General features: G+C 64.5%; 115 protein-coding genes and 1 pseudogene (1 of these 116 running past the window's edge). 60 read left to right on the plus strand and 56 right to left on the minus strand.

What is annotated here, in order from left to right:
* On the minus strand, positions 1-1,245 hold a 1,245-nt coding region (locus ACRECX_RS08465), incomplete at its 3' end, for a hypothetical protein (RefSeq protein WP_431558395.1).
* A gap of 276 nt (positions 1,246-1,521) precedes the next feature.
* Positions 1,522-1,959, minus strand: coding sequence for a hypothetical protein (locus tag ACRECX_RS08470; protein WP_431558396.1), 438 nt, complete (start codon positions 1,957-1,959; stop codon positions 1,522-1,524).
* A 343-nt stretch (positions 1,960-2,302) separates the two neighbouring features.
* Here ACRECX_RS08470 and ACRECX_RS08475 point away from each other — a divergent pair, with 343 nt between their 5' ends.
* The 4 genes from ACRECX_RS08475 (at position 2,303) to ACRECX_RS08490 (ending at position 6,359) form a co-directional block, all read left to right on the plus strand.
* Positions 2,303-2,587 carry a hypothetical protein gene (locus tag ACRECX_RS08475; RefSeq protein ID WP_431558397.1) on the plus strand — a complete coding sequence of 95 codons (285 nt, stop codon included), beginning with the start codon at positions 2,303-2,305 and terminating at the stop codon, positions 2,585-2,587.
* A 221-nt stretch (positions 2,588-2,808) separates the two neighbouring features.
* Positions 2,809-5,091 (plus strand): transglycosylase domain-containing protein, encoded by a 2,283-nt coding sequence (locus ACRECX_RS08480; RefSeq protein WP_431558398.1) that lies wholly within the window; start codon positions 2,809-2,811, stop codon positions 5,089-5,091.
* 42 nt (positions 5,092-5,133) lie between these two features.
* Positions 5,134-5,805 carry a DUF1214 domain-containing protein gene (locus tag ACRECX_RS08485; RefSeq protein ID WP_431558399.1) on the plus strand — a complete coding sequence of 224 codons (672 nt, stop codon included), beginning with the start codon at positions 5,134-5,136 and terminating at the stop codon, positions 5,803-5,805.
* Complete coding sequence (locus tag ACRECX_RS08490) at positions 5,796-6,359, plus strand: DUF1254 domain-containing protein (protein ID WP_431558400.1); 564 nt, start codon at positions 5,796-5,798, stop codon at positions 6,357-6,359. Before ACRECX_RS08485 ends, ACRECX_RS08490 begins: the two co-directional genes overlap by 10 nt.
* Here ACRECX_RS08490 and ACRECX_RS08495 read toward each other — a convergent pair.
* The 4 genes from ACRECX_RS08495 to ACRECX_RS08510 all read right to left on the minus strand — a co-directional run bounded on the left by ACRECX_RS08495 (position 6,356) and on the right by ACRECX_RS08510 (position 9,617).
* Positions 6,356-6,553, minus strand: a complete 198-nt coding sequence (locus ACRECX_RS08495; protein WP_431558401.1) for a hypothetical protein — start codon at positions 6,551-6,553, stop codon at positions 6,356-6,358. The two genes, ACRECX_RS08490 and ACRECX_RS08495, sit on opposite strands and share 4 nt — an antisense overlap.
* Before the next feature lie 82 nt (positions 6,554-6,635).
* Positions 6,636-6,983, minus strand: a complete 348-nt coding sequence (locus ACRECX_RS08500) for a DUF1491 family protein (RefSeq protein WP_431558402.1) — start codon at positions 6,981-6,983, stop codon at positions 6,636-6,638.
* 23 nt (positions 6,984-7,006) lie between these two features.
* Entirely contained in the window at positions 7,007-7,702 is a 696-nt protein-coding gene (locus tag ACRECX_RS08505) for a peptidoglycan-binding domain-containing protein (protein WP_431558403.1), read from the minus strand.
* Positions 7,703-7,817: 115 nt separating this feature from the next.
* A complete protein-coding gene (locus ACRECX_RS08510; RefSeq protein ID WP_431558404.1) occupies positions 7,818-9,617 on the minus strand; it encodes a PAS domain-containing sensor histidine kinase in 1,800 nt (599 codons plus the stop codon).
* A gap of 318 nt (positions 9,618-9,935) precedes the next feature.
* Between ACRECX_RS08510 and ACRECX_RS08515 the strand changes: the two genes are divergently transcribed.
* Positions 9,936-10,343 carry a DUF5330 domain-containing protein gene (locus ACRECX_RS08515; RefSeq protein ID WP_431558405.1) on the plus strand — a complete coding sequence of 136 codons (408 nt, stop codon included), beginning with the start codon at positions 9,936-9,938 and terminating at the stop codon, positions 10,341-10,343.
* Between the two features lie 220 nt (positions 10,344-10,563).
* Positions 10,564-11,019, plus strand: coding sequence for a SufE family protein (locus tag ACRECX_RS08520; protein ID WP_431558406.1), 456 nt, complete (start codon positions 10,564-10,566; stop codon positions 11,017-11,019).
* 7 nt (positions 11,020-11,026) lie between these two features.
* Here ACRECX_RS08520 and ACRECX_RS08525 read toward each other — a convergent pair whose 3' ends face one another.
* The gene (locus tag ACRECX_RS08525) at positions 11,027-11,884 is read right to left on the minus strand and encodes a DUF6456 domain-containing protein (protein WP_431558407.1); all 858 of its coding nucleotides are present in this window, start codon (positions 11,882-11,884) and stop codon (positions 11,027-11,029) included.
* 207 nt (positions 11,885-12,091) lie between these two features.
* Here ACRECX_RS08525 and ACRECX_RS08530 point away from each other — a divergent pair, with 207 nt between their 5' ends.
* Positions 12,092-12,415 (plus strand): DUF6477 family protein, encoded by a 324-nt coding sequence (locus tag ACRECX_RS08530; protein ID WP_431558520.1) that lies wholly within the window; start codon positions 12,092-12,094, stop codon positions 12,413-12,415.
* On the opposite strand, the gene ACRECX_RS08535 is transcribed toward ACRECX_RS08530, so the two are convergent.
* Both ACRECX_RS08535 and ACRECX_RS08540 read right to left on the minus strand, forming a co-directional pair.
* On the minus strand, positions 12,345-12,896 hold the full coding sequence (locus ACRECX_RS08535; RefSeq protein WP_431558408.1) for a PAS domain-containing protein: 552 nt from the start codon (positions 12,894-12,896) through the stop codon (positions 12,345-12,347). The genes ACRECX_RS08530 and ACRECX_RS08535 overlap by 71 nt on opposite strands.
* A gap of 167 nt (positions 12,897-13,063) precedes the next feature.
* Positions 13,064-13,471, minus strand: coding sequence for a MucR family transcriptional regulator (locus ACRECX_RS08540; protein WP_431558409.1), 408 nt, complete (start codon positions 13,469-13,471; stop codon positions 13,064-13,066).
* A 479-nt stretch (positions 13,472-13,950) separates the two neighbouring features.
* On the opposite strand from ACRECX_RS08540, the gene msrB reads away from it, so the two are divergent.
* The 4 genes from msrB to ACRECX_RS08560 all read left to right on the plus strand — a co-directional run bounded on the left by msrB (position 13,951) and on the right by ACRECX_RS08560 (position 18,071).
* Positions 13,951-14,376: a peptide-methionine (R)-S-oxide reductase MsrB gene (gene msrB / locus ACRECX_RS08545; RefSeq protein ID WP_431558410.1), complete on the plus strand. Its 426-nt coding sequence runs from the start codon at positions 13,951-13,953 to the stop codon at positions 14,374-14,376.
* 26 nt (positions 14,377-14,402) lie between these two features.
* A complete protein-coding gene (locus tag ACRECX_RS08550; protein ID WP_431558411.1) occupies positions 14,403-16,502 on the plus strand; it encodes a S9 family peptidase in 2,100 nt (699 codons plus the stop codon).
* 115 nt (positions 16,503-16,617) lie between these two features.
* The gene (locus ACRECX_RS08555; RefSeq protein WP_431558412.1) at positions 16,618-17,172 is read left to right on the plus strand and encodes an isochorismatase family protein; all 555 of its coding nucleotides are present in this window, start codon (positions 16,618-16,620) and stop codon (positions 17,170-17,172) included.
* Positions 17,173-17,465: 293 nt separating this feature from the next.
* Positions 17,466-18,071 (plus strand): superoxide dismutase, encoded by a 606-nt coding sequence (locus ACRECX_RS08560; protein WP_431558413.1) that lies wholly within the window; start codon positions 17,466-17,468, stop codon positions 18,069-18,071.
* A 63-nt stretch (positions 18,072-18,134) separates the two neighbouring features.
* Here ACRECX_RS08560 and ACRECX_RS08565 read toward each other — a convergent pair whose 3' ends face one another.
* The 3 genes and pseudogenes from ACRECX_RS08565 to ACRECX_RS08575 form a co-directional block, all read right to left on the minus strand.
* The gene (locus ACRECX_RS08565) at positions 18,135-19,811 is read right to left on the minus strand and encodes an ABC-F family ATP-binding cassette domain-containing protein (protein ID WP_431558414.1); all 1,677 of its coding nucleotides are present in this window, start codon (positions 19,809-19,811) and stop codon (positions 18,135-18,137) included.
* A gap of 73 nt (positions 19,812-19,884) precedes the next feature.
* Positions 19,885-20,004: pseudogene (locus ACRECX_RS08570) on the minus strand (hypothetical protein); the annotation flags it as partial.
* Positions 20,005-20,046: 42 nt separating this feature from the next.
* Positions 20,047-21,519: a helicase HerA-like domain-containing protein gene (locus ACRECX_RS08575; protein ID WP_431558521.1), complete on the minus strand. Its 1,473-nt coding sequence runs from the start codon at positions 21,517-21,519 to the stop codon at positions 20,047-20,049.
* A gap of 255 nt (positions 21,520-21,774) precedes the next feature.
* On the opposite strand from ACRECX_RS08575, the gene ACRECX_RS08580 reads away from it, so the two are divergent.
* From ACRECX_RS08580 to ACRECX_RS08600, 5 genes are all read left to right on the plus strand, one after another.
* A complete protein-coding gene (locus tag ACRECX_RS08580) occupies positions 21,775-23,628 on the plus strand; it encodes a methylmalonyl-CoA mutase family protein (RefSeq protein WP_431558415.1) in 1,854 nt (617 codons plus the stop codon).
* A 26-nt stretch (positions 23,629-23,654) separates the two neighbouring features.
* A complete protein-coding gene (gene scpA, locus ACRECX_RS08585; RefSeq protein WP_431558416.1) occupies positions 23,655-25,811 on the plus strand; it encodes a methylmalonyl-CoA mutase in 2,157 nt (718 codons plus the stop codon).
* Between the two features lie 63 nt (positions 25,812-25,874).
* Positions 25,875-26,879, plus strand: a complete 1,005-nt coding sequence (gene meaB / locus ACRECX_RS08590) for a methylmalonyl Co-A mutase-associated GTPase MeaB (RefSeq protein ID WP_431558417.1) — start codon at positions 25,875-25,877, stop codon at positions 26,877-26,879.
* Between the two features lie 55 nt (positions 26,880-26,934).
* A complete protein-coding gene (locus tag ACRECX_RS08595) occupies positions 26,935-27,552 on the plus strand; it encodes a peptidase C15 (RefSeq protein ID WP_431558418.1) in 618 nt (205 codons plus the stop codon).
* Positions 27,552-28,898 (plus strand): TIGR03808 family TAT-translocated repetitive protein, encoded by a 1,347-nt coding sequence (locus ACRECX_RS08600; protein WP_431558419.1) that lies wholly within the window; start codon positions 27,552-27,554, stop codon positions 28,896-28,898. Before ACRECX_RS08595 ends, ACRECX_RS08600 begins: the two co-directional genes overlap by 1 nt.
* On the opposite strand, the gene ACRECX_RS08605 is transcribed toward ACRECX_RS08600, so the two are convergent.
* Both ACRECX_RS08605 and amrS read right to left on the minus strand, forming a co-directional pair.
* The gene (locus ACRECX_RS08605) at positions 28,895-29,944 is read right to left on the minus strand and encodes an asparaginase (RefSeq protein WP_431558420.1); all 1,050 of its coding nucleotides are present in this window, start codon (positions 29,942-29,944) and stop codon (positions 28,895-28,897) included. The two genes, ACRECX_RS08600 and ACRECX_RS08605, sit on opposite strands and share 4 nt — an antisense overlap.
* 2 nt (positions 29,945-29,946) lie before the next feature.
* Complete coding sequence (gene amrS / locus ACRECX_RS08610) at positions 29,947-31,029, minus strand: AmmeMemoRadiSam system radical SAM enzyme (protein WP_431558421.1); 1,083 nt, start codon at positions 31,027-31,029, stop codon at positions 29,947-29,949.
* A 51-nt stretch (positions 31,030-31,080) separates the two neighbouring features.
* Between amrS and amrB the strand changes: the two genes are divergently transcribed.
* Positions 31,081-31,902 (plus strand): AmmeMemoRadiSam system protein B, encoded by an 822-nt coding sequence (gene amrB / locus ACRECX_RS08615; protein ID WP_431558422.1) that lies wholly within the window; start codon positions 31,081-31,083, stop codon positions 31,900-31,902.
* Between the two features lie 6 nt (positions 31,903-31,908).
* Here amrB and ACRECX_RS08620 read toward each other — a convergent pair whose 3' ends face one another.
* Complete coding sequence (locus tag ACRECX_RS08620) at positions 31,909-32,430, minus strand: Lrp/AsnC family transcriptional regulator (RefSeq protein WP_431558423.1); 522 nt, start codon at positions 32,428-32,430, stop codon at positions 31,909-31,911.
* Between the two features lie 126 nt (positions 32,431-32,556).
* On the opposite strand from ACRECX_RS08620, the gene ACRECX_RS08625 reads away from it, so the two are divergent.
* From ACRECX_RS08625 to ACRECX_RS08640, 4 genes are all read left to right on the plus strand, one after another.
* Positions 32,557-33,624: a mitochondrial fission ELM1 family protein gene (locus ACRECX_RS08625; protein ID WP_431558424.1), complete on the plus strand. Its 1,068-nt coding sequence runs from the start codon at positions 32,557-32,559 to the stop codon at positions 33,622-33,624.
* An 84-nt stretch (positions 33,625-33,708) separates the two neighbouring features.
* Complete coding sequence (trxB, locus tag ACRECX_RS08630) at positions 33,709-34,671, plus strand: thioredoxin-disulfide reductase (protein ID WP_431558425.1); 963 nt, start codon at positions 33,709-33,711, stop codon at positions 34,669-34,671.
* Between the two features lie 134 nt (positions 34,672-34,805).
* On the plus strand, positions 34,806-37,796 hold the full coding sequence (locus tag ACRECX_RS08635) for a hypothetical protein (protein ID WP_431558426.1): 2,991 nt from the start codon (positions 34,806-34,808) through the stop codon (positions 37,794-37,796).
* Positions 37,797-37,901: 105 nt separating this feature from the next.
* A complete protein-coding gene (locus ACRECX_RS08640; protein ID WP_431558427.1) occupies positions 37,902-38,303 on the plus strand; it encodes a phasin family protein in 402 nt (133 codons plus the stop codon).
* A gap of 42 nt (positions 38,304-38,345) precedes the next feature.
* On the opposite strand, the gene ACRECX_RS08645 is transcribed toward ACRECX_RS08640, so the two are convergent.
* The 3 genes from ACRECX_RS08645 to ACRECX_RS08655 all read right to left on the minus strand — a co-directional run bounded on the left by ACRECX_RS08645 (position 38,346) and on the right by ACRECX_RS08655 (position 39,528).
* The gene (locus ACRECX_RS08645) at positions 38,346-38,840 is read right to left on the minus strand and encodes a phasin family protein (protein ID WP_431558428.1); all 495 of its coding nucleotides are present in this window, start codon (positions 38,838-38,840) and stop codon (positions 38,346-38,348) included.
* Positions 38,841-38,920: 80 nt separating this feature from the next.
* Entirely contained in the window at positions 38,921-39,145 is a 225-nt protein-coding gene (locus ACRECX_RS08650) for a hypothetical protein (RefSeq protein WP_431558429.1), read from the minus strand.
* A gap of 182 nt (positions 39,146-39,327) precedes the next feature.
* The gene (locus ACRECX_RS08655; RefSeq protein ID WP_431558430.1) at positions 39,328-39,528 is read right to left on the minus strand and encodes a hypothetical protein; all 201 of its coding nucleotides are present in this window, start codon (positions 39,526-39,528) and stop codon (positions 39,328-39,330) included.
* A 248-nt stretch (positions 39,529-39,776) separates the two neighbouring features.
* Between ACRECX_RS08655 and ACRECX_RS08660 the strand changes: the two genes are divergently transcribed.
* Genes ACRECX_RS08660 through ACRECX_RS08670 form a run of 3 tightly spaced genes read left to right on the plus strand, consistent with a single transcriptional unit; the run spans position 39,777 to position 41,825 of the window.
* Entirely contained in the window at positions 39,777-40,586 is an 810-nt protein-coding gene (locus ACRECX_RS08660; RefSeq protein ID WP_431558431.1) for a lytic murein transglycosylase, read from the plus strand.
* A gap of 34 nt (positions 40,587-40,620) precedes the next feature.
* The gene (locus ACRECX_RS08665) at positions 40,621-41,562 is read left to right on the plus strand and encodes an OmpA family protein (RefSeq protein ID WP_431558432.1); all 942 of its coding nucleotides are present in this window, start codon (positions 40,621-40,623) and stop codon (positions 41,560-41,562) included.
* 35 nt (positions 41,563-41,597) lie between these two features.
* Positions 41,598-41,825: a hypothetical protein gene (locus tag ACRECX_RS08670; protein WP_431558433.1), complete on the plus strand. Its 228-nt coding sequence runs from the start codon at positions 41,598-41,600 to the stop codon at positions 41,823-41,825.
* Here ACRECX_RS08670 and ACRECX_RS08675 read toward each other — a convergent pair.
* A complete protein-coding gene (locus ACRECX_RS08675; RefSeq protein WP_431558434.1) occupies positions 41,822-41,998 on the minus strand; it encodes a hypothetical protein in 177 nt (58 codons plus the stop codon). The genes ACRECX_RS08670 and ACRECX_RS08675 overlap by 4 nt on opposite strands.
* 301 nt (positions 41,999-42,299) lie before the next feature.
* Between ACRECX_RS08675 and ACRECX_RS08680 the strand changes: the two genes are divergently transcribed.
* A complete protein-coding gene (locus ACRECX_RS08680) occupies positions 42,300-42,545 on the plus strand; it encodes a hypothetical protein (protein ID WP_431558435.1) in 246 nt (81 codons plus the stop codon).
* A gap of 195 nt (positions 42,546-42,740) precedes the next feature.
* Here the strand turns inward: ACRECX_RS08680 and ACRECX_RS08685 are convergent, their stop codons facing one another.
* The gene (locus tag ACRECX_RS08685; RefSeq protein ID WP_431558436.1) at positions 42,741-43,970 is read right to left on the minus strand and encodes an aminotransferase; all 1,230 of its coding nucleotides are present in this window, start codon (positions 43,968-43,970) and stop codon (positions 42,741-42,743) included.
* A 166-nt stretch (positions 43,971-44,136) separates the two neighbouring features.
* A complete protein-coding gene (locus tag ACRECX_RS08690; RefSeq protein WP_431558437.1) occupies positions 44,137-46,185 on the minus strand; it encodes an elongation factor G in 2,049 nt (682 codons plus the stop codon).
* A gap of 292 nt (positions 46,186-46,477) precedes the next feature.
* Here ACRECX_RS08690 and ACRECX_RS08695 point away from each other — a divergent pair, with 292 nt between their 5' ends.
* Positions 46,478-46,915, plus strand: coding sequence for a hypothetical protein (locus ACRECX_RS08695; protein ID WP_431558438.1), 438 nt, complete (start codon positions 46,478-46,480; stop codon positions 46,913-46,915).
* Between the two features lie 3 nt (positions 46,916-46,918).
* On the opposite strand, the gene ACRECX_RS08700 is transcribed toward ACRECX_RS08695, so the two are convergent.
* The 5 genes from ACRECX_RS08700 to ACRECX_RS08720 form a co-directional block, all read right to left on the minus strand.
* Positions 46,919-47,338 carry a VOC family protein gene (locus ACRECX_RS08700; protein ID WP_431558439.1) on the minus strand — a complete coding sequence of 140 codons (420 nt, stop codon included), beginning with the start codon at positions 47,336-47,338 and terminating at the stop codon, positions 46,919-46,921.
* A complete protein-coding gene (locus ACRECX_RS08705) occupies positions 47,323-48,240 on the minus strand; it encodes an alpha/beta fold hydrolase (RefSeq protein ID WP_431558440.1) in 918 nt (305 codons plus the stop codon). The genes ACRECX_RS08700 and ACRECX_RS08705 overlap by 16 nt, the downstream gene beginning before the upstream one ends.
* Before the next feature lie 47 nt (positions 48,241-48,287).
* Positions 48,288-48,506, minus strand: a complete 219-nt coding sequence (locus tag ACRECX_RS08710; RefSeq protein ID WP_431558441.1) for a TOBE domain-containing protein — start codon at positions 48,504-48,506, stop codon at positions 48,288-48,290.
* Positions 48,507-48,548: 42 nt separating this feature from the next.
* Complete coding sequence (locus tag ACRECX_RS08715; protein WP_431558442.1) at positions 48,549-49,751, minus strand: pyridoxal phosphate-dependent aminotransferase; 1,203 nt, start codon at positions 49,749-49,751, stop codon at positions 48,549-48,551.
* A 162-nt stretch (positions 49,752-49,913) separates the two neighbouring features.
* Complete coding sequence (locus tag ACRECX_RS08720; protein WP_431558443.1) at positions 49,914-50,405, minus strand: ferritin-like domain-containing protein; 492 nt, start codon at positions 50,403-50,405, stop codon at positions 49,914-49,916.
* A 242-nt stretch (positions 50,406-50,647) separates the two neighbouring features.
* On the opposite strand from ACRECX_RS08720, the gene ACRECX_RS08725 reads away from it, so the two are divergent.
* Both ACRECX_RS08725 and ACRECX_RS08730 read left to right on the plus strand, forming a co-directional pair.
* The gene (locus ACRECX_RS08725) at positions 50,648-53,077 is read left to right on the plus strand and encodes a marine proteobacterial sortase target protein (protein ID WP_431558444.1); all 2,430 of its coding nucleotides are present in this window, start codon (positions 50,648-50,650) and stop codon (positions 53,075-53,077) included.
* A gap of 199 nt (positions 53,078-53,276) precedes the next feature.
* Positions 53,277-53,915 carry a hypothetical protein gene (locus ACRECX_RS08730; protein ID WP_431558445.1) on the plus strand — a complete coding sequence of 213 codons (639 nt, stop codon included), beginning with the start codon at positions 53,277-53,279 and terminating at the stop codon, positions 53,913-53,915.
* A gap of 7 nt (positions 53,916-53,922) precedes the next feature.
* Here the strand turns inward: ACRECX_RS08730 and ACRECX_RS08735 are convergent, their stop codons facing one another.
* Complete coding sequence (locus ACRECX_RS08735; protein WP_431558446.1) at positions 53,923-54,636, minus strand: SRPBCC family protein; 714 nt, start codon at positions 54,634-54,636, stop codon at positions 53,923-53,925.
* A gap of 132 nt (positions 54,637-54,768) precedes the next feature.
* Here ACRECX_RS08735 and ACRECX_RS08740 point away from each other — a divergent pair, with 132 nt between their 5' ends.
* Complete coding sequence (locus ACRECX_RS08740; RefSeq protein ID WP_431558447.1) at positions 54,769-54,939, plus strand: hypothetical protein; 171 nt, start codon at positions 54,769-54,771, stop codon at positions 54,937-54,939.
* 65 nt (positions 54,940-55,004) lie between these two features.
* Here ACRECX_RS08740 and ACRECX_RS08745 read toward each other — a convergent pair whose 3' ends face one another.
* The 3 genes from ACRECX_RS08745 to ACRECX_RS08755 all read right to left on the minus strand — a co-directional run bounded on the left by ACRECX_RS08745 (position 55,005) and on the right by ACRECX_RS08755 (position 57,313).
* Positions 55,005-55,382 (minus strand): DMT family protein, encoded by a 378-nt coding sequence (locus ACRECX_RS08745; RefSeq protein WP_431558448.1) that lies wholly within the window; start codon positions 55,380-55,382, stop codon positions 55,005-55,007.
* A 146-nt stretch (positions 55,383-55,528) separates the two neighbouring features.
* Positions 55,529-56,197, minus strand: coding sequence for a hypothetical protein (locus tag ACRECX_RS08750; RefSeq protein WP_431558449.1), 669 nt, complete (start codon positions 56,195-56,197; stop codon positions 55,529-55,531).
* A 333-nt stretch (positions 56,198-56,530) separates the two neighbouring features.
* Positions 56,531-57,313, minus strand: a complete 783-nt coding sequence (locus ACRECX_RS08755) for a DUF4239 domain-containing protein (protein WP_431558522.1) — start codon at positions 57,311-57,313, stop codon at positions 56,531-56,533.
* A 131-nt stretch (positions 57,314-57,444) separates the two neighbouring features.
* On the opposite strand from ACRECX_RS08755, the gene uvrB reads away from it, so the two are divergent.
* A complete protein-coding gene (uvrB, locus tag ACRECX_RS08760; protein ID WP_431558450.1) occupies positions 57,445-59,838 on the plus strand; it encodes an excinuclease ABC subunit UvrB in 2,394 nt (797 codons plus the stop codon).
* 58 nt (positions 59,839-59,896) lie between these two features.
* Complete coding sequence (locus ACRECX_RS08765; RefSeq protein ID WP_431558451.1) at positions 59,897-60,307, plus strand: nuclear transport factor 2 family protein; 411 nt, start codon at positions 59,897-59,899, stop codon at positions 60,305-60,307.
* A 3-nt stretch (positions 60,308-60,310) separates the two neighbouring features.
* Here the strand turns inward: ACRECX_RS08765 and ACRECX_RS08770 are convergent, their stop codons facing one another.
* Positions 60,311-60,778, minus strand: a complete 468-nt coding sequence (locus tag ACRECX_RS08770; RefSeq protein WP_431558452.1) for a DUF2267 domain-containing protein — start codon at positions 60,776-60,778, stop codon at positions 60,311-60,313.
* Between the two features lie 65 nt (positions 60,779-60,843).
* A complete protein-coding gene (ligD, locus tag ACRECX_RS08775) occupies positions 60,844-61,791 on the minus strand; it encodes a non-homologous end-joining DNA ligase (RefSeq protein ID WP_431558453.1) in 948 nt (315 codons plus the stop codon).
* Between the two features lie 110 nt (positions 61,792-61,901).
* Between ligD and ACRECX_RS08780 the strand changes: the two genes are divergently transcribed.
* The gene (locus tag ACRECX_RS08780; RefSeq protein ID WP_431558454.1) at positions 61,902-62,327 is read left to right on the plus strand and encodes a nuclear transport factor 2 family protein; all 426 of its coding nucleotides are present in this window, start codon (positions 61,902-61,904) and stop codon (positions 62,325-62,327) included.
* A 41-nt stretch (positions 62,328-62,368) separates the two neighbouring features.
* On the opposite strand, the gene ACRECX_RS08785 is transcribed toward ACRECX_RS08780, so the two are convergent.
* Entirely contained in the window at positions 62,369-62,668 is a 300-nt protein-coding gene (locus ACRECX_RS08785) for a hypothetical protein (protein ID WP_431558455.1), read from the minus strand.
* A 378-nt stretch (positions 62,669-63,046) separates the two neighbouring features.
* Between ACRECX_RS08785 and ACRECX_RS08790 the strand changes: the two genes are divergently transcribed.
* From ACRECX_RS08790 to ACRECX_RS08800, 3 genes are all read left to right on the plus strand, one after another.
* Positions 63,047-63,466, plus strand: a complete 420-nt coding sequence (locus ACRECX_RS08790) for a nuclear transport factor 2 family protein (RefSeq protein WP_431558456.1) — start codon at positions 63,047-63,049, stop codon at positions 63,464-63,466.
* A gap of 904 nt (positions 63,467-64,370) precedes the next feature.
* Positions 64,371-64,850 (plus strand): cupin domain-containing protein, encoded by a 480-nt coding sequence (locus ACRECX_RS08795; protein WP_431558457.1) that lies wholly within the window; start codon positions 64,371-64,373, stop codon positions 64,848-64,850.
* An 80-nt stretch (positions 64,851-64,930) separates the two neighbouring features.
* Positions 64,931-66,145 carry an MFS transporter gene (locus tag ACRECX_RS08800; protein ID WP_431558523.1) on the plus strand — a complete coding sequence of 405 codons (1,215 nt, stop codon included), beginning with the start codon at positions 64,931-64,933 and terminating at the stop codon, positions 66,143-66,145.
* 655 nt (positions 66,146-66,800) lie between these two features.
* Here ACRECX_RS08800 and ACRECX_RS08805 read toward each other — a convergent pair.
* The 3 genes from ACRECX_RS08805 to ACRECX_RS08815 are packed head-to-tail and all read right to left on the minus strand — an operon-like array spanning position 66,801 to position 69,125.
* Entirely contained in the window at positions 66,801-67,034 is a 234-nt protein-coding gene (locus ACRECX_RS08805) for a hypothetical protein (protein ID WP_431558458.1), read from the minus strand.
* A 14-nt stretch (positions 67,035-67,048) separates the two neighbouring features.
* The gene (locus tag ACRECX_RS08810) at positions 67,049-68,269 is read right to left on the minus strand and encodes a patatin-like phospholipase family protein (protein ID WP_431558459.1); all 1,221 of its coding nucleotides are present in this window, start codon (positions 68,267-68,269) and stop codon (positions 67,049-67,051) included.
* 31 nt (positions 68,270-68,300) lie between these two features.
* Positions 68,301-69,125 carry a 3-hydroxybutyrate dehydrogenase gene (locus ACRECX_RS08815; protein WP_431558460.1) on the minus strand — a complete coding sequence of 275 codons (825 nt, stop codon included), beginning with the start codon at positions 69,123-69,125 and terminating at the stop codon, positions 68,301-68,303.
* A gap of 386 nt (positions 69,126-69,511) precedes the next feature.
* Here ACRECX_RS08815 and ACRECX_RS08820 point away from each other — a divergent pair, with 386 nt between their 5' ends.
* Positions 69,512-70,402 (plus strand): LysR family transcriptional regulator, encoded by an 891-nt coding sequence (locus tag ACRECX_RS08820; RefSeq protein WP_431558461.1) that lies wholly within the window; start codon positions 69,512-69,514, stop codon positions 70,400-70,402.
* Here the strand turns inward: ACRECX_RS08820 and ACRECX_RS08825 are convergent.
* Both ACRECX_RS08825 and ACRECX_RS08830 read right to left on the minus strand, forming a co-directional pair.
* Positions 70,399-71,106, minus strand: coding sequence for a peroxiredoxin-like family protein (locus ACRECX_RS08825; RefSeq protein WP_431558462.1), 708 nt, complete (start codon positions 71,104-71,106; stop codon positions 70,399-70,401). The two genes, ACRECX_RS08820 and ACRECX_RS08825, sit on opposite strands and share 4 nt — an antisense overlap.
* A 132-nt stretch (positions 71,107-71,238) precedes the next feature.
* On the minus strand, positions 71,239-71,961 hold the full coding sequence (locus ACRECX_RS08830) for a peroxiredoxin-like family protein (RefSeq protein ID WP_431558463.1): 723 nt from the start codon (positions 71,959-71,961) through the stop codon (positions 71,239-71,241).
* Positions 71,962-72,238: 277 nt separating this feature from the next.
* Between ACRECX_RS08830 and ACRECX_RS08835 the strand changes: the two genes are divergently transcribed.
* Complete coding sequence (locus tag ACRECX_RS08835) at positions 72,239-72,700, plus strand: DoxX family protein (protein ID WP_431558464.1); 462 nt, start codon at positions 72,239-72,241, stop codon at positions 72,698-72,700.
* Between the two features lie 38 nt (positions 72,701-72,738).
* Here ACRECX_RS08835 and ACRECX_RS08840 read toward each other — a convergent pair whose 3' ends face one another.
* The 3 genes from ACRECX_RS08840 to ACRECX_RS08850 form a co-directional block, all read right to left on the minus strand.
* Positions 72,739-73,956, minus strand: coding sequence for a lytic murein transglycosylase (locus ACRECX_RS08840; RefSeq protein WP_431558465.1), 1,218 nt, complete (start codon positions 73,954-73,956; stop codon positions 72,739-72,741).
* 76 nt (positions 73,957-74,032) lie between these two features.
* On the minus strand, positions 74,033-74,509 hold the full coding sequence (locus tag ACRECX_RS08845; protein WP_431558466.1) for a YbhB/YbcL family Raf kinase inhibitor-like protein: 477 nt from the start codon (positions 74,507-74,509) through the stop codon (positions 74,033-74,035).
* A gap of 136 nt (positions 74,510-74,645) precedes the next feature.
* On the minus strand, positions 74,646-74,882 hold the full coding sequence (locus ACRECX_RS08850) for a DUF3072 domain-containing protein (RefSeq protein ID WP_431558467.1): 237 nt from the start codon (positions 74,880-74,882) through the stop codon (positions 74,646-74,648).
* 531 nt (positions 74,883-75,413) lie between these two features.
* Here ACRECX_RS08850 and ACRECX_RS08855 point away from each other — a divergent pair.
* From ACRECX_RS08855 to ACRECX_RS08875, 5 genes are all read left to right on the plus strand, one after another.
* Positions 75,414-75,776 carry a septal ring lytic transglycosylase RlpA family protein gene (locus ACRECX_RS08855; protein ID WP_431558524.1) on the plus strand — a complete coding sequence of 121 codons (363 nt, stop codon included), beginning with the start codon at positions 75,414-75,416 and terminating at the stop codon, positions 75,774-75,776.
* A 373-nt stretch (positions 75,777-76,149) separates the two neighbouring features.
* Complete coding sequence (locus tag ACRECX_RS08860; RefSeq protein WP_431558468.1) at positions 76,150-76,434, plus strand: hypothetical protein; 285 nt, start codon at positions 76,150-76,152, stop codon at positions 76,432-76,434.
* 229 nt (positions 76,435-76,663) lie between these two features.
* Entirely contained in the window at positions 76,664-76,879 is a 216-nt protein-coding gene (locus tag ACRECX_RS08865; RefSeq protein WP_324970985.1) for a cold-shock protein, read from the plus strand.
* A gap of 114 nt (positions 76,880-76,993) precedes the next feature.
* On the plus strand, positions 76,994-78,430 hold the full coding sequence (locus ACRECX_RS08870; protein ID WP_431558469.1) for a M20/M25/M40 family metallo-hydrolase: 1,437 nt from the start codon (positions 76,994-76,996) through the stop codon (positions 78,428-78,430).
* Positions 78,417-79,076, plus strand: coding sequence for a ribonuclease T2 family protein (locus tag ACRECX_RS08875; RefSeq protein WP_431558470.1), 660 nt, complete (start codon positions 78,417-78,419; stop codon positions 79,074-79,076). Before ACRECX_RS08870 ends, ACRECX_RS08875 begins: the two co-directional genes overlap by 14 nt.
* A gap of 71 nt (positions 79,077-79,147) precedes the next feature.
* Here the strand turns inward: ACRECX_RS08875 and ACRECX_RS08880 are convergent, their stop codons facing one another.
* The 6 genes from ACRECX_RS08880 to ACRECX_RS08905 form a co-directional block, all read right to left on the minus strand.
* On the minus strand, positions 79,148-80,218 hold the full coding sequence (locus tag ACRECX_RS08880; RefSeq protein WP_431558471.1) for a TRAP transporter substrate-binding protein: 1,071 nt from the start codon (positions 80,216-80,218) through the stop codon (positions 79,148-79,150).
* A 55-nt stretch (positions 80,219-80,273) separates the two neighbouring features.
* Entirely contained in the window at positions 80,274-81,596 is a 1,323-nt protein-coding gene (locus ACRECX_RS08885; RefSeq protein WP_431558472.1) for a TRAP transporter large permease, read from the minus strand.
* Positions 81,593-82,150 (minus strand): TRAP transporter small permease subunit, encoded by a 558-nt coding sequence (locus tag ACRECX_RS08890; RefSeq protein WP_431558473.1) that lies wholly within the window; start codon positions 82,148-82,150, stop codon positions 81,593-81,595. Before ACRECX_RS08890 ends, ACRECX_RS08885 begins: the two co-directional genes overlap by 4 nt.
* A gap of 432 nt (positions 82,151-82,582) precedes the next feature.
* Complete coding sequence (locus ACRECX_RS08895; protein WP_431558474.1) at positions 82,583-83,266, minus strand: outer membrane protein; 684 nt, start codon at positions 83,264-83,266, stop codon at positions 82,583-82,585.
* A gap of 201 nt (positions 83,267-83,467) precedes the next feature.
* Positions 83,468-84,148 (minus strand): methyltransferase, encoded by a 681-nt coding sequence (locus ACRECX_RS08900; protein WP_431558475.1) that lies wholly within the window; start codon positions 84,146-84,148, stop codon positions 83,468-83,470.
* Positions 84,149-84,239: 91 nt separating this feature from the next.
* Positions 84,240-84,983 (minus strand): TorF family putative porin, encoded by a 744-nt coding sequence (locus ACRECX_RS08905; RefSeq protein WP_431558476.1) that lies wholly within the window; start codon positions 84,981-84,983, stop codon positions 84,240-84,242.
* A 459-nt stretch (positions 84,984-85,442) separates the two neighbouring features.
* Here ACRECX_RS08905 and ACRECX_RS08910 point away from each other — a divergent pair, with 459 nt between their 5' ends.
* The 8 genes from ACRECX_RS08910 to ACRECX_RS08945 all read left to right on the plus strand — a co-directional run bounded on the left by ACRECX_RS08910 (position 85,443) and on the right by ACRECX_RS08945 (position 91,793).
* The gene (locus ACRECX_RS08910) at positions 85,443-86,225 is read left to right on the plus strand and encodes an SDR family oxidoreductase (RefSeq protein ID WP_431558477.1); all 783 of its coding nucleotides are present in this window, start codon (positions 85,443-85,445) and stop codon (positions 86,223-86,225) included.
* A 61-nt stretch (positions 86,226-86,286) separates the two neighbouring features.
* Positions 86,287-88,206, plus strand: coding sequence for an excinuclease ABC subunit UvrC (gene uvrC / locus ACRECX_RS08915; RefSeq protein WP_431558478.1), 1,920 nt, complete (start codon positions 86,287-86,289; stop codon positions 88,204-88,206).
* Between the two features lie 23 nt (positions 88,207-88,229).
* A complete protein-coding gene (gene pgsA, locus ACRECX_RS08920; RefSeq protein ID WP_431558479.1) occupies positions 88,230-88,844 on the plus strand; it encodes a CDP-diacylglycerol--glycerol-3-phosphate 3-phosphatidyltransferase in 615 nt (204 codons plus the stop codon).
* A 2-nt stretch (positions 88,845-88,846) separates the two neighbouring features.
* Positions 88,847-89,098 carry a molybdopterin converting factor subunit 1 gene (gene moaD, locus ACRECX_RS08925; RefSeq protein ID WP_431558480.1) on the plus strand — a complete coding sequence of 84 codons (252 nt, stop codon included), beginning with the start codon at positions 88,847-88,849 and terminating at the stop codon, positions 89,096-89,098.
* Position 89,099: 1 nt separating this feature from the next.
* Positions 89,100-89,561: a molybdenum cofactor biosynthesis protein MoaE gene (locus ACRECX_RS08930; RefSeq protein ID WP_431558481.1), complete on the plus strand. Its 462-nt coding sequence runs from the start codon at positions 89,100-89,102 to the stop codon at positions 89,559-89,561.
* 160 nt (positions 89,562-89,721) lie between these two features.
* Positions 89,722-90,504 carry an ABC transporter ATP-binding protein gene (locus ACRECX_RS08935; protein WP_431558482.1) on the plus strand — a complete coding sequence of 261 codons (783 nt, stop codon included), beginning with the start codon at positions 89,722-89,724 and terminating at the stop codon, positions 90,502-90,504.
* The gene (locus tag ACRECX_RS08940; RefSeq protein ID WP_431558483.1) at positions 90,494-91,201 is read left to right on the plus strand and encodes an ABC transporter ATP-binding protein; all 708 of its coding nucleotides are present in this window, start codon (positions 90,494-90,496) and stop codon (positions 91,199-91,201) included. The genes ACRECX_RS08935 and ACRECX_RS08940 overlap by 11 nt, the downstream gene beginning before the upstream one ends.
* Positions 91,194-91,793, plus strand: coding sequence for a hypothetical protein (locus ACRECX_RS08945; RefSeq protein WP_431558484.1), 600 nt, complete (start codon positions 91,194-91,196; stop codon positions 91,791-91,793). Before ACRECX_RS08940 ends, ACRECX_RS08945 begins: the two co-directional genes overlap by 8 nt.
* Positions 91,794-91,802: 9 nt before the next feature.
* Here the strand turns inward: ACRECX_RS08945 and ACRECX_RS08950 are convergent, their stop codons facing one another.
* The 3 genes from ACRECX_RS08950 to ACRECX_RS08960 all read right to left on the minus strand — a co-directional run bounded on the left by ACRECX_RS08950 (position 91,803) and on the right by ACRECX_RS08960 (position 95,148).
* Positions 91,803-92,822, minus strand: a complete 1,020-nt coding sequence (locus ACRECX_RS08950; protein ID WP_431558485.1) for a branched-chain amino acid ABC transporter permease — start codon at positions 92,820-92,822, stop codon at positions 91,803-91,805.
* Positions 92,815-93,687, minus strand: a complete 873-nt coding sequence (locus ACRECX_RS08955; RefSeq protein WP_431558486.1) for a branched-chain amino acid ABC transporter permease — start codon at positions 93,685-93,687, stop codon at positions 92,815-92,817. The genes ACRECX_RS08950 and ACRECX_RS08955 overlap by 8 nt, the downstream gene beginning before the upstream one ends.
* A 159-nt stretch (positions 93,688-93,846) precedes the next feature.
* Positions 93,847-95,148 carry an ABC transporter substrate-binding protein gene (locus tag ACRECX_RS08960; protein WP_431558487.1) on the minus strand — a complete coding sequence of 434 codons (1,302 nt, stop codon included), beginning with the start codon at positions 95,146-95,148 and terminating at the stop codon, positions 93,847-93,849.
* A gap of 293 nt (positions 95,149-95,441) precedes the next feature.
* Between ACRECX_RS08960 and ACRECX_RS08965 the strand changes: the two genes are divergently transcribed.
* On the plus strand, positions 95,442-96,803 hold the full coding sequence (locus ACRECX_RS08965) for a flavin-containing monooxygenase (protein WP_431558488.1): 1,362 nt from the start codon (positions 95,442-95,444) through the stop codon (positions 96,801-96,803).
* Positions 96,804-96,863: 60 nt separating this feature from the next.
* Here the strand turns inward: ACRECX_RS08965 and ACRECX_RS08970 are convergent, their stop codons facing one another.
* From ACRECX_RS08970 to bluB, 4 genes are all read right to left on the minus strand, one after another.
* Complete coding sequence (locus tag ACRECX_RS08970; RefSeq protein WP_431558525.1) at positions 96,864-99,227, minus strand: DUF1989 domain-containing protein; 2,364 nt, start codon at positions 99,225-99,227, stop codon at positions 96,864-96,866.
* 162 nt (positions 99,228-99,389) lie between these two features.
* Entirely contained in the window at positions 99,390-100,037 is a 648-nt protein-coding gene (locus ACRECX_RS08975) for a hypothetical protein (protein WP_431558489.1), read from the minus strand.
* A 101-nt stretch (positions 100,038-100,138) separates the two neighbouring features.
* A complete protein-coding gene (locus ACRECX_RS08980; protein ID WP_431558490.1) occupies positions 100,139-100,450 on the minus strand; it encodes a hypothetical protein in 312 nt (103 codons plus the stop codon).
* Between the two features lie 284 nt (positions 100,451-100,734).
* The gene (bluB, locus tag ACRECX_RS08985; protein WP_431558491.1) at positions 100,735-101,430 is read right to left on the minus strand and encodes a 5,6-dimethylbenzimidazole synthase; all 696 of its coding nucleotides are present in this window, start codon (positions 101,428-101,430) and stop codon (positions 100,735-100,737) included.
* Positions 101,431-101,668: 238 nt separating this feature from the next.
* Between bluB and ACRECX_RS08990 the strand changes: the two genes are divergently transcribed.
* The 5 genes from ACRECX_RS08990 to ACRECX_RS09010 all read left to right on the plus strand — a co-directional run bounded on the left by ACRECX_RS08990 (position 101,669) and on the right by ACRECX_RS09010 (position 104,411).
* The gene (locus ACRECX_RS08990; RefSeq protein ID WP_431558492.1) at positions 101,669-102,556 is read left to right on the plus strand and encodes a hypothetical protein; all 888 of its coding nucleotides are present in this window, start codon (positions 101,669-101,671) and stop codon (positions 102,554-102,556) included.
* 9 nt (positions 102,557-102,565) lie between these two features.
* Complete coding sequence (locus ACRECX_RS08995) at positions 102,566-103,039, plus strand: Imm1 family immunity protein (RefSeq protein ID WP_431558493.1); 474 nt, start codon at positions 102,566-102,568, stop codon at positions 103,037-103,039.
* A 31-nt stretch (positions 103,040-103,070) separates the two neighbouring features.
* Positions 103,071-103,418 (plus strand): DUF2019 domain-containing protein, encoded by a 348-nt coding sequence (locus ACRECX_RS09000; protein ID WP_431558494.1) that lies wholly within the window; start codon positions 103,071-103,073, stop codon positions 103,416-103,418.
* Positions 103,419-103,427: 9 nt separating this feature from the next.
* Positions 103,428-103,799 carry a DUF2019 domain-containing protein gene (locus ACRECX_RS09005; RefSeq protein WP_431558495.1) on the plus strand — a complete coding sequence of 124 codons (372 nt, stop codon included), beginning with the start codon at positions 103,428-103,430 and terminating at the stop codon, positions 103,797-103,799.
* A 135-nt stretch (positions 103,800-103,934) separates the two neighbouring features.
* On the plus strand, positions 103,935-104,411 hold the full coding sequence (locus ACRECX_RS09010) for an Imm1 family immunity protein (RefSeq protein ID WP_431558496.1): 477 nt from the start codon (positions 103,935-103,937) through the stop codon (positions 104,409-104,411).
* Positions 104,412-104,423: 12 nt separating this feature from the next.
* Here the strand turns inward: ACRECX_RS09010 and ACRECX_RS09015 are convergent, their stop codons facing one another.
* The gene (locus tag ACRECX_RS09015; RefSeq protein ID WP_431558497.1) at positions 104,424-105,323 is read right to left on the minus strand and encodes a branched-chain amino acid aminotransferase; all 900 of its coding nucleotides are present in this window, start codon (positions 105,321-105,323) and stop codon (positions 104,424-104,426) included.
* Between the two features lie 140 nt (positions 105,324-105,463).
* On the opposite strand from ACRECX_RS09015, the gene ACRECX_RS09020 reads away from it, so the two are divergent.
* From ACRECX_RS09020 to ACRECX_RS09035, 4 genes are read left to right on the plus strand one after another with little or no spacing between them, the layout of a single operon-like run.
* Positions 105,464-106,087, plus strand: a complete 624-nt coding sequence (locus ACRECX_RS09020) for a MarR family winged helix-turn-helix transcriptional regulator (protein ID WP_431558498.1) — start codon at positions 105,464-105,466, stop codon at positions 106,085-106,087.
* 2 nt (positions 106,088-106,089) lie between these two features.
* On the plus strand, positions 106,090-106,803 hold the full coding sequence (locus ACRECX_RS09025; RefSeq protein WP_431558526.1) for a response regulator: 714 nt from the start codon (positions 106,090-106,092) through the stop codon (positions 106,801-106,803).
* Between the two features lie 2 nt (positions 106,804-106,805).
* Entirely contained in the window at positions 106,806-108,185 is a 1,380-nt protein-coding gene (locus ACRECX_RS09030) for an ATP-binding protein (RefSeq protein ID WP_431558499.1), read from the plus strand.
* Positions 108,186-108,202: 17 nt separating this feature from the next.
* Positions 108,203-108,523, plus strand: coding sequence for a hypothetical protein (locus ACRECX_RS09035; RefSeq protein WP_431558500.1), 321 nt, complete (start codon positions 108,203-108,205; stop codon positions 108,521-108,523).
* Between the two features lie 18 nt (positions 108,524-108,541).
* Here the strand turns inward: ACRECX_RS09035 and ACRECX_RS09040 are convergent, their stop codons facing one another.
* Positions 108,542-109,145: the 3' portion of a TetR/AcrR family transcriptional regulator gene (locus ACRECX_RS09040; protein ID WP_431558501.1), read on the minus strand. Its footprint extends 77 nt past the window's final position; 604 of the gene's 681 nt are visible here — the last part of the coding sequence; its start codon lies off the right edge, out of view; it ends in the stop codon at positions 108,542-108,544.

Raw genomic sequence — 109,145 nt, forward strand, 5'->3', positions numbered from 1 at the left:
GCCGTAACCCCCATCGCCGGCCCTGCCGTCGCCGGAGCCGCCGCCGCCGCCGAAATCGCCGCCGTCGCCCGACCGGGCATTGGCATCGTCCTCGGCCCCGCCGCCGCCGCCGAAATAGCCGCCATTGCCGCCAGTGGAGTTGGTGTCGTCTGTTGCATCCGCGCCGGCGCCGCCGCCGCCGCCGCCGAAGCCGCCACGACCGCCGCTGACTTCGGTATCCGTTAGGTTGTCGCCGCCCCCGCCGCCGCCGCCGAAGAACCCGCCATTGCCGGCAAGGGCATCTCCGCCGGCGCCGCCGCCGCCGCCGCCGTCATTGCCATCGCCGCCGCTCTCGGAATCGCCGCCGCCGCCGCCGCCGCCGCCGAACGCAGGTGCGTTCTGACCGTCGTCGTTGACCATGCCACCGTCGCCGCCCTCATTGCCGCCGCCGGCCCCACCGCTATCGTCTATAGTGCTCGCATCGTCGCCGTTCGCGGTGAGACCGCCACCGCCGCCACCACCGACAGCACCGTCGCCACCGTTGCCGTTGAGGCCGCCGCCGCCGCCGCCGCCGCCGTCATCGCTGCCATTGCCGCCGCTTCCCGCAAAGCCGCCGCCGCCGCCGCCGCCAAGGCTGCCGGCATTGCCGCCGGTGCCGAGGAAGCCGCCGCCGCCGCCACCACCGCCGCCGCTATCGCCAATGCCGCCAGCTCCAAGCGCGCCGCCGCCACCGCCGCCGCCCTCGGTGGCGCCGCTCGCACCGCCGTCGCCATAAAGGCCGCCGCCGCCAGATACATCATCGGCGCCGGCATCGCCGCCGAGACCGCCGCCGCCGCGGCCGAGATCGGTCGTGGCGGCATTGCCGCCGGTCGCGCTGTTGTCCGCAAAGTTGAAGACATTGAGGACGACCGTCGCGTTCTGGTCGACGAACAGGCCGCCGCCCGCGCCCAAGCCGCCGCCCGCGCCCGTTCCGCCGATACCGGCGCCGTTCTCGATGATGAGATTGTTGATGGCGACTGTCGGGCCTCCCGCCGTGGTCGGCGAGGAGGAAGAGACGAAGAAGGGGCGGAACTGGCCGGCGCCGTCGATGGTGTGGCCGTTGCCATTCACCGTCAGCGTGAAGCCATCATCGAGGATCACCGGCGCGACTGGTGCGCTCATGACGAAGGAGCCGGTGATGTTGATGGTATGGTCGGAGGCGCGGTCGAGCGCCATCTCGCGCATGGCGTCGAAGAACGACGCCTGGTCGTTGACGGTGAAAATCACGGCACATCCTCTTTCAGGCCCAGCCGGCTCGCGCACGCGCAGGGGATCGGAAGTCAGACAAGGACAGAGGAGAGTTGGGAGGCGGAGGAGACCGCCCTATGACGGAAACGCTCCGCTAACGCCTCATGATCGCAATTCTAGCGGGAAGCCGGCGGCTGGCGAGTGGAATCATCGGCCTTCACGACGAATTGCCATTAACGTGAAGAGCCGTCGCTTGCGAATATTTACAGTCCAAGCCAATGGCTTAGTTCCCGCCCCAGACTGGTCCCGTAGCTGCTACTCGGCCTTCGGCGCGTCGCCCGCGCCGCCCGACTGCGCATCGCCGCCGGATTGCGCGTCGCCGCCCGACTGCGCGGCGGCCCCGCCCTTCGGCTTGCACGGGACGCCAACGGCGAAGCACTTCGAGTAGAGTCCTTGCACAACGCAGCTCACGCCGGCCTGGTAGGCGGTCCCCCATGCCGCCTCGGCATAGACCGCCTTCGCCTTGTCGAGCCAAGCATCGCGCGCGTCCTGCTCGGAGGCGTCGCGCGAGCTCAGGAAGCCGGGCCCGCTTCCCGTCACCGGCTCCGCGGCGCATTCCATGTTGGCCGGCGGGCCTTGCGGCGGCATGGCGGGATCGGCGGGCGGCTCTGCGGCGCGCGACGATACGGTGGCCGCGGCAGCGACGAGTGCTGCGGCGAGGAGCGAGCGGCGGAGCGCGGCGGAGTTCGGCATAGGCAAAGGTCCCTCCCCGGGATGACGATGTTGACCCTCCTGTCGCCCGCAGTCTTAGCACGAAGTGGGCGTCGGCTTAAAACGCCGGCCGCATGGGATGCGCGGGTCCGCCGCTTCGGTCGGCGGGCCGGTCCTTGATGCCGCTTCGGATTGCGGCGACACTGGGAGGCGTCAGCAGGATGCCGGTAGCCGGCTCTTCACTTTTCGGCCTTAGCTTCGACACCAGGTCGAAGGAAAGTCGGCGACCTTAAGGGAGAGCGCGGCCGCGCGAGGAAAAAGCCCTCCCGTCTCAGTTGAGGGTGGCTGGGATGGCGGCTGCAAGATGAGACGGGGCGGACTGGTCATGTCGCGGGTTTGCTTGGCACTGTTCGCCGCTTGCCTGCTCGGCTTGCCGCTTGCCGCGTGTAGTCGCCCCGATCCGCCCGAGGTCGACTTCACCCCCAGCCGGGCGGCGAAAGAGACCAACGATGCGCAGGCCGCGCTCAAGGCGGCCCAGGAGGCTTGCACGGAGGAAGCGCGGCGCAAGGGCATCTCCTCGGTGACGCGGCTTCTCCTCCTGCGCGGCAAGGTGTCCAAGTCCGACTATGTGGAATGCATGCGGGTCAAGGGCTACGACGAGACCGAGTAGGCCCCCTCCCCCGTTTGGTTAGCGCTTGCTTAACCGCGTTGCGCCACCGTTGGCGCACACCCTCCGGCCCCGGGGCCAAGCCTGTGTGTTGCGGCGGCGGAACCCCGCAGAATCTCTATAAAACGCCTCAATCAGGGTGTACGTTCTGCCCAGGCTGGCCCGTTCGGACGGCCGGATTTGGCGTGCCTGGTCGCCGGCATGCAGGAAGAGGTCGGGGTTAAGTGCGGGATTTTCTTCAAGGTAATCACCGCGGGAAGCTGATCGATTGGCTGAAGATCGATTCCTGGATCGATTCCGGCCTCTATGCCGCTTGGATCGGATTCCGCGACTGGTGGAGCGCCTATTCGTCGTTTTTCGGCAAGTTCGAGGTCAAGGGCTTCGTCCGCGCCTGCAACGAGTTGGCCTGCGAAACCTTGACCCTCAGCGTCGCCGGCTTTCTCATCGTCCTATCCTTCGCCCTCCCCGCGTTCGAGATCGCCCAGGGCAAGATCAACCTTTCCGACGAGTACAGCGTCACCTTCCTCGATCGCTATGGCAACGAGATCGGCAAGCGCGGCCTCTTGCGCGACGACTCCGTGCCCCTCGATGAAATCCCGGATCACATGATCAAGGCGACGCTCGCCACCGAGGACCGACGGTTCTTCGACCATTTCGGCATTGACGTCATGGGAACGTTCCGCGCTCTCGCCGAGAACGCGAAGGCCGACCAGGTGGTGCAGGGCGGCAGCTCCATCACCCAACAGCTCGCCAAGAACATGTTCCTATCGCCGGAGCGGGCGCTTGCGAGAAAAATCAAAGAGGCGTTCATCGCCATCTATCTCGAGAACCACTACACCAAACCCGAGCTTCTCAAGCTGTACTTCGACCGCGCCTATCTTGGCGGTGGCTCCTACGGCGTCGAGGCTGCTGCTCATTACTATTTCGGCAAGTCGATCCGCGAAGTGACCCTGGCCGAGTCGGCGATGCTGGCCGGCATGTTCAAGGCGCCGACGCGCTACGCGCCGCACATCAACCTTGCCGCCTCCCGCGCGCGCGCCAACGAAGTGCTGACCAACATGGTCGAGGCCGGTTATCTGAGCGAAGGCCAGGTGTACGGCGCCCGGCTGAACCCCGCCCGCATCGTCGAGCGCGGCGACTCCAAGACGCCTGACTACTTTCTCGATTGGGCGTTCGAGGAAGTGCAGCGGATCATGTCCGGCAAGCCCGACCACATTCTCGTCGCCCGCACGACGGTGGATCTCGGTCTGCAAAAGGCGGGAGAGGAAGCGCTCGAGGACACCGTCAACAAGTATGGCCGCTCACGCAATTTCGACAATGGCGCCTTGGTTTCCATGGAAACCGACGGCGCGGTGCGCGCCATGGTCGGCGGCAAGGACTACGGCGAGAGCCAATTCAATCGCGCCGCGCATGCCTACCGGCAGCCCGGTTCGTCCTTCAAGTCGTACGTCTACCTCACCGCCCTCCAGAACGGCTTCACCCCGAACTCTGTGGTAAGCGACGGCTACGTGAGCTGCGGCCGCTGGTCGCCGAAGAACTATTCGGGCGGCTTCAGGGGGCGCATGACGCTTCGGATGGCGCTCGCGAAGTCCATTAACACCATCGCCGTGAAGCTGTCGCTTCAGGCGGGTCGCGAGAAGGTGCTCGCCGACTTGGATAAGATGGGCATCAAGCATCTGAAGAAAACTTGCTCGCTCGCGCTTGGCGACAACGGCATGACGCCGCTTGAGCACACGGGCGGCTATGCCGTGTTTGCCGCGGGCGGTCTCGAGGTGCGTCCCTATGCTATCGAGGAAATTCGGACCCTCCCGGGCGAACTGATCTATAACCACGACCGCGACGAGCCGAAGCGCAAGCAGATCTTCGACCGCAAGGTGATTGAGCAGCTGAATTCGATGCTGCAAGCCGTCGTGACCGAAGGCACTGGCAGAAGGTCACAGCTCGACTACACCAACTCTGCCGGCAAGACCGGAACGAGCACGGCCTATCGCGACGCTTGGTTCTTGGGTTTCACCGGCCAGTACGTAACCGGCGTTTGGCTTGGAAACGACGACTTCACGCCCATGGCACGAGTCACCGGCGGCAGCTATCCAGCCGAGACCTGGAAGGTCTATATGGACCGGGCCCACGATACGGACAACATCCCGCAGATCCCCGGTGTCGAACTCCATCCTGTACAGGTGGCGGAGCAGGCAAGGCTTGCCGCCGTCATGGCGCAGAGCGCGACGGCCGAGTTGCCCACGCCGCCCACGCCAGAAAGCGTCAAAGACATGTCGACGGCCACGCGCCAGGCCCTGGAGAAGCTCAGCGGTCTCTTGAAGGAGGCCCGCCCGCTTAAGGCGAGCGACGAACCGCGTCCCGGCCGCGCTGCGGCACCGCCCGCGCCAGGGCAACCGAGCCTCGCCTCGGCAACCAACGCCGACGGACAGCCTAGTCCGGGGCAGCCTGCCGAAATAGAGACGACGATATCCGCAGGGCGAGAGACCGGCACCGGCGTTCCCCAGTAGCCGATCGCAACCTTCGACCTGCAAGCGAAAGACGATGCCCGCTTGACCAGCGTTCTACCAAGCCCGCCCTTAACGATGGCCCCGTCGCGTACCAGCCTGTGGCGCGAAGAAGGCGGCACGTCCATGCGGGCGCTGGGCTATTTCATCGGCACCTTCGCCGTCGCCCTCATCCTCGGCATCGGGTCTGCTTGGTACATGATTGAGCGCGGCTCGCCGCTGACGACCGTCAAAGCAGGGCCTTGGCAAAGTTGGCTCAGCGAGGGCAATCCCAACGCCGATCCATATACGCGGGCGCATCTTGCCCGTAGCGGCAGGCTTCCCCTCACCTCCACGGTGGCGCGCTACTTTGTGGCCTATTCGGACGATCGTGGCCGTGCCCTTCACTCGGCCTGCGAATACTCGCTCGTTGGCGCTCCCCTCAATGCCCGATGGTGGTCGCTCGCGGTCTATGACGAATATGGCTCGCTCATCGCTAACCCCGCCGAACGCTACAGCTTCAACAGCGAGGAGGCGATCCGTCGCGCCGACGGAAGCTTTCATATCAATCTTGGACGCAGGGCCCGGCCGGAAAACTGGCTGCCGACCGGAACCGGTGCGGACCGTAACCTCGTGCTGGTCTTGCGTGTCTATGGCGCCCGCGACACCGATATAAGCGGCATAGGACAGATTCCTTCGGATCGTCTACCAAAAGTCGAGCGTATCCAATGCGAGTAAGACTCCCAGGACTGTACATCGCGCTGGGCCTCGTGCTCGCGGGACTGATCCACGTGGTGGCCGTGCTCACCCTACCAATGCTTGCCCCAAGGGACGCCCACGCGAGGCTCGCCGCGCTCGGTCCTGCCAACACGATGATCCAACTGCCGGCGTCAGCTCCCGGCCGCCAGGTCATGCCGATGATGGCGCCCGACGTCCGCTACGCGGTTTGCCGCTACGATCTTTCCAACGGTCCGGTGCGCCTCCGAGCGCGCATCGCCGACGGGCTCTGGCTGATCGCCTTCTACACGCCGCTGGGAGAGAACTTCTACGCGGTGGTCGGCGCCGACCTGAGGAAGCCTGACGTCGATTTGATCATCGCCACGACGGACCAGGACGTCGCGGAAGTGGGAGTCGATGCTCCGGAGGCATTCGACAATGTCGTGGTCGTGAGTTCCCCAGTCGTCGAGGGTATCGCGCTGATCCGCGCGCCGCTTGCGGGACCGAGCCGCAGCGCCGAAGCCGAACGGGCGCTCAAGGACACCTATTGCGGCCCGCACAAGGGTTCGAGCTAGTTCTTACGTGCGCGATTTCTTCCTTGTGCGCGACGTCCGCCTCCTGGCCGTCGATCCTGCCTGTCCGGCGTGTCGCCCGACGCTCTGCGCTCGATGCGCACGCCGGGAAAGATGATGATTTCGCCAAGCGAGCCCTCGGGGGGCTTGGTGCGCGCCGCTTCCTCGCTTCGGCGGAATTCCAGGATAGTCGCCATTGTCGGTCTCCAAGACGGCGTGTGCGTCCTCGCGCAAATTAAGCGCCAGGTAAGGTTAACGAACTCCTAACCAAGCGCGAGCTCACCCCTCCACTGCGTCCTCCCCGAGAAAATGACGCCCCGCTCGATCTTCGATCTCGATAATCCAGAGATCGGGATCGAATTCCCGCTGCCGCGCGAGATATGTGCGAGCTTCAGCCGAACCGACCGGCCCCACTCCAAGACAGCGCACCCACCGCCGCTCAGTTTCACCTCCCACAAAACCGGCCGGCGCCGGCCCGTAGAGACTGACCGTCCCGTCCAGCAGGTCGACGCAAATGAAGATCGCGCCGGCGGCCGCATCGCCGCGGCGCACGATCACCGCCGGGACGGCCTCGGCTTGGCAACGGCGGAGGTAGGCCAGGACCCAAATCTCGCTCTTCACGCGCATGGGCCATGAGCCTAGCCCGAAACTCAAGGATGCGCGGCCGTATTGCTGAGGTCGCGCCCGGTTACCACGAGAACCTCATCCAGAAGCTCTGGCGTGACCCGGCCCGTTTCGGCGATGTTGCGGTCGCGCTGAAACGCGCTGATCGCGCGCGCCGTGTTCCCCCCAAGCGTGCCATCGACCGGTCCTGGGGCGTAACCGAGATCGGCCAGAACCCGCTGAACCTGCTTCACCGTATCCTCAGCCGCGGCATTCGCGGCGATGCTGTCCGATGCGGTGAGGGACCCCGTGGCGGCGGAGGTCTCGACACTGTCGCCGAGCAAAATTTCGCGCAGCAGCTCGTCGCTCGGCATGCCGGTCACGGCCAGGCCTTCCTTGCTCTGATAGTCCGAGATCGCGGCGCGTGTCTTGTCACTCAATGTCCCGTCTACTTGTCCGACGTCGTAACCGCGAACCGCGAGCTCGCGTTGCACGGCCCTGACCACAAGCAGCGATTCGCCCGCCCCGGGGTCCAGTGGCGGCAAGTCGGTGCTGACCGGCACCGAGTCATGCGGCGCAACGTCGAGAGTGGCTTCCGGCTCACCTGAGGTCTTGTTTACGGTCGTCGTTGCGTTGGGCGCGCCGCGCGTACCGTGCTCCTGAAGATAGAGCGCGTTGTATATGATCGTCCCCGTGAGGCCGAAAAATGCCAGGAATAGGAGTCGCGCGGTGACTACGCCCATTGTTTGCAAGTATCGTTGAGAGGCCCCGATTGAGGAGCGTCCTGCTCCTCCGACAGCATTCTCGCCCCCGAAGTTAAAGAGATGCTAAACGCACTCATGGCTCCGAAGGACCACGTCATGCGGCGGACACCGCAGGCGCATGCAGCGGCGCCTCGACCGATTCGAGCGAAGTGTCGAGTGGAAGCACGATGCTCGCAGTCGTCCCCTCGCCGAGCCTACTCTTGAGCTCGAGGCTGCCGCCATGGAGGCGCGCCAGCCCCTTCACGACCGACAGCCCAAGCCCGGCCCCTTCATGACTCCTGTTGTAGGAACTATTTGCCTGCACGAAAGGATTGCCGAGCTTTGCCAGATCAGCATCGGCGATGCCGATACCGTTGTCGGCGACGGCGAGCACGACATTCCCCTTCTCGACCCGCGCGGAAACCCGCACCCATCCACCGGGCTCGGTGAACTTGATCGCGTTGGCGATCACGTTGAGCAGCATCTGCTTGCAGGCGCGCTTGTCGGCAGGAAGCTCGGGGATGCCGGGCGCAATATCGACTTTCAAAGTAAGAGACTTCTGCTCGGCGGTGTGCCTCATGATGTCGCAGCAGGACGTAACCAGCGAAGCCACGTTGAACGGCTCCTTCACGATCTTGAACTTGCCGGCCTCGATCTTCGACATGTCGAGAATGTCGTTGACGACGTTGAGCAGGTGCTCGCCGCTTTCATGGATAAGCCGCGCGTAATCGCGGTAGCGCGCTTCGCCGAGTGCGCCAAATAGTTCGCGGTTCAAGATTTCCGAGAAACCGATGACGGCATTGAGCGGCGTACGAAGCTCGTGGCTCATGCTGGCGAGAAATTGCGTTTTGGCCCGGCTTGCGCTTTCCGCTTCGTCGCGCGCTCTGAGCAGCTCGGCCTCTTGCGCCTTACGATCGGAAATATCGCGCGTCACCGCGACGATGCCGGGCTGATCGAGCTTGGCGCCATCCGCCGGCCGCATCGGCCTGCACCGCATCTCGACCCACGTATAGCGTGCCGGCTCGGCCCCGCCCGCCCTGCGTACTCTGAATTCCACCGCCATCGCTTCGTTGTTCGCCTGGCAGCGCGACAAAGCCGTGAGATAGGCCGGCCGGTCGGCCACGTGAACCCGCTCGAAGAGACCGTCGCCGAGGACTTTCTGCACGGACTCGCCGAGGAGCTGTTGCGCGGCAAGGGAGGCGAAGACCACTCTGCCCTTGTCGTCATGGCGCGTGATCATGTCGGTCGCGTTCTCGGCGAGTAGCCGGTAGCGTTCCTCGCCGGCGCGGACATCGCTCTCCGACCCTGCGTGCACCATCTGCACCATCACGGCCAAGCCCGCCGCATAGGCCGTCGCGGTGGCAGCGCCGACAAGTGCGAACTCCTGCGGCGGCAGCGGCAGGCCGTGCGCGTCCGGAACAAGGCCGAGAAGTCCCAGGGCCGCGAGGATGGCGAGCCCAAGACCCGCCGCGCCCGCCGACCACAAGACGATGCGCCGGTCGGTGGCGAGCGCCGCCTCGAGCGGCACCACCACCATCCACGGAATGAGCCCCGACCCGAGCCCTCCAGTCAGCCAGGAACAATAAGTGATGAGGCCGGCGAGGTTCGCCGCCGAAATCAGATGCGCGGCGCCGAATCGACCCGTCCTCGACAAGAAGACGGCGATGGCGATCGGCGTCAGCAGCCAGAGAAAGGCAAAGGCTCCGAGGATTGATGGTTTTCCGCCGACCACGAGGGAGATGGGAAACACGCACAGCGCGAGCAGACCGCCGAGGAGCCGCGACGCGATGAACGACTGGTGGCGCGCAACGGTCAGCGCGTCAAGCCGCGCAGAATCATGCACCAGCGAGCGGAAATACGCGCCAAGCCCGCGCCAACTCTCACGACCGAACACACGCATCTCGGAGCGGGCCAAGCGCCGCTTCGTCCCCGATTGTCTTGAGCCAGGGATTATTGGCAGCCGCGCTTAAGGAAAGCATAAAGCGCGCCCGCACCTTACGCGCCCGCTCACCCACGCGCCGCGGCCGGCGAACAATGGCCGCTCGGCGGGGAGCACCAGGCAAAGTTCATTAACCATCACATCCCCCGAATTGGATGAAATTTTCGACTCAAGTTTTATCGATTGCAGTGAAAGTCCCTTATTTCCTTTGCGTTATATTGCGTCCATCTGCAGGGGAATGCAGGGAACGACATGCGGCGCCAAAAGCCGCAGTTAACAGGAAGGGGCGAAGGGATGATGTTTCTGATCAGGACGGCCTTTTGGCTGATGATCCTTGTGTTGCTGTTGCCGACCGACGAGGAGCAGCAGAACCAGATTTACGGCACCGCCCAGGCAGCGTTCAACGACGTGGCGAGCTTCTGCGACCGCAATCCGCAGACCTGCGCCACGGGCCAAGAGGTCTTCGCGGTGTTTGTGCAGAAGACGCAATACGGCGCGGAGTTGGTCATGACCATGGTCGAGGAGCACACGGCTTCGACCGGCAATGGCGTGCCCGGCCCGGTGGCGATGCCCGGCGGGGGCGGCGTGATGCCGGTTCCGGCGGCGGCGCCGCTCGCGCCCACGACCTGGGACGAGACCAACTCTCAGGACACGTTGAGCCCCGATGACCGCGAGGCGGCCTGGGGCGGCCCTGACGTCTAGACCTAGCCGGCGACGGCCTTCCAGCCGTAACGCAACGCAATTTCTGAGCCGGCCGCACGGCGCGGCCTGAGCACGATGAGCCATTGGCAGCCCCCCGCCTGCCAACGGGGCGCGCGAGCCGGGACGGTTTTAAGCCCTTTCCCTCCCGACTTGCGCGCCCTCCCCTTTTTTTGCGTAAGGCTGGGTCGCGGCTGCCGCTATTGGTCTCTATATTGAGCCTATGGACAGTTTCACCGACACACGCCCGGCCGGCTTCGACGAAATCGTGGCCGACTTCGAGCTGCTCGACGACTGGGAGGATCGCTACCGCTATGTCATCGAGCTCGGCCGCAAGCTCGCGCCCCTTCCCGACGCGGAGCGGAACCCCGCCAACAAGGTGCAGGGCTGCGTCAGCCAGGTCTGGCTCTCGACCACGGTCGACCCCGACAGCGGGGCCCCTCGCCTCACCTTCATCGGCGACAGCGACGCCCATATCGTGCGCGGCCTGATCGCCATTCTTTTCGCCATCTATGTCGGCAAGACCGCCGACGAGATCTTGGCGATCGACGCCGCCAAGACCTTGGGCGCGCTCAATCTCAACGAGCACCTCACGCCGCAGCGCTCGAACGGCCTCATGGCCATGGTAAAGCGCATCCGGAGTGACGCCGAGAGCGCCAAGACGGGCACTCTGCACTGAGCATCTCTTACTCCTCCCCCCACGCATCGAGGCTCGGACGGTAGTCCGCTTCGCCCCAATGGCGCATGCGGCGTCTGGCCGTGCCGGGACCGTCCCCGGCGATCAGCCCGAAGTGCTTGGCGAGCCGGGTCAGCGCGATCTGCAACACGACCTTGCCGGCCCGTTGCGGCCAGCCATTCGCCTTCTCCGCCTCCTCGAGACCCTTCAGCTCGCAACAGATGCCGACGAGGATGCCTGAGAGCTCCGGCCCGACCGCCATCAGCGCGCGCATGACCCGCTCCTTGGCGGCAAGGACCTCGTCGCGCAGCGCCGCCGCGTTCGACGGCGCGCCGCGCCGCGACCGCTCCGACGCGGCAGGCGCCGCCCAGTTCGACGTCACGCGCGGGCTCAAATGGGCGAACCAGTAGTCGGCGCGCAAGCGCTCGCCGGCTTCGTACTGCGCCTCCGAGATCAGTGGGCGGCCGTTGCGGTCCTTCCGGCTCTTGAGCCAGCCGAGCGGACTCTCCGCCTCGTTGACCGTCACGGGGCGGCGCGCGCCGCCGATCTCGCGCATCGCCCGCGAGCGGAGCTGGTGCTGTTCGCGGAACGGATCGTCCCCGCTCAAGCTGCGCCGCAGATGCGACCGGCCTGCGTCTGACAGCACGAGGCGTTCTTCCTGCCATTGGATCAAATCCGCCGCGAGGCAGGCCTCGATCGCGCGGCGCGCCACCGCCTTGCCACCACCCTCTCCCGGCGAACTCTCGTCGTTGAGCCGGAAGCCGCCGTCTTCCGTCTTGCCGATAGAGGCACCCTGCGCGAGCCGGTGCAGCAATCGCCGAAGCTCGGCGGCCTGCGCCGCGGAGACCGGAATCCGGGCCCCGCTCATTGCCGCCTCCCGCCGCGCTCTTCCCTTACCCTCGTTGCGCTTTTTGCCTGCATCGCCGCACTCCTTGGTTGCTAGGAATCTAATCCTAGCATAGTCTAAGCAAGAACGGCGAGGTCAAAGGAGGCAAACATGTCAGGAGAACGCCGCGGCCGCCGGCCGGCAAGCACGAGCGAAAAACCCGGGAGCGCGGCCCGCTTGTTCGGGCCCATGGTGCGGGCCGGATCGCAAGCCTATGTCAGGCCGCGCGATCTGCCTCGGCTGCTCGCGCTATGGCCGCATGAGATCGAGGACGAGACGGAGCTAGGCGGGCTCCGCCTCCTGGCGAAGCTCCGCCGCGCGCTCCGCGCCGAGCGCCGCCGCGCCATCGCCGGTCATTGGAGCTACGACCTCAACCGGCATCTGGGGCTGCTCAGCGCCTACAGGGGCGAGCTTGCACGGCTTCGCTTGGGCGAAGCGGCCCTCAGCCGAATTGCACCCGCCGCGACTGCGTGCGCGCCGAAGGCCGGGAGCGGGAATAAGGGTAGAGGGTGAACTCGGCGGAGAGGTGATCGGTGCCGCTCGGGCCCGCGACGTCGTGGCAGAGGATCCTGTCCACTTGGCCGCCGTCCTCCGACAACGGCAGCCTCAGCCAGAACAGGACCACGTGGTCGCGGCCTTCGGCCGGACCGCGCACAACGCCGTGCGCTGGCACGCGCTCCCTCGCCACGCGGCCATGGATGCGGCGCCAATAGGCAGCGCAGTCTCCTGAGAACACCTCACCGATGCGCTTGCCGGTGATCTCCTGGCCGTAGATGTCACGAAGCCGCGTGCCGGCGAGCCTGAACAGGCCCTGGTCGACACCGTCCCTGAGGTCGATCAGTCCGAGATGGGGGAGCAGCCGCGGAACTTTTAGCGGGTCGAGGTCCGAGCGGGCGGGCATCGGCCGGTGCCCGGCCGATTGCAGCCAATAATCGAAGAGTTCGCGCTGTCCTTGCGTGACCAATTGGGCCCGAAAGGCTCGTCCGGACAGCATGTCAGTCCCCCCTTGCCGCGAGCCCTGCCGGTCTCGCGAATCGCTGCCAACGCCTCGACTATGTGGAGTTCGCCCGTCACATGCAAGCGACGCGAACCAAATTCACTAGGAGTCACAAAGGCTTGTGGTGAGACTCAAAGACTGGCACTCGATCTTGGGAAGCGCCTTTACCTACGTCTTTGCCCGAGCCCCATGCGCTTGGCGAGATCTGAACGCGCCGCCGCGTAGTTCGGCGCCACCATTGGGTAATCGTGGGGCAATCCCCACTTCTCCCGGTATTCCTCGGGCGACAGGTCGTAATGCGTCCGTAGGTGCCGCTTCAACGACTTGAACTTCTTCCCGTCCTCGAGGCAGACAATGTACTCCGGCGTGACCGACTTCTTCACTGGCACCGCAGGCTTCAACTCTTCCTTGGCGGGCATCCCAGATGCGCTGGAGGCTCTGCTCAAGGCGTCGAACACATTGTGGATCACGCCAGGCAGGTCGGTCGCGACAACCGTGTTGTTGCTGACATAGGCCGAGACGATCTCAGCAGTCAGTTCGACGAGTTCGTTCTTCTCCAGATTCGCGTCCATGAATTGGCTCCTTGATCCTGCCCAATTCCCGTTCCGCACCAAGCAAGCCACGAATGTGTGGCAGCTTGCACAACGACCGGGCCCACGGGACTTTGACCCACTATATTACGCCGTTTTTATGACGATGAACCACAATGTTCCGCAACTACAAAATGTACGGCACGCAAGCATGTTCAGCTGATTTGCTCTGTATAACACGCTTTGACGAAACCGCAACGCATCTCTTCTAACGAAAACTGTGAGCTAACCAGCCGAAACCCAACGCTGGCAGACTTTTTCACCGATACGCCCTCTTCCCTAGTTGGATTAGTTGAAAACCTCGAACTCTGGTCTGGTCCTCGGCGAAATTCTCAATCAAGCCTGCGTGACTCCGCCGCGAGACATCTTCGGCAGGTCCATTCCAATGCCTATATTCTGCCCCGACAAACGCAGATCGAAATGAAAGTGTTCCGCCGATGAGCAAAGTTGAGAAGAACGAGATGAAAGGTTCTGGCCCCCTCGCCACAACGGAGGCGGAGTGGCGCAAGAAGCTTTCGCCGGACCAGTATCACGTCACCCGTGAACATGGCACCGAGCGAGCCTTCAGCCATCCTTACTACGCCGAGAAACGCGGCGGGATGTATCGCTGCGTCTGTTGCGGCGCACCGCTCTTCAGCTCGGAGACCAAGTTCGACTCCGGCACCGGCTGGCCGAGCTTCACGGATGTCGCGGCTTCGGACACCGTGACGACCCACGAGGATAGTTCCTACGGCATGCGACGCATCGAGGTGCGGTGCGCCAAATGTGACGCCCATCTCGGCCACGTATTTCCCGACGGGCCCGGGTCGACGGGGTTGCGATACTGCATCAACGGGTGTGCGCTCGACCTTGACACGGATACGTCGAGCGGCAAGACCAGCGCGTAACCTGTCTGCCGCTGCAGTATCAAGGCATGAGCGAAAAGCTTTTCCGCGCGCGAGCGCCTCGCGCCGTTCGCCGATCCTCGACCACGCGCCATCACGGCATCGAGCGTGCGGACGACTACGCTTGGCTGCGCGCTGCCAATTGGCAGGCGGTGATGCGCGATCCCCCCGTGCTCGACCCCGATATCCGCGCGCATCTCGAAGCGGAGAACGCCTACACCAAGGCGGTGATGTCGGATACGGAGGCGCTGCAGGCGACGCTGTTCGCGGAGATGAAGGGGCGCATCAAGGAGGACGATGCCACTGTCCCCGCCCCTGATGGCGCCTTCGCCTACTACACGCGCTATGTGACCGGCGGGCAGCATCCCCTGTTCTGCCGCACACCCCGCGGTGGCGGCCATGAGCAGATCCTTGTCGACGGCAATGCGCTCGCCGCAGGCCACGCCTATTTCCGCATCGCCAATGTCGCTCACAGCCCCGACCACGACCTTGTCGCCTATGCCGTCGATACCAAGGGCTCGGAGTTCTACACCGTCAGCGTCATCGAGGCGGCGACCGGCAAATCGGTGGATGCCCGCATCGCCGACAACAACGGCAGCTTCGTCTGGGCGGCGGACGGCAGGACACTGCTTTATGTGTGGCTGGACGAAGAGCACCGCCCGCGCCGGCTTTTCACGCATGGCGTCGGCGCACAGGGCGCGGACCAACTCATCCACGAGCAGGCAGATCCAGGCTTTTTCCTTGGGCTCGGCACGACCCACGACAAGCGCTACCTCCTGCTCAGCGTGCATGACCATGAGACGGCGGAGATCAGCCTGATCGACGCAGCCGACCCGTCATCGCCGCCGCGCCTCGTCACGCCCCGCCAGGCAGAGCACGACTACTCGGTCGACCATCATGACGGCCGCCTCGTCATCCTCACCAACTCCGACGGTGCCGAGGATTACCGCATCGTCGAGGCATCGGTCGACGCGCCAGGCCGCGAGAACTGGCGCGAGATCGAGCCCCACCGCCCCGGCCGGCTGATCCTCGACGTTGTCGCCTACAAGGACTTCCTGGTGCGTCTCGAGCGCGAGGACGGGCTGCCGCGCATCGTCGTCCGCCGCTTCGCCGGCGGCGAGGAACATGACATCGCCTTCGCCGAGGAGGCGTATGCGCTCGGCATCTCGCCCGGCTATGAGTACGACACCGCGACCTTGCGCTTCACCTATTCGTCCATGACCACGCCCGCCCAGGTATTCGACTACGACATGGCCGCGCGCACCCGCGTCTTGCGCAAGACGCAAGAGGTGCCGAGCGGCCACGATCCGAGCGCCTATGTGACCCGCCGCATCATGGCGCCGGCCAAGGATGGCGAGACCGTGCCGGTGTCCCTGCTCTACCGCAAGGACTTGAAGCTCGACGGCACCGCGCCCCTCCTCCTCTACGGCTACGGCGCCTACGGCATGACCATCCCCGCCGGCTTCTCCACCAACGCGCTCAGCCTCGTCGACCGCGGTTTCGTCTACGCCATCGCCCATGTCCGCGGTGGCAAGGATAAGGGCTACCGCTGGTACAAGTGCGGAAAGCGCGACAAGAAGGTGAACACCTTCACCGACTTCATTGCCGCGGGGGAGCACCTCGTCCGCGCGCGCTTTACGGCGCGCGGCCGCATCGTGGCGCATGGCGGCAGCGCCGGCGGCATGCTGATGGGGGCCGTCGCCAACATGGCGCCCGATCTGTTTCTCGGCATCATCGCCGAGGTGCCGTTCGTCGACGTGCTGACCACCATGCTCGATGCGAGCCTGCCGCTGACCCCGCCCGAATGGCCCGAATGGGGCAATCCCATCGACAATGCCGAAGCCTACCGCACGATCGCGGCCTACTCGCCCTACGACAACGTGGGGGCGCAAGCCCACCCGCACATCCTTGCCCTTGCCGGCCTCACCGACCCGCGCGTCACCTACTGGGAGCCCGCCAAGTGGCTGGCGAAGCTCCGCGAACGCGACACCGGCGGCAATCTTCTCCTCCTGCGCACCAACATGGAGGCGGGTCATGCCGGCGCCTCCGGCCGCTTCGAGCGCCTGAAGGAGATCGCTCTCGCCTACGCCTTCGCGCTCAAGATCGCTGGCGTCAGTGAGACCGTCTAAGCGGGCAAATTCCCGTCACACCGGCAAATTTCTGAGTGGGTGGCCCTGGATTCCGGCTTGCGCCGGAATGACGAGTGGGGCAGCTAGTTGGGTCTATTAACTCGCTACAGCCGCCATGCTGCTATCTCACGACAAATCTCAGGTCCTCATCATTGACGTTCAGGACAAGCTCCTAAGCGCCATCTCCGGCAAGGACCGGGTGGTGGACCGTTGCGTGCGCCTCGTCATGGCGGCGCGCAAGCTCAGCATCCCCATCACCCTGTCCGAGCAATATCCGCAAGGGCTCGGGCCGACGGTCGATTCGATCCGCGATGCCTTCGCCAATGACGGTTTCGTCGCCGACAAGACCGAGTTCTCCTGCGTGCGGAACGGATTTCTGCGCGACCGGCTGCACGATTTGCGCCGTCAGGGCCGCTCCCAAGTGGTGATCGGCGGCATTGAGGCCCATGTCTGTGTGTTGCAGACGGCAATCGACCTGGAGTCCCAAGGCTTCGAAGCCTTCGTTGTCGCCGATGCGGTCGGCTCCCGTTCCAAGCTGAGCCGTAAGCTCGCCCTCTCCCGCCTGCAGAAGTCGAGCGTCGACGTGGTCGACAGCGAAATGGTCCTGTTCGAGTGGATGGAGCGCGCCGGTACGCCCGAGTTCAAGGAGCTCCAGGCGCTGATCAAGTAGCCCTTCCTGAACGGCGGCTGCAAATTCGGTTCATGCAGCGTTCAGGTGGGAAGCCGCACGGTCCTCAGCGTCAGATCCCTGTACTGATGTAGCGAACCTTCCTCGGCACCGGGCGCGGAGTTCAGGGGCTCCGCGCCCACCCTCTCCCCCAAAGTTAAATCCCGCATTGACAGAGACTTCACGCATTTTGTGCGTGAAGCCCGGCCCTGTTGTTGCGTCCCGTTCGGGGAACCTTTAGCTTTCGGCAGTCATTCCTACCTTACGACCCTACTCACATCCCCCGGAGGCCTGCCGTGGCATTCGAACTTCCACCCCTTCCCTACGATTACGAGGCGCTTCAGCCCTACATGTCGGCCGAGACCCTCCATTATCACCATGACAAGCACCACAAGGCGTATGTCGACAACCTCAACAAGCTGATCCAGGGCACCGAATTCGAGAAGCTCGGGCTTGAGGACATCGTCAAGAAAAGCTTCGGCAAGAATGCCGGCGTCTTCAACAACGCCGCGCAGGACTTCAATCACATCCAATTCTGGCCGTGGATGAAAAAGGGCGGCGGCGGCAAGAAAGTGCCGGGTTCGGTGCTCGCCATGATCGATCGCGACCTCGGCGGCTTCGACAAGTTTCGCGCCGACTTCATCGAGGCGGGCAAGACCCAGTTCGGCTCGGGCTGGTGCTGGCTGTCGCTGAAGGACGGCAAGCTCGAAATCACCAAGACGCCGAACGGCGAGAACCCGCTGGTGCACGGCGGCTGGCCGCTGCTCGGCTGCGACGTGTGGGAGCACTCCTATTACATCGACTATCGCAACGAGCGGCCGAAATATCTCGAGGCGTGGTTCGACAATCTCATCAACTGGGAGCATGTCGAAGAGATGTACGCCCAAGCGCCGAACAAGTAGCCGCGTTCGACACGAACGGATTGCTGACGGGCGGCTTCAAGGCCGCGCGTTTTGCGTTCGAGCCTAGACCTCGCTGACAGCCTGATCGGCGGCCTCGCTCGCTTCCAGCCAACGCGCCTCCGCGGCGGCAAGGTGGCGCTCGACCTCGCCGCGCTTCTTCATGAGGTCGCTGGCCGCCAAGCCGTCGGCAGGCTCTGCCAGCAGTGCGTCGATTTCGTCGCGTTTCTTCCAGAGCCGCTTCATCTCCGCCTCTGCTTGCACGGCCGCCTTGCGCAAAGTCTTGGTCCGCTCGCGGGCATCCGCCGCCAAGCGGCGCTCGTCCTTGCGGCTGACACGCTTGCCTGAGTCTTGGCCATTGCCGCCCTTGGAGGAACCCGCGCCCAGCACCTGGTTGCGATAGTCGTCGAGACTGCCGTCGAAATCTTTCGCCGTGCCGCCGTCGACCAGCACCAGCCGGTCGGCGATGAGCCCCAAGAGATGCCGGTCGTGGCTGACCACCACCACCGCGCCGCCGAACGCGGCGAGAGCCTGAACCAGGGCCTCGCGCGCGTCCACGTCGAGATGGTTTGTCGGCTCGTCGAGAATGAGAATATGCGGCGCGTCGCGTGTGATCAGCGCCAGCGACAGGCGAGCGCGCTCGCCGCCCGAGAGCTGACGTACGGCCACATGCGCCTTGTCGCCGGAGAAGCCGAAACGGCCGAGCTGCGCGCGCACCGCGCCCGGCTTGGCGTCGGTCAGCAGGCGCTCCATGTGCTGGAGCGGCGTGTCGTCAGGCACCAGTTCCTCGATCTGGTGCTGCGCGAAGTAGCCGACGCTCAACTTGCCGCTCGCCGCGATTTTCCCGTCCATCGCCGCTAGCTGGCCGGCAAGCAAGCGCGCCAAGGTGGTCTTGCCGTTGCCGTTGCGGCCAACGAGCGCGATACGGTCGTCCGGGTCGATTCGCAGGTTCAGCCACGACAGCACCGGCTTACTGGGCGTGTAACCGACGCTGGCATCCTCAAGCACGATGAGCGGCGGCTTGAGCTCCTTGGGGCTTGGGAAGTCGAACACGAGCGAGGCATCCTCGGCCGAAGCGGCGACCGGCTCCATGCGGGCCAGCATTTTCAGGCGGCTCTGCGCCTGCCGCGCCGTATGCGCCTTGTAGCGCCAGCGATCGACATAGGCTTGCAGCTTCTTGCGCCTGGCCTCCTGGTTCGCGCGCGCCGCCTCGGTTTGCACCTGGCGTTCGCGTAGCTGCCGCTCGAACTGATCGTAGTTCCCCGCATAAAGCGTGGTCTTGCCGCGTTCCACATGAAGGATGTGGTCGGCAACATTGTTCAGAAGATCGCGCTCGTGGCTCACGACGATCAGGCTGCCGCGATAGGTCTTGAGGAACGACTCGAGCCACAGCGCCGCTTCGAGGTCGAGATGGTTCGACGGCTCGTCGAGCAGCAAGAGGTCGGGCTCCGAGAACAGCAGGGCCGCAAGCGCGGCCCGCATGCGCCAGCCGCCGGAGAACGTGTCGAGCGATTCGTGCTGTGCCTCTTCCGTGAAGCCTAGACCGGCGAGAATGCGCGCCGCCCGCGCCGGCGCGCCGTGGGCGTCGATGGCATTGAGCCGCTCGTGGATGTCGGCGATGCGATGCGGGTCCGTGGCGTGCTCGGCCTCCGCCAGAAGCGCGGCACGCTCGGTTGCCGCGGCGAGCACCGTTTCGAACGGCGTGGCCTTTCCCCCCGGCCTCTTGCGCCAGATAGCCGACACTCCAGCCGGACGGCGCCTTGATCCCGCCGCCATCCGGCTCGTGGAGCCCGGCGATCAGCTTGAGCAAAGTCGACTTGCCGGCGCCGTTCCGGCCGACCAGACCCACATGCGCCCTCGGCGGCAGGAAGGCGGAGGCGCCATCCAGCACGAGGTGGCCGCCGAGGCGCAAGGAGATGGCGTCAAGCGTGAGCATGGGCGTCGTGATAGCACAGGTCGGCGCGGGGTTGCGCGCTGCCTAGCGCTTCCGCTGGATGCCGCCGAGCGCGCCGCGTTTGATGGAGTCCTCCAGAACGCGGGTCGCCATGGGCACGGCCGAGCGGACGATCGCCTTGCCGAGGCTGGTCCAGAAGCCGTCGCTGCGCGAGCTGCCGCCGGACTTCTTTCTTTCGGCCTTCTCCTCGACCTCCGCTGCTTGCGTTTCGGCGCGCTTCGCCGTCCGCTTTTGCAGGATTTCGTGCGCCGACTCGCGATCCTCAACCTCGTCGTATTCGCCGGCCACCGGGCTCGCTTTGATCACCGCCTTGCGCTCTGCCTCGGTGATCGGACCGACCCGTGCATTGGGTGGCTTGACGAAGGTATGCTCGACGATGGTGGGTTGCCCCTTCTGATCGAGCGTCGACACCAGCGCCTCGCCGATGCCAAGCTCCATGATCGCCTTTTGCGTGTCGATGTCGGGATTCTTGCGGAACGTCTCGGCCGCCGCCTTGACCGCCTTCTGCTCCGCAGGGGTAAAGGCTCGTAGCGCATGTTGCACCCGGTTGCCGAGCTGGCGCGACACGGTGTCTGGCACGTCGAGCGGATTCTGCGTCACGAAATAAACGCCCACCCCCTTGGAACGGATGAGGCGCACCACTTGCTCGACCTTCTCCAACAGCGCCTTCGGCGCGTCGCGGAACAGCAGATGTGCCTCGTCGAAGAAGAACACGAGCTTTGGCTTGTCGGGATCGCCCACCTCGGGCAACTCCTCGAACATCTCCGACAACAGGAACAGAAGGAAGGTCGCGTAGAGCCGCGGGCTTTCCATCAGCCTGTCGGCGGCGAGTACACTGATATAGCCGCGCCCGTCGCGCGCGACCCGCATCACATCGCTGACTTTCAGCGCCGGCTCGCCGAAAAAGTGCGCGCCGCCCTGCTGCTCCAAGACGAGCAGCGAGCGCTGGATCGAGCCAACCGAGGCTTTGGTGATGTTGCCGTATTTGGTGGTGAGCTGATCGGCGCGCGCTGCGAGGTCCTCGAGCAGCGACTGCAAGTCCTTGAGGTCGAGAAGCGGCAGCTTCTCATCGTCGGCGATCTTGAAAGCGATATTGAGCACGCCCTCTTGCGCTTCACTGAGGTCCATCAGCCGCGACAGGAGCAACGGGCCGAGCTCCGAGATGGTCGTGCGAATCGGATGACCCTGCTTGCCGAACAAATCCCAGAAGATGACGGGATAGGCCTTGAACTCGACCTCGTAGCCGATCAGCGCGGCCCGCTCCTCGATCCAGCCTTTGGCCTCGCCCTTCTCGGCCACGCCGGAGAGGTCGCCCTTCACATCGGCGCAGAACACCGGCACGCCCTGGTCTGAGAAGGCCTCGGCAATGCCTTGCAAGGTCACCGTCTTGCCGGTGCCGGTGGCGCCGGTGATTAGCCCGTGCCGGTTGGCGAGCCTGAGCAAAATGAACTCCGGCTTGTTGCTCTGGCCGAGATAGACGCTCGCCTCCGGGAGCAGCGCGCGATCCAGTTTGGCGACGCCTACGGCCGCATCGGCCGCAGCCTTTGTTTTTGCCGCGCTCGTCTTCGGTGCTGCCTTCTTCCGAGCCATGCCGCAATCTCCCCCTCGTTGCCTGCGGCACTTTAGCGGGTGGCGAGCCTGCCCGCCAAGGTGGCCTATGGCGCATGACACGTTCTCCGCTATCCCTCGCGGGTTTCTCGCGCCGCGGGCTTCGTGCTAGGGAGAGCGAGTGCAACTTAGGCGTTGATGGATATGGCTGAACTTCCCTTGGCCCGGGACTTTCCTGCTGCCGATGAGGCGGAATGGAAGGCGCTGGTAGAAGAGGCGCTGAAGGGCGCGCCGTTGGCGTCGCTCAGGTCCGAGACCTATGACGGCATCGTCATCGAGCCGCTCTACGCCCGCGCGCAGGAGGCGCGCGTCGTTCCCGGCCGCACGCCGGGCACGCCGTGGGCGGTGATGCAGCGCGTCGAGATCGCCGATCCCGCCGCCGCCAACGCGCAGATCCTCGAAGATCTGAACAACGGCGCCAACGGTTTCTCGCTCGTGTTCCAGGGCTCCATTGGCGATTATGGTTATGGCTTGCCGCCGTCGGAGGCGCTTCTCAAGGACGCGCTCAAAGACGTGCACCTCGAATGGGGTGTTCCCATCGAACTGCAGCTTGGTCCGCGCTGCAAGGACGCGGCGCTCATGCTCGCGAACCACGTGCAGCAGAGGGGCATCGCGCCAAGCGATGTGAACATCCGCTTCGGCTTCGACCCGATTGGCGTGCTCGCGGCCAACGGTTGGAACAACGTGATCTGGCCGGACATGTCGAATGTCTTGGCCGGCCTCGCCGGGGAATTGGTCGATCAGGGATTCACGGGCCCCATGGCCGCCGGCGACGGCAGACCGGTGCATGCCGCCGGCGGTTCCGAAGCGCAGGAACTGGCCTTCGCGCTCTCCGCCGCGCTCGCCTATGTCCGCGCGATGCACGAAGGCGGCATTCCGCTCGACGCCGCGCGGCGTCTCATCTTCTTCCGCCTTGCCGCGGACCAGAACCAGTTCCTCACCATCGCCAAGTTCCGCGCCATCCGAAAATTGTGGTCGCGCGTCGAGGAGGCCTGTGGGCTCACGCCGGAGCCGGCCTTCGTCGCCGCCGAAACGGCGTGGCGCATGATGACCAAACGCGATCCGCACGGGAACATCGTGCGGGGCACGATCGCAGCGCTTGCCGCCTCCGTCGGCGGCGCCAACGCCGTGACCGTGCTGCCGTTCAGCGCCGCCGTCGGACTCCCCGACGCTTTCGCCCGCCGCATTGCCCGCAACACACAGACGATCCTGTTGGAAGAGTCGAACCTCTATCGCGTCGCCGATCCGTCCGCGGGCTCCGGCGCCATCGAGTCACTGACCGATCAGCTCTGCCGGATGAGCTGGTGGTTCTTCCAGAAGATCGAGGGCTGGGGTGGTCCCGCCGAGGCGCTGCGCAGCGGACGAATCCAGCGCGCCGTGGCGCGGGTGCGGGCGGAGCGCGAGACGAAAATCGCTCATCGAATCGAGTCCCTGGTTGGCACGACTGACTTTCCCGATCTCGACGAAGCGGAAATCCCGGTACTTGACGCCTTCCCCTCGTGGGCGTGGGACAATCCCGGCGAGCGGATGGCGGAACCATTGCATCCCAGCCGTCTCGCCACGCCGTTCGAGGAGTGGCGCATGATAAGCAACCTCTATCTCGCCGGGCACGGCGACCGGCCGAAGATCTTCCTCGCCTGTCTCGGGCGTCCCGCCGACTTCAACGCGCGCGCGAGCTTCGCCAAGAGCCTGTTCGAGGCGGGCGGCATCGAGGCCATCGCGCCAGAGACCGCACAGTCCCGTGACGAAATGCTCAAGGCCTTCAAGGCGTCGGGCACTTTGTTCGCCTGCCTCTGCTCCTCCGACAAGGTTTATGACGCCGAGGGCGCCGATGCGGTAAAGGCGCTCGCCAAGGCGGGCGCGAAGCACATCTATGTCGCCGGCAAGCCGGGTGCCTCCGAAGAAGCGCTAAGGTCGGCCGGGGTGGAGGCTTTTGTGTCCACCGGCGCCAATGCGCACACGACGTTTTTCGTACTTTACGCGCATTTGGGGTATTAGGCGGGCACGACCCAAGAGGAACAACAGTGGCTGGGATTCCGAAATTCACCGAGATCGATTTCGAGGAGCCGCGCGAGCCGTTGCTGGCGACGGACGCGGCCCCCTGGGAGACGCCGGAAGGCATCGCGGTGAAGCCGGTCTACGGGCCAGACGACTTGCAGGGTCTCGACTTTCTCGATGGCATGCCGGGTATCCCGCCATATCTCCGCGGCCCCTACCCCACCATGTACGTGCAGCGGCCGTGGACCATCCGCCAATATTCCGGCTTCTCCACTGCGGAGGACTCCAACGCCTTTTACCGGCGCAACCTCGCCGCCGGCCAACAGGGCGTTTCCATCGCCTTCGATCTCGCCACCCATCGCGGCTACGACTCCGATCATCCGCGCGTCACCGGCGACGTCGGCATGGCCGGCGTCGCCATCGACTCCATCTACGACATGCGCACCCTGTTCGATCACATCCCGCTCGATCAGGTGTCCGTGTCGATGACCATGAACGGCGCGGTGCTGCCGGTGCTTGCGCTGTTCATTGTCGCCGGCGAGGAGCAGGGCGTGCCCCACGGCCAGCTCTCCGGCACGATCCAGAACGACATCCTCAAAGAGTTCATGGTGCGGAACACCTACATCTACCCGCCCGAGCCGTCGATGCGCATCGTCTCCGACATCATCGGCTACACCTCGCAGCACATGCCGAAGTTCAACTCGATCTCGATCTCCGGCTACCACATGCAGGAAGCAGGCGCGACGGCCGACCTCGAGCTCGCCTACACGCTCGCCGACGGCATCGAATATGTGCGCGCCGGCATTGCCGCCGGCCTCGACGTGGACGCCTTCGCGCCGCGGCTTTCCTTCTTCTGGGCCATCGGCATGAACTTCTTCATGGAGATCGCCAAGATGCGCGCGGCGCGGCTGCTGTGGGCGAAGCTCCTGATGGACGAATTCAAGCCCAAGGACCCGCGCTCGCTGGCGCTGCGCACCCACTGTCAGACGAGCGGCTGGAGCCTCGCCGCGCAAGACGTGTTCAACAACGTCGTGCGCACTTGCGTCGAGGCCATGGCAGCGACCCAAGGCCATACCCAGTCGCTGCACACCAACGCGCTCGACGAGGCGCTGGCGCTGCCCACGGATTTCTCCGCGCGCATCGCCCGCAACACCCAGCTGATGTTGCAGCTGGAGAGTGGCACCACAAGCATCATCGACCCATGGGGCGGCAGCTTCTACGTCGAGCGCCTCACCTACGACCTCGCCGCCCGCGCCATGAAGCACATCGAGGAGGTCGAGAAGTTCGGCGGCATGGCACGCGCCATCGAGGCCGGCATTCCGAAGCGCATGATCGAGCAGGCGGCGACGGCCACGCAAGGGCGCATCGACTCCGGGCGCCAAACCATCGTCGGCGTCAACAAGTACCGCACCGACAGCGACGCCGACATCGCCATCCTCAAGGTCGACAACCGCGCGGTGCGCCGCCAGCAGCTCGAGAAGCTCGCGCGGCTGAAGGCCGAGCGCGACGAAGCGGCGGTCGAGCGCGCCCTTGACGCCCTCACCGAAAGTGCCGAGACAGGCAGGGGAAATCTGCTCGAGGGCGCAGTCGCGGCCGCCCGCGCCAAGGCGACCGTCGGCGAGATTTCCTATGCCCTGGAAAAGGTTTACGGCCGCCACCGGGCCAACGTTTCGGCAATCACCGGGGTCTATAAGGCTGAGATGGGCGGCAAGGACGGAAATATGAGCCGGGTCAGCAAACTAATCGAGAGCTTTGAGACCGAGCACGGCCGCAGGCCCCGCATCCTGGTCGCCAAGATGGGCCAGGACGGCCATGACCGCGGCCAGAAGGTCATTGCTAGCGCCTTCGCCGATCTCGGTTTCGATGTCGATATCGGACCCTTGTTCCAGACCCCGGAAGAAGCCGCGCGCCAGGCGATCGAAAACGACGTGCATATTCTCGGCGTGTCGTCGCTGGCCGCCGGGCACCTGACCCTGGTGCCGGCGCTACGCGAGGCGCTCGAAGCCCTCGGCCGCGGCGACATCATGATTGTGGTCGGCGGCGTGATCCCTCCGCAGGATTATCCCGAGCTTTACGCGGCCGGCGCCAAGGCGATCTTCGGCCCCGGCACGCCGATCGCCGACGCCGCCATCGATATTCTCGGCAAGCTCGGCGTGAGCGGCGCCAAGGCCGCCGCGGAGTAGCGACGACCCGCACCCCCCACATCCCAACTTGCGCTTTGGTCGGTTTGCCCCTACCCGCAATGCATGAGCGGTAGCAAGAGAGCCCACAGTCTCGACGATCTGGCGAAGGCCATCCGCGCCGGCGATCGAGTGGCCTTGGGCCGCGCCATCACTCTCATCGAAAGCGTGAAGCGCGAGGATCAGCTCCGCGCGCAAGACCTGCTCGAAGCGCTCCTTCCCTATACCGGCAAGTCCATCCGCGTCGGCATCAGCGGGCCGCCCGGCGCCGGCAAGTCGACCCTGATCGATCAGCTGGGGCTAAACCTCATCGCCCAGGATCACAAGGTCGCCGTCCTCGCTGTCGATCCCACCTCCTCGCGCACCGGCGGCTCGATCCTCGGCGACAAGACGCGCATGGGGCGCCTTGCCGGCGAGGCAAATGCTTTCATCCGTCCCTCCCCGGCCGGCGCGAGCCTCGGCGGCGTCACCAAGACAACGCGCGAGAGCATTGCCCTTGCCGAGGCGGCAGGCTTCGACGTCGTGCTGGTGGAGACCGTGGGCGTTGGCCAGTCCGAGACCGCCGTCTCCGACATGGTCGACGTGTTCGTGGTGGTGGCAATCCCCGGCGCCGGCGACGAGCTGCAAGGCATCAAGCGCGGCCTGCTCGAGCTTGCCGACATCGTCGCCGTCAACAAAGCGGACAGCGACAATGTCGAGCGCGCCAACCGGGCGGCGATGGAGTACCGCACGGCGCTGCATATTCTCGCTGCCGGTCATCCGAACTGGTCGCCGGTCGTGCTGACCCTCTCGGCGCGCGACAACAAGGGCCTCGACGAGTTGTGGGCGAAGATCACGGAGCGCCATTCGTCCATTGCCCAATCCGGGATCCTCGCCGAGCGCCGGAGCGACCAGGCGGCGGCGTGGATGCGCGAGATCTTCGAGGAGCGCCTGCTCGCCGCCTTCAAGGGCGGCAGGCGCGCCGCACGCCACTACCAGGAACTCGAGGACAAGGTCCGCGCCGGCGAGATGACCCCCGCCGCCGCCGCCGCGGAACTGGGGCGGCTCGTGGGGCTGAACGAGCCCGAGTAACCAAGCGCCAGCGAATTCACTTTTCTCCTGCTTAAGGCGCTTGTAAGCCAATTGCATGGCACGCCCTCGCGTCCTCATCACGGGCTTCGGGCCCTTTCCCGGCACGCCCGAAAATCCTTCAGGCTGGCTCGCCGAGACCTTGGCGCGACAGGTCCCAGACCTCGACTGCGACCTCCACGCAAGGGTGCTGCCCACGGAATGGGAAGTCGTGGCCAGGCTCGCGCCGTCTCTCTACGAGTCGTTGCAACCCCATGTCATGATTCACTTCGGCGTCAGCGCGCGGGCCAAGACCCTGCGCATCGAGCGCTCCGCCCATAACCGCACGTCGCCGCGCGCCGATGCCTGCGGCGCGCTGCCGGGAGCCCGCGCAATTTCGCCAGGCGGCGCCGAACGTCTCCACACCAGGCTGCCGGTGACGGCACTCTCCGCGCATCTCCGGGCGCTCGGCTATCCGGCCGGCGCATCGCATTCCTGCGGGCGTTATCTGTGCAACTTCCTTTACTACCGCTCCCTCGAATGGGCGGAGCCGCGGTCGCGGCATGCTCTGTTCGTCCACGTGCCGCCTCTGGCGTCGCATGGCGCCCCGCTCGCCCCAGAAAGTCTGCTGCAGGCCGCGCAGGACATCGTGCGATTCGTGCTCCACTATGCGGACAAACGCGAGGCGGCGGCTTGATGACCCTCGGTCGTCGCGAGCTGATGCTGGCGGGCCTCGGCGCCGGCCTTGCCGCCGCGGCGGGTCCGCGTACGGCGAATGCACGCGAGGCGGACGCACCGCAAGGGTCGAGCACTTCCGAAATCGTGCCGGCCGGCGGTGCCATCGAGCAGACCGCGACCTTGCAGGCGGCCGCCGACGCCGCGGCGCAATCGGGCAAGCCGCTCTTTCTCCCCGCCGGCACTTACGCGACGGCGCGGCTTGTCCTCAAATCGGGAACCCACATTGCCGGCGTACCCGGACTCACCATCCTCCGCTATGCCGGCGGCGGCGCGATCGTCGGCACCGAAAACTCGGAAAATGTGCGTCTGTCCGGCCTCGTGCTCGATGGCGGCGGCACGCCGCTCGGCGAGAACGGCGCGCTCTTGACAGCGGCCGACGCGACCCATCTCGACGTCTCGGACTGCCGCTTCATGGGCAGTGCCGAGGATGGCATCGTGCTGCGCAAAGCCGCCGGGCGCATCGCCGACTGCGAGATCGCCGACATCGCCAAGGCCGCGCTATTCAGCGAGGACGCGCGCGGGCTCGAGATCGCCCACAACCATGTGCACGATTGCGGCAACAACGGCATCCTCGTCTGGCGGTCGGAGGTCGGCGAGGACGGCACCATGGTCAGCTCGAACCGCATCGAGCGGATCGGCGCCAAGAGCGGCGGCAGCGGCCAGAACGGTAATGGTGTCAATGTCTTCCGCGCCGGTTCGGTGATCGTGAACGGCAACCGCATCACCGACTGCGCCTTCTCGGCGGTCCGCGCCAACTCCGGCTCCAACTGCCAGATGATCGCCAATTCCTGCGCCCGTCTCGGCGAGGTCGCGCTCTACGCCGAATTCTCCTTCGAGGGCGTGGTGATTGCCAACAACATCGTCGACCAGGCTGCGATGGGAGTCTCGGCTACCAACTTCAAGGAAGGTGGCCGGCTCGCCGTGGTGCAAGGCAATCTGATCCGCAATCTGTTCTTCCGCAAGGACGCCGACACCCGCGGGATCGGCATCGCCGTGGAGGCCGACAGCGTGGTCAGCGACAACGTCATCGAGGGCGCGCCCGCTTACGGCATTCTCGTCGGTTGGGGCGATTATCTCCGCGACGTCAGCGTCACCGACAATCTTATCCGCAAATGCCATATCGGCATCGGCGTCTCGGTGAGCCCGTCGGCCGGCACGGCGCTGATCACCGACAATCTGATCACCGATGCCAAGGACGGCGCCATCCGCGCCATGAACGGACCAACGCCGGTCGGCCCCGATCTCGCCAAGCAAAGCGCCGAGGCCTATCGCAACCTCGCCGTCTACGCCAACGTCGCACGCTAGCCGGCGGCGCGACTCCTCGTTTCGGCCAGTCCATCGAGCGCGCCGCGTAGTTCCGCGCTTGCCGCCGTCCGTCCCACGGCAAGTCCCCGCCAGTTATACAGCGCGCCGTCGAGCTGATCGGCGAGCACGTTCCGCGCCTTCGGCAGGAACGCAGCGAGGACCTCGCTCATGACCCGCTCCGTGCCGCGCTTGGCGCCGTCGTCAATCTTGAGCGCGAGCCCGAGACCGAGGTCAGGCAGCGCGGCGCAGTGCACCCCCTCGGCGCCGCCTTTGACGAAGATCAACGGTGCAAGCCCGCGCAGCACGACGGTGTCGAAGCGTCCTTCGCCGGCCACCAGAACCGGTGCGGCGAAGCACGCCTGCTTCAACCGCGCCGCAGCCTGCGCGCGCTCGGGCGCAAATCCCCATCCTGTGCCGAACCTGGCGAAGCCGCGCGCCAGCGCCATGAGCGGCACGGCGTGGGTGGGCAGTGAGCACCCGTCGATCCCCGCGCGATCGGGATCGAGCGCGACTCCGCAAGTCTCTGAAAGGATTCGCGCGATCATGACCTGGAGGGGATGGTCCGGCTTCTCGTAGCCGCGCGGGCTGTATCCCAAATGCACCGCAGCGGCGAGCATGCCGGCATGCTTGCCGGAGCAGTTGTTGTGGATGGCCCCGGGGCGCTTGCCGCCCCGCAGCAGCGCCCGCGTCATCGCCTCGCTCACCGGCCAATGCGCGCCACAAGCGAGATGACTTTCGTCGAGCCCCGCCTTGGCCAGCAGACCCGCTACCGCGTCGAGGTGAACCTGATCGCCGCTATGAGACGCACACGCCACGGCGAGCTCCGCGTCGCTCAGCCCGAACGCGTCGGCAGCGCCGCTTTCCACCAAGGGAATGGCCTGGAGCGCCTTGACGGCAGAGCGCGGATAAATCGGGCGCTCCACGTCGCCGAATGCCAGCACGAGCCGCCCGTCCGCGTCCGCGACGGCGATGGCGCCGCGATGTTGACTCTCGATGAGCGATCCCCGGTGGACATCGACGAGAACCGGATTGTCGGAGGCCGTCATACTCACGCCGCAGCGATAAACAGAGGGGCTCGGCGCGCGCCCCACTGTCCCGGCACCGGCTCGAAGGTCCCGGCGCATGGCTCATCGCAGGCGGCGCAGCGCCCCTGCGCATCGAGCCCCCATGACGTGATGGTGTAACCGTCGCGTCCGATCGTGCACGCGCCGCAGGCGTGGCAGTAGGTGCTCTGCCCCGCCTCATCGTGGATGTTGCCGGTATAGACGTAGCGTAGCCCCGCAGCCCGCGCGATGTCGCGCGCCCGGGTCAAGGTGGCCGGCGGCGTGCGCGGCGTGTCGCGCATCTTCCAGTCGGGATGAAACGCGGTGAAGTGGAGCGGCGCATCTACGCCCAGTCTCTCCGCCACCCATTCGCTCAGCGCGCCAACTTCTTGAGAGGAATCGTTTTGTCCCGGGATCAGCAGAGTGGTGATCTCGAGCCACGTGCCGGTCTCGTGCCGCACGTAAAGCAACGTGTCGAGCACGGCGTCGAGCGAGCCGGTGCAGAGCTTGTGATAGAAGCCCTCGGTGAAGCCTTTGAGATCGATATTGGCGGCATCCATGGCGGCGAAAAACTCCGGCCGCGCCGCCTCGCCGATATAGCCGGCCGTGACGGCCACCGTCTTCACGCCAACCTCGCGACACGCCGCGGCGACGTCGACCGCATATTCGAGGAAGATCACCGGGTCATTGTAGGTGAAGGCGACGGACCGGGCGCCGCTCTCAAGCGCGGCTTGCGCGATGGCCTCAGGCGAGGCGTGCTGCTGGAGCCGGTCGTCGGCCCGGGCCTTGGAGATATCCCAGTTCTGGCAGAACTTGCAGGTGAGGTTGCAGCCAGCGGTGCCGAAGGACAGCACTGCGGTCCCCGGCAGGAAATGGTTGAGCGGCTTCTTTTCGATCGGGTCGAGGCAGAACCCGGACGACCGCCCGTAGGTGGTCAGGACGATCTGGTCCCCCTCCCGCGCCCGCACGAAACAGAGGCCCCGCTGCCCCTCGTGCAATTTGCACTCACGCGGGCAGAGGTCGCATTGCACGCGGCCGTCATCGAGCCTGTGCCAGTATCGGCCAGGCACGGAACCGCCCAGATCCATGCTCTCCATGCTATGAACATGGGCTGGTTCTGAGCGGAGTCAATGACCTCCATGATCGCGCGAGAACCATCCCTAAGCACAAGGCCCGCTGCCGTCGCAGGCAGCTTCTACCCGCGGGCCAAGGCGGAGCTTGAGGCGGCGGTCGAGACCTTCATGTCTCAGGCTGCGAAGCGCGCCGCAAGCGGCCTTATCGGCCTGATCGCGCCCCATGCCGGCTATGTCTATTCGGGTCCCGTCGCGGCGAGCGCCTTTGCCGCTCTCGACACAGGCGCCACTTTCGAACGGGTCCTTCTGATCGGCCCGCCGCACTACGTGCCTGTGCAGGGTATCGCCGCCCCCTCCTCGCGCATGTTCGCCACCCCTATTGGCGAGATCGAGGTCGACCAGGAGACGATCGCCGCGCTGCTCGACGCCGGGCTCATCACTATCAATGACCGGGCGCACGCGCCGGAACACGCGCTGGAGGTCGAGCTGCCCTTTCTGCAACGCGCCCTCGGCCGCTTCCGGCTGATCCCCCTCCTTGTCGGCGACGCACCCCCTGAAGAGACCGCCGCCGTCATCAATGCCGTCTTGGACGAGCGTACCCTGCTGGTGGTGAGCACCGACCTTTCACACTATCTCGACGATATCTCCGCCAGGGTCCGCGACAACATGACCGCCAAGGCGATCGAACGCTTCGACTTCGATCAGCTCGGGCCCGACGATGCCTGCGGCTTCGCGGCGCTGAACGGCGCGCTTTGCGCCGGGCACCGCAACTCCTGGAGGATCGATCGCCTCGACTTGCGCAACTCGGGCGACACGAGCGGCGATCGGGGTCGCGTCGTCGGCTACGGCGCTTGGGCGTTGTCTAAGCCGGAGGGGGTAGAAGCTTGAAACGATTCACGTCCGCGCACGCTCGGCTGCTCGGCCCGGTCGTCTGTTGTCGGCGGCAAGCTCGGTCGGTACGCCCGCCGCACGCTTGGAGGCGCGGATCACGAGCGAGGTCTTGACGCTCTCCACATTGGGCGCTGCCGTCAGCTCGTGGATGATGAAGTCCTGGAACGCGCTCAAGTCGGGCGCCACACAGCGCAACAGGAAATCGATCTCCCCTGACAGCATGTAGCAATCGCGCACGATGGGCGAGGCGCGCGCCCGCTCCTCGAAGGCGATGAGATCGGCCTCAGCCTGCCGGTGCAGCTTGATCATGGCGAAGGCGGCGACATCGAAGCCAAGCGCCTTGTCGTTGAGGAGCGCGGTGAACCCCTCGATGATCCCCGCTTCCTCCAGCGCCCGCACCCGGCGAAGGCACGGCGGCGCCGAAATGCCGACCTTGCGGGCAAGTTCCACATTCGTGATGCGCCCATTGGCTTGTAACTCGCGCAGGATCAGCCAATCGGTGGCATCGAGGCGGGCGGCGCGCATGGTTAGCTCCCTGGACGATCGCAGGGCCCTCGCGTAGAACGCGACTGTCAGCGCGCTTCCGCGACCTCTGCAAAATGGCGGCTTCCCGCAATTTTAGGTCCTCCCAGCAAAAGAATCGAAAAGAAATTGAGCGTTTTCCGTTGCGGAAATTTCAGCGGCCGTGAGGCCAAGCCCCCCGAGGCCGTGGGAGGCGCCGAAGCCCTCATCGCCGAGAGCCGCAAGGCCCGCGCCGATAAGACCTGGATCATGACCGACGGCTCGGTGGGCATGGAGGCGCAAGGCATCGCCGTCGCGGAAGCGGTCGGCCTGCCCTTCACCCTGAAGCGGGTCCGCCCGAAAGGCGCCATGCGGCTCCTCCCGACGCCGCTTCAGATCCTGGTGCCGCCGAAGGCCCTACTGCGCTCAGTCGCGTCGAACGAAACGCTCGAACCGCCCTGGCCGCGTCTTGTGGTCTCCATCGGCCGCCGCAGCGTGGCGATAGCGCTTGCCGTCAAGCGCCTCTCCGGCGCTTACGCGCTCCACATCCAGAACCCCAAAGTACCGCCTCAATTGTTCGATCTCGTCGCGGCGCCGGTCCACGACAATTTCGCGGGGCCGAACGTCATCACGACCTTCGGCGCCGTGCATGGCGTGACGCCGACGCGGCTCGCCGAGGCCGGCAAGCAGTTCGCGCCGCGCATCGAGCACCTGCCGCATCCGCGCATCGCCGTGCTGCTCGGCGGCGAGAGCCAGGCGTTCAGCTTCCCGCCCGAAGCGGCTGGCGGCTTCGGCGCCAAGCTCGCCATCCTCGCGCGCGAGACCGGCGGCTCGCTCCTCGTCACGCCGTCCCGCCGCACCCGCGCGGATTCGCTTGCCGCGCTTGCGAACGCCATCGCCGGTGTGCCCCACTTCGTGTGGGACGGCAGCGGCGACAACCCCTATTTTGCGTTCCTGTCGCTCGCCGACGCCATCGTCGTCACCGAGGACTCGGTCAACATGGTCACCGAGGCGGCCGGTACCGGCAAACCGGTCTATGTGCAGTCGCTGCCCGGGCGTTCGACGCGGCTTTCCCGCTTCCACGCCCTTATGCGGGAGCGCGGCGCGACGCGGCCCTTCGAGGGCCGGCTTGAGTCGTGGAGCTACGCGCCGATCAACGATACCGAGATGGTTGCCTCGGTCATCCGCCGCGCCCTTGGCCTTGAAACCAAAGCGTAAAAGGCGAACGCCCCGAACCGGGTTGCACGAAAGCGTCCCTATGCTTACCTCTTGCCCTCCGCGTCCAATCCAGAGGCATGTGTCATGGCTTCGCGTCACGCCAGGGTGATCATTATCGGCGCCGGTCCCGCAGGCTACACGGCGGGCATCTATGCGGCGCGCGCCATGCTGAAGCCGCTCATCATCGAAGGCATTCAGCCCGGTGGCCAGATGACCATCACCACCGACGTCGAGAACTACCCGGGCTTTGCCGATGTGATCCAGGGCCCCTGGCTCATGGAGCAGATGCGCCGGCAGGCCGAGCATGTCGGCACCGAGTTGATCGCCGACACGATCATTGCGGTCGACCTCAAACGGCGGCCGTTCTGGCTCAAGGGCGACAGCGGCGTGGATTACACGGCGGACGCGCTCATCATCGCCACCGGCGCCAAAGCACGCTGGCTTGGCCTTCCTTCGGAGCAAAAGTTTCAAGGCTATGGCGTGTCGGCTTGCGCCACCTGCGATGGCTTCTTCTTCCGTGGCAAGAACGTGATCGTGATCGGTGGCGGCAACACCGCGGTCGAGGAGGCGCTCTACCTGTCCAATCTCGCCGCGAAGGTCACGCTCGTTCATCGCCGCGACGCACTGCGTGCCGAGAAGATCCTGCAACAGCGCCTGTTCGACCACCCGAAGATACGGTTGATTTGGGACCACCAGCTCGCCGAGGTGCTCGGCGAGGACGATCCCCTCGGCGTCACCGGCGCCAAGCTCAAACACACCAAGACCGGCGCGATCACCACCCTGCCGATCGACGGCGTGTTCATTGCCATCGGCCACGAGCCACAGACCGAGCTGTTCAAGGGTCAGCTCGACATGAAGCCGTCGGGCTACATCCTGACGAAACCGGGGTCGACGGCGACCAGCGTCGAAGGCGTATTCGCCGCCGGCGACGTGACCGACGACGTCTACCGCCAGGCGGTGACCGCGGCGGGGCTGGGCTGCATGGCTGCTCTCGACGTTGAGAAGTATCTCGCCGGCATCGCCCACGTGGCCGAAGCCGCCGAATAGGCGTTCCCGCTCAACCATCGCCCGCATGTTAAGTTGACCGGCCTTCGCTGTGCCACCTATGCTCCCCCGCGCTTGCGGAGGATTGGGTGCACCGTCTCGTTTCCACGCTGGCCAGGCTCGTAGGGGCGGCATGCTTGGCTCTGTTCTCCTGCGGCGGCGCGCTGGCCGCGCCGGCGTGTCCGGCCGAGCGCGGCGAGCCTCTGGTTCCTGCCGATCGCGCTTTGTGCGCAAGCCTCGAGGAGGCCGTGCGCAAGCCTGGCGCCCTTCCGCAGAACGAATATGAGGACAAGCTCGCCGAATTCTTGCGCAACTTCTGCCACCGCAACGAGGCGGCGGGCTGGAAGAGCGACAAGTACGTGCGTGATACCGGACCGTTCATCGGCACCTTCGATAACGGCAAATGGACCGGCCAGTATCACGGCACCCATGCGCCGTCGGTGATCTGGTACTCACCGGACATGGTCGAGTGGCTGAAACGGAATCGGCCCGAGGATCACGCGGTGTCTGCGTCGCCCGAGCCGGTTCCGGACGGCGCCGTCATGGTCAAGGAGATGTACCCGCCGCCGCGGTCGCATTGCAAAGACGTGGAGGTCGAGCATCTGTTCCCGCTGAACGGCAGCGCGATCATGGTGCGTGCCGGCGAGGTCTCCCAGGACGGCTGGTTTTGGGGGTGGTTCGGCTGGAAAGATGGGGACTGGACGCCGACCTGGCCCGCGTCCTCCGCCAACGCCTACCCGAACATGGGCTTCGGACTTTATTGCACCAATTGCCACAGCTCGGCGAAGGACAATCATACCTTCGCGGCCTTGCGCAACATCAAGGGCGAGCCTGGCGAGCCGCTCGTGTACCTGAACCATGACTTCTACCTGACGGATCAGTTCCAGACCGACGCCTTGGCGGCGTTGCGGCGAAAGGGGTTGCCGCTTCCCCCCGTCGAGCCGTTCCGCACCTTCCATGAGGAGGTCGGTGCCGAAGACGACGCGGCGGAAATTTCCAAGAGCATGCTGCGCGCGCGGCGCAGCCAGCAGCGGCCGTACGACGAGGAGTTCGCCGAGATCTTTCAATTGCTAAGCGGAGCCCCTGCGGCTGGCGCGGTTTCGAGCCTTCCCTCGGAGACCTACGACCATGTCTGGATTCCCGCCGGCAAGCCCTCCGCCAAGTCGCGATTCATGACCTCCGATCAATGCATCGGCTGCCACGACGCCGGCGGCACCGGCCTGCAATTTCACATGACGGAGCCGGGACCCGATCAGAAACTGACCAACATCTCGCCCTACGGTACATGGCGAAGCTCGCCCATGGGCCTGAGCGGCCGCGACCCCGTCTTCTTCGCCCAGCTCGCGAGCGAGATCGAGACATTCCACCCGGAGTCTTCGGCGCTGTTGCAAGATACGTGCTTGAGCTGCCATGCGGTGCAGGGCCACCGTCAGCACGCCATCGACCGTCACGCCGAGACCGGCGAATGCGAGAAGATGGCGCGAGCCGCGCTCGACGCCGTGCCCTACCCGCCGGACGACCCGGCGGCCGACCTCGCCCACTACGCGGCGCTCGGCCGCGACGGCGTCTCCTGCACCACCTGCCACAGCATGGTGCTCGGCAAGCAGGCTTCCGACGAGCTCAAAGACGCGCCGCAAAACGCGTGCGTTGCCGAGCGACAGGCGCGCATCAACCCGGGGCTCACCGGGCTTGCGCAAACCTTCACCGGCAATTTCCTTGTCGCCTCCCCCGGAGAGCTATTCGGCCCCTACGAGGACCCCAAGAAGAAGTCCATGGAGCACGCCACCGGCCTGACCGCGGCGCACAGCGAGCACGTGAAGAGCTCGGAGATCTGCGCAAGCTGCCACACGGTGCACCTGCCCGTGCTCCATCGCGGCAAGATCATCGGCCACACTTACGAGCAGGCGACCTATCCCGAATGGGCGTTCTCGAGCTACCGCACCGGCGAGACGGTGGACGGCGAGTTGCCGCTTGGGCCCGGCGCCAAGGCGCAATCCTGCCAGGGCTGCCACATGCCCACCGCCAACGCGCGCGGAAAGCCTTACCGCACGAAGATCGCCACCATTCAGGAATACTCGGGCTTCCCCCAGGCCGAGCATACTTTGCCGCCGGAGGATATCGACCTCGAGGAGCGCGACGACTTCGCCAAGCACACACTAGTGGGCTTGAACCTGTTCCTCACCAAGATGGCGCAGCAATTCCCCGACGTGCTCGGCATCCGCGACGAAGACCCAATGCTGCCGTCGCGGCGTGGCATCGATCCCCTGGTGACCACCGAGGCCGCCATGCTCGAGCAGGCCGGCCGCACCGCAGAGATCAGCGTCAGCGACGTGACGCGCGACGGTGGCACGCTTGCCGCCAAGGTGACGATTGCCAACAAAGCGGGGCACAAATTCCCCTCCGGCGTCGCCTTCCGCCGCGCCTTTGTCGAATTCACCGTGCGCGACAAGGATGGCTCGGTGCTGTGGGCGTCGGGGCGGACCAACGGCGCCGGCGTGATCGTCGACGAGACGGGTGTGCCGCTTGCCGGCGAGCTGTGGTGGACCCCGGACTGCGGCGCGCGCATCGACCCTCAAGCCCGCGCGCACCAGCCGCACTACCAGATCATCACAAGCCAGGATCAGGCGCAGATCTACCAGGAGCTCGCCGCCGCGCCCGCCGATGTGGAGACGCCTTCGTGCGGCGCCCACGCCAAGCCCGACGGGCCGCTCACCACGAGCTTCCTCTCCATCTGCGCCAAGGTGAAGGACAACCGCCTCCTGCCCAGTGGCTTCCTACCCCTCGAAGGTCGCATGCAGATCGCCGCCGCCTTCGGCGCCAAGGCGGATCTCGCCGAGGACGTGGCGCCGGTCAGCATCGGCGACGACCCCGATTACGCCGGCCTGGGCGCCGACACGATCCTCTATCGCATCCCCCTCGCCGACATCGCCGGCGAGCCCGCCGAGGTTGAGGCCACGCTCTATTACCAGGCGACCCCGCCCTTCTTCCTCCAGGACCGCTTCTGCACAGCGAAGAGCGAGGATACCAGGCGGCTCTACGACCTTGCCGGCAAGCTGGACACGCGCTCCGGCCCCATCGCCGATTGGAAGCTCAAGGTCGGGCAGACCGCCACGGCAAGCGTTCCTTAAGGCCAACAACCGCCGAGTGTGCCCCCGCCCGGAATTGCTGTAATCTAGGGGAGCTACCGAAGCGGGCTCAAGCCCGCGTTGCAAAACCGGGCTTAAGGGGAAGTCATGGCAGACAAACCAATGTTCGAGATACCGGCCGAGATGCGTGACTTCGCCGAGAAGAACGTCGAGCAGGCGCGCGTGGCCTACGGCCAGTTCATGGAGTTCATGAGTCAGGCCATGAACGCCTGGTCGGCTTCGGGCATCCCCGAGGCCGACAACTTCAAGGCGCTCCAGGACCGTGCCATCGCCTTTGCCAAGGAGAACGCCGAGCGGTCCTTCGCGCTCGCCAGCGAAATCGCCAAGGCCAAAGACATGCAGGAGGTCGTCACCCTGCAGAGCCGCTATGTGCAGACCCAGATGCAGACTTTCGGCATCCAAGCGCAGCAGCTCTCCTGGCTCATGGCCGACGCCTTCCGCAACATGCAGGCCGCTACGGCGAGGGCAGCGAAGCCGCCGAAAGTCTGAGACGCTCCGCCTCGCGTTGAAGCGATAGGGAAATGCGCCGGCTTAGCTCGCCTTGCGCAGCTCCTTCATGCCACGCGCCGCTTGCTCTTTGATCGGCTTGGCCGCATCGGCGGTGACCTGGGTCGACAGGTTGCGCACCTCCTCGGCCTGGTCCGCGAGGACGCCGAACTGCCTCTGCCAATAGGCGGCCTGCAATTCGATGGCCTCGGCGAGGGTCTTCGCCCCGGCCAGGCTCTTCGCCAGGTCCAGACCGGAATTGACGTTGCGTTGGGCGATGTCGATGACCTTGTGGTTCAGCGCGATGGCGCCCTGGCCCATGGAGTCGAAAGACCGCTCCACCGTCTCCAGCGCGGTTTCGAGAGCCACTTTGCTGTGCTCATAGAGCTCGCGCGTCTGAGCCACGTTCTTCTCGGCAAGAGTGCGCATCGCCTCCGAGAAGGGATTATCGACGGCCAAATTCTCGAATTGGGCGGCTGTCGTGCGGTATGTGTCGCGCGCGTTCTCGGCGGCCTTTTGGGGATTGAAGGACTCGTTCATGTTAGGCCTCTTAGGGTTAGATCGCAGGAAGTCCGAAGCCTCGAGGCTAAGGGGTGATGTCGCGGAGAGAGGTCTCGGCGTCAGTTGAGCAGGAGGCCTTCAAGGGCCCACTCTTGAAGCTCATCGGGATCGGTCACCCCATCCGCGGCAAGCGCCATGAGCTTAAGCCTGAGGACCGTCTTGAGTTCCGTATCCCTTTCGAAATCGCGAAAAGGATCGCGAGACTGAATCACCACCCAGCTGGACTCGAAGGCCTCAAGCATCCTCGGATCGTATCGATCAAGTCGGGGGATTTGAGGGCTCATTACTCCCTCCATGCTTTGCAGGCGGGAGTCTTAGGCTCTCAGCCGTCGGTGCCTGTTATTGCTCTTACCGGCGATACAGAACTGTGCGCCTTTTCCCGGCCGATAGCGAGTCAATAGACGCCAAGGCCCGGAATGCGCCATTTGCCGTCGTCCCCTCTCCGCGAGGGAGGGAGAGCGGGACGTCACTCGTCGCAGAGGCAGACGAATTCGAGTCCCTCTTCGGCGCAGAGTGCCTGCGCGTCGTCCGCGCTATCCGCCTCGATCATCACCACCATGGGCCCGTCGAGCGCGACGAACTTGACTCTGGAGCGCTTCGGCGCCCGCGCCACCCGCACGACGCTCACGGTCATGCGTTCGGTCGCGAGCCTGGATCGATCTGCCATGCTCGGAATCATGCCTGATTCGCGAGGATTTGGCTTCCGCTTAACCCCAATTGCCAAGCCCCGGAGCCTCACGGTAGAAATGGAACCCGCGGGGAAACGACACGCGTCCTTGAGGACGGAGCATCCGAGGGACGAAAAGTCTTTTAGGGTTGGTCGCTCGAAACGGGCGGACATCCGAGGCAAGAGACATCTCAAGGATGGCGGTTCGGCGCTTTTTCGCCCGGGCCTCCGAACCACGGAAGGCCCATATGGCGCATGAACGATTGATGGCGCTCGCCGCGGCGGCGCTCCTCCTCACCGCAACCCAAGCCCACGCCGCCCCGTGCGGCAATAGTTCCGCCGGCTTCGACAAGTGGAAGCGCATCTTCGCGCAAGAGGCCCAAGCCAACGGCATCGGCCAGCGCGGCGTCCAGGCGCTGATGGGCACGACCTACTCGGTCGGTACCATCCGCGCCGACCGCGGCCAGAAGAGCTTCAAGCTCGGTCTCGACCAGTTCATGGCGAAGCGCGGCGGCCCGGCCATCGCCGCCAAGGGCAAGCGCATCAAGCAGCAGAATGCCGCCCTCTTCAACGCAATCCAGCAGCGCTACGGCGTACCCGCCGGGCCGCTGATCGCCATCTGGGGTATGGAGACGGGCTTCGGCAGCTTCATGGGCAATCAGAACGTGCTTTCCGCCGTCGCCACCTTGGCCTATGACTGCCGCCGCCCGGAATATTTCACCGGCCATCTCTATGCCGCGCTCCAGCTCGTCGACCGCGGCATTCTGAACCCCGCCCAGCGCGGCGCCATGCATGGCGAGGTGGGCCAGACTCAGTTCCTGCCGAAGTCGATCCTGCTCTATGCGGTCGACGGCGACGGCAACGGCGTGATCGACCTCAACTCCAAGGCCGACGCGCTCGCCTCCACGGCCAACTTCTTGCGCGGCAAGGGTGGCTGGCAGCCTGGCGCGGGCTATCAGCCCGGTCAGCCCAACTTCGCGGCGCTTCAAGAGTGGAACGCGGCGGGGGTCTATCAGCAGGCGATCGCCATTATCGGCCGGCAGATCGACGGCGGGTAGATCTTTCCTGTCGCTTAAATGATGTGAGGCCGTCATGCGGAGAATGAACGTCGCGCTGTTTGCCCTTCTCGTCTTCACCGCTCTGTCTTACGCGCCACACCTTACTCTGGCCGAGACCGGCGATGTCGAAGGCGCCAAGGATTATCCGGGTATCGGCCGCTTCGCCGGCAGCGTCATCAGCGGCTATGAGGTCAAGGACTTCGACGCCACGCGGCTTCAGGCGGCGCCGTTCGCCGACGGCAAGCCAACAGCTGAGATCAAGCCGGAGGGGCGCATCACGCGGATCGCCTACAGGACGGGGCCTGGGCCGTCCATGCTCGAGGTCTCGCGCAATTTCGAAACGCAGCTGGCGAAGGCCGGCTTCGAGACGCTCATCTCCTGCACCACCGACGAATGCGGCGGCATCCCCTTCACCGAAGCGCTCGACGTGCTGCCGATTCCGCTGATGTGGGTCGACGGCTTCAATTATCGCTACTACGCGGGGCGCAAGGCGACCGAGGCCGGCGAGACCTATGCCACGGTGCTAGTTAGCCAGAACAACGACGATATCTATGCCCAGCTCGTCGTCGCCGTGGTCGGCGCCATCGAGAACAAGATGATCGATGCCGCCGCCATGGCCAAGGGCCTCGGCGAGGCGGGGCATATCGCCCTTTACGGCATCTATTTCGACACCGATAAGGCGTTGATCAAGCCTGAGAGCGCCCCAACCCTCGCCGAGATTGCCAAGCTGCTGACCGGCCAGCCCGCGCTCAATGTGTTCATTGTCGGCCACACCGACAATCAGGGCGCCTACGACTACAATATGGAATTGTCGCGGCGCCGCGCCGAAGCTGTCGCCGCCGCCCTCGCCAAGGACTATAAAATCGCGCCGAAACGCATGCGCACGGCGGGCGTCGGCTTTCTCGCTCCGATAGGCTCCAACGCCACGGACGAGGGCCGCGCGCTCAACCGACGCGTCGAGCTGGTGGCGCCGTAGGGCCGCCGGCGCCAGCGGGGCTGAGCGCGATAGCCATGCGAGCCAAGAATCGCCGCAGTACGCCGACGCGGACGGTCTCCGCCCGCACCACGTTCGTCAACGCCCTCGGCAAGATCATCGCGCTCGTGCTCGTGCTCGCCCTCGTGCTGCTGATCGAGCGCTACTGCAGCGTTCAGGTGGAGCCGTTCGGCACCGGCGCCGACATCGTCTCCATCGACGGCGATACCTTGCGCGCCGCCAACGGCGATGAATATCGCCTCTAAAGCTCCTTGCTGTAGTTTTTCGGGTCGAGCAGCTTGCGGTGCAGGTCGCCGTCGACGACGCTGGCGGCGAGCCGGCCGATCTCGCCGACATGCGACCGCAGCATGTCCCATCGCGCCTGTTGCGACAGCCATTGCGGTATGACGACGACCGCGATCAGCACCACCGCCGCCACCAGGCTTGCTAGGCCAAAAGTCGCGGGGCTCAGACGCCGGCCAGACGCTGCGGCGCCACTGGATAAGGGCTCATTCGTCACAACGGTACTCGAGCGGAGGGCATGGAACGATCCAACGCCAGACCTCCGGCCTATCCAACGCTAAACCTCCAGCCTTATCCAATAGTTACGGGCGGCGAAACGGTTCGAAAACTCGGGGATACACCCCACTTCCAGGGTGGAAGTCCGTGTGGTTCAATCGGGGGAGCGTTGGGGAGGCGCAACCCACGCTTGACGAGTACCAGCGTATAGGGGGAGTCCAATGACCAGACTTGCGCTTGCTGTTCTCTTTGCGGGCTTGATGCTCACGACCGCCCACGCCGAGTCGGAAGGGCGCAGAATGATCGTCTTCACGCTCTATGGCGCCACCGGCACGACCGGCAGCACGGCGACCACGACCGTGATCGATTTCACCACCCAGGTCGCCTGCCGCGAGGCGCGGGACGAGCTTCGCCGCAATGCCAGAGCGCCGGGGTTTGGCGTCTTCGCCACCTGCGTCGAGCCGTAGTAGCCAAGGGTACTGCACACTTTCCCCTCCCCCCTTTGTGGGGGAGGGCAGCGGCGAACCTTCGCGAAGCGAAGGATTGGCGCCGCGGGAGGGTGGCAAGTCCCACACCCCCTCCGCGCGCAAATGGCGCGCGTGCTCCCCCACAAGGGGGGAGCGGGGAGCAAGCTGCACTCTTACAGGCGAAACACGAGCGCTTTAAGCCGCCTTGGCGTAGTACGACTTGAGCTGGTTCATCACCTGCTGCTTGTCGAACTGCGCGCCCATGGCGAGCATGGCGTCGGCGAAGCGGCTCGTGATCTCGCCGATCTGCTCCGGGCTGAGCTGGTTGAGAATGCCGATGCGCACCTGCACCGGCTCCGACAGGGTTGGCCAGATGCCGAAGCCTTGCGCCCGGGCGCCTTGCACCAATTCCTTCTCCTTGCCCTTGAGCTTGCCCGGCAGGTTGAGCACGACCAGGCTCGGCATGTTGGAGGTCACCTCGCAGCCCATGGCCTCGACCGCCTGGCGCAGCGCCTTCTCGTGATACTGATAGTCGGTGGCCTTGCGGCGGCGGCCGTAGCCGAGAATGATGCGCAGCGCCTCGTGGAACGCGGCGACCGCATAGCACGAATGGGTCTGGTGATAGCCCGGCGTGTCCACGTCCTTGCCGTCGATGATGCCCCAGTGGCGCGCGTCGAGGATCGGGTGGTGTACATAAGTGCGGCAGCCGCGCTTCCGCACCATCTCAATGGCTTTGTCGGTGAAGCTGACCGGCGCGTAGGTCAGCGGCAGTGACAGCACGCCCTTCTGCGGACACGACGCCCAAGCGACCACGCCCGGATAGTCGTCGATGTTGAAGTCGCAGACGCCCAGTGACGACACCGCGTCGACGATGCCCATGACGCCGTGCTTCACGCAGGCGTCGTTGAAGCCCTTGAGGTCGTTGACCCGGCCCGAGCCCGTCTCCCAATGGGCCATGAACGCCCACATCGGCTTGTGCTTGGCGAGGGCCTTGTCCACTGTCTCGCCTGTCACCGACTGGCCGTGGGGCGTCTCGACGGTGACGACGCTCGCCGGCTTGGGATTGAGGGAGTCGGCGGCGAGCTCGTCCTTCGTCGCCGCCTTCATGCGAATGGTGAGGCTGTCGATGCCGGAGAAGGTGCCGTTGGGGAACACCACCACCTTGTCGCCCGGCAGGATCAGAGAGAGCGCGCAGTCGAGGCCGTCGAAGCCGGTGCCGGCGACGCCGTAGGTATAGACGTTCTTGGTACCCCACAGCTCCCGCAGCATCTGCTTGGCTTCTAGCATGCCGCGCAGCACGTCCTTCTGCATATGGTCGGCAACGCCGGTCTTGGCGAAGCGCTCGAGCACGCGCGGGTCGGTGTTCCCCGGCCCGGGGCCGGCGGCAAGGGTCTCGGGGATGTCAAGCTGCGGGAATACGGTCATGGGAACACCCTCTGTCTACGGTCAATGATCAAGAAATCGGCACACGTCTAGCGGGCTGGGCCGGTTGGGGCAAGACCTGCCCGGTGGACAAAGGCGCGCGAGCGCCATGCCCTCCTCCTGGGACTCAACGGAAATGGCGTTGCCCACCCTACGCTGATCCCGCACCTCATGCCGCCTTGGCGCCGCGATGGGCCAGGACCTGGTCAGCGGCCTTGCCGGTCAGCTCAGCCAGGTGGTCGGGTTTGGCGTGGAACGTGCCCACCCCCGCCGTCGCCGAGCGGAGTTCGACGATCAAGGTCTGGATCTCGGCTTCCGGAATATTTGCCTGCACCACGTCCCAGCCGGGCCAGCCCGGCCGCGCGTCGAAGCCGAGGATTTGCCCACGATGCGAGGACACGATCGAGTTGATCTTGGCTGTTGCCTCCGATGGCACGGCGATCTCCACCGCCATGATCGGTTCGAGCAGGACCGGCTGGCATTGCGGCATGCCTTCGCTCATGGCGATGCGCCCGGCCTGGCGGAACGCCATGTCCGACGAATCCACCGAGTGGTAGGAGCCATCGATTAGACACACGCCCACATCGACCACAGGGAAGCCGAGCGGCCCCGAGTGCAGATAGTCGCGAACCCCGATCTCGACGCTCGGGATGTAGTTCTTGGGCACGACGCCGCCGGTGATCTTGTCGGAGAACTCGAAGCCTTGGCCTCGCGGCAAGGGTCCGATTGTCACCACCACGTCGCCGAACTGGCCGTGGCCTCCGGACTGCTTCTTGTGGCGGCCGCGCACCTCGGCCGACTTGCGGATGGTTTCCTTGTACGGGATTTGGCGCGGCCGGGTGGAGGCGTCGATGCCGTATTTGCGCACGAGCCTCTCGAGCGCCACGCGCAAATGCATCTCCCCCTGCCCCCATAGCACCATCTCACCCATGTCCTGGTTGTGGGTGATGGACAGCGACGGGTCCTCTTCGATGATCTTGGCGAGCGCCGCGGTGAGCTTCACCTCGTCCTTCTTTTCCTTGGCGGCGATGGCAAGACCGAACACCGGCTCGTTGATCGCCGCCCGTTCGAGGTCAAGGCCAGCGCCCTTCTCCGTGGACAAGGTGGCGCCGGTGTTGATGCCGTCGAGGCGGCCGAAGGCCACTGTGTCGGCAGGTTCCGCCGGTCCGCGCTTCACCGGCTCCTGCCCCATCAGGCTGAGCACGCCGGCGATGCGTTCCTCGTCGTCATTGCTATGGATTGTGGCGCCGTCGGCGAACGTGCCGGCGAGCACGCGCGCGAGCGACAGCTTGCCGCCATGCGCGGTATGGAAGGTCTTCAGCACGTAGGCGCACGAGGACGCACCCTCGACGCCGAGACGCTCAGCCGTGGTTTGGACAAAAGGGGCTTCGTGCCTCAACGCCTTGAGCAGCCGCAAAATGCCGTTGCCGTTCTCCGCCGAGCCGAGCAGTACCGGGCAGATTTGCCCTTCGCGCAGCTCCTTGGAGAGGTCGTCGAACACCTTGTCGCGCGGCGGCGGCACGTCCTCCAGCAATTGCTCCATCAGCTCGTCGTCGTAGTCGGCGAGCTTCTCCAGCATGGAGAAGCGGGCCTCCTTCTCGCGCTCGGAGAGCGCCGCCGGGATCTCGATCACCTCGGAGGGCGCGTGCTCGCGATAGACATGCGCGCGTTCGAGCGCGAGGTCGATGAAACCGGTGACGATGTCGTTCTCCCAGATGGGAATCTGGCGCAGCACCAGCGGCTTGGTTGACGCCGGCTGGAGCATCGGCACGATGTCGCGCACCCGCGCTTCCGCCTTATCGATCTTGTTGAGGAACAGGAAATGCGGAATTCCTCGGTCTTCGAGCTGCTTGAGGATGAGCTGGAGCGCCGGCACCTTCTTCTCGTCGGGCTCGCAGACCACCACGGCGGCGTCGCAGGCGGTCAGCGCGTTGGCGGCGTCGGCCTGGAACTCGATGGAGCCCGGGCAATCGAGGAAGGTGAAGCTATCGCCGAGAAAATCGATCGTGGCGACGTTGAGCTCGACGCTCATACCGTGGTGACGGGCCTCCTCCGAGGCATCGCCGACCGTGTTGTGGGCGGCGGTCGTGCCCTGCCTTTTGATGGCGCCGGTCCGCGCCAGGATGGATTCCAGAAGTGTCGTCTTACCGCTGAGATAGGGGCCAACCAGTGCGATGCAGCGGGCGCTGCGGGCTGGTTGGCCCTGCGCTTGGCCCATGCTCTCCTCCCTTACAACACGCCGCAGGAAGGGCCGATTTTCGGCTCTTTTCCCCCTGCGCGAGCCTCGATGAACCTATCGTGTCAAGCCGAAGCCACTCTGGCAAGGGGGCCGATTCAGTTCAGGCGGCGGCGGCGCGGAGCCTCCTCGCGCCTTTGCCCACCCTATGGCCTTCCGTTATGGTGGCCACCCATCACCTCGTGAGATTGCCATGCGTTGCATTTGTGCCTTCTTGGTTGCCGCGCTTTCTTGGGGAGCGGCCTACTTTTTCCCCAGCGAAGCGAACGCCCTAATGCCGCGGTTTGCGCCGCAGATCGAGCGCTCCCTGGCCCGCGAGGTCCTCTTCAAATGCGGCACGGTCGACGGCAGCTTCACCTGCCAGCGCTCATTCGACGGCGGGCAGTCGGGGAAGAACCGCAGGCCGGGTCGGAAGACAACTCCTTCCGAGCCGTCGGATGGCGGCCCCTGGCAAGGCGACGTCCAGCAAGAGGCACTGCCGCCGGTGGGCCCCGGGACCGCAACACAGACTCCCGCTGCCCTGCCCACCTCGTGCCCTGAGAATTCGGAGCTGCTCGGCGGCCATTGCATTCCCTATACGCAGCGCTGTAGCACCGGGATTCCCCCCAATGCCCATCCGCCGCAATGCCAGGGGGCCGCGGAGAAGCAGGTCTGCAACTTTCACGCCGACGGCTCGAAGGACTGCTGCTGCCGCATCTACAGCCAATTCTAGCTGTTACCCCTGGTGCGGGCCGAGCGGCTGGCCGTAGGAGAACTCGACGATGTAGCCGGTCGGGTCCTTGACCCCGCAGAGATAGCCGGTGGGCGGTGCGTAGTCGCGCGGCTCCCAATGCAGGCAGCCGTCCTTCTTCGCCCGCGCGGCGATCCTGTCGATGTCGTCGCGACTGCCCACGCCGAACCCGTAATGGGTCATGTCGTCCGCGTCCTGAGTGCGCTCAGGCCCGCCGCCGAGCAGCACGAGAACGAAGCTCTCCTCCGCGCCGGGGCTTGCGAGCCAAACAACGCGGGCTTTGCCCTCGCCGTGCTCCTTGACGATCTTCATATCGCAGTAGCTCTCGTAGAAGGCGATCGATTCCGCGAGGTCGGCGACGTGCAGCGCGCAATGAGTGAAAACCGGCGTCATGGGTTTGGCCATGTGGCGCGCACCGCATCGAGCACGCGGCCAAAATCGCCGAACACCCAATAGTGGCCGGCGCCCTCCACGACTTCCAGCCGGCAATTGGGCAAGGCACCGGCGAGGTGATAGGCGGCGTCGGCCGGCACGATGGTGTCGTCGCTGCCTTGCCACATGATTGCCGGCACGTCGATCTCGGCGAGCCGCACGTCCCACGGCCCGCAATAGAGCCGCAAGTCCTGGAGCGCGCCCTCTACTGTTGACCGCAAGCCTTCACTGATCGCCGCTTGAAGATTGGCCCTGACCTCAGGCCGGTGCATGATGATGCGGTCGCTCTCCGTCACCCGCTGCATCAAGATGTGATAGGCGACGCCCGGAGCCCAGTCGACCAGGAAGCGCAAGCTGGCGAAGAAGGCGCCCGCCGCATGATGCGACGGCGCCATGCGGGTGAAGATGAGCCGGTGGAGATGCGTCATGCGGATGTGGTCGCCACACTCGGCGAGGGGGCCTACCGGGCCGATCAGCGCGAGCCGAAGGACGCGGGACTTCAGCAACGCCGCCGCGGCGATGGCGTACGGTCCGCCGCCTGACACCCCGATCAACGCGAACCGGTCAAGCCCGAGCGCGTCTGCAATCGCCTCCACGTCGGCCGCGGTCTCGGCCAGCGAATCCATGCGCTGAAATTCGGAAAGCCCGTACCCTGGCCGCTCAGGCGCGATGAGCCGCAAGCCTCGCGCCCGCGCGCCCTCGTCGGTCAGTGCGAACATGTAGCGGGAGCCCGGCGTGCCGTGCAGCGCGATCGCCGGCAAGCCGTGCGGGTCGCCGTATTCGGCGTAGCCGATCCCTCTGCCGTTCGCCAAGCGAAGGACCCGCGCCGCGCGGTCGCCCGAGCCCGGTCTTTCCGCTGTGACGATGGTGTCCATGGGTCGTCGGGGTAGGCCGGGGCCCGCTCCAAGTCAGGGCCGGAGCGCTATTCGCAGCCGATCATGATGTCGACGGGATTGATGATCAGCGCCACCGCCTTGCCCTCGTAGAGCTTGAGCGTCTCCAGCGAAGCGATGGTGACGCTTGCCTCGACCATGGTGTCGCCGGCGATCTGCACATAGACGATGGCGGTCACGGCCCCTTTGCGGATCTCCATGATCTTGCCTTCGATCTGATTGGCCGTGCTGAGCTTTGAGAATTTCATGGCTCGCCCTCTCGCTTGTCCCGCGCGGGAGTATAGACCGGTCTAGCTCAGGCTCGCGCAAAACCGCTGGATGCGGCGGCACGCCTCCTCCAGCGCCTCAATGCCGGTCGCGTAGGAAATGCGAAAGAAAGGCGACAGCCCGAACGCCGCGCCATGCACCACCGCCACCCCCTCTTCCTGGAGCAGCGCCGTGGCGAAGTCCTCGTCGCTGGCGATGGTCTTGCCCTGTGGCGTCGTCTTGCCGATGCACCCGGTGCAGGACGGATACACATAAAAGGCGCCCTCCGGCGTCGGGCAGTCGATCCCCTTGGCTTGGTTGAGCATGGACACGACGAGATCGCGCCGCTCCTGGAACGACTTGACCCAGCCCTTCAAGAAATCCTGCGGACCGCGCAACGCCTCGACCGCCGCCCATTGGCTGATCGAGCACGGGTTCGACGTCGACTGCGATTGCAGCGTGCTAATCGCCTTGATTAGCGGTGCCGGCCCGCCACCATAGCCGATGCGCCAGCCGGTCATGGAATACGCCTTGGATACGCCGTTCAACGTCAGGGTCCGCTCCTTCAGCTTCGGCTCGACCTGCACCGGCGTGGTGAACTTGAAGTCGTCGTAGACGAGGTGCTCGTAGATGTCGTCGGACAGTACCCACACGCGCTCGTGGCGCAACAGCACCTCGGTCAACGCTTTGATCTCGTCGCATGTATAGGCCGCGCCCGTCGGATTCGACGGCGAGTTGAAGATGAACCACTTGGTCTTTGGCGTGATGGCCTTTTCCAGCTGCGTCGGCGTGATCTTGAAGCCATCTTCGAGGTTCGTGTCGACGATGACCGGCTCCGCTCCTGACAATAGAACAATGTCGGGATAGCTCACCCAATAGGGCGCCGGGATGATCGCCTCGTCGCCGGGATCGAGCGTGGCGAGCAGCGCGTTGTACAGCACCTGCTTGCCGCCGCTGCCGACGGTAATCTCGCTCGGCTTGTAGTCGAGGCCATTCTCGCGGGCGAACTTCTCGCTGATCGCCTGCTTGAGCTCGGGGATGCCGTCGACCGCGGTATACTTGGTCTCACCGCGTTCGATGGCTTCGATCGCCGCCTGCTTGATGTTGTCGGGCGTATCGAAGTCGGGTTCGCCGGCGCCAAGACCGATCACGTCGAAGCCCGAGGCTTTCATCTCGCGCGCTTTGTTGGTGATGGCCATGGTCGGCGAAGGCTTGACCCGTTCGAGCGTGCGGGCAACCAGTCCCATGAAGAACCCCTGACGAGATGTTACGAGGCCGGAAAATGCGGTGGAAACCTAGGCGCGCGCGCTTCCCGCCGCAAGTGCAATGCACAAATAAGGCCGTGCATAAAGGCCGCAGCGCGGGCGGGATGCCCGCGCTGCGCGGTTCTTAGGCAAGAGGTGACGCTGTCACGCCGCCTGGCGGTTGAGCTGGCCTTCGGCAAGCTCGGTCAGGAGCCTGTCGGCGTTGTACTCCTGGTCAAGGGTCTCCTGGAGGAGGTGCGCGGCGTCCGTCATGCCGAGCTGGTTCGCCCACGCGATCATCGTGCCGTAGCGGGCGATCTCATAGTGCTCGACCGCCTGCGCGTCGGCGATCATGCCGGCGTCGAGGACGTCCGGATCCTTGGCGTCCTTGATGCTCTCCTGACCCTCCTCGATGATGCCCTTGATGCCCGGGCATGTCTTGCCGGCAGGCTTCAGGCCGCACAGTTCGAACACCTGCTCCAGCCGCTGAACCTGGCCCTCGGTCTCCTTCAAATGATGCTCGAATGCCTGCCGGAGCTGATCGGAATCGGCTTTCTTGGCCATTTTGGGCAGGGCCTTGAGGATTTGCTTTTCGGCGTAGTAGACGTCCTTGAGCAGGTGGACGAAGAGGTCTTCCAGCGATTTGGTCGCGGTCATGGGTGGCTCCTTGGGGGTTGTGAACTTTGGGACACCAGGATCGAAACGGCTCCGGACATCCCTTGATCGGGAGCTAACCGCATCGCCCCGCGTCCGGTTCCGGCATCCTCGGGGGCAGCGGTCCCTCCCCAATTGCGCCACACTTGTGGCGGGGACGTCCGTCCTGGAGCCACAATACGGTTAAAGGTGCGCCCCAATGGCGTGGTCCACTTGTCCTCGTGCCGAGAATCGAGGGCTAATCAATGACCTTGCGTCGTCAAGCTCCGGCCTCCTCTAAGCCTCTGGCATTTCTATCTCTTCTGTTTCTTCTCGTCGTTTCATTCACCGCCCCGAGCTTCTTGGCGCGCGCCGAGCCTATGCCGCCGGCCGACGCGGGCTTGGTTAAACCCGGCGACATGACCACCGGCGCCCTGCTCCTCAAGTCGGAGGATGGCTATGTCGAGGCTCCGCGCCTCGCCACCGACATCGTCACCACGGTCAACGGCACCATCGCCCGCACCGTCGTCGTCCAGCGCTTCGAGAACCCGGGTGACGACTGGCTCGAAGGCATCTATGTATTTCCGCTCCCCGAGCAGTCCGCCGTCGACGCCTTGCGCATGGAGATCGGCGACCGCGTCATCGAGGGCGAAATCAAAGGCCGCGACGACGCCAAGGCGCTCTACGAAGCAGCCAAGGACGCCGGCCAGAAGGCGAGCCTGGTCGAGCAGGAGCGTCCCAACATCTTCACCAACTCGGTCGCGAATATCGGCCCCCGCGAAACGGTGGTCATTCGCATCGAGTATCAGGAGACGGTGAAGCAGGACGGCGGCGCATTTTCGCTGCGCTTCCCGCTCGTCGTCGCCCCCCGTTACAACCCTGCGCCTAGCGGGGTGAACGTCGTCGATTTCGGCGGCACGCAAGTCCCCAGTGATCCCGTGCCGGACCGCGACCGTATCACCCCGCCGGTGCTGGACCCTGCCAAGGCAGGCAAGATCAACCCGGTGTCGATCGAAGTGAAGCTGAATGCGGGCTTCGTCCTCGGCGATGTTGCGAGCGCCTTCCACAAGATTTCGCTCACGCGCACCGGCGACGAGACGGCCACCTTGAAGCTAGCGGACGGCACCGTCCCCGCCGACAAGGACTTCGAGCTGACGTGGCGGCCCAAGGGCGCCGCGACCCCGCAGACCGCCCTGTTCCACGAGGTCGTCAATGGCCAGGACTATCTCGTCGCCATGGTCACGCCGCCGACCTTGGACGCGGCCCCGAAGGTGCTGCCGCGCGAGATTATCTTCGTCATCGACAATTCCGGCTCCATGGCCGGCACCTCGATCGTCCAGGCGAAGCAGAGCCTCCTCCTCGCCCTCGACCGCCTGCGTCCCGGCGACAAGTTCAATGTGATCCGCTTCGACGACACCATGGACACGGTGTTTCCCGCGCCCGTCGATGCCACGGCGGAGAACCTCGCCGTCGCCAAGCATTTCGTCTCGCGCCTCGATGCCGAAGGCGGCACCGAGATGCTGCCGGCGCTGAAGGCCGCGCTCGCCGATCTCACCCCGGCCGACACGAGTCGGCTCCGTCAGGTGGTGTTCCTCACCGACGGCTCGGTGGGCAACGAGGCGCAGCTCTTCGCCGAGATTGCCGCCAATCTTGGCCGCTCGCGCCTGTTCACCGTTGGCATCGGCTCGGCCCCGAACAGCTACTTCATGCGGCAGGCTTCCGAACTTGGCCGCGGCACCTTCACCCATATCGGCTCCGACGCCCAGGTGCTTGAGCGCATGAGCGAGTTGTTCGCCAAGCTCGAGAAGCCGGTGATGGTCAGCCTCAAAGCCGAATGGCCTGCCGGAACCACCGTCGAGGTGTGGCCGAACCCCCTCCCCGATCTTTATGCCGGCGAACCAGTCGTGCTTGCGGCCAAAGTCGGCGCCATGACCGGCGAGTTGCGCCTGTCGGGCCTGTTCGACGGCAAGCCCTGGACGGCCGCCTTGCGGCTCGGCGACGCAATCGGCGGCGAAGGCGTCGCCAAGCTATGGGCGCGCAGCAAGATCGCCGCGCTCGAAGCCAAGGCCGCCACAGACTTCATGGCAACCGGCATCGACAAACAGATCGAAGCGGTCGCGCTCGAGCATCATCTGGTGTCGAGCCAGACGAGCCTCGTCGCCATCGACACCATGAAGACGCGCCCTGATGGCACGGATGTCACGACGACCAATCTTCCACTCAACCTCCCCGACGGCTGGGTCTACGACAAGGTGTTCGGCACCGCGGCCCCGGTTCAAAGGGCGCTGTCGCCGCAACTGCAAAACATGGCGGCGGCGCAAGCCCAACTCCAGTCCGACCCAGGCTATGCGCTCGCCAAGCGGCGCCAAGCTCTTGCTTTCGACCCCAGTCAAGCACTGCCCGCCTCTCCACCTCTTCCCACGGCAGATGCGGCTACGGCCCCTGCCGACTCAGCGGCGCTCGAGGAGTCGGAGGCGGCTACTGCGGACGAGGCCTATCCAGTTCTGCCCTTGACAGTCGTGCCCAAGCCCGCGCCCGAGCCCTCGGCTCTGCCGCAAGCCACGCTCGACCTCAACCAGCGGATCGCCATCTTCTTGTTCTTGCTCACCTTCCTCAGCGGATTGACCTTGATCCTGTGGCGCCAAGAACGCCGGGCGCACGACGCACCCCGGCGGGCGCGGAGGGTCGCCCGATGACCGCTGCTCTGCCCCATTTGACCGCCACCGGCGAACAGGGCAGACTCCGACTGCCTCGGAGTTTGACGGGGCACGGCATCAGGCAATTCGGAGGATTCGACTTGCTATTGATCAACATCCCTAGCGCGGTGACGCCGCTCGCGTGGCGTCACTCCCGCCGCGACAATGCCTCCCCGCGGCGGATCGGGAGGAGGATCTGATGCCGAAACGGGGGTCGGTGCAGTTCCTCCTCCTCTCTCCTCGCCCGCGTACCATGCTCGGATGGGGGGCTGGAGCGGCTGCTGTTCTGCTTCTTGCCGGAACGGTCCATCTCAAGGATGAGTGGACCGAGACTGGTATCGCCCATGCCCTTCGTCAAAGCGCCTGGGAGCAGGCGCTCGCCGGCCAATCGGGGCCGGAGCGCTGGCCGTGGGAAGACCTATCGGTGAACATGTCGCTTGCGCCGGCAGCGAACGTGCCGCGCCTCGGTTTGAGCGCCGCCATCACGAAACACGCCGACACGCCCCGGTCCACGGCGTGGCATCGCGCGACAAACGCCAAAGCGGCGCAAGAGGCAGACGGGCTTGGCGACGTGGCAGTTGGCGACGTGGCGCTTGGCGACGTCGTGCTGGGCGACGCGCCGGTCGGCGACAGCATCACCTTCACGGCAGCCGACGGGGCAACCTGCGTCTACACGTTCACCCGCCGGCACGTGGTCGATCCTCACCTCGCCGCGAGCGAGGCCGGCCTCAGCGATGCGGCGGCCTCCTTGTTCAAGTGCGGGCCGATCGAGCGAGTCGAGGCGCCTCAGCGCGAGTTGCCGGCGGCGGCACAAACCGGCGATCAGCACAAGCTGTAGAGCAATCTTATCTTGCCCGCGGCGGCGGCGGCGGCGCACCGGGCTGCGGCGTGGCTTGCGCCGCCGGAGGCTGCTCCGGAGCCGGAGCTGGTTGTACTCCTTGACCCGGGCTCTGGGGCACGACCGTCTCGCTCGGCGGCACCTGCGGTATTGGCTGCGGCGGCACGACGACCGCGGGACCTGCGGGACGGCGATCCTCCTCCACCCGCGCCTTCAGCCTCTCCAGTCCGGTGCGGTACTCCGCGCCGATGAAGCCGTCGAGCATCAGGGCCTTCCACCGCTTGAGTGGGCTCGAGCCTGAATCGTAGCCGAAGCCCCAGGTGACCTTGCTGCCTGCGCCGTCGGGCGAGAGCTCATAGGAGCTCGTCCCCTCCAAGCCGTTGAAATTCGCGGTGAGGCTGACGTTCCGGGAGGGTTCGCTTTCGACGATCTCCATGTTGCCTGCACCGATGGACGGCTGCTCGCTCGCCCACTCGATCTTCGCGCCCTTGCCTTGCTCCGGCCCCGAATAGGTCACCTTCATGTTCGGATCGCGAGCCGACCACGGCGACCAATCGGGGAACCGGCGCAGATTGTTGAGATAGGGAAAGATCGCGTACTCGGGGGCGTTGATCACGACCGACCGCTGCACCGTTACGTGGCTTGGAAACCCGAGCGCAACGCCTCCCAAGATGAGGGCAAGTACCACAAGCCCCAGGACCAGCCGCATCATCGGACCCATCACCACGCCTCCTTATGGTAGGCTTCCCGCCCCGCGCGCAAGCCCGTTCCGTCACCTTCCGGTCACCCAAACCGGCTCGCTTTTTCACAGAAAACGATTACAGTCCGCTCGTCAACAGAGGGAGGGCTGAAGATGAGTCTGTCACCACCGACAACGGTCGTCTTTGTGATTTCGATCATTCTGGCGGCGTTGGCCATCATCGGCAAATTCGTGGCGATCCCATTCATCACCGAGCATGGTTTCTGGGTTGCCGTGGTCGCCTACGTGATTCTCGCGATCGGCAACATTTTCAGAGGCGTCTAGCCTTACATGGCCTCCGGGCGGGCAATCCCCCTCGGAGGCCACCCCGCCCGGCGACGAGCCGGAAGCTACCCCTGACCATGAAATACGAGCGCCGCGCCGAGCGCGATCAGCAGAAACCCAGCCCCCTGCGTCCAGCTTAGAGGTTCGTTGAAGTAGACCGCGGTGAACACGGCAAACACGAGCAGGGTGATCACCTCCTGCATCGTCTTCAACTCGGCAGGCGAATAAACCGCGCTGCCGATGCGGTTCGCCGGCACGGCGAACCAGTACTCTACAAACGCGATGCCCCAGCTCACCAGCACGACGGTGACAAGTGGAACGGCCTTGAACTTGAGATGGCCGTACCAGGCGATGGTCATGAACACATTGGAGCAGACGAGGAGCACGACGGGCAGGACGTAGAGCCACAGCCCTGGCTTGAGCAAACCGGCAACGAAGGTCATGGAGGAGCCTTGGGGAAGTTTTGGAGACCGGCGATGCCTGAAGACGCAAGGAACCGTGCCGCGCCCCCGGCGCGCCGCTTCTACACAGTTGTGCGGCGAATCGAAAGAGGAAGGGCCGGCATCGCGAGCCGGCCCTTCTTAATCATCTAGTCGTCGTCGTCTCTCGCCCATGACGGCCGGTAAGGCTGCGGACTCGGACTCGAGCTCGGCATGCTTCCGGGCATCGATGGACGCGGCGCGTTGAAGCTGGGCGAACCACCCACCGGGCTCGCAGGACGCGGCGCCATGCCGCCCGACGGCGGTGCCATCGGCCGTGGCGCGGGCTGCGGCATTGGCGGCGCGGGCCTCACCGGCGCCGCTGCCATTGGCCGAGGAGCGGCCAGCTTGACCGCTACCTTCGGCTTGGGAGCTGCTGACTTGGCCGCCGGCTTGCGAGCCGGCGCCCGTCGCGCGGCGGGTTTCTTCGCCGCCGATTTCCGCGCAGACTTCCGCGCCCCGCTCTTGCGGGCGGTCGACCGGCGTGCCGAGGACCGGCGCGCCGTCTTCCGTCCTGTGCGCCCGGTCTTGCGCGCCGTCTTGCGCCCCGCGCGTCCAGTCTTCCGCGCCGTTTTCCGCCCTGTGCGCGCCGTCTTCCGCGCCGTCTTGCGTGCTGTCTTCCGCCCCTTGCGTGCTGTCTTGCGCGCGGTGCGGCGAGCGGCCGGCCGCCGCGCCGTCTTACGTGCCGTCGAGCGGCGCGCCGTGGCGCGACGTGCCGGACTCTTACGAGTTGTCTTCTTCCTACTCGTTGTGCGCTTCTTCCCAGTTTTCCTAGCCATGGTTTCGCTCCGATTCGGTTTTGATGACGCTCAACCCGTTCGATAGGACGCGTACATCGAATCACGCTTCACTCGGTCCAGGCTTGCCGTCCCACATCACGTGTCAATTGTTTTTTTCAATTATATACGCTGTTGCATCAGAAAGTGGCAATTTAGCGAGTGCTCTTCGCGGAACTTCAACAACCAATTCTTTCTGATCGCGCCATCCTGCGCCGGAAATTGTGCATCGCAGTGCAACGATTCGCCGTCGTTAAGCACGAGCGCAGGCGCTTACGCGCGAATCACATCCGCTGCCGCACCGCTTTGATCCTCCGTTGAGACAGCAAGTCCAAGTCAGGGACGCGGCCACTTTGCCGGCATCTCGTCGAGGGCCTCTTCGAACGGCGCCGGCGAGATGTGCGGATCGCCCGTAAACGGGTAGTCGAAGGCAAGGCCGAGCAGCAGCGACAGCGCCACCAAAGCCGCAAGCGACGCGGTCATCAGGATCTGCGCGATGACATTCGACGAGGCGAAGAACGCGGGATAGCCGAGGGTGATCAGGCCGCCGACAATGAGCACAAACCACATGATGGCGGGCACCGAGCCGGCGGCGCTGTCCAATCGCTTGGCCCGGGTATCGCTCATCACCGTGAGCAGATCGAGCGCCTGTTCATATAGGGAGACTTGCTTCTGATCCGCTGGTTGCACGGCGAAGATCGCCGCGCTGAGCTTGTTGAGATGCCGAGTGACGGTCTCACTTGCCTTTCCGACCGCCATGGACGGCCATTCGTCCTTGATCACGTCCTTGACGTAGCTCGTCAGATGCCCCCGGATATCGGCGCCGCCATCCTCCGGCAGCGCAAAGGTGACGCGGTAGAGATCGGCCCCCGCCGTCGCCTCGCTGCGCACGGCCGCCTCGGTGTCGCGGTAGTCCTCCCACACAGCGATAACCACGAAGGCCAGCATCACCGCATAGAACACCCCCACCACGGCGAACTTGAAGCCTGCGACCTCGTTGTTGAGGCTCAGCCGGCTGACACCATAGGCGTAACGGGTCAGCAGCATCAAACCGACTGCGTAGGCCATCGCCAGCAGGGTGACGACGACGGCCGTCAGCCACAATGGGACGTCGTGCATCAAGGAGAACAATGGGCCCTCTGCGATCTGACCAGCCTTCCACCTTTTTAACGGAACCCGCCAAAATTGGAACGTCGCATCGCCGGGTTCGGCCACTAGCCAAGCCCCTCGCCTGCCGCCATATTCGGCCAATGCCCTATCGAGTTCCGAAGACCTTCGGCTCCCGCGCCGAGCCGCGCGCCGTGACCGGCGAATCTGCCGGCCTGCCGCTCGGCGCCGACCGCCGCACGCCTGGCTTCGGCGAGGCGCCGCAACCGCTGATCCAGGAGCATCCGCTGGTCACCGGGGCCCTCGCCACGTTCACGCCCCATCGTCCACCACGCCCCGAGAAGTCGGAAGGCGGCATCGCCCTCAGCATTGAGACGGAGCTCGAGCCCAAGGGCGACCAGCCGTCGGCCATCGCCGAACTCGTGGCGCAGGTGAATGCCCATGAGCGCGACCAGGTGCTGCTCGGCGTCACCGGCTCGGGCAAGACCTTCACCATGGCCAAGGTGATCGAGGCGACCCAGCGCCCGGCCCTGGTCCTCGCCCCCAACAAGACGCTCGCCGCCCAGCTCTACGGCGAGTTCAAGAGCTTCTTCCCGGAGAACGCGGTCGAGTATTTCGTCTCCTATTACGACTACTATCAGCCCGAAGCCTACATCCCGCGCACCGACACCTATATCGAGAAGGACTCGTCCATCAACGAGCAGATCGACCGCATGCGCCACGCGGCGACCCGCGCCCTGATCGAGCGCGACGACGTCATCATCGTGGCGAGCGTGTCGTGCATCTACGGTATTGGCTCGGTCGAGACCTATACGGCCATGACCTTCAGCCTGAAGCGGGGCGACAAGGTCGAGCAGCGCCAACTGATGGCCGATCTCGTCGCCCTGCACTACCGGCGGAACGACGCGAACTTCGTGCGCGGCTCGTTCCGCGTGCGCGGCGACACCATCGAGCTGTGGCCCGCCCACTTGGAGGACCGCGCTTGGCGCGTTTCGCTGTTCGGCGACGAGGTGGAGAGCCTGGTCGAGTTCGATCCCTTGACCGGCGCCAAGACCGACGAGTTCAGCATGGTCAAGGTCTACGCCAACTCGCACTATGTGACGCCGAAGCCGACGCTGAAACAGGCGATCCGCGGCATCAAGGAAGAACTGAAGCAGCGCCTCACCGAGCTGAACGGCGCCGGGCGCTTGCTGGAGGCGCAGCGGCTCGAGCAACGCACGCTGTTCGATCTGGAGATGATCGAGGCGACCGGCTCCTGCGCCGGCATCGAGAATTATTCGCGCTACCTCACCGGGCGCAAAGCCGGCGAGCCGCCGCCCACTCTGTTCGAGTACCTGCCCGACAACGCGCTGGTGTTCGTCGACGAGAGCCACGTGACCGTGCCGCAGATCGGCGGCATGTTTCGCGGCGATTACCGGCGCAAGTCGACCCTGGCGGAATACGGCTTCCGCCTGCCTTCTTGCATGGACAACCGCCCGCTCCGCTTCGAGGAGTGGGACGCCATGCGGCCGCAGACCGTCTACGTGTCGGCCACCCCGGCCGGTTGGGAGCTGGAGCAGACCGGCGGCGTGTTCGCCGAGCAGGTCATCCGCCCCACCGGACTCATCGACCCGCCTGTCGAGGTGCGACCCGCCTCCACCCAAGTCGACGACCTCATCGACGAGACGCGGAAGGTCGTGCAACAGGGCTATCGCATCTTGGTCACAACTCTGACCAAGCGCATGGCCGAGGACCTCACCGAGTACATGCACGAGCAGGGCATCAAGGTGCGCTATATGCACTCGGACGTCGAGACTTTGGAGCGCATCGAGATCATCCGCGACCTCCGGCTCGGCGCCTTCGACGTGCTGGTCGGCATCAACTTGCTGCGCGAGGGCCTGGACATTCCCGAATGCGCGCTGGTCGCCATTCTCGACGCCGACAAGGAGGGCTTCCTGCGGTCCGAGACATCCTTGGTGCAGACCATCGGCCGGGCCGCTCGCAACATCGACGGCAGGGTCATCCTCTATGCCGACGGCATCACCGGCTCCATGGAGCGCGCCATGGCCGAGACCAACCGCCGCCGCGAGAAACAGACCGCGTGGAACGCCGCCAACGGCATCACGCCGGAAAGCGTGAAGAAGAACATCGGCGACATCCTTGCGAGCGTCTACGAACGTGACCACGTGCTGGTCGACGCCGGCGCCGGTTTTGCCGAGGGCGAGCAGATGCCCATCGGCCACAATCTCGAAGCGGTCATCGCCGACATGGAGAAGCGCATGCGCGCCGCCGCGGCGGATCTCGAATTCGAGGAGGCGGCGCGGCTCCGCGACGAGGTCAAGCGCCTGCGCCAGATGGAGCTCGCCATCGCCAACGACCCCCTGGCGCGGCAAGGCGAATTGGAGCGCACGGCGGCGGAGATCGACATTACCCGGCCCCACAAGCCGGGCCTCGACGAGATGGGGCCGCACAACCGCGAAATCCCCTTGCGGACCTCGCGCCCCCGCTCCAAGTCGGGCAAGCCCGGCACCCGCACCTATAAGGGTAAGAGCCGTTAACGATTGGCGCCGGTCGCGGCGGTACAGTGTGGGCCTTCCAGCCGAAGGAAGGCGGCCCGTGTCTACGAAAATCACGCTGACCAACCTCGCGGACATCTACGACGCGTGGCGAGATCACGACCTTGACCGCCTCGCCTCGTATCTGCCGGCCGATTTCTCGCACTCCTTGAACATCCCACGCGAGATGATCGCCGCGGGCGGGGACCGCCAGGGCAAGGCAGCCACGATCCTGCGGCTCCAGGAAATCTTCGAGGGGTTCGACACGCAGTGCATTGACCCCGGCCTGATGAGGCCGGACGAGACCAGGGTGGTTCTCGACGTGCACACGCGCTGCAAGCACCGGCCGAGCGGCAAATGGCTCGACACGACCAAGACGCATGTCTGGCTGCTGGAGGACGGTTGGCCCGTCAGCCTCTCCGAGTTCTACGACTTGGAGCAGTTCGCAGCCTTCATGAAGCGAACGCGCTGACGCTCAAGCCGCGCCCTGCTGGCGCCCCTTCACCGCCTCCCGGATGAAGGCCGGCCAGAACTTGCGCAGGTCCTGCGGGAACATGCCGGCGATCTTGATCGCAGCGCCGCGGTCGATGTGCTTCGACAGCACGTCGAGCACGGCAAGCGCGCCCTGCTCCACTTCGCCCTCGGCGGCGCGCGGCAGCTCGAGCGCGATATGGGCGAGAAAGTCCTCCTCGTGACGCTCCTTGGTGGGTTTGTGGGTCGGGTCCCAGCCCTCATAGAAAAGACCGCGCAGTAGCATGGGCAATTGCGCACCGAGATGGGCCGCGCTCTCCGGACCGATGCGGTCGCGCAGCGCGTGCAACACCGCGCGCAAGCTGGAATAGGCATGGTGGCGGTCCTTCGTGTCGAGCCGCTCCATGATGTCCTTGAGCCAAAGATTCGACTCCTGGACGGTCTTGTCGAACGTATCGAGGCCTGTGCTCATGGGCCATCCTCCTTGGGGCAAGCCTAGGGCGGGCCAGCGGCGGTGCATTGACCTCGGTCAAGCGACTAGGCGGTTGATGTGGCGCGCTTGATCGGCTTTGGCACTTCGCGCACGACCTGCGTCGCCGGCTTGTCGGTGCGCAAGCCGAGGAACACCGGGTGACGCATCTCGCCGCCTTTGGTCCACTCAGTGAACTTAACTTCGGCCACGAGCTTCGGTTTCACCCAGGTGGTGTTCGTTTCGCCGGGCACCTTCTTGTCGATGGGCTTGGCGCGCGTGGTGAGCGGCAGGAACTTGGCGTGGAGCGCCCGCAACGTCTTTGCGTCGAAGCCGGTGCCGACCCGGCCGGCATACTTCCAGTGCCTGCCGTCGCGCACCGCGACCAGGAGCGCACCGAAGCATTTGCGCGACCCGCGCGGCTTGGTGAAGCCGACGATCACCACTTCCTGCTCTTGGCTCGCCTTGACCTTGAGCCATTCGCGCGTGCGCTTGCCCGAATAGTATTTGCCGTCGGCGAGCTTGGCGATGACGCCTTCCTCGTGGACGCGCTTTGCCTTGTTGAAGGCCTTGATGCCCTCGCCCACCACATGCGTGCTGTAGAGCAGGAACGGGCTGTTCGGCAGCACCTTCGCAAGCGCCGCTTTCCGTTTGAGCAGCGGTTCATCGCGCAAATCTTTGCCGTCGAGATAGAGCAGGTCGAACACGCAATATTGCAGTCGCGTGGGCTCCCGTCCGACATTTTGCAACAGCTGGAACCGCGATCGTCCATGGGCGTCGAGCGCTACCAGCTCGCCGTCGAACACGGCCTTCTGTTTGATCCTGGCCAGCGCCGCGCAGATCGACGGGTACTTCTTCGAGATGTCGTTGCCGTTTCGCGAGTAGAGCGCGGCATGGCCTGGGGTGGCGACGGCGATGGCGCGGAACCCGTCCCATTTGGTTTCGAAAATCCAGGCCGGATCGTCAAACGGCTTGTCCGTGAGGGTCGCGAGCATGGGACGGAGATCAGGCTTCATCGCCACCATCCAAAGTTTGGCGCTCCCTCAACCAATGTGGTCCCGAAACCGTTTCGTGATAATCTGTAGCCGGAACAATCGGGGGAGACATTACGCGGGGGGCAACAAAAATGAAGACCGAGACCATCCTCAACGACATCTATGACGCGTGGCGGGCGCAGGACATCGAATGGCTGGGCACTTACCTCCCCACCGATTTCTGCCACATGGTCCATGTCCCCACCGAAATCCATCCGCTCGGCGGTCTCCGCCGCGGCAAGACTGCCGCGCTGCAAAGGTGGGCCACCGTCGCGCAAGAATTCGATCTACTGCGCTTCGAAACGAGCGATCTGATGCTCCAGCATAACCGCGCCGGACTGGAGATCCCGAGCCACTACCGCCACAAGGCCACCGGCCTTCAGATCGAGACCACGATCGTGAACTTCTGGACCTTCGAGGACGGCTGGCCGGTCAAGCTCACCGAGTATTACGATATCGAACGTGTCCAGGCGTTTACCGCCAAATTGGCAGCCCTGACTCCGCTGTCCCGCGCCTGACGCCGGGACAGTGCCCCACCCGCGATGGGAAAGGCGGCGCCCTAGCGCTTCATCATGGCGTTGCGCAGCATGCCGACGATGGCCATCACCACCGCGCCGCCGACGCCGCCACCGACGATGTCCTGCACCAGACTGCCCACGCTCATGCCGGCCACGTCGCCGCCGGCCGCTCCGCCGAGCACCGACGCAAGGATTTGGCCCACCACGCCGCCGCCGATGGCGCCGGTAATGGCGTCGGCTGGCTTGCCCATGCTCGCGTCCTTGAGCACCGCGCCGGCGCCCGTGCCGCCAGCCGCGCCGGCGACCGCCTGCACAATCAAATTGATGATCCAGCTTTCCATGATTCCCCCTCCTCGATGCCGGCCGCCACCTCGACGCCAACCTTCGGCGGCCAATGTCCGCACCCGGAGTTTATCATCAATCGCCTCGTCCCGCGCAGGCCACGCGGTGGCCTTCCCCCGAAAAGGCGTGAGAGGCGTGCCCCGGGGGTCACACCTCCGGCGCGTGCCGTCAGGGCCCCCGATTCACCAAATCGCAAGCCAAGCCGGACCCTTAGCCGATCGCCTTGAGATACTTGGAGAAATGGCCCGCTGGGACCGAATGACGCATGGGCGCCATGCCGCATAGAAATTGTACCGCCCCTCCCGGTAGTTGCAGCCCCCTCGACGCTAAATATCCGCCCCGAAGAGCGGACCTCCAACAACAAGGGCACCGACGACATGCACGAGACACGAACGATCCTGGGCGACATCTACGACGCCTGGCGTGATCAGGATTTGGACCGGCTGGCGAGCTACCTGCCGGACGACTTCTGCCACACCATCAACTTCCCGACTGATCTCCATCATGCGGGCGGCAGTTACGCCGGCAAGCAGGCGGTCCTTGCGCGCTGGCAGCAAGTCTTTTCTGAGTTCGATTGCGAGCAGCTCGAAACGCCAAACCTGATGGTGGATAGAAATCACGCAGCCGCCGAAGTCTCGGTGCACTGCCGCCATCGGGCGACGGGTTTGCCGTTCGCAACGATCAAGGCCCATTTCTGGACCGTCGAGTCCGGCTGGCCGGTCAGGCTGAACGAGTATTACGACGTCGGCGACATCCAGGCCTTCGTCAGCGCCGTGGCCGAGCGGGCATCAGCCTAGCAAAGCGGCCGAGGTGTCTGCCGCAGCGAAGGCCGCTGGCGCCTCGAAGGCGCGCCGCTTCAGCCCAAGCTCATCTTCTGGCGCGAGACCGCCGGCTGCGACGGCAACGGGGCTGGACGGTGCTGGTTGGGAGCGATTGGGTAGACGCAGCAGCCGCAAAAAAATTCGGGCGCCGCTCTTCGTCAGAGGGGCGCCCGGAAGTTTGGGGGGATGAGGGTGGTCGAAATGGGACCACGTCTCATGGCTCTACCTGCAAGAATCGCAGATCGAGGAATAGGGGTTCACGAAGTTCTGAGCCGCAGCCGGCGCCGCGAAGGCGGCGATCAGCGTGAGCGCGATCAGGAACTGCTTCATCTCAAGTCTCCTTTGCGAAACGGGTCCGGGATTAGCGGCCCATCGTCGAGTAGAGGTTCGGGAAGGTCTCGGCCGCAGCAGGAGCGGCGAAGGCGAGAACCAGGGTCACTGCGATCACGAGCTGCTTCATTTTGAGTCTCCTTTTAGGGAACGAGAGGGGTCCGGGATTAGCGGCCCATCGTCGAGTAGAGGTTCGGGAAGGTCTCGGCCGCGGCCGGAGCGGCGAAGGCGAGGACCAGGGTCACGGCGATCACGAGCTGCTTCATTTCAAGTCTCCTTCAAATTGTCTGGCCGGGGGTTCAGGAAGCTCCGAGCCGGGTGGCCAAGATGTCCGTTCGGAACACCGGGAAAATAGGGACGGATACCCCTGTCTGCCCAATACCTTATGGCTATCGATCAGGTGCATCGTCTGCACCGAATAGCGCTCGGCTATGGACTTGGAAGCCAACCGGCATTTCCGTTCACCACGCTTTCGGCCGATCCTGGCTATTATCGACACGGCCGTACCTTCGGCCGGCGCCCCCCACTAGCCAAAAGGGAGTCAACGGACATGTTCCTATCGAAAGAGAATGGCGGCCTCGGCCGCAGCCTATTCGTCGCCGGCGTGCTTTCCGGCGCGGTGCTGGTCACGAGCCTCATCGCTACCGGCGCCTCGGCCGGCGAATGCCCCGCCGATCAGCAGAAGCCGAACGCCCGCGAGCCCGTCAATGTGGAGGCGGTGGGCAAGACCGATACGGTCATCGGCACGCTCGACGTGGCCAAGGAGCACGGCGTCGCCGGCCGCGTCCTGCGCATGCGCCGCCTTGAGATCGAGCCTGGCGGCATCGTGCCCTGGCACAGCCACGCCGAGCGCCCCGCGATCATCTACATCGCCAGCGGCACCATCGAAGAGTACTCAAGCGATTGCGCCGTCCCGATCGTGCACAAACCCGGCGACGTCAGCGCCGAAACCAAGGACATCTCGCATTGGTGGAAGAACACCGGCGACGAGACGGTGGTCCTGATTGCCGCCGACCTGCCGAAGAATTAAGACTTCCTCCCCTGGATGTGGCGCCCTCCCGCGAGGCGCCACATCCCCTCCTTTTGCCGAGGAGCCGCCCAATGAACAAGATGCCGCACGCCGCCGAGGTCCGGCATGACGGGGCGAAAGGCTCCGCCGCGGCGGTCTGGCGCTTCATCGTCATCGCGATAACCGCCTTTGTCACCCTGGTCGATCTGTTTGCGACGCAAGCGATCCTTCCGGAGCTCATGCACCATTACGGCGTCACGCCCGCCGCCATGGGCACTGCCGTCAACGCCAGCACGCTGGGGATGGCTGTCGCCGGCTTGGCGGTCGCCTATTTCAGCAACGCCATCGATCGGCGCATGGGCATCCTGCTCAGCCTGGCGCTGCTCGCCATTCCCACGACGCTGCTGGCGCACGCGCCGGATTTGTTGACCTTTACCGTGTTGCGCGTGGTGCAGGGTCTGTGCATGGCGGCGGCCTTCACGCTGACCCTCGCCTATCTCGGCGAGCACTATAGCGCCGCGGATTCGGCGACCGCCTTTGCTGCCTATATCACCGGCAATGTCGCCAGCAATCTCGTCGGCCGCTTACTCGCCGCCGGCGTCACCGATCATTTCGGTCTCGTTTCGAACTTCTATTTCTTCGCCATCCTCAACCTTCTTGGCGCCGTGCTGGTGTTCTTCACCGTGGAGAAGACACCCCACATGAAGGAGATGCGTGAAGCGCGGCGCTCGCCCTTCGCCGCATGGCTTGACCATCTCAAGAATCCGGCTTTGCGGGCCAGCTTCGCCATTGGCTTCTGCATCTTGTTCGCCTTCATCGGCACCTTCACCTATGTGAACTTCGTGCTCGTCGAGCCGCCGCTAAGTGTCGGCATGATGACGCTGGGGTTCATCTATTTCGTGTTCCTCCCGTCGATCCTGACGACGCCGCTCGCCGGACGCGCCGTGCAGCGCTTCGGCACGCGGCCGACCTTCTGGGCGTCGCTAGCCGTGGCCGGACTGGGCCTACCACTCCTCGTCCTACCCAACTTGTCGGCGGTGCTGATCGGTATGGTGCTCGTCGGCGTCGGCACGTTCTTCGCCCAAGCCTGCGCCACCGGCTTTGTCGGCCGCGCCGCGACCTCGGATCGTGGCTCCGCCAGCGGCCTTTATCTCGCGAGCTATTTCTTCGGCGGCCTGATCGGCAGCGCCGTCCTCGGCGTGATTTTCGATATGTACGGCTGGGCAGCCTGCGTCGCCGGCATCGGCGTATCGCTGATCGTCGCCGCCCTGCTCGCGATCTTCCTCAAGACGCCGGTGCAGCGGCAAGCAGCCTGACGTTTTTCTACCCACGCCGTTCTAAAATGGCCCGCGCATTAACCCTTTTCTAATCGGATCAGGGTGAGATGGGCGCAGTACCGAGTGGAGTACTAAGTAGAGGGAATCAGTCATGCGCACCATCATTGCTCTTGCGGTCATCGCCGCGACCTTCGCCCTGAGCGGTTGCTTCCATCATCACCAGCAAGCTTACGTCACCGAGCTGCCGCCGGCCCCTGTACCGTATAAATAAGACCACGCGGTTCCGGTCCTTGGCATCGAGCGCCTGAAACGAGCCAGGGCGCCGTGCCGGCTTGGGAGTCGAAGGGGTTTGCTAAGAAGAGCCCGGACCGAGCGCCGGGCTTTTTCTTGCCGTACTTTTCTTAAGGCGGATAAGCGCCTTAGACGGAACCATGGCGCGCCGGGAGCGTTCTCAGGACGAATATCCCCGGTTCGAGCCAAATTTGACGCAATGAACCGGGCCTAACGGGAAGGCGCGCCGCTGGTGCGCAAGAAGTAGCGCTGATGCCCTTACGCCCGAGCAGTTTAGAGCAAGAACGGTTCAGACTTCCCGCGTCGAGTTGGTGGATCCCGACCTTGACGGTCTTCGTCGCCGTGCTGGCTGTCGCCGCGGCCCTGGCCTAGGCCGCCGCGACATCGAGCCGCTCGACGTGCGTTAGAACGCGCCGTTGGTGCATGTGCTGACCCACACCCACAGCAGCACCACCGCGCCGAGCCCACCGAAGGCAACGAACGCGTTCAGCCAGCCGCGCTTGCGCAGCGCACCGTCGATGTCGTGATGCGCCAGCGACGACCGCACCCAGAACATGTCGAGCCACAGCACCGCCAGCAAAAACCCAAAGGCCGTTGCCAGAAGCTGGATCGCCGACACGCTGGTGCAGGTATCCACGTCACGTGCCCTTTCTATTCGGCCGCGAGCTTAGGTTCGTCCCGGTCCTTCGTCTCCGGCGCTTCGCCCGGTTCGAACTCCGTCGCCGGTTCGGCGCCGGGCTCGGGCTCATGCAGGATCACGCCTTCGAGCACGTCGAACTCGCCAAGCCAAGCTTGCCGCGCAAGCGCGCGGTTAGTGTCTTCGTAACCGGACTCCCACCGCTTGCGGATGCCCGCCAGCGAGAAATCGATGTCCTTGATGTGACTTTCGTTGTCGAGGCGCGGCGCCAGCAACCGCACCACGTGCATGCGCGTGCGGCACGAATAGCCGGCAAGCTCCCGCACCATCGGGTCCTTCTTCACCTCTTGCGGTACATATTTGAGAAGCTCGGTGATCACATGACGCAGGCGGTGTGCCTCGCGCTGCCGCACGATGTGGTTCGAAATGCGGCTCGAATATTGGATGTCCTTGTGACGGTGCAGCGTTTCCCAGATGGTGTTGGGTTCCGGCCCCGTCGGGTTCCAAAGATGCACGGCGAAGATGATGCCGTTTCGGCGCGGATTGTCCTCGAAGATGCGCTCGGCCGGCGTGTTGGACAGGATGCCGCCGTCCCAGTAGAGCTCGCCGTCGATGCGCACGGCCGGAAAGGCCGGCGGCAGCGCGCCGGAAGCCATGATGTGGCTCACGCTGAGCGGCATGTCCCGCGAGTCGAAATAGTGCATCACGCTCGTGCACACATGCGCTGCGCCCACCGTGAGCCGCACGCGGCTCTTGTTCAGGTAGTTGAAATCGACCAGATCTTCGAGGGTCCGGCGCAATGGCGCGGTCGAGTAATAGCCGGCGTTGTCGGGCCCGAGCGCCACATGCGCGCCGAGAAACGCACGGGTGTGCGGCTCGAAGAACCCGGAAATGCCGCTGGTTAGCGTCATCCAGGACGACAGAGCGTCGGCGGCGCCGCCCCACGCGGGAAACGCGCCCCAGAAATTGGCGGCCTCCACCCGCTGCCAAAACTCCTTGAGCCTCGGCAGGCGATGTTCCGGCTCGTTGCCGGCGATGATGCTCGCGTTGATCGCGCCGATCGACGTGCCCACGATCCAGTCCGGTTCGATGCCCGCCTCGTGCAGTGCCTGATAGACGCCGCCTTGGTAGGCGCCGAGCGCGCCGCCGCCTTGCAGCACGACCACGACTTGGCCGCTATTGTCGTTGCGGATCGCGTTGACCGCATCGAGCGGTGACAGACGTTTGGCGATCATGATCGCTCCTCCCGGCGCAAAGTCGTGCGCCTCAATGGGCGGTCCAGCCGCCGTCAACGGCGATGGTGGTGCCCGTGATCGATGCCGCCGCGTCCGAAGTCAGGAACACGGCGATGCCGCCGAGCTCGTCGGTGGTGGCAAACCGCTTATTCGGCTGCTGCGCCAGCAGCACGTCGCGGATCACCTGCTCGCGCGGGATACCATGAGACTTCGCCTGACCTTCGATCTGGGCCTCGACCAGCGGCGTATAGACATAGCCAGGGCAGATGGCGTTGCAGGTGATGCCTGTCTCCGCCACCTCGAGTGCCGTCACCTTGGTCAGGCCCAGCATGCCGTGCTTGGCCGCCACATAGGCGGACTTAAAGGCCGAGCCGACGAGGCCGTGCGCCGAGGCGATGTTGATGATGCGTCCCCAGCCCTTGTCGATCATGCCGGGAAGCGCGAGCCGCGTGGTATGGAAGGCAGAGCTGAGATTGATGGCGATAATGGCGTCCCACTTGGCGACCGGGAACTCCGGCAGCGGCGCCACGTGCTGGATGCCGGCATTGTTGACCAGAACGTCGACGGCGCCGTGCTCGCCGAGCATCGTCTCGAACATCTCGGCGATCGATTCGGGCTTGGACATGTCGGCGGCCGAATAGCTGACGGGGACACCGAAATCGGCGACGATGCCGCCTTGCGCCGCTTTGATTTCCTCGTGCTTGCCGAAGCCGTTGAGGACGACCGCCGAGCCGGCGGCGGCCAGGGCCCTGGCGATGCCGAGGCCGATGCCACTAGTGGAGCCCGTGACAAGGGAGACTTTGCCCTTGAGGGGTTGGGTTGTCGTGCTGGCGCGCTCGGTTATGGCGAGGTTCATGGCCTGGCTTCCTTTCAGCGGCTGCAATGGCGCGCCCCTGGCACGCTCTGCCTTAATAGGATGATGCCGCGCCGGGCCCTAAACGGAAAATGCCCTTTGGCTAAGGAGTCGATAGGGAGGCGCTATGACCGAGAGTGCCAAGAACGTCCCCGATTCTACTCCCGGCACCCCCTCACGTCCGCTCAAATATGTGCCAGGAACTTCAAATCTCTCGACTGGAAGCGCCCATGGAGCGTAGAACAGCCTTTCGGGCATGGCAGGAACCGAGCTTTTCGGGTGATGAAGATTTGCGTGGCGAGGCGGGGTAGCGGCGAGCGTTTTGGCGGCCGCGCCGCCGATTTGCCGGCCCCTGTTCCAGAAACGACTTAGGCGGCGGAGCGAACTGCATGGAAATGCATCAGGTCCGCTACTTCCTCGCCGTATCGCGAGCGCTGAACTTCACGCGCGCGGCGGAGGAGTGCAATGTCGCCCAGCCGTCCCTGACCCGCGCCATTCGCCAGCTCGAGGGCGAGCTTGGCGGCGACCTGTTCCGGCGCGAGCGCCCCCAGGCCCAGCTCACCGAGCTTGGCCAGCGCATGCTGCCGCTCCTCAGACAATGCTACGAGAGCGCGCTCAGCGCCCGCTCGCTCGCCGAGGCCATCAAGAAGGGCGAGGTTGGCGCCCTCAGGCTCGCCGTGTCGCGCACCATCGATCCCGGTCTGGTGACGCCCCATGTCGTCGAGCTCGGCAAATTGTTCAGCAGCCTCGACCTGAAGCTGCTGCGGGGTTCCGCCGGCGAGGTCCTCGAATATCTGAAAAGCGGCGAGGTCGAACTCGGCATCGCCGGCCCCATCGGCGAGGAATGGGAACGCCTCGACTGCTGGCCCCTGTTTACCGAGGACTTCCAACTCGCCGTCAGCAAGAGCCACAACTTGGCGCAGGCCCCCGTCGTTGATCTCGACGGGCTGCGGCAGGAGCGTTTGATGATTCGCACCTACTGCGAGACCACGCAGAGCCTGATCGACCTGTTGCGCAATCGGGAGTTCGACGTCTCTCGCTTCCATGAGGTGAGCGGCGAGGACGACCTGGTGGCCCTGCTCGAGGCCGGATTCGGCGTGGCCTTCGTCCCGCGCAGCACGAAGAACCCGGAAAGTCTGGCGCGCATCCCGGTGACCGGGGTCGAACTCGATCGGACGATCTATCTTTATGGCGTTGCCGGACGGCAGCGCACCGCCGTCGCCTCTACCTTGATGAAGATGCTGCGTGCCTATGACTGGTCGAGTTACGCGGCGGCCTAGCCCGCGGAATCGAGCGCCGCGAGCAGGTCCTCCACCGCCATGCGCTTGCGGTAGTCCGGATCCACGAACCGCGCGTTCACGCGCCCGTCGGTGCCGACCACGAAGGTGGCCGGCACGGGGAGCAGCCAGGCGTCGCTTCCCTGAGACGGCGCGACGTCCCACCCGGCCCGAGTCATCAGTTCCCGCATCTCCTCGCCGACCCAGAACGCGAGGTTCAAGGACAGCGCGTATCCGTTGTCGAAGTCAGTCAGAATAGGGAAGCTCGAGCCGGACTGTTCCTCAAGCTCTACCGCGTAATGCTGGCGGTCCGGCATGATCGCGACGATTTGGCCGCCGGCCGCAGCAATCTGGTCTTGGGCCTCGGCCAGCACCTTGGTGTTGATCCGGCAATAAGGGCACCAATGGCCACGATGGAAGGTAACCGCTACAGGTCCCTTCTCGAGGAGGCCTTCGAGACTGATCAGGCTGGCATTCTGATTGGGCAGGACGAAATTCGGCATCGGCTCGCCCGGCTTCGGCGCGTTCTCGCCAACCTCGTGCTCCCTGAGGCGGGCCACGAGCCCGTCAACGGAGGTCTGGAATACCGGCCCAAGCTTGCGCACGGAGTCGGCGAACGACTGCAACCTGTCGGCCAGGGACGCATCCATGTCGCGCGCCTGGACGAAGGCTTCTTCAAGCTGTTCGGAAAGCGGCCGTGCCGTCATCCCCAAACTCCCAGGGCATAGCAAGGACGTCCCTGCGAGACCCCGTTGTCACCCCACCCCTACCCGTCTCAATACCACCCGGCGCCTCCCCTGGGTAGCCTGGAAACCCGTGATATCAAGCAATTGAGCCATTCAGTTGGGCAGGCCCCTATCCCGCGCCTCGCGGAGGCCCGCCAGCAGGTCCTCCACCGCCATCCGCCTCCGATAATCGGGATCGATGAACCGCGCCGCGACGCGGCCATCCTGGCCGATCACGAAGGTCGCCGGGATCGGCAAGATCCAGGCGTCGTTGCCTTGGTAGGCCGGAAGGTCCCGGCCCGACTTGGCCATCAGCTCCTGCACCTCGGCACCGACCCAAATGGCAAGGCCGATCGAGAGCGCGTAGCCGTTGTCCACATCCGAAAGGACGGGATAGCGCAGCGCCGCGTCCGCCTTCAACGCGGCGGCAAATTGCTGCCGCTCCGGCACGATGGCGACGATCGATGCCCCCTCCGCTGCGATGGCCTGTTGCACATCCGACAGTACGCGCGTGTTGATGCGGCAATAAGGGCACCAATGTCCGCGATGGAAGGTGATGGCGACGGGGCCGGTGGCGAGAAGCGAATTGAGGGCTATCACCCGGCCCGTCTCGTCCGGTAACGCGAACGGCGGCATGGAATCGCCGGGCCCTGGCGCCGCGGCGCCGGCCTCGTGCGCCTTGAGCCGATCCACCATGCGATCGACCGCCACTTGCAGGGCCGGGGTGAGCTGGCGCGCCGCATCGGCAAACATCTCGAGCCGCTCGCTCAACGATGCATCCATGTCGCGGCAGTAGGCGAAGGCCTCTTCGACCGTGGCGAAGGCCAGCTGTCCCATTCAATCACTCTCCTTGACCCGGTGGGTCAAATCCGGGTGCAGGTATTTCGTTCCAAGGAGCAGTGACGCAAGTCGGCTTTGCAGCTATCCGTGCCATCTCCTCCGCTCAAGACCTTGTGAGCAAATATGACCGGCATTTGAACCGCCCGTCCAATAGCATCCGGCTATGGTCTTTATCAGGCATCGGCAGTTCCGCGCCGGACCGGATGGGCTTAGTTGGCCTCACGGAAATCCGCGGAAAATCGGCCTCTTCGCGAGGCCTTGGGGAGGAAACAAAATGTCCACGCTCATCGATTGGCTGGACGCCGGAAGGCGCCTCGCCGAACGCATCCCCTATAGCCTCGTGGCGCTTGTCGCGCGCTTCGCCGCCGCCTCGGTGTTCTGGCGCTCTGGCCAGACCAAGATCGACGGCTTGCAGATCAAGGACAACACGTTCTTCCTGTTCCGCGAAGAGTACAAGGTCCCGATCTTGCCGCCGGACCTCGCCGCCTATCTCACCACTTACGCGGAGCACATTCTCTCGGTCTGCCTCATCGTCGGCTTCGCCTCGCGCCTATCGGCGCTCGGCTTGATTCTCATGACCCTGGTGATCCAGGTCTTCGTCTATCCGGAGGGTTGGCCGGACCATATTCTGTGGTTCGCCGCGCTGTTCCTAATCCTGGCGCGCGGCCCTGGCGCCATCTCGCTCGACCATCTCATCTGGTCCCGCGTGCAGCCGCAAGCCGCGCCGGCGCGTTAGGCCTGCGCGCGCTCCCTGGCAAGTGGAGGGGCAAGCTTCTAGCGGCCGCGCTGAAGCTGTCTCAGCAGCTCGTGGCTGGGATACGAATCCGCCGGCAGCCCATACTTGATCTGCATGGAGCGGATCGCCTCTCGTGTGCCGGCACCGATAACCCCGTCGATCTTGCCGACGTCGAAGCCCTGGCGCGCGAGAAGCTGCTGCAGCTGCTTCGTCTCCGCCGCGGTGAAGGGCTCCGGGTTGCCGCGCTTGAGGGGCGGCGCACCGGCAAGCCGCGTGGCGTAGTACCCCGCCGTCGTCGAATAGACGAGCGAGTTGTTCCAATCGAGATAAACGTTGATGAAGTTGGGATAGGCAAGGAACGCAGGTCCATCGCGTCCCATGGGCAGAACGAGCGCTGCCGGCACGTTGTCGGCCGGGACCGGCTTGCCATTACGATAGGTGACCCCGTAGCGCGACCAGAACAGCCGCGGCCGCTGGATCGTCACGTCGGCCTGTTCCCACGGCAGGTTGGGCGGCACGATGACTTCCTCGAGCCACGGTTGACCGGGCTGCCATCCCTTGGAGCGGATGTAGTTGGCTGCCGACGCAAGCGAGTCCGGCGCGCTCTTCACGAGGTCGCGGCGCCCGTCGCCGTCGAAATCCACGGCGTAGTTGTAATAGGTGCTCGGCTGGAACTGGAATTGGCCGACCTCGCCGTGCGCAGGGCCTCGCATCTCGGCCGGGCTCAAGTCGCCGCGATCGATGACGCGCAACGCGTCCATCAACTGGGCCTGGAACTCGGCGGGGCGACGGCAGTCATAGCTCAAGGTGGCGAGCGAGCGGATGCTCTGCATGTTGCCCATCACCTTGCCGAAGTCGGTCTCTAACCCCCAATAGGCGACGAGCACAGGTCCCGGAACGCCGAATTGCTGCTCGATCTTGGCAAAGGTCGATCCGTACTTCTTGAGCAGAGCCGCGCCGACCTGCATGCGGTTGTTCGACACCATGCGGCCGGAGAACGTGAGAAAGTCCTGCGCGAACACGCCCTGGGCCCGGTCCTTGGCAATGGTGTTGGGATCGTAGGTAACGCCGTCGAGCGCGACGGAGACGGTCCGCGGCGAGATTCCTTGGGCGACCGCCTGCTGCTTGAAGCTCTGCAGCCACTTACCGAATCCGGCGGCGCCGGGACATTGCTGCGCAAGGGCGCTCGAAGCCGAACCGAGCAGCACCACCGCACAGAGGCCGGCGCGCGCTGTCATGAGGGGGATAAGGGTCATGGGGTGTCTAGTCATGCGCGTCAATGAACCCAGTCGGGAGGCCTCAGTCAAGCTAAGAGGTTGTAATGTTCCCGGCCTATGGATCGCCCTTGTGATAAGTCCCAATAAGCTCAGCGCTCGCTAGGATATGACCTTTCATCGCGGCTTCGAGTTCGGCCTTGGTCATGGCCTCCGCCGGAAGCATCGTGTCGAGCGCGTAGAGCTTGTAGAAATACCGGTGACGGCCGATCGGCGGGCACGGCCCGTGATAGGCGGCCTCGTTCTTGTCGGTGACTCCGACCACGGCTCCCCCTGGCAGGCCTCGGGCTTCAGCGTCCTCGGGCAACGACTTGAGATCTGCTGGCAAATTATGGACGATCCAATGTGCCCAGACGCGCTTCGGCGCCTTCGGATCCGGCGCGTCGGGATCGTCGACGATGAGCGCCAAGCTCTTGGCGCCGTCCGGCACGCCGGCAATCGCGAGCGGCGGCGAGATGTCTTCGTCTTCGCAAGTATATTTCGACGGAATCTTGCCGCCAGGTTCGAACGCGGGAGATGTCAGCGCGAGAGGCATTGCTGCGTTCCCCTCCAAACCAAGTCCGAATGCCAGAATGGCGATCAGACCGATCGTTAACCGCCGAGCAGATGGTGCGTGCGTGGTCGCCAGAACGTGCGGAGCTAGCGACTCGGCGCAACGCCACGCGCGGCGGTCAATCCGTATGCGGCGGCAGCTCGCCAAGCCTTAGCTTTTCCATCAGCGCATCGATGCGCCGAGACGCTTCACGCTTGCTCAAGCCCTGCCGGTACCAACCCGGCTCTTTCGCTTCGTCTGCGAGCGTCCTGAGGTAAGAAGCCTGCGCCCCCGTCATTGGCTCCGCCCCCGGATTCTCGGACGTGGAAAGGTGTTGGCTTTCTTGGACCTCCAGAGTCCTCTTCTTCTGATGCATCGTAGTTAGTCCTGAGTCCGCACTTGGTGTTTCCTTGCAGTCCTTATTATTGGATCGAGTCTTACAGTAAGAATTGAAAAGGGCAAGGATTTGGCGCGATCTGGCAAAGGTTTAGGCAAGAGATGGTGTCGCCCAGGTAACGGGCGGCGCCGACAAGCTATATCGCAAACCTGCGGCGGTTGAGATCGGTCCGCCGCAAGGTCCTGCCGGCAACGCCAGGTGCAGCCCTCGATTGTTGCGGTGCGACAACGCAACGCGGTTCGAAGCGAATCCCCTTCTTTCCTTGTAACATTCTGTAAATATTAAGAAAAAAGGCAAAAAGCGCCCATAAACGGCCGCTCAATGACCCAGGCCCAGCCGATCTTTTGCCCATTTGTTCCGGTGTTTATTGCACTGCACCAACGCGTGCGGCCGGCTCGACTCTTCGTCGGTCTCTCACAAGAACCTCCCAGACAAGTTGGAAGTAAGGAGCAACAACGCATGGTCAAAATGCGAGCCAAGATGATTACGGTGGGGCTTCTCGGCACCGCTATGATGCTGCCTCTCACTGCCGCCAGCGCGGACCAGGTCGGACATGCCTCGTGGTATGCCCTGACGTCCAAGACGGCGAGCGGAGAGCGCATGAACCCAAGCGCGCTGACGGCGGCACACCGGTCGCTGCCGTTCGGCACCAAGGTCCTCGTGGAGAACCTGAGCAACGGCCGCTCCGTGGTCGTGCGAATCAATGACCGGGGCCCGTTCATTGGCGGGCGCATTATCGACTTGTCGAAGGCAGCCGCCGCGCAGATCGGCATGATCGGTTCCGGCACCGCGAAGGTGCGAGTGACGAAGTCGGGCGGCGCGCTCGAGGCCCTTGGCCGGTCCAAGGCGAAGAGCCAAGGCGCCGGCAACTAACGCCGGGTTGGGCGCCGCTCTAGCTCGCCCTTCGTGCAAGTTTTTGAAAATAACCGGGTTTCTGGCACTCTGTCAGCTGCTCGGAAAGAAATCCTATGAACGCCGGGCCTTTGCCCGGCGTTCACATTTTTCTGACCTCTCTTCTGCCCGCACGCGGCCCAACCCTCCGGCTGCGTTGAACCCTGAAGAACAATCTCGACCGTTGCATTGTTGCCCTAGGCAGCCAGCCCCAAAGAGGCCATAGTCTTCCGGAGCCGAACGGTTGACGTTTGGGCAACCCCCTCCTCGAGTGGGCGCGGTCATACATTCGTAACCAGCAAAGCTCAAGATTCGTAAGACGTTACAGAAGCCCCTTCAGGAGTCGGGACGCGACATGATCAAGCTTTCCTATCTGCTCGCTGCACTCGTCCTGGCAGCTTCCGTGGCGTCTCTCGCCGTGGCTAGCGCGGAAGCCCAACAGCAGCCGCGCAACGAACGCCAAGGAATATTTAAGCCGCCTCCTCGCGGTCCCCTCATCGGCGGCACGTCATGGACCCTGAGCGACGTTTGGGGAGAGCCGGAGATGCCAAAGCCGTCTTTGGATTACCCCGCGTTCAATTACCCGCCGGGCGGCTATGACCTCAATGGCCCGCCGAGCCAGTCGCCTTATCCCAATTAGGCCGCAAATCCGCTTCCGCCGCAGGCCCCTAGGGCGGGTCGATGGGGTCTTGCGCACGGCAGCCCCACGCCCCTAGAGTGAGGCGCTTTGCGGGCAGACTGCGAACCAGGGTGGAGACTGGCCGCGTACGCTCCTTGGGAAGCTGCGTGGTTTCTTTCCCCGTTTCCTAGACTTGCCTGATTTTCCGTGCGCGTTGCGCGGACCATTTGGAGGGGGAAAGGAGCTTCCCATGCGTCAGACCGGAACGGTCAAATTCTTCAACCACTCGCGGGGGTTCGGCTTTATCACGCCGGACGATGGCGGCAAGGACGTGTTTCTTCACATCTCCGCGTTGCAGCGCTCGGGCCTTCCGGCGCTCGACGAAGGAGCGCGGGTCTCGTTCGAGACCGAACCGGACCGCCGGGGCAAAGGTCCCCAGGCCATCAACGTGCAACTCGGCGAATAAACCATCCCCACAATCAAACTGTACCACCCGCTACGATAGCGGCGCCTTCGACGCTGCTATCGTCAGCGGGTTTTTGATCGCGGCAGTGAACGGCTGGACGAGAAGCGCTAGGCTATGACGGTAGTGCCATCACGCGCGTCAGACCCCATGCTCGCGACCGTGCTCGATCGCCTCGCCGCGGCGCGGCCGTACGCACTCGAGCGGCTGTTTCAGTTCCTCGCCATCCCGAGCATTTCGACCGACCCCGCCTATCATGAACCTTGTCTCGAAGCCGCCGAATGGTGCGCCAGGGCCTTGCGCGACATCGGCTTCACGGCGCGGGTCGTGCCCACGACAGGCAAGCCCATGGTAGTCGCCCATTGGCGCGCCGGGGACGGAGCCGCTTCGCGCCGGCATGTCCTCTTTTATGGACATTACGATGTGCAGCCGCCCGACCCCTTGGACGCGTGGACCGCGCCGCCATTTGAACCGTATCTCGCCGACGATCCACGTCACGGCAAGGTCATCGTCGCGCGCGGCGCCTCCGACGACAAAGGCCAGGTGATGACCTTCTTCGAGGCGTGCCGCGCCTGGCGCGATGCCCATGGCGCCCTCCCCGTCGATATCTCCGTGCTGCTCGAGGGCGAGGAGGAATCCGGCAGTCCGAGCCTCGCGCCGTTTCTCGACGCGCACGGCGAAGAGCTTCGAGCCGACATCGCGCTGGTCTGCGACACCGGCCAATGGGACGAAACTACCCCCGCCATCACCGCGTTCCTGCGCGGCCTCGCCTTCTCCGAGGTCACTATCACAGGCCCGTCGCGGGATCTGCATTCGGGGGTCTATGGCGGGCCTGCACGCAACCCCATCCGCGTCCTCGCCGAGCTGATCTCGGCGCTGCGCGATGCGCAAGGCCGTGTCACCATCCCGGGGTTCTACGACGACGTCCGCAAGCCCTCGGCCAAACAGCGCGCGGCCTGGCACGCGCTTGGCTTCGACACCGCGAGCTTTCTCGGCGAGGTGGGTTTGAGCGAACCGGCCGGCGAGGCCGGCTTGAGCGTGCTGGAGCGGCTCTGGTCGCGCCCGACGGTCGAGATTAACGGCATCGTCGGCGGCTATGCCGGTCCGGGCACCAAGACGGTGATCCCCACGAAGGCCTCCGCCAAGCTGTCGTTCCGCCTCGTGCCCGACCAGGAACCGGCCAAGATCCTCGACGGACTCCATCGCTTCATCGGCGACCGCCTCCCCGCCGATGCCGCCGTGTCCTATTCAGGCGAAGGCGGATCGCCCGCGGTCGGCTTCGACACCGAGGCGCCCGCCTTCCGTGCCGCGGCGCGCGCGCTTGAGGCGGAGTGGGGCAAGCCGCCGGTGATCATCGGCTGCGGCGCCTCCATTCCCATCGTCGAATCGTTCCGCTCGCGCCTCGGCATGGATTCGCTGCTCGTGGGCTTCGCGCTGGACGACGACCGCATCCACTCGCCCAACGAGAAATACAATCTGACGAGCTTCGAGAAAGGCGCGCGCAGCTGGGCGCGCATCCTCGCGGAGCTCGGCGACGCCGATGCCGGGACTTGAACGCATCGTATCTGTTTTCCTTGTCATCGCTGCGCTAACGGTCGCGGCGAGCACCGTGGCGTTCGGGCGCGATCGTCCGGGCGTGTTCGACTATTACGTGCTCGTGCTCGGCTGGTCGCCCACTTACTGCATCCTCGACGGCTTCAACCGTCGCGACAGGCAATGCGAGGCTGGACATGACTTCGTGCTGCACGGGCTTTGGCCGCAGCACGACAATGGCTGGCCTGAGGATTGCTACACGGGCAAACGGCCCTGGATCCCCCGCGAGGTCATCGACCGCATGCGCGACATCATGCCGAGCATGGGGCTGATCATCCACGAATACAGCACGCACGGTACCTGCTCGGGACTCTCGCTGGAGCAATATTACGACGCTGCCCGCGCGCTTTACGAACGGATCGTCGTGCCGCCCCAATTCGACGATCCCGAAGCCCAGCGCCATTTGTCGCCCGATGAGATCGAGCGCGAGTTCATCGCCGTCAATCCTTGGCTGCAAGCCGACATGATCGCCGTGACCTGCCGCCGCGACAACCTGCTCGACATCAGGGTGTGCTTCGACCGCGCGCTTCGGCCGCGGCCTTGCGGCGTCAATGAGGACCAGGCTCGGCTCTGCCGCGCCAATACGATCAGCGTGCCCGCGCCTTAGCCCGGGCATCCCTGCCGACAGTCTTGAAAGACGACCCGCGCGGCGCGAAGCCGCGCGGGTTACTTTGCAGCCTAGGCGCACCGGTAGGGCGGGCCGGCCTTCTCCATGATCTCGTTGTATTTCCTGAGGATCTCTACGACCTTGGCGCAGCGCGGGCTGATCTGCGCGGCCTCGTCCCAGAACTTGACCGCGGCATCCACGACCTGCTGCCACTCCCCGTCGGGGATCGTAGTCAACTGTAGCTTGCCGCCCTGCGTACGATAGTGCGCCTCGCCCCACCAGTACCAGTGCAGGCGGTAGTAGTGCGAGTTGTCGATCGACAGTTTGAACAGCTCCTGGAGATGGGGCGGCAGAGCGTTCCACTTGTCGCTGTTCACGAAATAGGACCCTGCCCAAGCGCCCGAGATGTTGTTGGTCAGGTAGTACTTGGTGACATCGGCCCAACCCACCGTGTAGTCCTCGGTGATGCCACTCCAGCACACGCCGTCGAGTTCGCCCGTCTGAATGGCGACCTCGACGTCTTCGTAGGGTAGCGTGACCGGCACGACGCCGAACTGCGACATGAACTGGCCGCCCGTCGGGAACATGTAAACACGCAAGCCCTTGAGGTCAGCGACCGACTTGATCGGCTTGGTGGTGGCGAAGTTGCATGGATCCCAGGCGCCGGTGCTGAGCCACGTCACACCTTTGACCTCGGAATATGCTTCTTCCCAGATCTCTTTCAGTCCGTACCAATGCCATAGCGTCGGCACGTCCAGTGAGTAGCGCGAGGCAAACGGGAAGTAGGCGGCAAAGATCTTGACGTCGACGGGGGAAGCCATCGAGTCGTCATCGCTCTGCGCTGCATCGATCGTGCCGGTCTGCACGGCGCGGAACAGCTCGCCTTGCGGCACCAGCTGGTCGGCATAGTACAGCTCGATGACCATCTCGCCGTTCGCCGCCTTGTTGAAGGCTTCGATCGACGGCTTGATCACATGCTCGCCGAGCGCCGTCCCGGCGTAGGTCTGCATGCGCCACTTGATCGGGGCGCCCTGCGCCCTGACCACGTACGGCGCTGCCACAGTCGCCGAAGCAGCGGCGGCAGTGGTTAAGCCGGCTGTCTTGATAAAATCTCGCTTACTTATCTTCTTAGGTACTTTCATCGCCATCACTCCTTCCAGACACAAACCAAACTCGTTGACCGCATCTCAAGGGGCTCTACCTTCCGTAGTATTGATTGGGCAGCCACAGAGCAATCTGCGGGAAAATCATCACGATTGCCAAGCCAATGATCATTACAAGTACGAAAGGCACGATCGACTTGTAGATATCGCTCAGCGTGATCTCCGGCGGCGCCATGGCGCGCATGAGGAACAGGTTATAGCCGAAGGGCGGCGTCATATATGCGATCTGGCAGGTGATGGTGTAGAGCACGCCGTACCAGACGGGGTCGAAGCCGAGCGCAATCACGATCGGCACGTAAAGCGGCGCGACGATCACCAGCATCGCCGTGTCGTCGAGGAACGTCCCCATGAGCAGATAGGAGATCTGCATCATGATGAGGACGGTCCAAGGATCGAGCCCCCATTTCTCCAGGAACAGGTATCTCAGCCCGTGCACGGCGCCGAGGCCGTCGAACACGGCGCCGAAGCAGAGCGCCGCGAGGATGATCCACAGGAACATGCAGCTGATGCCAAGTGTCTTGCGAACGGTGTCCTCCAAGACCTTCCACGTCAGCTTGCGTCGGAAAATAGCGGCGAGCGTCGCGCCCGCCGCTCCCACGGCTGAACTTTCCACCAGGCTCGTCTTGCCCATGAGGAAGAGGCCGGTCATCGAGAAGAAGATAAGGAAGGGAATGATGCCGGCGCCGAGCAGCCTGATCCTTTCGCGCCAGCTCACCTTGCGCTCGTCGGCCGGCAGCACCGGGCCGAGGTTCGGCTGGAGATAGCACCTGATGGCGACGTAAGCGATGAACAGGCTCGCCAACAGCAGGCCCGGGAAGACCCCCGCCAACCAAAGTTGGCCCATAGGTTGGCGGGCGATCAGGCCGTACAGTACCAGCACGACGCTCGGCGGGATCAGGATGCCGAGCGAGCTGCCTGCCTGAATCACGCCGGTGACCATCACTTTGTCGTAGCCGCGCCGCAGCAGCTCCGGCAGCGCGATGCTGGCGCCGATCGCCATGCCGGCGACGCTCAAGCCGTTCATCGCCGCGATCACCACCATCAAGAGGATGGTGCCGATGGCAAGCCCTCCGGGCACCGGGCCGAACCAGACATGAAACATCTTGTACAGGTCGTCGGCGATGCCCGATTCGGACAGCATGTAGCCCATGTAGATGAACAAGGGCAGCGTCAACATCGGATACCAATTGAACAGCACGAAGGAGGCGTTGAACGGCATCTCCTCGCCGCCGGTGCCCCACAGCATCAGCGCGAAGGACGCGGCGACAAAACCGATCACGCCGAAGAACCGCTGCCCGGTCAACAACAGCAGCATCATCGACGCGAACATGAGAAGGGCGATGACCTCGTGACTCATTCCAGCCCCTCTCCTTCGAGAGCTTCTCCTTGGGGAAGATCCTCAGCGAGGGGCTGTCCGCGCGCCGCAGCCAGGTCCTTGAAGAACACGGCAATCATCTGGAGCAGCATCAACACGATGCCGATACACATCACGACCTTGATGGGCCAGAGCACCGGCGCCCATGACGAGTAGTTCTTCTGGTTGTACTCGATGGCGTAGACCGTGCTGGAAATGCCGCCGACGAGCAGCATGACGAGATAGAAGATCACCAGCAGCGAAGTCACGGTGTCGACGCGGGCCTGCGTCAGCGGCGACCAACGGCTGTAGAGCAGGTCCATTCTCACATGCGCGCCGAGTTGCAGCGAATAGCCGCCGCCAAGAAGATAGTAGGCGGCCAGCAGCATCTGCGATGTTTCGATGATCCAAATGTAGGAAGTGCCGAAGAAGCCCCGCGCAATCGAGGCGTAGAGCAACACGCCCATCATCACGAGAACCAACCACATGACCCAGCGGCCGACGACCCGGTTCACGACATCGACATACCGGACGAAGAGCTTTACCGCCTTAGGCATCGCGCTCCATCCGTTATCGTGCCGCTTGCTTGTACAGTCATGCCGGATATCCGCAGGCAACCGCGGTTAAGATGCAAGAAATGCGCCGCGTGGCCAGTCGCGGTGATGCGCGCGAGAAGCGGATAGCGTGACCGAGCGGCCAGTAGATCTCAGATGCGCGGGGTAAGTTGCGGTTGCGGAAATCTCTGAGGCATCCGGCCCCATCCGGATCCTCTATCACCGGGCTGCAAACCCTGTCCCCCATCCTGCCCTGTCTCCACCCGCAGGCCCCGGGACAAACGCGTTGTCACAACAAGGCTTGGTACCGCCATACTATCTTGTTGGATGAGAAGGTCTAGGTGAAGTGGAAGGGGGCTCCAGCGCCGCCGCGTCACAGGCCCAGATTGGGCCCGTGCTTTCCTGCGGGCAGGCGCCGACAGTCCGAGGTGGAGCTCAGAAGCGGTAGGTCAGCGAGCCGCGGAACGTGTTGGCGTCGGGATCGTAGGTCGTCTTGCCGCCCGGATAGGTCACCGTCTCGCTGTCGAAATCGGTAAACTGATAGTCGAAGCGCGCGCCCCAATTCGGGCTGAGCGCCACTTCGGCACCGGCGCCTGCGCTCCAGCCGAAGAACGTGGTCTCGCGGATGCCGCCGCCCGGCCCGCTGATCGGCAGATCGGCGTCGGCCCAGGCGCCCCCGAACGTTCCAAACAGCAGCACGCGCGGCGTGATGGTGTAGCCAGCCCGCAAGCGAATGTCGGCCATCGTATCAATGCTCGGGCTTGCCTCGTTGAGGCCGGCATTGAAACGCCGGCTGCCGCTGACGTCGCTCGCCAGGAAGTCGCCTTCGACGCCGAGCACGAATGGACCGTGCTGCCAGCTATAGCCGCCGACCACGCCGCCGACGATACCATCTGTGGAAATCGAGCCCGACGCCGGCGTGAAGTCGTAGCTCACCGAGGCCCCGCCGATGGTGCCGCCGAGCCACCAGCCTTCGAACACATCTTGCGGCGGAACCGGCGTCACCTCGTAAGGAGGCGGGGACGCATACAGGTCGGCACTACTCGCTGGGATAGAGGCCGTGGCGCCGGCCGTTAACACGGCGGTAACAACCACAGCCTGGTGCAATCGCGTACGCAAACGACGAACTCCCTCACGATTGGAGGCCGGTCCCGTACGCCGCGCAGCACGAAGTGTGCTGGACCAAGCGCTCACGGCCCCAGGGTAGTGCCCCACCCTTACCAAGCGTTAACAATGAACCGGGGCAAAACTGGGTAGGGTAAGCGGCGGGTTAATGGCCATCGCAAGGCAGCACGCAATTGGCCTGGAGCTCCGCCGATCTTACGCGGCGCGGAACAGGGCCACGCAGCCTTGGCGCTCGATTTCGACCGTGGCGAAGCGCTGGTTGAGGCCCTGCGCAAGCGCCTCGGCGTCGTCCTCGCGGTTATTGAATACACCCTTCGCGTTGTAGAGGTCGAGCAAGGTCCGCGCCGCCGCGTTCGGGGTGACCCCGCGGCCGAGAATCGTGGCGCCGAACAGCACCGCCCCGTCCGCCATCACCGGCCGCAGATGATCGATCGCCTTGAGTTTCTCGCTCATGCGCCCTGGCAGGCAGTGCAGCACATAAGTGAGTCCGACGGAATCGAACGGCGCCATGTGCTCGGCGAGGGGCGCAAGCAGATTGGCCTCGCACGTCGTCGGCGCGAACCGCGCAAGCCGCCGCGCCGCGCGGGCCAGACAATTGCGATTGATATCGAGCAACACGAGTCGGTCGAACTCGGCGCCCGCGCGATCCAGGAACAGGCCGGTGCCCACGCCGGCCTCCAGATGATTGGCGGTGAGATTGGCCTCATAAAGCGAAAGCAAACGTGGGGTCGGGCACTTCCAGGCATACCGATTGGAAAGCCCGTGAACCAGCACGTCGTAGAACGACAGCATGAGCGGCGTATAGATCGCATGCGCACGTGCGATCGCTCGCGGATCGGTACTCGCTTCGCTCTTGCGCGCAAGATGCTCGGCCATGGCGCTGCATATGCCACCGCGCCGAAAATAAAGAAAGGGCGCCGAAGCGGCCCCCTTTTAGGTGGGAAGTGCTTTTTGGGGAGGTTAAGCTCTAGAAGGTCGCCTTGACGGTGCCCACGACCCGCGCGTCGCAGGCACTCCGGTCACCAATGAGACTAAGGCAATCTGGTTGATTATAGTCCGTATCCCAGTAGCGCACGTCGACCGACCAATGCTCCATGAAGCCGAGGGTCAAGCCGGCATTCCAATACGTGTAATCGGGGATGGGGTCTTCGTACCACTGCCATCCAACCAAGGCGCTGATGGTGGGCGTGAAGAAGTTGAAGATTGTGCCGGAGAACGTGTAAGCCGCCGCGCCCTCGATCGCATCCGACTGCAAGCCGGTTTGGGCATAATCCGGCGACCAGTAATTGGTGACCCGGAAGCTCCAGGCGTCGTTGGGGGCCCAGGTAGCGCCCGTCTTCAACTCGAAATAGTCGATATCGTTGCCGCCTGGGTAGGTGTAGTAGAGGCCGGCGATATCGAAGGTGATGTTCTGCCACGCCGGGGCGATGCCGGCGTAGTAGTCGATCTCGATGCCATCCCCAATAGCATCAGAAGTATTGGATCCCCAAATGCCGGCATAGAAGATGCCGTAATAGGCATCGAACTCAGGCTGCACCGCCGGATTCTCAGCCGAGTTGGAAATGCCGCGGAAGATGTAGTCCGTGGTGATCGCGGTGGTTGCCGATAGCGTCAGCTCATTTGCCTGCGCCGGCATAGCCAACGCGCCGGCAAATGCCGCGCCCAGAATGCATGACTTGATGATCCCCACTTCCCTGCTGCGCCGAGCCATTGTCCAGTCTCCTGTTTTTTTCGCCTGTCCCTGCGAGTATGAAATTCGTTATTTTCAGGATGCAACCCCGCATGCGTGCCCGCGGTGCAACGTCCCCGTCACGTCGAGAATAGACCCGGCCCCCCTTGAAGCAACGAAAAAGCAAGGGTTTTTGAAAACATCTGGCGCGGTGTGACTATTCTGCAATGGTCCAAACACTTTGATGCCACATTGGGCTCACGGACCTGAATGAGCCGCACAAATGCTCATTCAGCCTGCTCACGAGAAGGGCAAATGCCCAAATGGCAGGCGAGAACCAATCTTCTCAACGATTCATAGGGTTGGGGCCGTCCGCCTCTCACGGCGTACGCGGGGCTGCCCGCTGCGCCTTGTTCGGGAATGTGCGGTCCCCTAGAGTGAGATTCGGCGGCGCTCAAAGCTTGACAATTCGATTCGATATCCTCTTCCCGCAAGGCGAGCATGTCTGAGAACGACACTGACGCGACCGCGCTCGTGACCGGCGCGGGGCGGCGGCTCGGTCGGGCCATCGCCCTCGACCTGGCCCGAGGAGGCTGGCGGGTCGGGGTCCACTACCATGCCTCCGCCGCGGAGGCCTTGGGGCTCGTCGCGGAAATCGAGGCGATAGGCGGCCAAGCCGCCGCGTTTCAGGCCGACCTCGCCCGGCTGGAAGAGCTCGACCCCTTGGTGGTCGCCTGCGGAGACCGCCTAGGGGCCCCCGCCTGCCTGATCAACAATGCGGCCTGTTTCGAGCGGGACACGGTGGAATCGCTCGATGCGGCGTCCTGGCAGTTGCATCTCGACGTCAATTTGCGGGCGCCCGTCTTTCTGGCCCAAGCCTTCGCCAAGAGGCTGCCGGAGCACGTCCCCGGCAATGTCATCAACCTGGTCGATCAAAAAGTCTGGCGCCTCAACCCCGACTTTTTCTCCTACACCATCGCCAAATCGGCCCTGTGGACCGCCACCCAGACCTTGGCGCAAGCCCTCGCCCCCCAGGTCAGGGTCAATGCCATAGCCCCAGGGCCCGTGCTGCCCGCCCGCGGCCAAAACGAGGTGGACTTCGCCAAGGAATACCGCACCACCCTGCTGAAGCGCGTAGTCTCGACCGACGACGTCACCGCCGCCGTCCGCTTCTTGCTCGAAACGCCGTCAGTCACCGGCCAGATGATCGCCCTGGACGCGGGCCAGCACCTCGCCTGGGAGGGCGGAGGCGCCCTCGGGCCCCTTGAACGCGGTGAGGCTTAGACCTTACCTTCGCTCAAGGTGGCGCATGCTTTCGGCATCCGCGCCAAAACCCCGTGATCCCATGCCGATAGAGAACCCCGACAGCGCCCCCGCCTCGCTCCTTTCGCGCGCTCGCAAAGCCCTGCGCGGCGGGGAGACCGGCGCGGTAGTGATCGCCAAATATGCCAAGACGGCGCCGGCTGGCCCCGGCGTCTACCGCATGCTCGATGGGGGCGGCGAGGTGCTCTACGTCGGCAAGGCACGCCATCTCAAGAAGCGCGTGCAGAGCTACGCGCGCGGGGCCGGCCACAACAACCGCATCGCCCGCATGATCGCCGACACCGCGGGCATGGAGTTTGTCACCACGGCGACCGAGATCGAGGCGCTGCTCCTCGAGGCGAATCTGATCAAGCGGCTGAAGCCCCGCTTCAACGTGGTGCTCAGGGACGACAAATCCTTCCCCTTCATCCTGATCGCGCGTGACCATCCCGTGCCGCAAATCCTCAAGCATCGCGGCGCAAGGAACCGGGAGGGCGAGTATTTCGGCCCATTCGCCTCGGCCGGTGCGGTCGGCCGCACCATCAACACCTTGCAGCGCGCCTTTCTGCTCAGGTCGTGCTCCGACGCCTATTACGAGACGCGGCTGCGGCCATGCCTGCTCTACCAGATCAAGCGGTGCAGCGCGCCGTGCACCGGCGAGATCTCGGTCGGGGACTACGGCGCCCTGGTCGGCGAGGCGCTGCGCTTCCTGCGCGGCGAGAGCGACGAGGTGAAGCGCCGCCTGCACGCGCTCATGGACGAGGCGAGCCAGAAGCAGGATTACGAGCGGGCGGCGAGCTTCCGCGACCGCTTGACCGCTCTATCCCACATCCAATCACGCCAGGGCATCAACCCGCAGACCTTGAAGGAAGCCGACGTGTTCGCCGCCCACCAGGACGCGGGGCAGACCTGCATCCAGGTGTTCTTCTTCCGCAGCGGCAACAACTGGGGCAACCGTGCCTACTTCCCGCGTGCCGACAAGGCGCTGCCGGCAGACGAGGTGCTGGAGTCGTTCATCGCCCAGTTTTATGACGACAAGCCCCCGCCGAAGCTGATCTTGCTGTCCCACGAGATTGCCGGACGCCGCCTGCTTGCCGAGGCGCTGTCCTTGAAGGCCGGCCACAAGATCGGCGTAATGACGCCGCAGCGCGGCGAGAAGCGCGAGCTTGTCGATCATGCGCTCATCAACGCGCGTGAAGCCCTTGCGCGACGCCTCGCCGAATCCGCGTCGCAGGCGGCGATCTTCGCCCGGCTGGCCGAGGTCCTCGATCTCGATGAAGCGCCCGAGCGCATCGAGGTCTACGACAACAGCCACATCTCCGGCACCAATCCCGTCGGCGCCATGATCGTGGCCGGCCCCGAGGGCTTCATCAAAGCGCAGTATCGGAAGTTTAACATGAAGGGCGAGGATCTCGCGCCGGGTGACGACTACGCCATGATGCGCGAGATGCTGACGCGGCGCTTCAGCCGCCTAGTCAAGGATCGCGACAAGGACCTCGGCAATGGCTGGGTGTCGCCGGACTTGGTACTGATCGACGGCGGCCCCGGACAACTCTCGGCGGCGCATGCGGTGCTGGACGATCTTGGCCTCCCGGAAATCAGGATTGCGGCGGTCGCCAAGGGCCCGGACCGCAATGCCGGCCGCGAGCGCATCTATCTTAAGGGAAAACCGCCTTTGCTCTTGGAACCCCGCGACCCGGTGCTTTATTGCATACAGACGCTCCGTGACGAGGCGCACCGGTTCGCCATCGGCGCGCACCGGGCGCGGCGCAGGAAGAGCATCACCGCCTCGCCGCTTGACGAGGTGCCCGGCATCGGCCCGGCGCGCAAACGCGCGCTGCTCAAGCATTTTGGCTCGGCCAAAGCCGTGAGCCGCGCCGGCATCGCCGATCTCGAAAGCGTAGGCGGCATTAGCGCGCAGATGGCCAAGACCATCTATGATTACTTCCACGAGCGTGGGTAGCTGAGTTGGACGGACGATCGGATATGGCACAGCAAGGAGTGGCGACGCCGCGAGGCGTCCCCCGTGGGCGCTTCGGCAGCCTGCCCAATATCCTGACCTATGGCCGCATCCTTGCCATCCCTGCCCTCGTCGCTTGCTTCTTTGTGACCACGGCCGACTGGGGCCGCTGGCTCGCCATGTGGATTTTCATCGCCGCCGGCGTCAGCGATTTCCTCGACGGCTATCTCGCCCGCGCCTGGCAGCAGCAAAGCGCCATCGGCCGCATGCTCGACCCGATCGCCGACAAGCTGATCGTCGCCGCCGCCCTGCTCATGCTTGCCGCTTACGGGACGATCGCAGGCTGGTCGCTATGGGCCGGCGTCATCATTCTGTGCCGCGAGATCCTCGTTTCGGGCCTGCGGGAGTTCCTCGGCACGCTCGCCGTGAGCGTGCCGGTCACGCGGCTCGCCAAATGGAAGACCGTGGTGCAGATGGTGGCGATCGGCTTCCTACTGGCGGGACCGGCTGGCGACAAGATCTGGCCGTACACCACGCTGTTCGGCCTCACCCTGTTGTGGATCGCCGCGATCCTAACGCTCTACACGGGCTTCGATTATCTGAAGGCGACCTTCCGCCATGTCATGACCGAGGAGGAGTGACCATGCGTCTCCTCTATTTCGCTTGGGTCAAGGAGAAGACGGGTATCGCCGCCGAGGATGTGGCGCTGCCCGAGGGCATCGCCACGATCGCCGAGCTGATTGCCTGGCTCAAGACGCGGGGCCCCGAGTTCGCGCACGCCTTCGCGCGCGAACAGGCGATCCGCGCCGCCATAGACCGGAGCCATGTGCGCCACGACGCCAAGATCGGTGAAGCCCGCGAGATCGCCTTCTTCCCGCCGGTCACCGGAGGCTAGCGTGATCAGAGTCCAGCGAGAAGACTTCGACATTGGCGCCGAGATCGCGCAGCTGACGCGAGGCCGCACCGACATCGGCGCGATCGTCACCTTCACCGGTACCGTGCGCGATCAACACGGCGCCGTCACCGAGATGACGCTCGAGCATTATCCCGCCATGACGGAGACCGAGCTCGCGCGCATCGAGGCGGAAGCGCACGCGCGCTGGCCGTTACAAGCTTCTCTCATCGTGCATCGCTACGGCGCTCTCAAACCCGGCGACAACATCGTGCTCGTCGTCACGGCATCGGAGCACCGCGACTCCGCGTTCGAAGCCTCACGCTTCCTGATGGACTACCTCAAGACCAGCGCGCCATTCTGGAAGCGCGAGAGGGGACCGGATGGCAGCCGCTGGGTGGAGGCCGAGGCCAAAGACCAGACAGCACGCGTGCGCTGGAACTGGCGCAAACACGCCGCTGAATAAACTCATTCGTCCTCGTAGAGCCCAATCTGGACTCGCGCGTCACTCGCCGCGCTGCCATCCGAAGTTTTGGGGTGCATACCGCACGCGAAACATGGACAATGGCATGCCGCTCGTTGCTTGCGCAGCGTCGGTCTCTCGTGAGCGATCCGGATAGAAGCCGATGCCGTCAGCCGAGCAGCCCATTCTTCAAGTTCGCGATCTCGTGCGATCCTTCGGCGGCATCCTCGCCGTCAACGACTTCAGCCTCGACGTCTATCCCGGCGCGATTCACGGCCTGATCGGCCCGAATGGCGCCGGCAAGACCACGACCTTCAATGTCATCAGCGGCTTCTACGCACCATCACGCGGCAAGATCGTCTATCTTGGCGAGGACATCTCAGGACGGGCGACCAGCGCGCTCGCCGAGCTCGGGCTGATCCGCACCTTTCAGGGCACGACCTTGTTCCATGAGTTGAGCGTGCTCGACAATGTCCGTCTCGGCTGCCACCGCAGCGCCAAGGCGGGGCTCGTCAAACGAATCGTCGGTAGCGACCGGCACACGGAAGCGGCCGCCGACTGCAAGGCACACGACATCCTCGAGCTGTTCAGCATCCAGGCTCTCGCCGCCGAGCTCGCCGCCAATCTCTCTCACGGTCATCAGCGCGCCCTTGGCATGGCCGTGGCGCTCGCCGCCGACCCCAAGCTCATGCTCCTCGACGAACCGTTCACCGGCATGAACCCGGAAGAGACGCGGCGCATGATCGACCTGGTACGCCTCGTGCGCGACGAGCGCGGCGTGACCATCATGCTCATCGAGCACGACATGCAGGCGGTGATGGGCCTGTGCGAGACCATCACCGTGATGAATTTCGGCACGCTGCTGGCGGAAGGCACGCCGGAGGAGGTGCGCACCAACCCCGCCGTCATCGAGGCTTATCTGGGAAGCGCCGGCGATGCTGCTTGAGATCAACAACGTCCACGTCCACTACCACAAGGTGGCCGCGCTCAAGGGCATCGACATGGCGGTGCCCGAGGACGGCATCGTCACCATCATCGGCGCCAACGGCGCCGGCAAGACCACCACCTTGCGCGCCATCTCCGGGCTGACGCGCATCAGCAAGGGCGAGATCGTGTTCGCCGGCAGGCGCATCGACAAAATGGCGCCGGAGAAGATCGTGGCGCTTGGCATCGCCCATGTGCCCGAAGGCCGCCGCGTGTTTCCCGACCTTACCGTCGAAGAAAATCTGCGGACCGGCGCGTTCCTGCGTTCCGACAAGACGGGAATCGAAACGGACCTCGACGAGGTGTTCGAGCATTTCCCGCGTCTCAAGGAGCGCCGCAAGCAATGGGCGCGGTCCCTGTCGGGAGGCGAGCAGCAGATGCTCGCCATCGGCCGGGCGCTGATGACGCGCCCGAAGATGCTGGTTCTCGACGAGCCGTCCATGGGCCTGTCGCCGGTCATGGTGCAGGAAATGGCGCGCATCATTCGCGACATCGTCGCCCGCGGCGTGCCCGTCGTGCTGGTCGAGCAGAACGCCGAGCTGGCGCTCCGCCTCGCGCGCTTCGCCTATGTGCTCGAGACCGGGCGCATCGCGCTGCAAGGCCCGGCGCACGAGCTGCACGACAACGACCACGTGAAGCGGGCTTATCTCGGTGCCTGAAGCCTGGAGCGCGAAAGAGCTCCTCAGCGCAGGATGGCGCGAGGCCGATCTCGCCTGGGAGAAGACGGCCGAGCGGACCGCCGCGGCCGTCGCCCGGCGAGACACCGCCCAAGCCAAGGACGAGGCCGGCCAAACGCTACAGCTCGCCCGCGCGGAGTTCGAGCCGATCGACCCGCGCCTCGGCACGAGCCTCGCCAATTACGGCCTCTGCCTGTCGCTTGGAGGCCCCATCGAGGACAACGCATTCCTGTTCCGCGAAGCGCTCGGCGTGTGGCGCAGCACAGGCCCGTGGATCGCCCGCCTGGACGCCCCGCGCGTTGCGCGCAGCTCGCTGTTTCACATGCGCATGGAGGCGCAGCATCGCGCCACCTACCGCGCGAGGTGGCAACAACGCTGGCAGGAGATCGCCGCCGAGGCGACCGCGCGGCTCGAGGCGCTGGTCGATTCTCAAGGCGTCGTCGATCTGCCGGCGGCGGACGCGCTGGCGCTGTGGCGGCGCGAGCGGCCCGCCATGCTCAACGATACGCGCAAGCTGATGGCCGCCGCCTTCTTGCTTCTTGCGCCGACCACCACCAAGACCAGGGCGGGTTAGCGCCCGCCACTACTCAGCCGGCTGCTCCTTCCCGACGGCGCGCTTCTGCTTGCGCCCGGCGATCCAGGCCTTGATCTTCGGCACCAGGCTCTCCAGCCCGTTCGGCAGGAATAGGATCGAGATAATGAGGATCGCGCCGTACAGCATCGGCCGCATCTGGTCGACGTTGAGCGCGCGCAGCACAACCTCGTTGAGCACGGTGAGCGCCACCACACCGAGAATGGGCCCGTAGAACGTCGCCGTTCCGCCGACGATCGCCCAGATCAGGATATAGACCATCTCCTCCACGCCGAAGCGGCTAGGATTCACCGTTCCGACATAATGCGCGTAGAGCGCGCCGGCGAGGCCGGCGAAGAACGCCGAGACCACGAAGGCGAGCATGCGATAGCGGAACGTGTTGACCCCTACGGACTGCGCCAGCTTGTCCTGCCAGTGGATGGCGTGGAAGGTGAGGCCGATGCGCGAGTGTTCGATGCGATAGAGAATGACGAGCGACAGCGTAACCACGACGAGGCAGAGATAGTAGTAGTTCGCCGGGTCGTAGAATTCGATCGACAGGATTGGAATATCGGGAAACGGCGGAATGAGCTTGATGCCCTTCGGTCCGCCGAACAGCCACGTCAGCTCGCTCCATTTCCACACCAGCCGGATGATCTCGCCGGCGGCGAACGAGCCGATCAAAAAGTAGAACCCCTTCATGCGCAGCAAGGGGAAGCTGAGCAGGAAGGCGACGATCCCCGCGACCCCGGCCCCCACCAGCATGGCGAGCGGCACCGGCAGGCCGAGAGTCTTGGCGGCAAGCGCCGAGCCGTAGGCGCCCACGCCCATCATCACCGCGTGAGCCAGAGACCATTCGCCGGTCAAGGTGAGCAGCCGGTAGCTGCACACAAGCAGGACGTTGATGGTGAGGAGGACCAGGATCTCCTGCTGCGAGAACGACAGCAGATGCGGCAGCACGATGAGGCCCGCCGCCAGCAGGACAGCTCCGATCGCCCAGTAAAGTCGCGTGCTGGCGGCGCGCTCAGGCACGTTCCTTGGCTCCGAACAGTCCGGTCGGCTTCACGATGAGAACAATGAGCATCAGCAGCAGCCCCACGATATTGGCGAGCGTCCCGTCATAGATCGTGGTGACGAAAGTATACACAAACGCATAGAGGATGGCGGCGAGCACCGCGCCCCCCAGCGAGCCGATACCGCCGACGATGATGATGATGAAGGCGGTGACGATGACGGCGTGACCCATATAGGGAGTCGGTGCGACGAGCGGGGCGGTGAGCGCGCCCGCGACGCCCGCGAGCGCCGCGCCGATGAACATGGCAAGGCGCGCCGTTTGGTTGATGGAGATGCCCTGAAGCGCCGCCGCCTCGCGATCCTGCGCGCAGGCGCGCAACGCCCAGCCGAACTTGCTCTTGCGCAGGAAGACCCACAGCGCGGACAGCAGAATAACAGTGGCCACGATCACGTAGAGCCGTTGATAGGTCAGCACCACGCCGTCCATGAACACGATGGTGTCTTGCGTCGCCGGCGGCACGTGCTTCATGCGGATACCGAAGCCAAGCACCGCCGCCGTTTGCAGAATGAGCAGAAAGCCGATCGAGGCAATCAGGCCGCCGAGCGGATTCTCGCGCAACGGTCTGAACAGGCCATACTCCATCAGCAGCCCGAGCAGGCCGACAAAGATGAGACCGGCGAACACGGCGAGAAAGAAGGGAACGCCGGAACCGGCATAGAGCGCCACGATGACATAGGCGCCGGCCATATAGAGCTCGCCATGGGCGAAGTTGATCACGCCCATCACCCCGAAGATCAGCACCAGGCCCACGGCGATCAGCGCCATATAGCTCGCCGCGTAGGTCGCGTTCACGATGGTCTGAAGCAGCAACTCAGCAGTCATCGTCGGACCCCGCGACCTCGGACGATCCATCTGGCGGCGCGCGCAGTTTTGTCTTGCCGTCCTGCCCCATGGGCGCAGGGTGCGGCAAATGCCGTCATGACGCCAGGTCTAGATGGCGCGGATAGCCGGCAGTGCCCACGCACGCAGTGGGAGGCAGGCTCAGCTGCGCTGGTAGTACATCTGATCGAGCGCTTCCATGTGCTTGATCATGAGATCCTTGTGCTTGTCCCACCACGCCGGGATGGACTTGAACTCCTTGATCTTGGCCTTGCCGTCCTCGATGACGACCACCGGCCACAGGCCGACCAGGGCATTGTCGATGCCGAACAGCTCCTTGCCCCACCATTTGGCTTCGCCGAACGCCTGCTTGCCGGTACCGCCGACCTGCATGGCCTCGAGCACCTTCTCCGGCTCGGTGGTGCCGGCGCGCCCCGCGGCATCGGACCAGAGATCCATGATGGAGGCATATTCCCACGACACCGCGCTCCACTCGCTCTCGCCGAAGCGCTTCTTGTATTCCTCGTAGAAGTCGTTCGGCTTGCGGAAATTGACATGCTCGGCATTGAGCGCCGGATCGTCGAAGTCCGGGAACTGGAAGATGAAGCCCTCCATGAACTCCTTGGAGGTCTTCTCGACCATCTTTTGATAGAAGTCGGCCGTGCAGGAGATCATCTGGCCTTTGAAGCCCTGCTGGAACGCCTGCTCGGTGAGCGGGTGGACGTAGTCGGCGTAGCACGTGTCGAGGCAGATGATGTCCGGCTTGAGCGCTAGCATCTTCGACATGAGCGGCGCGAAGTCGGTGGTGGCCGGGTCGAAGAAGATCGGATCTCCCAAGACCTTGATCCCCGCCGCCTCGAATGCCGCAAGATAGGTGGCGACGGACGGCTTGCCGAGGGAGTCGTCCTGGGCGCAGATGACGGCGGTCTTCAGGTCCGGCTTGTTTTCCGCCAGCCACTCGACGCCGGTCACGTTGTAGATCGGATGCACTTCGCAAGGGGCGACCAAGAGCTTGGTCTCAGGCGTCAGATCGCTGGGGAGAAGCGTGGAGAACAGCATCTTCTCCTTGTCCGACACCGGTGAGACGCCGGGCCAAGGATCGCCGCCGAGCATCATGACGAACTTGACGCCGTCTTCCTTGATCAACTTGACCGCGCCGGCGCGCGCCTTGCCGGGGTCGTATTCGTCATCATAGGCGACGAACTCGACCTGATAGGCCTCGTCGCCGATCTTCACGCCGCCATCGGCATTGATCCAGTCGGCCCAGATCTTACAACCGTCGAGCCCGGGCTTGCCCCACGCCGCGACCTCTCCGGTCAGCGGGGCGAGAAAACCGATCTTCACCACCTTGTCGGCGCCGAAGGCGATCTTGGGCATCGAGAAGCCGGCCATGATCGTGGCGGCTGCGGTGGTCGAAAGGAAATCGCGGCGGTTGAGCGAACGCACTGAGAATTTGGTCGTCATTTGGTCCCTCCACGTCGATCGGCGGTACGACCGTTGGAACGGGCGACCGGCCCAGCTTACTTGCCCGGGGACAGCGATAACGGCGGCTTTAGCGGGCGTTGACAAGGCCAGCTTAGACCGGTTCTTGGCCCTTGGACAATACCAATCCGCTTTACTTTGACAAATTGGGCCCTTGCTGGTCTAAAATGGCCTAGCAGAGCGGCAAATTGGTTTTGGCGGCGCCGCCGCCGAGCCGCTCCTGCCAAATGGTGGTAGCCTTACCGGGTCAACTCCGAACGTGAGGGAGATGAGATATGGCGGGTCGCGTTGCCGTTATAGGAGCGGGGCCGTGCGGCCTCGGCATGCTGCGGGCGTTTCAGCAGGCGCAGATCAAAGGGGCCGACATTCCCGACATCGTCTGCTTCGAGAAGCAAAGCGACTGGGGCGGACTGTGGAACTACACGTGGCGCACCGGGCTCGATGAGCACGGCGAGCCCGTTCATTGCAGCATGTACCGTTACCTTTGGTCGAATGGACCGAAGGAATGTCTCGAGTTTGCCGACTACACGTTCGATCAGCACTTCGGCAAGCCGATCGCCTCATTCCCCCCGCGCGAGGTGCTGTTTGACTACATCATCGGGCGGGCCAAGGACGGCAATGTCAGGCGCTGGATCCAGTTCAGTACGGCAGTCCGCGAAGTCACCTATGACGACAAATCCGGAAAGTTCACGGTGATTTTCGAGCGTTTGACCGATCGCACGCAGCACACCGACACGTTCGACCACGTGGTCGTGGCCACCGGCCATTTCTCCGTGCCGAACGTACCGACATTTCCAGGCATCGAGACGTTTCCCGGACGCGTGCTTCACGCCCACGACTTCCGCAGCGCCAACGAATTCACCGGCAAGAATCTGCTTGTCGTCGGCGCCAGCTATTCGGCCGAGGACATCGGGCTGCAGTGCTACAAATATGGCGCCAAGTCGGTGACCATGTGCTGGCGCACGAAGGCTATGGGCTTCAAGTGGCCGGAGACCATGGAAGAGCGTCCGCTGCTGACGAAAATCGCCGGCAAGACCGTGCATTTCAAGGACGGCTCGACCAAGGACGTCGACGCCATCATCCTATGCACCGGCTATCAGCACCACTTCCCGTTCCTCGCCGACGAGCTGAGGCTGCGCACGCACAACCGGCTCTATCCGCCGGACATCTACAAGGGCGTGTTCTGGATCGACAATCCGAAGGTCATGTATCTCGGCATGCAGGACCAGTTCTACACGTTCAACATGTTCGACGCGCAGGCCTGGTACGCACGCGACTTCATCATGGGCCGCATCAAGCTGCCGGCCAAGGCCGAGATGCAAAAGGACATCGACGCGTGGGTGAAGCGCGAGGAAGGCCTCGAGACCGACGATCAGAAGATCGACTTCCAGGGCGATTACGTGCGCGATCTCTGTGCGGTGATCGACTATCCGAAGATCGACCTCGATCTTATCGACGAGGAATTCAAGGAGTGGGAGCACGACAAGGTCGACTCGATCATCGGCTACCGCAACAAACCGTTCAAGTCGCCCTGCACCGGCACCATGGCGCCGGCGCACCACACGACGTGGATCGAGGCGATGGACGATTCGATGAGAGCGTATCTCAGCGACGGCAAGAAGGCCGCAGCCGAATAGCGCTGCGGCGATCCAACAAGAGAGGGCCGCCCGCTTGCGGCCCTTCTTTTTTGTGTGCGGTTAAGAGCGGACCCGCGTCTTGTCGGGGTCGAAATGCGGGAAGCGCACGATGCGTGCCGGCAGCCGCTTCTGATGGCCGTCGAGCTTGCCGACCTCCACCTCCGTGCCAAGCGCGCTATGCGCGACGTCGACCCTGGCGAGCGCGATGGTCTTCTTCAGGATCGGCGAGCGCGTAGCGCTGGTGACGATGCCAATCTGCGCCCGGCCGACATGGACGCAGTCGCCGTGGCCGATCTGCTCCTCCCCCTCCATCTCCAGTCCGACCAGTTTTCTTTGGGCGTGCTCGCTCCGCCTCTGAAGCGCTTCGCGGCCGATGAAATCCTCGTTCTTGCCCTTGAGCGGCACGGTGAAGCCGATGCCCGCCTCGAACGGGTCGGTCTGGTCGCAGAACTCGTAGCCAGCGAACACCAGCCCCGCCTCGATGCGCACCATGTCCAGCGCCTGGAGCCCGAAAGGCATCAATCCGTGCGGTTCGCCGGCCTGCCAAATGGCGTCGAACACCGTGAGCGCGTCCTTGGGATGGCAGAACACTTCGTAGCCGAGTTCGCCCGTATAGCCGGTGCGCGACACCACGACCGGCGCACCGTCGAAGCCGCCGATACGGCCGACGGTGAAGCGGAACCAGCCGAGCTCCTCCACTGAGGGCTGCGCCGGCGGTGTCCAGATGACCTCGCGCAAGATGTCGCGGCTCTTCGGCCCTTGCACGGCGACATTGTGCAGCTGGTCGGTTGAGGACCGCACCCATGCCTTCAGCCCAAGCTTCTCCGCCTGCTCGCGCAGCCAGATGCCGCTATAGTCGTCGCCGCCGATCCAGCGGAAATTGTTGTCGCCGAGACGGAACAACGTGCCGTCGTCGATCATGCCGCCGTGCTCGTAGCACATGGCGGTATAAACGACCTGGCCGGTGGCCAGCTTCCGCACGTTGCGCGTCAGCACATATTGCAAGAGCGACTCCGCGTCGGGGCCGGTCACCTCGAATTTGCGCAAAGGCGATAGATCCATGATCACCGCGCGCTCGCGGCAGGCCCAGTATTCAGACACCGGCCCGTCGTTCGAGAAGCAGGTCGGCAGCCAATAGCCACGATATTCGATGAAGTTGCGGGTCAGCGCCGAGAAGCGCGGGTGAAACGCGGTCTCGCGCGTGAGTTGGGGTTCGGCATCTGGCGTCATTCTATAGGCCACCGCTCTGGAGAAGCTTTGTTTGTCGGAATAGGTGCGCACATGGATGTCTGTCGGTACCCACCCATTGGCAGGATCGATGTCGTCCGGACAAGATGACGACACACAGACGATATCGGTGAGCGCGCGCAACAGCACATAGTCGCCCGGCCGCGACCATGGCTCGTCGAAATAGAGCACGTTATGCGCGTCGATGCCCGTGTTGTAGAAGAAGTTGAGCGCCATCCAGCCTTTGCGCGGGGCGATACCGTAAGGCTCGAGCTGGGCGTTGAAGTTGTCGCTGCAGTTGACGTGGCCGGGATAGCCCCGGTCTTCGTAGTAGCGCGCGTTGCAGGCGAGTCCGAAGGCATCGTGACGCCCGACGGTATCGCGAACCACCTCCACGAGCGGCTGCATATCCTGATCGAAGGCCTTGGAGAATAGGCCGGGAAGCGGATAGCTCTGCCCCATCAGTGAGCGCGTCGTCGTCACGTCGAGCGGACGCTCCAGCCCCTTATCGAGGCCGCGCGCGGGAAAGCACTGGAAGTCGGTGCATTGGCGCCCGGCGACGTCGATGATCTGGATGTATTCGCCCGCGCGCACGAAATAGGCCTGCGCCGTCGATTGATTGACCCGGATGTCTTGCTGCGGATCGGCAAGCGGCTCCGGCAGTGTCGTTTCATGCGCCGGGCGAATGCGGCTGCGCCGGATGTGCACGCGGATCGGCGTCGCCGTATCTTGGGCACCCGCCTCCATCGGTGCGGCCGGCGCGCCGGCGATCAGCACACCATCGCGAGTAACGGTGAATTCGGCGGAGTCCCCGGGGCGCGATTCGCCGCCGAACAAGGTGACGGCGCGGGCACTGGCGAGATCGATGCCGCGCCGCTCGAGCCCGGCGCGCACGGCGCGCGCGCTCTCGTCATCTGCGCTCAGGATCTGCTTCAGGCCGCGCGCATCGCCTTCGCCGCGCGCCCCCAATATCGCCGGATCGGCGAGGCCGGCGGCATCGACCGCCACCAGCTCGCAAACCTGCAAGCCTTCCACATCGACGACCCGAATATGGTCGCCGGCATGGATCGCCACGGCGATGGCCCCGCCGCCTGGCACCGCGTAGCGCTCCTCGCCCGGTGCAAGCGCCCGCGCGCCTGGGCGCAAGATTGCCGATGGCTTGGGCGGCCCTGGGCGAATGATCTGGTCGGCGGAAATGTCCAACGCGCGGCTCTCCCATCAGGGGACCGGGAATTTCAGCCGACGATAACGGGGGGCTTGGCCCTGGTCAACAATGGTATGTTTTTGGTCCAAAGCGGTATGCGCTTTGGTCCCCGCTAGCGACAGACATCGGGTCGAAGCTCAGGCGTGCTGACCGGCTTACTGGCGTTCCATCGAGGTCGAGGACTGCTGGGAGTCCATCGGGGTCGAGGATTGTCCGTCGAGCTTATTCACGACGTATTTTCGGCCGAAGGCGGTCAGTCCCCAGCAGGTGTAGAGTGTCGTCTCGCCCTTACGGTGGCAAGTGCCGGCGGCAACCAGCCCGTTCGAGTTCAGGCCTTCCAACTCGTAGTCCACACGGCCAACCGTCAAGCCGACTCCCTCGCCGATCATGCCTGATCGTGCACCGTCCTTCGCGAAGAGATAGGAGACGATCATCTGCTGTTCTGGATTGAGCTCCAGGGACTCCAGTTTCTGCTTGGTAGCGCTCAGATTAAAAATCGGTTCCGACGCGGGGCTGTATTCCCATTCCTCCGCGTTTGCGACAGCCTGTTGAGCGGCGCTCAATTCGGATTGAAGCGCGGTGATCTTCTTCTCCAGATCGAGCTTCGCCTGAAGCGCGGCGTCGAGCGCCCGCTCCTGATGGACGTTCTCGTCCCTTAGAAGGCTCAACTGCTTCTCGGTGTTGCGATCGATGAAATACCAAGCCAAGCTGACGACGCTCACCCCGAACAAGACGCCGAGGGCGAAGGCGACCGGACGCGCGACGGCGGCTGAATAGGTCTCCCGGACGGAACTCTCGACCAACTCTTCACTCCCTTCGCCGGCAGCATGCCCCATGTGGCGTAGGGGTTCAACACACCGAAAGGTGATGGATTCCTTGGGTTTTGCCGGGCTGAGCGGCGCACCTAGGGGTTCCGGATGATGCGCGCGCCGCGCGGCAGAACCCTCACCGCCGGCCCCCACACGCAGACGTCACCCCAGCTGCAGAGCCCCCCGGCGCAGGTTCGCTGATAGCTGCAGGAGCGGCACTTGTAGACCGGCTTGCAGCCGGTGCACATCGCGATCTCCATGCACTCTTTCCACACCGCGACCGGCGTGGCGATCGGGTCGTGCTGAAGCGCGTCGCCGAAGGTCCAGGCGGTGGCCCGCCCGTCGCTCGCCGCCAGCGCGGCAAGGCCAAGCGCCGCCACAGCCACGGTAATGCGTGCTCTTCGCATGGGCCCCCACTTCCCGCGATGCCCCCATCGCGTGGATTGAGAGTGCCCTTAAGCCCGCCCCGGATCAAGCGCCCCCTCGCCAAGCCGCGGGCGTGAGTTCCCCTCTCCCCGCCGGGGAGAGGGCTTTCCGCCGCGAGCGAAGCGAGCAATGGTGGAAAGGGTGAGGGGGTCAAGACGCGCAAGTCTCGAGGGGCCGCTCCCCCTCACCCGCGCAGTCGTAACGAGCGACTGCGCGACCTCTCCCCACAGGGGAGAGGTGAAATAAGGTGCAAAGCGGCGGCCCCTCAGCGGCGGAGCACGACCCCTTCGGGCGGGCGGCGCTGCTCCCAGCCTGCCCGCTCCAGCGCCGGCGTGTCGTCCTCAGCTTCGGGGTAACCGACGCAGAGATGGCCGATGAACACCCAGTCCGATGGCACGTCGAGGATTGCCGTCATGCGCGAAGGATCGAGGATCGACACCCAGCCGACCCCAAGCCCTTCCGCCCGCGCGGCGAGCCACAACGTGTGGATGGCGATGGCGACCGAGTAATCCAAGGTCTCCGGCATGGTGCGGCGGCCCAGCCCCGAGCCTTGCGCCGTGGCGCGGTCGGCGAACACGGAGACTTGCACCGGCGCCTCGTCGAGGCCGGCGAGTTTGAGCCGCGCATAGAGCGCGGCGCGGTCCGGCGCCTGCATCTCAAGCGCATCTTTGTTGCACGCCTGAAAACAATCGCGGATCGCGGCGCGCCGCATCTCGTCCTCCACCAGCACGAAGCGCCACGGCTCCGAGAGCCCGACCGAGGGCGAGAGGCAGGCAATCGAGATCAGCCGCTCGATCGCGCCTTCGGGCAAAGCCAATCGCTTGAAGCGGCGCACGTCCCGCCGCCACTTCAGCAGATCAAGAAGCCGCGCGCGAAAGCTCGCGTCGAAGGCGGGCGGCTCGGCCTGTTGCCCCTCGCGCTCCGCGAATCGCTGTTCGAATTGTCGGCTGAAGCTGTCCATGGGTCCCCACGACCCTAGCACGGATCGGCGCTGGCGCCCGCCTACCGAGGATGTGGCCACCACTCGCCCCCGGTTCCCCCTCCTGGCCGGCGAATTAGCCAGGAATGTATTCTCAATTTGAGGTTGACTCCCGGAGCATTGTTATGAATATATTCCTAGTTCGATTGAACCGAACGAGGAGTGGGTCAGGGTGCAGAGATCGGCGGCAAGTCGGCAGGCAAGCCTTCGGCTCCACCGCGTGCGCGCGCTCCTTTGGGGCAAGGTCGTCGAGGCCAAGCTCCACGCCCTCGACCGCGCCATCAAGGCGAACTTCGACCCCAACCAGCCGCGTGTCCCTGCCGGCAATCCCGACGGCGGTCAATGGACAAGCACTGGCGGCGGAAGCGGCTCTCAGAGCGCAAACGAGCGCCTAGCCCAAGCGCGCGGCGGTCGCCGCCGCGGCAGCGACGCCGAAGCAACACCGGCGCAACTCGCACGCCGCGACATCGCGGAGGCGCAGGCGCGTGCTGCCATTCGCCGTGTCAACGACATCGATCCGGCATGGAAGCCCCGCGCGAGTCTGACCAGGCCGAATTCGGTAGAAGGTGAAATCGCTCGGGCTGAAGCTGCGCGCAGCGAGGCGGAAGTGCGGCTGCGCGAGCTTGCTCAGGAGGAACCTACCAGTCTAATTGATGCTTTTCGGCGTCAGCACGGGCTGGACCTTCTCGGCGATCCCATATGGTCGCGCGAACAAAACAGCGTGTCCACATGTCAAGTCGATGGCGTTCCGTATCTTGGAGTCAATTCGCAGGCGATCACGTACACCAATTCAGATAGGACATCAGCGGAACGAGCACGAAGCGTGCTGATAGAAAAACATCCTGATGTCATCAACACTGATGACATAGGCCAGTTTCCCAACGACGCGCTGTTCCATGCCGAAGCAACGTGCCTTCTGAGAGCAGCTCGTGCGAATGGCGGCACGCTTGAGACCCGAGTGATTGAAGTAACTGTCGATCGCGTTATGTGCCCGAGCTGCAGAACTGTTCTTCCGGTCTTAGGATTGGAACTCGGTAATCCCACGGTAAGATTTATTGACCCCCGCGGGTTCACCCGGACGATGCGCGACGGGCATTGGATCGAATAGGAAAGGTCCATGAGAAAGAGCGGCTATTTCGATTCTCAAGAAATAAAGGGCTGGCCTGATCCGCTAGAGCTGAGGCCTTACTTCTATGCTCCTCCAGGTCAGGAATGGTTCCACACCGGAGGCAATGACGGTGCGAGCATCGAGGCAGAAGGAGTCGATGGAAGCGATGCGTTGCCGGTAAACAAAGGCCGCATCGACATTCGTCTCCTGATGTGGGGCATCCCCAAACTCGGCGTCCTCCTGATCTACACGAAATGGGGTGGCGGCTCCCGAGAGACTTATAGTTCGAAGGGCGACCTGCGACGACTAAGCGAATGGGTGCATAACCTGCACAACACCCCCCTCCCCGTTGGCCTGTTCATCCCCTTCCCCGACGCCTACGAGGCGGTGAAGGAATTCATCGAGACAGACGGTCAATTGCCCAAGTGCATTGAGTGGGTTGCAAACAAGAACCTGCCGCCAGGCACCTTCCCCGATCCTTGAGGTAGCCATGAATCGAGGGAGACTCCAGGATATGACGTTAGATCAGTTGATCGAACGGTTCGTCCAGATCGCCCTGGCGCAGGACGATGCGATACTCGACGACCGATACTCCGAGTTCAATCGCCTCTACGACCGAATGCTAGATGTCGATCGGGAACTTCGCGCACGTGGTATAGAGGCGCGGCTAGAGTTGTTGCGGCTCTATGACCACCCAAACATTCAAGTAAGGCTCAAGGCAGCAACCTCAACACTCGGCGTGGCGCCAAAGGAGGGACGAAGGCTGCTGGAATCCATTGCGGCTTCGCAACACTACCCACAGGCTGCCGACGCTGGCATGTTGGTGGACGGACTAGACGATGGAACCTTTAGGCCCACCTGAGTGGCGTCCATGACGGGGCTTAGCCTCCAAGAACTGACGACCGACCAGCTTGTCGGGCGCTTCGTCGAAAATACGCTTGCTCAGGACGAGGCACTTCTTGAAGGTGAGCGAGCCCAATTCAATCGCCTGTTCACCGAAATGCGCGCGATACTTGAGGAATTAACGGCTCGCAAAGGCGACCAGAGGCGAACTCTATTTCCCTTATACGATCATCCCAACAGCCAAGTCCGACTAAAGGCGGCAAAGAACACGTTGGCGCTGGCCCCCGATGAGGCGCGCAACGTTATTCAAGCGATCGCAAGTTCCGGCGAGTATCCGCAGGCTGGCGAAGCAGGCATGTGCCTCCGCAATCTTGATGCCGGGGTCTTTAAGCCCAGTTGAGCGTTCGCCCCACGTCGCAGGCGATCCGACCATACTTCCTTAGTCGGATTGGAGCTAGGCAACCCGGAGATCACCATTGTCGACAACACTGGCATCACAATCACGATACGTGATGGCAAACTAGTCAGGTGACCGATGCGAAAGTGGACTGACTTCGACAAGTACGACCACGAAGGCTGGGCAGACCCGCGCGACCTGATGCCCTATTTTTTTGGACCACCTGGCCAGGAGTGGTTTCACACAGGAGGAAACGACACTGCTGGCCTTTCGGCGGAAGGTCTTTACGGCACGGAGAACGAGGATCACCTGGCAGGACGCAGGGTAGACCTTCACCTGATGATGTGGGGCATGCCTGGACTGGGCGTCCTATTGCTTTATCGCAAGTTTGGCGGCAGCTACCAGGAGGCCTTCACTTCAAAAGGCGATATGAGCCGACTGCGCGAGTGGGTGCGTAGTCTGCACTACGATCCCCTGCCCGTCGGCCTCTTTATCCCCTTCCCCGACGCCTACGAGGCGGTGAAGGAATTCATCGAGACAGACGGTCAATTGCCCAAGTGCATTGAGTGGGTTGCAAACAAGAACCTGCCGCCAGGCACCTTCCCCGATCCGTGAGACGCGAGCGCCCTACCCCGCCGCGGCGACCTTGGTGCGCGCCGTCTCGTGGTGGGTCAGCGCCGTATAGTCGGCCATCAGCGCGCGGGTGATGTCGCCGACCTTGAATTGATAGTCGCCGATCGAGGCGACCGGCATGACTTCCGCCGCCGTGCCGGTGATGAAGCACTCGGTAAAGCCGCCGAGCTCCTCCGGCATGATCGTCTTCTCGACCAGCTTGATGCCGCGCTCTTTGGCGAGGCCGATCACTGTGCGCCGCGTGATGCCGTCGAGGAAGCAATCCGGCGTCGGCGTATAGATCACGCCGTCCTTGACGAAGAAGATGTTGGCGCCGGTGCATTCGGCGATGCGACCGCGCCAGTCGAGCATCACCGCATCGGCAAAGCCCGCCCGCTCGGCGCGGTGCTTCTCGATGGTGCAGATCATATAGAGCCCGGCCGCCTTGCTGTGGACCGGCGCCGTGGCGGGGTCTGGCCGGCGATATTTGCCGAAGGTGAGCTTGAGCCCGGTCTCGCGCGCGGCCGGGTCGAAATAGGCGCCCCAATCCCACGCGGCGATGGCGACGTTGATCTTGGTCTTTTGCGCCGAGACGCCCATCTGCTCGCTGCCGCGCCAGGCGATGGGGCGGACATAGGCGTCGGTGAGCTTGTTGGCGCGGAGCACGTCGCGCGCGGCCTTGTCCAGCTCGGCGACGGAATAGGGAATCGCGAAGTCGAGGATCTCGGCCGATTTGTGCAGGCGCTGATTGTGCTCGGTCAGCTTGAAGATCTCGCCGTTATAGGCGCGCATGCCTTCGAACACGGCGCTGCCGTAATGCAATGCATGGGTGAGGAGATGCACGCGCGCATCCGACCACGGGATCAGCTCGCCGTTGAACCAGATATAGCCGTCGCGCTGATCGTAGGTCGCCATGAGCTCTCCTCCGCGAGCAGGACCGGCCGTTCTTCGCCGCGGGCCTCGTCCTCGAAACACCAGAAGCGCCCCTCATACCACCTCTCGACGGCGATTGCGCGCGTTGGCGGCGAGGCGTATCAAGGGTCAATTAAGTCAACATGGCTGACATAAACCAGCCCGAGAAATATGTCAACATGACTGACCTAAATCCGCCACTCGCTCGCGGCGCCAAGACCGCCGAGGCCAAGCGCGGCAATGGCCGCCCCGGCGATAAGGGCGCCCCCCTGCCCGAAGCCAAGCTGCACGAATTCGCCGAACTGCTGTTCTTCGCCTATCGCGACTTCACCAAGGACCCCGACGCGATCCTTGCCAATTTCGGCTTCGGCAGGGCGCATCACCGGGTGCTGCATTTTGTCAACCGCCACTCGGGCTTGCGCGTCGCCGACCTGCTGGAGATCCTCACTATCACCAAGCAGAGCCTCTCGCGCGTGCTCAAGCAATTGATCGACCAGGGATATATCGTGCAGCAGGCGGGCTCGTCGGACCGCAGACAGCGGCTCCTGTTCCCCACTCCGCGCGGCCGCGCCCTGGCCGAGCGCTTGGCGGCCCCCCAGCTCGTCCGCCTCACCAACGCCCTTCAGGCCGCCGGGCCCGGGGCCGAGGCCACCCTCCGCCGCTTTCTCGAGGCCATGATCAATGCCGAAGATCGGCCAAAAGTCTCCTCGATAATGTCTGCGTCGCCGGTAGAGCCAAGCGACGGCGGCAAGGGGGGAGGGTCTTGACCATGCCGACGGCGATCAAAGCGCACCGCGCCAGCGGCCCGGACGACAACGCGCCGCATATCCTCGTCGTCGACGACGACAGCCGCATCCGCGATCTGCTCGCCCGCTATCTTTACGACCACGGCTTCCGCGTCACCACCGCGGTCGACGCCGCCTCGGCGCGCGCCACCATGCGCAGCCTCTCCTTCGATCTGCTCATTCTCGATGTGATGATGCCGAAGGAGTCCGGCATCGAGTTCGCCCGTACGCTGCGCGCCGAAAGCCGCGTGCCGATCCTCATGCTGACTGCCCGCGCCGAACCGGAGCAGCGCATCGAAGGTCTGGAGACCGGCGTCGATGACTATCTCGCCAAGCCGTTCGATCCGCGCGAGCTGCTGCTAAGGGTCGGCAACGTTCTCCGCCGCGGCGCCGCGGCGCAAGGCTCCAGCGAGGTCCGCATGGGCGAGTTCATCTTCCATGTCTCGCGCGGCGAGTTGAAGCGCGACGGCGAGACGGTTCGCCTCACTGAGCGGGAGCGCGAGCTGTTGCGTTACTTCGCCCAGCGTCCCGGCACACCGGTGTCGCGCCACGAGCTTGCCAAGGGCGCCGATAGCGGCGCCGAGCGCGCCGTCGACGTGCAGATCAACCGGCTTCGGCGCAAGATCGAGCATGATCCTGCCAACCCGGTCTATCTCCAGACCGTGCGCGGCAAAGGCTATATCCTCTACTCCGAATGACGATGGACGCGCTCACCCACACCGCCCCGCTTCCCACCGAACGCCGCCGGCCCTTGCGGCGGCTCCTTTCGGCAATCGGCGATGCGATGCCGAAAGGCCTCTATGCGCGCGCCCTCATCATCATCATTGCGCCGATGGTGCTGCTCCAATCGGTGGTGACGTTCGTGTTCCTGGAACGGCATTGGCAAACGGTGACGCACCGGCTGTCGACCGTCACGGTGCAGAACATCGCCATGTTGATCGACATGTATCAGGCGTTTCCCCAAGGGCAGAATGGCGAAACCCTGACCGCGCTCGCCGAGAAGAATCTGAACCTGCGGGTGCGCTTCGCCAAGGGCGAGGAGCTGCCGGAAGTCCGCTCGAAGCCGTTCTTCGGCCTCCTCGATGACGCGCTCTCCGACGAGTTGACGACGCGCATCGGGCGTCCGTTCTGGATCGATACGGTCGGCCGCTCCGACTTCGTCGACATCCGCATCAAGCTCGACGATGCGGTGATGCACGTCCTCGCCAAACGCAGCCAAACCTATGCCTCCAACTCGCACATTTTCCTGGTGTGGATGCTCGGCACTTCGCTCGTGCTGCTCACCGTGGCGATCCTGTTCCTGCGCAACCAGATCAAGCCTATCCTGCGACTCGCGCACGCGGCCGAGAGCTTCGGCAAGGGGCGGCCGCCGCCGCCCGACTTCCGCCCGCGCGGCGCGCGCGAAGTGCGCCAGGCGGCCCATGCCTTCATCGAGATGCGCGACCGCATCGAGCGTCACGTGGAGCAGCGCACCGTCATGCTCGCCGGCGTCAGCCACGATCTGAGAACCGTCCTGACCCGCTTCAAGCTGCAACTCGCCCTGTTCGAGGAGACGCCGGAGATCGACGCCATGCGTGCCGACGTCGATGAGATGCAGGCCATGCTCGAGGACTACATGGCGTTCGCCAAGGGCGATTCCGGCGAGGAGATCGTACGCACCGACATCGGCGAAATTCTCGGCGAAGTGAAGAGCCAGGCGCATGCCGCCAAGAACATCGAGATCGAAGTCGAGGGCGAGCCTCTGGTGGTGCCGGTGCGCCGCCACGCGTTCAAGCGCGCCGTCGCCAACCTGGTCAACAACGCCGCCCGGTTCGCCGACCACGTGAACGTCAGCGCCGCCAAGCACAATGGCTCGCTCACCGTCCAGGTGGAAGATGACGGCCCCGGCATTCCGGAAGACGAGCGCGAGCATGTGTTTCGGCCGTTCTACCGCGTCGATGATGCGCGCAACCAGGACGCCGGCTCGACCGGGCTCGGGCTCGCCATCGCCCGCGACATCGCCCGGATCCACGGCGGCGACATCGCGCTGGGTGAATCCCGCCTCGGCGGTTTGAAAGCCGTGCTAAGAGTTCCCGTCTGATTCTGGAGGAGATGCTTATGCGCAGGATGGCTGTCGGACTGGCAGCGTTATTGGCGGTCGCGTTCTGCGGAGCGGCCTCGGGCGAATCCGTCCAAGACGAGATTCAAGACGCCGAGCAGCCGGGCTCCGAGATCGAGATCGATCTCGGCGGCGGCAAGCCGCAAATTCACCGCGAGGGCGGCGGGCCGATCTTCGGCGAGGGTGAAGCCGAGGTGCCCTTGGAGCCTCTCGACGACCCCGACAATCCCATCGACCCGGACCCCATCGACGAGGAATTGCCTGGCGAAGGGCCCGAGGACCTTTCGGGCCCGTTCGACGAGGATCCTCTGCCGGAATAGCCGCGTCGCGGTGAGCGACTACATGGCCGGCGCCGGGCCCGCCTCCGGCGCTCGCGGCGGTGGCGTTGTTTCCGCACCGTCCTTCCGCTTCCAGCCGCGCGGCATCAGCCCGCACACGAAACGGCAGGCATCTTCCATCCTGGTCAGCATCTGCTCGCCGCGGCTCAAGCGGCGGTCGAGCGCCGCCATGGTGCGATCGAGCGACGGCGACGGGTCGTCGAGCCAGACCTGAAACACCTTGCCGTAGATCGATGCGAGACCGGCGACGCGCACCGCGGCGCCAGGCCCTTCGAGCTTGGCGCCGGACGCGGCAAGCATCCAGTATTGCGACGCGAGCGTTGAGCAGGCGATGAGCGACGCCTCGCCCGGACGGCAGCGCAGGTAACATGCGATGCGCTTCAGCGCGGGCTTGTACGGCCCCAGCACCTCGAACCGCGTCATGACAATGTCGAACAGCCGGTCGCGTGGGCTCTGGTCGGGCCCGGCCGGTTTCGCCTTGGCCAGCACCTCGGCGTCGACCTCGGCCTGGAAGGCGCGGATGATATCGCTCTTGCAGGAGAACTCGCGCCTGAGGTCGGCAAGGTCGAGGCCTGCCTGCTTGGCGATGTCGGCGAGGGTGATG

Source organism: Methyloceanibacter sp., assembly GCF_050726195.1.
Classification (GTDB): Bacteria; Pseudomonadota; Alphaproteobacteria; order Rhizobiales; family Methyloligellaceae; genus Methyloceanibacter.

What these genes read in the sequence shown, in the direction of transcription:
- ACRECX_RS08470 (WP_431558396.1), bottom strand. Translation starts at nt 1,959, where the DNA reads ATGCCGAACTCCGCCGCGCTCCGCCGCTCGCTCCTCGCCGCAGCACTC.
- ACRECX_RS08475 (WP_431558397.1), top strand. Translation starts at nt 2,303, where the DNA reads ATGTCGCGGGTTTGCTTGGCACTGTTCGCCGCTTGCCTGCTCGGCTTG.
- ACRECX_RS08490 (WP_431558400.1), top strand. Translation starts at nt 5,796, where the DNA reads ATGCGAGTAAGACTCCCAGGACTGTACATCGCGCTGGGCCTCGTGCTC.
- ACRECX_RS08495 (WP_431558401.1), bottom strand. Translation starts at nt 6,553, where the DNA reads ATGGCGACTATCCTGGAATTCCGCCGAAGCGAGGAAGCGGCGCGCACC.
- ACRECX_RS08500 (WP_431558402.1), bottom strand. Translation starts at nt 6,983, where the DNA reads ATGCGCGTGAAGAGCGAGATTTGGGTCCTGGCCTACCTCCGCCGTTGC.
- ACRECX_RS08505 (WP_431558403.1), bottom strand. Translation starts at nt 7,702, where the DNA reads ATGGGCGTAGTCACCGCGCGACTCCTATTCCTGGCATTTTTCGGCCTC.
- ACRECX_RS08515 (WP_431558405.1), top strand. Translation starts at nt 9,936, where the DNA reads ATGATGTTTCTGATCAGGACGGCCTTTTGGCTGATGATCCTTGTGTTG.
- ACRECX_RS08520 (WP_431558406.1), top strand. Translation starts at nt 10,564, where the DNA reads ATGGACAGTTTCACCGACACACGCCCGGCCGGCTTCGACGAAATCGTG.
- ACRECX_RS08525 (WP_431558407.1), bottom strand. Translation starts at nt 11,884, where the DNA reads ATGAGCGGGGCCCGGATTCCGGTCTCCGCGGCGCAGGCCGCCGAGCTT.
- ACRECX_RS08530 (WP_431558520.1), top strand. Translation starts at nt 12,092, where the DNA reads ATGGTGCGGGCCGGATCGCAAGCCTATGTCAGGCCGCGCGATCTGCCT.
- ACRECX_RS08535 (WP_431558408.1), bottom strand. Translation starts at nt 12,896, where the DNA reads ATGCTGTCCGGACGAGCCTTTCGGGCCCAATTGGTCACGCAAGGACAG.
- ACRECX_RS08540 (WP_431558409.1), bottom strand. Translation starts at nt 13,471, where the DNA reads ATGGACGCGAATCTGGAGAAGAACGAACTCGTCGAACTGACTGCTGAG.
- msrB (WP_431558410.1), top strand. Translation starts at nt 13,951, where the DNA reads ATGAAAGGTTCTGGCCCCCTCGCCACAACGGAGGCGGAGTGGCGCAAG.
- ACRECX_RS08550 (WP_431558411.1), top strand. Translation starts at nt 14,403, where the DNA reads ATGAGCGAAAAGCTTTTCCGCGCGCGAGCGCCTCGCGCCGTTCGCCGA.
- ACRECX_RS08555 (WP_431558412.1), top strand. Translation starts at nt 16,618, where the DNA reads ATGCTGCTATCTCACGACAAATCTCAGGTCCTCATCATTGACGTTCAG.
- ACRECX_RS08580 (WP_431558415.1), top strand. Translation starts at nt 21,775, where the DNA reads ATGGCTGAACTTCCCTTGGCCCGGGACTTTCCTGCTGCCGATGAGGCG.
- meaB (WP_431558417.1), top strand. Translation starts at nt 25,875, where the DNA reads ATGAGCGGTAGCAAGAGAGCCCACAGTCTCGACGATCTGGCGAAGGCC.
- ACRECX_RS08595 (WP_431558418.1), top strand. Translation starts at nt 26,935, where the DNA reads ATGGCACGCCCTCGCGTCCTCATCACGGGCTTCGGGCCCTTTCCCGGC.
- ACRECX_RS08600 (WP_431558419.1), top strand. Translation starts at nt 27,552, where the DNA reads ATGACCCTCGGTCGTCGCGAGCTGATGCTGGCGGGCCTCGGCGCCGGC.
- ACRECX_RS08605 (WP_431558420.1), bottom strand. Translation starts at nt 29,944, where the DNA reads ATGACGGCCTCCGACAATCCGGTTCTCGTCGATGTCCACCGGGGATCG.
- amrS (WP_431558421.1), bottom strand. Translation starts at nt 31,029, where the DNA reads ATGGATCTGGGCGGTTCCGTGCCTGGCCGATACTGGCACAGGCTCGAT.
- amrB (WP_431558422.1), top strand. Translation starts at nt 31,081, where the DNA reads ATGATCGCGCGAGAACCATCCCTAAGCACAAGGCCCGCTGCCGTCGCA.
- ACRECX_RS08620 (WP_431558423.1), bottom strand. Translation starts at nt 32,430, where the DNA reads ATGCGCGCCGCCCGCCTCGATGCCACCGATTGGCTGATCCTGCGCGAG.
- trxB (WP_431558425.1), top strand. Translation starts at nt 33,709, where the DNA reads ATGGCTTCGCGTCACGCCAGGGTGATCATTATCGGCGCCGGTCCCGCA.
- ACRECX_RS08640 (WP_431558427.1), top strand. Translation starts at nt 37,902, where the DNA reads ATGGCAGACAAACCAATGTTCGAGATACCGGCCGAGATGCGTGACTTC.
- ACRECX_RS08645 (WP_431558428.1), bottom strand. Translation starts at nt 38,840, where the DNA reads ATGAACGAGTCCTTCAATCCCCAAAAGGCCGCCGAGAACGCGCGCGAC.
- ACRECX_RS08650 (WP_431558429.1), bottom strand. Translation starts at nt 39,145, where the DNA reads ATGAGCCCTCAAATCCCCCGACTTGATCGATACGATCCGAGGATGCTT.
- ACRECX_RS08655 (WP_431558430.1), bottom strand. Translation starts at nt 39,528, where the DNA reads ATGGCAGATCGATCCAGGCTCGCGACCGAACGCATGACCGTGAGCGTC.
- ACRECX_RS08660 (WP_431558431.1), top strand. Translation starts at nt 39,777, where the DNA reads ATGGCGCATGAACGATTGATGGCGCTCGCCGCGGCGGCGCTCCTCCTC.
- ACRECX_RS08665 (WP_431558432.1), top strand. Translation starts at nt 40,621, where the DNA reads ATGCGGAGAATGAACGTCGCGCTGTTTGCCCTTCTCGTCTTCACCGCT.
- ACRECX_RS08670 (WP_431558433.1), top strand. Translation starts at nt 41,598, where the DNA reads ATGCGAGCCAAGAATCGCCGCAGTACGCCGACGCGGACGGTCTCCGCC.
- ACRECX_RS08680 (WP_431558435.1), top strand. Translation starts at nt 42,300, where the DNA reads ATGACCAGACTTGCGCTTGCTGTTCTCTTTGCGGGCTTGATGCTCACG.
- ACRECX_RS08685 (WP_431558436.1), bottom strand. Translation starts at nt 43,970, where the DNA reads ATGACCGTATTCCCGCAGCTTGACATCCCCGAGACCCTTGCCGCCGGC.
- ACRECX_RS08690 (WP_431558437.1), bottom strand. Translation starts at nt 46,185, where the DNA reads ATGGGCCAAGCGCAGGGCCAACCAGCCCGCAGCGCCCGCTGCATCGCA.
- ACRECX_RS08695 (WP_431558438.1), top strand. Translation starts at nt 46,478, where the DNA reads ATGCCGCGGTTTGCGCCGCAGATCGAGCGCTCCCTGGCCCGCGAGGTC.
- ACRECX_RS08700 (WP_431558439.1), bottom strand. Translation starts at nt 47,338, where the DNA reads ATGGCCAAACCCATGACGCCGGTTTTCACTCATTGCGCGCTGCACGTC.
- ACRECX_RS08705 (WP_431558440.1), bottom strand. Translation starts at nt 48,240, where the DNA reads ATGGACACCATCGTCACAGCGGAAAGACCGGGCTCGGGCGACCGCGCG.
- ACRECX_RS08710 (WP_431558441.1), bottom strand. Translation starts at nt 48,506, where the DNA reads ATGAAATTCTCAAAGCTCAGCACGGCCAATCAGATCGAAGGCAAGATC.
- ACRECX_RS08715 (WP_431558442.1), bottom strand. Translation starts at nt 49,751, where the DNA reads ATGGGACTGGTTGCCCGCACGCTCGAACGGGTCAAGCCTTCGCCGACC.
- ACRECX_RS08720 (WP_431558443.1), bottom strand. Translation starts at nt 50,405, where the DNA reads ATGACCGCGACCAAATCGCTGGAAGACCTCTTCGTCCACCTGCTCAAG.
- ACRECX_RS08725 (WP_431558444.1), top strand. Translation starts at nt 50,648, where the DNA reads ATGACCTTGCGTCGTCAAGCTCCGGCCTCCTCTAAGCCTCTGGCATTT.
- ACRECX_RS08730 (WP_431558445.1), top strand. Translation starts at nt 53,277, where the DNA reads ATGCCGAAACGGGGGTCGGTGCAGTTCCTCCTCCTCTCTCCTCGCCCG.
- ACRECX_RS08735 (WP_431558446.1), bottom strand. Translation starts at nt 54,636, where the DNA reads ATGGGTCCGATGATGCGGCTGGTCCTGGGGCTTGTGGTACTTGCCCTC.
- ACRECX_RS08740 (WP_431558447.1), top strand. Translation starts at nt 54,769, where the DNA reads ATGAGTCTGTCACCACCGACAACGGTCGTCTTTGTGATTTCGATCATT.
- ACRECX_RS08745 (WP_431558448.1), bottom strand. Translation starts at nt 55,382, where the DNA reads ATGACCTTCGTTGCCGGTTTGCTCAAGCCAGGGCTGTGGCTCTACGTC.
- ACRECX_RS08750 (WP_431558449.1), bottom strand. Translation starts at nt 56,197, where the DNA reads ATGGCTAGGAAAACTGGGAAGAAGCGCACAACGAGTAGGAAGAAGACA.
- ACRECX_RS08755 (WP_431558522.1), bottom strand. Translation starts at nt 57,313, where the DNA reads ATGCACGACGTCCCATTGTGGCTGACGGCCGTCGTCGTCACCCTGCTG.
- uvrB (WP_431558450.1), top strand. Translation starts at nt 57,445, where the DNA reads ATGCCCTATCGAGTTCCGAAGACCTTCGGCTCCCGCGCCGAGCCGCGC.
- ACRECX_RS08770 (WP_431558452.1), bottom strand. Translation starts at nt 60,778, where the DNA reads ATGAGCACAGGCCTCGATACGTTCGACAAGACCGTCCAGGAGTCGAAT.
- ligD (WP_431558453.1), bottom strand. Translation starts at nt 61,791, where the DNA reads ATGAAGCCTGATCTCCGTCCCATGCTCGCGACCCTCACGGACAAGCCG.
- ACRECX_RS08780 (WP_431558454.1), top strand. Translation starts at nt 61,902, where the DNA reads ATGAAGACCGAGACCATCCTCAACGACATCTATGACGCGTGGCGGGCG.
- ACRECX_RS08785 (WP_431558455.1), bottom strand. Translation starts at nt 62,668, where the DNA reads ATGGAAAGCTGGATCATCAATTTGATTGTGCAGGCGGTCGCCGGCGCG.
- ACRECX_RS08790 (WP_431558456.1), top strand. Translation starts at nt 63,047, where the DNA reads ATGCACGAGACACGAACGATCCTGGGCGACATCTACGACGCCTGGCGT.
- ACRECX_RS08795 (WP_431558457.1), top strand. Translation starts at nt 64,371, where the DNA reads ATGTTCCTATCGAAAGAGAATGGCGGCCTCGGCCGCAGCCTATTCGTC.
- ACRECX_RS08800 (WP_431558523.1), top strand. Translation starts at nt 64,931, where the DNA reads ATGCCGCACGCCGCCGAGGTCCGGCATGACGGGGCGAAAGGCTCCGCC.
- ACRECX_RS08810 (WP_431558459.1), bottom strand. Translation starts at nt 68,269, where the DNA reads ATGATCGCCAAACGTCTGTCACCGCTCGATGCGGTCAACGCGATCCGC.
- ACRECX_RS08815 (WP_431558460.1), bottom strand. Translation starts at nt 69,125, where the DNA reads ATGAACCTCGCCATAACCGAGCGCGCCAGCACGACAACCCAACCCCTC.
- ACRECX_RS08820 (WP_431558461.1), top strand. Translation starts at nt 69,512, where the DNA reads ATGGAAATGCATCAGGTCCGCTACTTCCTCGCCGTATCGCGAGCGCTG.
- ACRECX_RS08825 (WP_431558462.1), bottom strand. Translation starts at nt 71,106, where the DNA reads ATGACGGCACGGCCGCTTTCCGAACAGCTTGAAGAAGCCTTCGTCCAG.
- ACRECX_RS08830 (WP_431558463.1), bottom strand. Translation starts at nt 71,961, where the DNA reads ATGGGACAGCTGGCCTTCGCCACGGTCGAAGAGGCCTTCGCCTACTGC.
- ACRECX_RS08835 (WP_431558464.1), top strand. Translation starts at nt 72,239, where the DNA reads ATGTCCACGCTCATCGATTGGCTGGACGCCGGAAGGCGCCTCGCCGAA.
- ACRECX_RS08840 (WP_431558465.1), bottom strand. Translation starts at nt 73,956, where the DNA reads ATGACCCTTATCCCCCTCATGACAGCGCGCGCCGGCCTCTGTGCGGTG.
- ACRECX_RS08845 (WP_431558466.1), bottom strand. Translation starts at nt 74,509, where the DNA reads ATGCCTCTCGCGCTGACATCTCCCGCGTTCGAACCTGGCGGCAAGATT.
- ACRECX_RS08850 (WP_431558467.1), bottom strand. Translation starts at nt 74,882, where the DNA reads ATGCATCAGAAGAAGAGGACTCTGGAGGTCCAAGAAAGCCAACACCTT.
- ACRECX_RS08855 (WP_431558524.1), top strand. Translation starts at nt 75,414, where the DNA reads ATGATGCTGCCTCTCACTGCCGCCAGCGCGGACCAGGTCGGACATGCC.
- ACRECX_RS08860 (WP_431558468.1), top strand. Translation starts at nt 76,150, where the DNA reads ATGATCAAGCTTTCCTATCTGCTCGCTGCACTCGTCCTGGCAGCTTCC.
- ACRECX_RS08865 (WP_324970985.1), top strand. Translation starts at nt 76,664, where the DNA reads ATGCGTCAGACCGGAACGGTCAAATTCTTCAACCACTCGCGGGGGTTC.
- ACRECX_RS08870 (WP_431558469.1), top strand. Translation starts at nt 76,994, where the DNA reads ATGACGGTAGTGCCATCACGCGCGTCAGACCCCATGCTCGCGACCGTG.
- ACRECX_RS08875 (WP_431558470.1), top strand. Translation starts at nt 78,417, where the DNA reads ATGCCGGGACTTGAACGCATCGTATCTGTTTTCCTTGTCATCGCTGCG.
- ACRECX_RS08880 (WP_431558471.1), bottom strand. Translation starts at nt 80,218, where the DNA reads ATGAAAGTACCTAAGAAGATAAGTAAGCGAGATTTTATCAAGACAGCC.
- ACRECX_RS08885 (WP_431558472.1), bottom strand. Translation starts at nt 81,596, where the DNA reads ATGAGTCACGAGGTCATCGCCCTTCTCATGTTCGCGTCGATGATGCTG.
- ACRECX_RS08890 (WP_431558473.1), bottom strand. Translation starts at nt 82,150, where the DNA reads ATGCCTAAGGCGGTAAAGCTCTTCGTCCGGTATGTCGATGTCGTGAAC.
- ACRECX_RS08900 (WP_431558475.1), bottom strand. Translation starts at nt 84,148, where the DNA reads ATGGCCGAGCATCTTGCGCGCAAGAGCGAAGCGAGTACCGATCCGCGA.
- ACRECX_RS08905 (WP_431558476.1), bottom strand. Translation starts at nt 84,983, where the DNA reads ATGGCTCGGCGCAGCAGGGAAGTGGGGATCATCAAGTCATGCATTCTG.
- ACRECX_RS08910 (WP_431558477.1), top strand. Translation starts at nt 85,443, where the DNA reads ATGTCTGAGAACGACACTGACGCGACCGCGCTCGTGACCGGCGCGGGG.
- uvrC (WP_431558478.1), top strand. Translation starts at nt 86,287, where the DNA reads ATGCCGATAGAGAACCCCGACAGCGCCCCCGCCTCGCTCCTTTCGCGC.
- pgsA (WP_431558479.1), top strand. Translation starts at nt 88,230, where the DNA reads ATGGCACAGCAAGGAGTGGCGACGCCGCGAGGCGTCCCCCGTGGGCGC.
- moaD (WP_431558480.1), top strand. Translation starts at nt 88,847, where the DNA reads ATGCGTCTCCTCTATTTCGCTTGGGTCAAGGAGAAGACGGGTATCGCC.
- ACRECX_RS08935 (WP_431558482.1), top strand. Translation starts at nt 89,722, where the DNA reads ATGCCGTCAGCCGAGCAGCCCATTCTTCAAGTTCGCGATCTCGTGCGA.
- ACRECX_RS08940 (WP_431558483.1), top strand. Translation starts at nt 90,494, where the DNA reads ATGCTGCTTGAGATCAACAACGTCCACGTCCACTACCACAAGGTGGCC.
- ACRECX_RS08955 (WP_431558486.1), bottom strand. Translation starts at nt 93,687, where the DNA reads ATGACTGCTGAGTTGCTGCTTCAGACCATCGTGAACGCGACCTACGCG.
- ACRECX_RS08960 (WP_431558487.1), bottom strand. Translation starts at nt 95,148, where the DNA reads ATGACGACCAAATTCTCAGTGCGTTCGCTCAACCGCCGCGATTTCCTT.
- ACRECX_RS08965 (WP_431558488.1), top strand. Translation starts at nt 95,442, where the DNA reads ATGGCGGGTCGCGTTGCCGTTATAGGAGCGGGGCCGTGCGGCCTCGGC.
- ACRECX_RS08980 (WP_431558490.1), bottom strand. Translation starts at nt 100,450, where the DNA reads ATGCGAAGAGCACGCATTACCGTGGCTGTGGCGGCGCTTGGCCTTGCC.
- bluB (WP_431558491.1), bottom strand. Translation starts at nt 101,430, where the DNA reads ATGGACAGCTTCAGCCGACAATTCGAACAGCGATTCGCGGAGCGCGAG.
- ACRECX_RS08995 (WP_431558493.1), top strand. Translation starts at nt 102,566, where the DNA reads ATGAGAAAGAGCGGCTATTTCGATTCTCAAGAAATAAAGGGCTGGCCT.
- ACRECX_RS09000 (WP_431558494.1), top strand. Translation starts at nt 103,071, where the DNA reads ATGACGTTAGATCAGTTGATCGAACGGTTCGTCCAGATCGCCCTGGCG.
- ACRECX_RS09005 (WP_431558495.1), top strand. Translation starts at nt 103,428, where the DNA reads ATGACGGGGCTTAGCCTCCAAGAACTGACGACCGACCAGCTTGTCGGG.
- ACRECX_RS09010 (WP_431558496.1), top strand. Translation starts at nt 103,935, where the DNA reads ATGCGAAAGTGGACTGACTTCGACAAGTACGACCACGAAGGCTGGGCA.
- ACRECX_RS09015 (WP_431558497.1), bottom strand. Translation starts at nt 105,323, where the DNA reads ATGGCGACCTACGATCAGCGCGACGGCTATATCTGGTTCAACGGCGAG.
- ACRECX_RS09020 (WP_431558498.1), top strand. Translation starts at nt 105,464, where the DNA reads ATGGCTGACATAAACCAGCCCGAGAAATATGTCAACATGACTGACCTA.
- ACRECX_RS09025 (WP_431558526.1), top strand. Translation starts at nt 106,090, where the DNA reads ATGCCGACGGCGATCAAAGCGCACCGCGCCAGCGGCCCGGACGACAAC.
- ACRECX_RS09030 (WP_431558499.1), top strand. Translation starts at nt 106,806, where the DNA reads ATGGACGCGCTCACCCACACCGCCCCGCTTCCCACCGAACGCCGCCGG.
- ACRECX_RS09035 (WP_431558500.1), top strand. Translation starts at nt 108,203, where the DNA reads ATGCGCAGGATGGCTGTCGGACTGGCAGCGTTATTGGCGGTCGCGTTC.